Raw genomic sequence first — 115,343 nt, forward strand, 5'->3', positions numbered from 1 at the left:
ATCGTCGGCCCCGTCACCGGCGCGGCGATCGGTGCCAGCTCGGAGGTGATGGCCCTCAGCATCGCCACCGGCCTGGTCAAGGCGATCATCGTGATGGTCGGCACGCCGATGGCGGCGCGCTTCCTGCGCCTCGGCACGCCGCGCTCGGCGATGGTGTTCGGCGGCCTCGCCGGCACCGTCAGCGGCGTCTCGGCCGGCCTGGCTGCCACCGACCGCCGCCTGGTGCCCTACGGCGCCCTGGTCGCGACCTTCCACACCGGCCTCGGTTGCCTGCTCGGACCGTCGCTGCTGTTCTTCGCCACGCGCGCGCTGGTGGCCTGAAGTGAGCACGGCCATGCACCCGCCCTGGCGTCCGCACGACCTGCTGTTCGCCGGCACGCCGGACGGGTTCGTCGCGGCGGGCGCGCGGCCGGACTGGCTGGACGACGGCGCCTGGCTCGCTCGCGCGCCGCTGGTGGTGCGCCGCGATACGCCGGGCACCGGCCTGGTCCCGGTTGGCGCCCGCGGCCCGCTGCGCAAGCAACGCTGCGCCGGTACCCTGGCCGTGGACGCCGTGGTTCGCTGCGTCACCCCGGAACAGCTGGCCGCGGCGGTGATGAAGGGACCGGCGCTCGACCTGCGCGCCGCGGCCGACCGCCTGACCTGCATCGCCGCCCTGCTCGACCTGGCCCCGCAGCTGCATGCGCTGGGCCTGGCATGGGGGCCGGCCGGCGGCGCCGGCTTCTGGCTGGCGAGCGGCCTGCCGGTGCTGCGTCCGGACAGCGACCTCGATCTAGTGGTGCGCGTTCCGCAACCGCCGGCGCCGGCCGTAATCGCGGCCCTGGTAGCGCTGCAGGCGGAGGCCGCCTGCCGCATCGACATCCAGCTCGACACCGGCCACGCCGGCTTCGCCCTCGGCGAATACCTGCGCGGCGGCCGCGTCATGCTGAAGACGGCCGGCGGCCCGCTGCTGGTGGCCGATCCCTGGCATGGGCGGGCGGCGGCATGAGCGTCCTGTTCACCTTTCCCGGCCAGGGCGCCCAGAAGCCAGGCATGCTGCATGCGCTGCCCGCCCATGCGGAGACCGGGCGCACGCTGGAAGAAGCCTCGGCTGCGCTTGGGCGTGACGTCCGCACGCTCGACACCGAATCCGCTCTGCGCTCGACCGTCGCGGTGCAACTCTGCCTGCTGGTCGCGGGCGTCGCCATGGCGCGGGTACTGGCCGCCCACGACGCCCAGCCGCACATGGTGGCCGGCCTCTCGATCGGCGCCTGGCCGGCGGCGGTGACGGCCGGCGTGCTCGATTTCGCGGATGCCGTACGCCTGGTCGAACTGCGCGCGCGCCTGATGGAAGACGCCTACCCGTCCGGCTACGGCATGACGGCCATCGGCGGCCTGACGCGCCAGCAACTCGAACCGCTGGTGATGCAGGTGCACGGCCCTGCGGCGCCGGTCTACCTCGCCAACCTGAACGCCCCGCGCCAGATCGTCATCGCCGGCGCCCACGCCGCCATGGATGCCGTCGCCGCGCTCGCGCTCGCCCACGGCGCCCAGCGCGCCGAACGGCTGGCGGTCGCGGTACCCTCGCACTGTGAGTTGTTCGACGAACAGGCACGCACGCTGGCCTGCGCCATGGACCAGGTGGCCCTCGGCCGCCCGCGCATCGCCTATATCAGCAGCAGCGCCGCGCGCGCCCTGTTCGACGGCCGCCGCATCGGCGCCGACCTGGCGGCCAACATGGCGCATCCGGTCCTGTGGGCGGACACCGTGCGCCACGCCTGGGAACGCGGCGCGCGCCTGGCGCTGGAAATGCCGAGCGGCTCGGTGCTGACGAAGCTGACGGCGCCGGAATTCCCGGACGGGGTCGCGCTCAGTTGCGAAGGGGTACGGCTGGACAGCCTGGTCAGCGCGGTCCGCAACGACTGACGCAGTGACTACCGACCGAGCTGCCCAAGCACATCGTCCACCGCCCGCACCACGGCATCCGGCTTGAAGTCCTGGATCACGTGGCCGGCCCCGGGTACCACGCGCACGCTCGACCGCGTCGAATACGCCGCCAGCTCCTTCTGCATCGCCAGGTGCTCGGCCTCGGTCGCATTGTTCAAGGCGCTCTGCGGCTGGCCCGGCACCGCATAAGGGCTGATGCCGCGCACCAGCAGCACCATCGGCAGGTCGCCATAGCTGCGGCGCGCCGCCTTCAGCTGTTCCGCGCTAGCGTCGACGCCGTCCATCTGAGACACCAGCGCCTGCCAATAGGCGGGCCGAGTCATCGTGGCGAGGCGCGCCGCCGCCAGTTCGCGGCCATACAGCTCGCCGGTGCCACCGGTACAGTTGACGAAGCCCTCGGCGCCAAGCGACCAGCCGCGCTGCCCTGCCTGTGCGCATTGGCGCATGAAGGCGTCCATCGGTGCCATCGCCTTTTTCAGCTTCCCTTGCGAGACCTTGTCGAGGCGGTCGGTCTCGTCGTCGTGCGGTGCGTCCACCAGCACCAGGCCCTTCACCTCGTCCGGATAACGGTAGGCGTACAGCTGGACGTTGTTCGCACCGTAGGAACTACCGACCATGACGTAGGGCGGCGCAATACCGGCCTGTGCCAGCAACGCATGCAGGTCGGCCACCGCATTCGCAGACGTGCCAGGCAGCGGCGACGGGTCGCTGAACCCGAGGCCCGCGCGGTCATACACGCAGGCGCGCGTACGCTTTGCGACCTCGGGCTGCACCGCATGCCAGCTCCAGCCCGCCTCGCTGCTCGGCGCGTCGAATACCACCGTCACCGAACCCGCGCCGCTGCAGTACAGATTCAGGCGGCGCCCGCCGATATCGACCAGCTGCTGGGGATGGGCGAACGCCTGCTGTCGACTGTCGATGGCGGCGCCACTGGCGCCGCTGGCTACGCTGGCTAAGCCAACGAGGATGAGACCGGGGACGAAACGATGCATGGACGCTCCACAAACGGACAATCCGCCATGGTAGCCGCAAACACCGGCATGGAAGCTATCGAAAAATCACATCTGCGGCGCGCGCGCAAGCTCGGCGGCGGCCAGCAGCGCCATCACATCGTTGCCCTGGATCGGCTTTACCACGTGGCGGTCGAAGCCGGCGGCCAGTGCTTTTTCCCTGTCCTGGGCCTGGCCGTAGCCGCTCAGGGCGACCAGCGGCAGCTTGTGAAGGCCCGGCATCGCCCGCAGCCGCGCGGCCAGCTCGTAGCCGTCGAATTCGGGCAGGCCGATGTCGAGCACGCACAGGTCGGGGCGCACATGCTGCACGTAGTCCAGTGCCTCGCTCGGGCGGTGCAGCACGTCGGCGCGGTGGCCGAGCGCTTCGATGAACATGGCCAGGATCTGGGCGGCGTCGACGTTGTCGTCGACAATCAGCACGCGCAGCCCGGCCGCGGCCGGCACCGCTTCCGCTTCGTCGCCGGGCGCCGCCTCGGCGCCATGCTGGCGCAGGCGCGGCAGGGTCACGCTGAAACGGCTGCCCTGGCCCGGGCCGTCGCTGGCGGCACTGATCCGGCCGCCATGCAGCTCGACCAGCCTGCGCGCCAGCGCCAGCCCGATCCCGAGCCCGCCCTGCGAGCGGTCGGCGCTGCGTTCGCCCTGCGAGAACAGCTCGAAGGCACACGCCAGCAGCTGGGGCGACATGCCGATGCCGTCGTCGAGCACCTCGACGTCGACCTCGTCCTCGCGTACGTCGACCCGCACCGCGATATGGCCGCCCTCCGGGGTGTACCTGGCGGCGTTGCCGAGCAGGTTGGCGAACACCTGCACCAGGCGCTTGTGGTCGCCGTGCACCTGCACCTGCATCGTGTCCGGCGCCGGCGCCAGCGTCAGCACATGGCCCTTCGCTTCGACCAGCGGCCGTACCTGTTCCGCCGCTTCGGCGACCAGCGCCCCGATCTCGGCCGGCGCCCGGTTCAGGGTCACCTGGCCGCGCGTCACGCGCGACACGTCGAGCAGGTCGTCGATCAGGCCGGTCATGTGGCCGGCCTGGCGCGCGATCACGGCGGTCACCTCGCGCAGGCGCGCCCGGTCGGGATTGCCGATGGTGAGGAAATCGGCCGCCGCCGCGATCGGCGCCAGCGGGTTGCGCAGCTCGTGCGCCAGCATGGCCAGGAATTCGTCCTTTCGCTGGTCCGCTTCGCGCAGCGCCTCGGCCGCTTCGCGCTGCTCGGTGATGTCGGTGTTGGTGCCGAACCAGCGCTGGATCACGCCGGCCTCGTCGCGCAGCGGCACCGCGCGCGACAGGAACCAGCGGTAGCTGCCGTCGCGGCCGCGCAGCTGGAAGGTGTCTTCCCACACCACGCCGCGGCGGATGTGGTCGATGTACTTGGCCGTCATCGCATCGACGTAGTCCGGGTGATGCACCTTTTTCCAGTCGGCGCCGCAGTCGTCGGCGGGTGTGGTGCCGGTGTATTCGTACCAGCGATTGTTGTGCCAGGAAATGCGGCCGTCGGCCTCGGTCATCCAGGCCAGCTGCGGGATGTTGTCGGCCAGGGTGCGGAACTGCGCCTCGCTGCGCGCCAGCGCCAGCTGGGCGTCGCGGATCGGCGAGATGTCGACCACGTAGGCGATGCCCTCGGCATTGTCGTCCGCCGCGCCGTCGTCGACCATCGTGGCGCCCATCTGCACGCTGACGCGGCTGCCGTCCTTGCGGTAATACTCCTTGATATGGTGGTCCATGCTCCCGGTCTGGCGCAGCCGCGCCATCACGCGCGCGTTCGCCGCCTGCCACTCCGGCGGCGTCAGCGCGCTGGAAGACAGGCGTCCCGCCTCGAGGTCGGCGCGGGTGTAGCCGAGCATGTCGAGGAAATGCTGGTTGGCGTCGATGATGGTGCCGTCCATGTGGTAGCGGACGATGCCGATCACGTTGGCATCCACCAGGCGCCGGAAGCGCGTCTCGCTGGCGCGCAGGGCGTCCTCGACTTCCTGCTGGCGCGTGATGTCGAGCACGATGCCGGGCATCCAGGCGGCCTGGCCGGCCTCGTCGCGGGTCAGCTTGGCGCGCGCCAGCACGTGGCGCCAGCTGCCGTCGGCCGCACGCACGCGGTAGCGCTGCTCGAAAGCCTGGCCGGTGGCGATGGTGGTGTCGATCGCCTTGCGCGTCCGCTCCAGGTCGTCGGGGTGGATCGCTTCCAGGTAGTGGGCCAGCGGGCCGCCGACGGCGACGGCTTCGGTGGCGCCGAAGATCGTGGCCAGGTTGCGGTCGGCATACAGGCGGTCGGCGCGGACGTCGTAGGTCCAGGTGCCGATGTCGGCCGCCACCAGCGCGGCCTCCTCGCGCAGGCGCGCGTCGTGCAAGGCGGCCTGGTTGGCCTTGTGCTCGTGGGTGTCGGTGCAGGTACCGAGCCAGCGCACGATGCGCCCGGCGCCATCGCGCACCGGGAGCGCACGCCCCAGCGTCCAGCGGTAGTCGCCGCTGACGTGGCGCAGGCGGTATTCGATCTCGTAGGGCGCGCCGGTCTCGAGCGAATGGCGCCAGACTTCCCAGGTACGCGCCCGGTCGTCCGAGTGCACGATCGCGCTCCAGCGCTCGTCGTCGGATTCGCCCTCGGCGACGCCGGTGAAGTCGTACCAGCGCTGGCTGAAGTAATCGTGGCGGCCGTCCGGCAGCGTCGACCACACCATCTGCGGGACGGCGTCGGCAATCGCCCGGAATTGCGGATCCTGGCCGTCGACCGCCACGCTGTGCAGCAGCGCGCAGCTGACGCCGCAGGCGCTGCCGTCGAGATCGCGCAGCGGCGCCAGCGCCAGCCGCGCGTCCAGTCCCGGCGGCTCGACCTGCAGGGCGACACCGGCCAGCACCTGGGCCAGCACCGGCTGCAGCGCTGCCGCTACCGCCGGCCAGGCCTGCGCCAGCGGCTGGCCCAGCGCCTGCGGATGGCGCTGCGCCAGCTGCGGCAGGCAGGCGTCGTTGTACAGCAGGCGCGCTTCCGGTCCCCAGACCAGGAAGGCCGGGCTGGCGCTGTCGAGCAGGAAGCGGGCAGCGTAGCGCAGGGCCACCGGCCACGCGTCCATCGGTCCGAGCGCGCCGGCGCCGTCGCGCAGCGCGCGTTCGACGATGCCGTCGGAAGTGGTGATGGGGGGCCGGTCTTGATCTGTCATGGGGTGGGCACTAGGCGCCTGCGAGGGCGAAAGATGATGGACGAATTCTAACGGTTACTACTGAAAATGAGGATCGGCGGCAATGGCGTCAATCTGCCCATCAATTTCGTCAATTATATTACTTATTTCCAATTTGAAACATCATTAGCTGACATTCTTGCTGTAAAAACGACACGGGCCCGGCATGCATCGCATGCCGGGCCCGCTTCAGTGCTACAAGATGATCAGCTGATCGGCAGCATCAGACCGCCACAGGCATCTTCGGCAACAGCTTGTCGAGCGTGACCGGATAGTCGCGCACGCGCACGCCGGTGGCGTTGTAGATCGCATTCGCGACCGCCGCCGCCACGCCGCAGATGCCGAGCTCGCCCACGCCCTTCGCCTTCATCGGCGAGGTGGTCGGGTCGGTCTCGTCCAGGAACACGACTTCCTGGTGCGGGATATCGGCGTGTACCGGCACCTCGTAGCCCGCCAGGTCGTGGTTGACGAAGAAGCCGATGCGCTTGTCGACCACCAGCTCCTCCATCAGCGCCGCGCCGACGCCCATGGTCATGGCGCCGATCACCTGGCTGCGCGCCGCCTTCGGGTTCAGGATGCGGCCGGCCGCGCACATGGCCAGCATGCGGCGCACGCGGATTTCGCCGGTGGCGGCGTCGACGCCGACTTCGACGAAGTGGGCGCCGAAGGTCGATTGCTGCATCTTCTTGTCGAGATCACCGTATTCCATGGTGTCCTCGCCGACGATCTCGCCGGCCGATGCCAGCTCGCGCAGGTCGGTGCCCTTGCCGCCGCCGGAGACCTTGCCGTCACTGAAGTCGGCCTGGGCGGCATCGATGCCGGCCTTCTGGGCAATGGCTTCACGCAGCTTGACGCAGGCCGCGTACACGCCGGCGGTCGAGCTGTTGCCGCCCCACTGGCCGCCCGAGCCGGAGGACACCGGGAAGTTGGAGTCGCCCAGGCGCACGTTGACGCGCGCCAGCGGCACGCCCAGCATCTCGGCCGCGGTCTGGCCGATGATGGTGTAGGTGCCGGTGCCGATGTCGGTCATGTCGGTTTCGACGGTGATCATGCCGTCGCGCTCGAGGCGCACGCGCGCACCCGACTTCATGTTCATGTTGTTGCGGAAGGCCGAGGCCACGCCCATGCCGACCAGCCAGCGGCCGTCGCGCACCTGGCCCGGCTTGGCGTTGCGCTTGTTCCAGCCGAAGCGGTCCGCGCCCATGCGCATGCAGTCGACGAAGCGGCGCTGCGAGAACTTGCGCTTGCGGTCTTCCGGATCGACGGTGGTGTCGTTGATGACGCGGAAGGTGACCGGGTCCATCTTGAGCTTTTCGGCCATCTCGTCGATCGCGATCTCGAGCGCCATCATGCCCGGCGCCTCGCCCGGGGCACGCATCGCGTTGCCTTCCGGGAGATCCAGCGTGGCCAGGCGCATCGTGGTCAGGCGGTCGGCGCCGGCGTACAGCAGGCGCGTCTGGTTGACCGCGGTTTCCGGCTGGCCGTCCGGCAGGTCGCCCGACCAGCTGTCGTGGGCGATCGCCGTGATGCGGCCTTCGCGGGTGGCGCCGATACGGATGCGCTGGATGGTTGCCGGGCGGTGCGTGGTGTTGTTGAACATCAGCGCGCGCTGCAGCTGCACCTTGACCGGACGGCCGGCCGCGCGGGCGCCGAGCGCCGCCATCACCGCTTCCGAACGCAGGAACAGCTTGCCGCCGAAACCGCCGCCGATGTAGGGCGAGACCATGCGCACGTTGTCCTCGGGGATGCCGAGGGTCTTGGCCATGTCCTTCTTGCCCCAGTTGATCATCTGGTTCGACGTGTACAGCGTCAGCTTGTCGCCGTTCCAGACGGCGATCGAGGAATGCGGCTCCATCATCGCGTGCGACTGGTCGGGCGTGGTGTAGGTGGCGTCGAGCTTGACCGGGGACTTCGCGTAGCCGCTTTCGAAGTTGCCGGCGCGGGTGTCCGGCTTGTCCTTTTCCTTCGGCTTCTTGGCGGTTTCCTTGGCCTTTTCCAGGTCGTACTGGCCCTGCTCCTTGGCATAGCTGACGCGCAGCAGGGTCGAGGCGGCGCGGGCCTGCTCGAAGCTGTCGGCGACGATCACTGCCACGGCCTGGTGGTAGTGCTCGACCTTGGGGCCGGCCAGCAGGTGGGCGGTGTTGTAGTCGCCCTTCTGCAGCTTGCCGGCGTTTTCGTAGGTGACAATGGCGATCACGCCCGGTGCGCGCTTGGCGTCCGTGGTGTCGATCGACTTGATGCGGCCCTTGGCGATGCTGGCGCCGACGACATAGCCGTAGGCGGCGTTCGGCGCCACCTTGTGCTGCTCGTAGGCGTAGGGCGCGGTGCCGGTGGTCTTCAGCGGACCGTCGATGCGGTCGGTCGGCTTACCGATGACCTTCAGGCGGTCGATCGGATTGGTGGTGGCGGGTGTCGTGAATTTCATGGTGTCCCTTTCATGCCTTGCGTGCTTCCGCCATCACGGATGCCAGCGTGCGTTGCACCAGTGGTACCTTGAAAGCGTTGTCTTCGGTGGTGCGGGCGCCGGCCAGCAGCTGCGCGGTGACCGCCTGGGCGCCTTGCGCCATCGCCGCGTCGGCGGCCGCCACGCGCCATGGCCGGTGCGCCACGCCGCCCAGCGCGACGCGGCCGCTGCCGTCCGGCTGCACCACTGCCGCCACCGAGATCAGCGCGAACGCATACGACGCGCGGTCGCGCACCTTGTGATAGAAGTGCTTGCCGCCGAGCGGCTTGGGCAAAGTCACCGCGGTGATCAGCTCGCCCGGTGCCAGGTTGTTCTCGATGTGCGGGGTGTTGCCCGGCAGCCGATAAAAGTCGGCGATCGGGATCACGCGCGCGCTGCCGTCGGGACGCACGGTCTCGATGCTCACGTCCAGCAGCTGCATGGCCACCGCCATGTCGCTCGGGTGGGTGGCGATGCAGGCTTCGCTCTGGCCGACGATCGCGTGGCTGCGGGTATAGCCGCCGATGGCCGAACAGCCGCTGCCCGGCACGCGCTTGTTGCACGGCTGGTAAGGATCGTAGAAATAGGCGCAGCGGGTGCGCTGCAGCAGGTTGCCGGCGGTGGTCGCCTTGTTGCGCAGCTGGGCCGAGGCGCCGGCCACCAGCGCGCGCGACAGCACGCCGTAGTCGCGCCGCACGCGCATGTCGGCGGCCAGGTCGGCATTGCGGACCAGGGCGCCCACGCGCAGGCCGCCGTCGCGGGTCGGCTCGATCTTGTCCATGCCGATGCCGTTGACGTCGACCAGGTGGGCCGGCGTCTCGATCTCGAGCTTCATCAGGTCCAGCAGGTTGGTGCCGCCGCCGATGAAGCGCGCACCCGGTACTTTCATGACCGCGGCCGCCGCTTCCGCCGGGCTGGTCGGACGTTGATAGGTGAATGCCTTCATGCCTTGCCTCCCACTTCGGTGATGGCGTCGATGATGTTGGAGTAGGCGCCGCAGCGGCAGATGTTGCCGCTCATGCGTTCGCGCAGCTCGTCGACCGACAGCAGCGGGTGCTGCGTGATGTCGGCCGTGACGTGGCTCGGCTGGCCATTGCTGATCTCGTCCAGCACCGCCACGGCCGAACAGATCTGGCCCGGGGTACAGTAGCCGCACTGGTAGCCGTCGTGCTTGACGAAGGCGGCCTGCATCGGGTGCATCTTGTCGGGCGTGCCCAGGCCTTCGATGGTGGTCACCTCGGCGCCCTCATGCATCACCGCCAGGCTCAGGCAGGAATTCACGCGGCGGCCGTCCAGCATCACCGTGCAGGCGCCGCACTGGCCCTGGTCGCAGCCCTTCTTGGTGCCGGTCAGGTGCAGGTGCTCGCGCAGCAGGTCGAGCAGCGTGGTACGGGTGTCGACATTGGCTTCGACACGCTGGCCGTTCACGCGCAGCGCGACCTTGTGGGTCACGGGCGCCGGCGTCACCGCGGCCGGGGCCGGGGTGATGCCGGGGCCGGCCGTCTGGGCCGCGCCGACGCCGGGCATTGCCGCCGCGGTCACCGACAGCGCGCCGCCGATCATGATGCCGCGCCGGGTCTGGTTGATATCGCTGGGGTCGTCCATGAGTGCTTTCCTTTTTATTGATGGGTAACGTGCCCGATTGTCAATATTGCAGACTTCGTCACATTCATCATATTAATGGCAATTGGGCCGCAGGCTACACACGGTTGCCAAACGACCAACTTACCCGATGGTAGCGTCTGCGGCAGCGCACAAATGGTGTCATATTTGTATAGGGTTATGAATGCCACTCATCAATTGATCAATTTGACGGTGCGTGGTATCGATAGGTGCGACCTTGGGGTGCATGTCTTGCGCCTGCTCAGCGGGAGCTTGCGTGTATATCAACACAGGTACATTATTTCCTTACCTTAATGCGGAGCTGCCATGAAACCTGTCCTGTTCCTGTCCCTGCTGTGCTTCGCCAGCGCAGGCGCCCATGCCGGCGGCAACGGCGACGCCTCCGCGCCATCGCGCCTGTCGACCGACGCTTCGGCCATGGTCATCGGCGGCTCGCTGCTGTCGGTGGCCGTGGCGGGCAGCGTGGTGGTGGTCAGCGTCGCGGCGTCCGCCGAGGGCGTGGTACTGGTGCTGCAGGGCGCCGGCCAGGCCAGCACCGCCACCGTGCGGCTGTCCGGCGAGGCGGCGCGCGGCCTGTCGATCGCCGCCGGCACCGTGCTCGAGGTGGTGGCGACGTCGACCGGCCACGTGCTGGTGCTGTCGGGCAAGGCGCTGGCCTTCGTGCCGAACGAACTGGGCAAGGCGCTGCTGCACCACGAGCGGGCTGGCGCGTGAGCGCGGCGCGCCTCGGCCTGCCCCTGCTGCTGGCCGCCCTCCTCTGCACGGCGCCGGCGTACGCCGGCCAGGCCTGCAGCGAGGCCCCGCTCAGCGCCGTCGAGGTGGTCAAGTCGATGGAACTTGCGAAGCAAACCTACGAGGCGCTGGACGCCAGCGGCGGCGCCGTGGCACTGGTGGCGCGTGCCGGCCAGGACCTGAGCAAATATGGCCAGCACTATTCGCACCTGGGCATCGTGCTGCGCGACCATCCGGCCGGGCGCTGGACCGTCGTGCATGAGCTGAACGCCTGCGGCACCGCCAATTCGGAACTGTACAACGAGGGGATCGGCAACTTCTTCCTGACCGACCTGTACCGCTACGAAGCGCGCATCCTGCTGCCCGGCCCTGCGCTGCAGGCGCGGCTGGCGGGCGTGATGGCGGGCCGGGCGCCGCGCCGAATGCACGAGCCGCGCTACAACATGCTGTCCTACGTGTACTCGACGCGCTACCAGAATTCCAACCAGTGGGTACTGGAACTGCTGGCCTCGGCCGGCGCCGACCCGGGCCAGGTCGAGACCCGCACCGAAGCCCAGGCCTGGCTCAAGGCCCGGCACTACGATCCGTCCACGGTCGAGATCCCGGCCGCGGTGCGCCTGGGCGCGCGCATGTTCCGCGCCAACGTCGCCTTCGACGACCATCCGTTCGACCGCCGCATGGCCGGCCACATCGATACCGTCAACGCCGATGCGCTGCTGCGCTTCGTGCAGGCGCTCGACCCGCAGGCGCGGGTGCTGAGCGTGGCGCAATAGCGTGCGTCTTATTTCTCCAGGCCGGAATCCGGCCTGGCCTCCTTGGCGTGCAGGTCGGCCTTGACCGTGTCCGGCGCCAGGTTGTTGATCACGTTGCCGATGAATTTGCTGCTGGTCATGCCGGCGACGATGCGGTCCTTCCCGGCCTTCATCGCTTCGTAGCCTTCGCTGGCGACCTTGGTCGGTGCCGCCTTTTCGCCCAGGCCCAGCTTGCTGGTATCCATGTGGGCGCGGTGCCAGAACTTGGTGTCGACCTGGCCCGGCATCAGCAGGGTGATGGTGACGCCGCTGTCCTTGATCTCCGACTTCACCGCCTCGGCAAACGAGATCAGGAAGGCCTTGGTGGCGCCGTACACGGTTTCGTAGGGCGTCGGCATGGTGCCCGAAATCGAGGCCGTGAACAGCAGCCTGCCGGCGCCGCGCGCGACCATGTCGGGCAGGATGCGCTTGGTCAGGTGCACCTGGGAGATCGTGTTCAGCTGGATCATGTTCAGTTCCTCGGCCAGGTCGGTGCCGCCGACGAAATAGCCGCCCAGCCCCACGCCCGCATTCAGCGCCGCCGCCTCCAGCGGCCGGCCGGTGTCCTTGATCGCCGCCGCCAGGCTTTCGACGCCCTCGTATTGCGTGAGGTCGGCGGCCACCACGATCGCCTGGGCGCCGGCCGCGGTGACGGCGGCGGCGGTATGGGCCAATCCCTCGACGCTGGTGGCGGTGATGACCAGGTCGTGGCCGTCGGCGGCGAACAGGCGCGCCAGTTCGTAGCCGATGCCGCTGGAGGCGCCGGTGACCAGGGCGAGCGGGCGGGATGCTGGGGTGGACATGGTGGATCCTTTCATCTGGTGACGTTGTTCCCGCCATGTTGACCCGCGACTGGTTGCGCTGACGGTGCGCCCGCCAACGTAGCGCGGCCATCGCCGGCACTACGTATTTATTGCGCACGATTCAAAACGCATGATCAATTTATTAAGCGTACGATGTGTAAGTCAAACAGTCGTTTAACTAATTGATCAACCCATGCATCCCCCATCACCGCCGCCGACGCGCAAGCCGCGTGCCGACGGCATCCAGGCGCGCGAGCGCATCCTGTCCGCCGCGCTCGGCCTGTTCGTCGAACGCGGCTACGCCAGCACGCCGGTGCGCGACATCGCGCAGGCGGCCGGCGTGAACGTGGCCGCCATCGCCTATTATTTCGGCGACAAGGCTGGCCTGTACCGCGCCGCCCTGTTCGAGCCGGTGCACGGTGCCGGCGAAGTACAGCCGCCTTTCGACGCCCCCGGCCTGCCGCTGCGCGCGGCTCTGCACTTGTATATGCGTACCTGCCTGCAGCCGCTGGTGCAGGGCGCCGACACCCTGCTCAGCGTGCGCCTGCGCCTGCGCGAATCCTTCGAGCCGACCGGCATGCTGCAGGAGGAGCAAGGCATCCGCGAACAGGTGCATGCGCGGCTGCTGGCACTGCTGCAGCGCCACCTCGGACTGGCCGCGCCCGACCGCGAACTGCAGGCATTGACCTTCTCGATCTTCGCCCTGATCGCCTATCCCTATCACGGCCGCGACAAGATCCGCGCGGCCGACCCCGGCCTGCTCGACGCGCCGGATGCCGTCGCACACTGGGCCGAGCGCCTGGCCGGCTATGCCGGCGCGATGGTCGACTTCGAAGCCGCCCGCCGCGGCATCGCCCTACCCACTCCCGGAAACGCCCCATGACCGACAATTCATCGATCCAAGAACCCAGGCAGGACACGGCCCGGCCCGACGCCGCGCCGCGCGAAAAGTCCAACGACGAGAAACCGGACGACAAGAAGTCCGAGGACAAGAAGCCCGACGACCAGAAAGACGGCGGCAAGCAGCCGGTTTCGCCCGAAAAGAAGCGCAAGATCCGGATGGTGCTGATCGGCGCCGGCGTGCTGGTGCTGCTGGTCGGCATCGGCTGGTTCGCGTATTACCAGATCGTCGGCAAATACCATGAAGAGACCGACGACGCCTACCTGCAGGCCGACGCCGTGACGATCGCGCCAAAGGTCGGCGGCTACGTCGAGGAGGTGCTGGTCAGGGATAACCAGGACGTCGCCGCCGGCCAGCCGCTGGTGCGCATCGACCCGCGCGACTACCGCGCCCAGACCGAGCAGTTCGAGTCGCAGATCGCCAGCGCCCACGCCAACGCCGACGTCGTGCGGGCCCAGATCGCCGAGCAGGAATCGAGCATCGCCGAAGTGCGCGCCCAGCTGGCGGCGGCCCAGTCCAACGCCGCCTTCGCCGCCAATGAAGTCAAGCGCTATGCGCCGCTGGTCGAGATCGGCGCCGAGAACGCCGAAGCGCTGTCGGCACGCCGCAACCAGGCCGCCCAGGGCGCCCAGCAGGTAGCGGCGCAGCGCGCGGCGCTGGCGAATGCCGAAAAGCGCATCGGCACCCTCCGCGCCCAGGTGCGCCAGGCCGAAGCCCAGACCGGCGGCGCCGAAGCCCAGCTGAAGGCAGCCAGCGTCAACCTGCAATCGACCACGCTCACGGCGAGCATCGCCGGCCGCATCGGCGACCAGACCGTGCGGGTCGGTCAGTTCGTGCAGCCGGGGACGCGCCTGATGACGCTGGTGCCGGTGGGCAGCCTGTACATCACCGCCAACTTCAAGGAAACCCAGATCGGCCGCATGCGCGTCGGCCAACCGGCCCACATCAAGGTCGACGCCTTGCCGGGGGTGGAGCTGAACGGCCGCATCGAGAGCGTGGCACCCGGAACCGGCGCCCAGTTCTCGCTGCTGCCGCCGCAAAACGCGACCGGCAACTTCACCAAGATCGTGCAGCGCATTCCGGTGCGCGTGTCGGTCGAGGCCACGCCGGAGACGCGCCAGCTGCTGGTGCCGGGACTGTCGGTAAAGGTCGAGGTCGAGACCAAGGGCGCCAAGGACGACACCAAGCGGATCAAGAAGCAGGAAGAGAACCACCAGGATGCTGTAAAAGAGCGGGTCGAAGACCAGCAGAAGGCAGCGGGCGAGGCGCGTCGATGAGCGCCGCGCAAGCCGAAGCCGGCGCCGACGCAGGTGCCAAGGGCGCCGAGCCGCGCGCCGATGCCGGTGCCTGGCTGGCGGTCGCCGCCGGCACCCTGGGCGCGCTGATGGCGACGCTCGACATCTCGATCGTGAATTCCTCGCTGCCGACGATCCAGGGCGAGATCGGCGCCAGCGGCACCGAAGGCACCTGGATCGCCACCGGCTACCTGGTCGCCGAAATCGTCATCATCCCGCTGTCCGGCTGGCTCGAGCGCGTGCTCGGCCTGCGCACCTTCCTGCTGGTCGCGGCCGGGCTGTTCACGGCGTTCTCGGTGCTGTGCGGGCTGTCCACCACGCTGGGCATGATGATCGTCGGCCGCGTCGGCCAGGGATTCACCGGCGGCGCCCTGATCCCGACCGCCCAGACCATCATCGCCACGCGGCTGCCGCGCAGCCAGCAGCCAATCGGCACCGCATTGTTCGGCGCCACCGCCATCCTGGGGCCGGTGGTCGGCCCGCTGATCGGCGGCTGGCTGACCGAAAACCTGAGCTGGCACTATGCCTTCTTCCTCAACGTACCGGTGTGCGCCGGCCTGGTGGTGCTGCTGCTGGTCGGCCTGAAGCACGAACCGGCCAAGCTGGGCCTGATCGCGGAAGCCGACTGGCTCGGCATCTTCGGCCTGGCGGCCTTCCTGGGCGGACTGACGGTGGTGCTGGAGGAAGGCGAGCGCGAACAGTGGTTTTCGTCGAGCCTCATCATCTGGCTCAGCCTGCTGTCCTTTGCCGGCTTCCTGCTGCTGATGGCGGGGCAGCTGACCGCGAAACGGCCGGTGATCCGCTTGAGCCTGCTGCTCGACCGCCAGTTCGGCAGCGTGGTCATCATGGGCATCACGATCGGCATGGTCATCTACGGCACCTCGTACGTGATCCCGCAGTTCCTGGCCACCATCTCGAGCTACAACGCGCTGCAGTCCGGGAAGATCGTGGCCCTCGGCGGCCTGCCCAGCCTGATGATGATGCCGCTGGTGCCGCTCATGATCCGCTACGTCGACATCCGGCTCGCGGTCGGCTTCGGCCTGATGGTGCTGGCCACCAGCGCCTATCTCGACACCGCGCTCAGTGCCCAATCGGCGGGCGGTGACTTCGTGATCTCGCAGCTGATCCGCGGCGTCGGCACCATCTTCGCGATGGTGTTCCTGAACCAGGCCGCGATCCAGTCGGTCTCGCGCGAGAACGCCAGCGACGCCGCCGGCCTTTTCAACGCCGCGCGCAACCTGGGCGGCTCGCTGGCGCTGGCCGGCATCGCCGTGGTCCAGGACCAGCGCCTGTGGCTGCATTCGCGCCGCTTGGAAGAGTCCTTGAACGCCAACCGCGGCGGCGTGCAGGACTACCTGGCCGCGCAGGCGCAGGCACTGGGCGGCATGCCGCAGGCGCTGCGCACGCTGGGCGGCACCATCCAGATGCAGGCGCTGACCATGACGTACGTCGATTTGTTCTGGATCCTGTCGGTCGGCATTGGCTGTGTGATCCCGCTGGTGCTGTTCCTGCGTCCGCTGAATACAGGCGCGCCGGTCGCCGGCCATTGATTGAGGAGTGAGGTTTTGATGAAGAAGCAGATGTCCTTCCGTCCCGCCGTGGCCCTGCTGCCGTCCGTGCTCGCCGCTGCGCTGCTGGCCGGCTGCACGACCGCCGGCAAGGATTACGCGGGCCCACCGGCGGCAAGCCAGCCGGCGTCATTCGCGCGTGCAGGCGACTCGGCAGCCGACGGCCAGGTGCTGGCACGCTGGTGGCCGGCACTGAACGACGCCACCCTCGACGGCCTGGTGGACGCCGCCCTGAAGGCCAACCCGAATCTCGGCGTGGCGCGCGCGCGCCTGCGCCAGGCGCGCGCCGCGCTCGGGAGCGAACGCGCCAACGGCCGCCCGAACGGCACGGCGACGGCGATGGCCGCCCACGTGCGCCTGCCGCCGCTCGGCGACGCGCTCGGCGCCGGTGCCGAAAGCGGCGCCGGCGCGGAAGCCGATGGGGGCAGCGGCTTAGCGATCCCGTCCTCGCTCAATCTATATAGTGTCGGTTTCGACGCCACCTGGGAAATCGACCTGTTCGGCGGCCGCCGCCGCGCCGTGGAAGCCGCCGGCGCCGCAGCGGACGCCGCCGAAGCCCAGCTGGCCGACGCCCAGCTGAGCCTCACCGCGGAGGTGGCCTCGGCCTACGTCAACCTGCGCAGCGTGCAGCAGCGCATCGCGCTCAGCGACGCCGCCATCGCGCGCCAGCAGCGCATGCTGGAGCTGACCGCGCGCCGGGTGCAGGCCGGCACGGCGTCGCAGCTCGACCTGACGCGCCTGCAGGGTCAACTCGAATCGACCCGCGCCGACGCCGAGCCGCTGCTGTCGCAGCTGGACGCCTACCGCGACGAACTTGCCACGCTGGTGGGGCTGGCGCCGGGCGCACTCGACGACCAACTGGCGGCGGGCGCGCCGGTCCCGCTGCCGCCCGCCTCCGTCGCCACCGGCGACCCGGCCGCGATGCTGAAGCGCCGTCCCGACATCCGCGCCGCCGAACGCACGCTGGCCGCGCGCAACGCGCAAGTCGGCCAGGCCGACGCCGCCCGCTTCCCGCGCCTGACCCTGCTCGGCCTAATCGGCATCGGCGGTACCCATCCGTCCGACCTGACCCACCTGGACGATTTTTCCGCCATCGCCGCGCCCCAGCTGAGCTGGAATTTCCTCGACTTCGGCCGCAATGCGGCGCGCATCGAGCAGGCCGAAGGTGTGCGCGACGAGGCCGAGGCGCAGTACCGGGTAGCCGTGCTGGGCGCGCTGCGCGATGCCGAGGGGGCGTTATCGCGCTTCAAGCAGCGCCGGGCGACGGTGGCCACGATTGCGCGCGCCAAAGCGGCGGCGGAGCATGCGACCGAGCTGATGGCGGCGCGCCAGAAGGCAGGGACGGCGAGCCTGATCGATTTGCTGGATACCGAGCGGCAGCAGATTGCGGCCGAGCAGAACCTGGCGCAGGCGCAGGCGGCGTTGACTGGGGAGTTCGTGGCCTTGCACAAGGCCTTGGGATTGGGTTGGCAGGCGGAGACCACGCACACGCCGACACCCGCCGGCGCCCCCTGAATCGTCGCTCCTGCGCAGGCAGGGGCCCAAGTTGCACGCGTTTCGACGGCGCGTAAAACTTGGGCCCCCGCCTGCGCGGGGGCGACGTTCATGCGTTGCGTGGCATAATAAACGTACGCCGATGGCTCAGCGTCCTGCCCGCAACCTGGCCCGATCCAGCGGCAAATCCCGCAACCGCAACCCGCAAGCATCCGCAATCGCATTCGCAATCGCCGCCCCGGTCGGCCCCTGCGACGCCTCGCCGGTCCCCAGGAAAGGCTGCCCCGGCCGGTCGATGATCTCCACCTCCAGCCGCTCCGGCACCTGGTTGAAGCGCAGGATCGGATACTGCGCCCAGTCGCGCGTCAGGATCTGGCGTTCGTCGAAGCGTATCCGTTCCAGCAGGGTCCAGCTGGTCGACTGGACGATCCCGCCCTCGATCTGGTTGCGCACGCCGTCCGGGTTCACGACTTCGCCGCAATCGACGGCCGCCACCGCGCGCGTGATGCGCACCATGCCGGTCTCGCGCGCGACTTCGACTTCGAGGGCGATGGCGCAGAAGGCGGCCAGGTTCTTGTAGCGGGCGAAGGCGAAGCCGCGTCCGCGCCGTGGCGTCTTTTTATAGCTGTCCCAGCCGAACTTCCTGGCCGCGGCGCGCACCACGTCGATTGCGCGCGGATCGGCCAGGTTGCGCAGCCGGAACGCCACCGGGTCGACGTTGGCCGCGTGCGCCAGCTCGTCCATGAAGCTCTCGATCGAGAACACGTTGCAGTAGGCGCCGAGCGAGCGCAGGGCCGAGCTGCGCAGCGGGATGGTATCCTGGAACTGGTGCACCACGCGCGCGTTCGGCAGCACGTAATACGGAATCGCGTTGCGGTCGCCGCTGCCTTCCGGCTGCGGGCTGGGCGTCGGCGTGTCCGGCTTGAACGGCTTGTCCAGGTGGGTCGCCGCAAGCAGGTTGCCGGCCTTGCCGGGACGGGTGTTGTGCGGCGGGCTCCAGACGTCGTACTGCCAGTCGACGATCTTCCCACTGCCGTCGAGCGTGGCCCGCGCCGACGTCAGCATCGCCGGACCGAAGGGTTCCCAGCCGTTTTCGTCCTCGCGCATCCATTGCACCCGCACCGGACGGCCGGGGAAGGCGCGTGCCAGCAGGGCGGCATCCGCGGCGACGTCGTCGGCGGCGTTGTGGCCGTAGCAGCCCGAGCCCTCGGTATGGATGCAGCGGATCGTGGCCTTGTACGTGCCGAGCAGTTCGGACAAGGCATCGCGCAGCGGATACACGCCCTGGCTGTGGGTCCAGACCGTGTACTGGCCGTTCACCAGCTCGGCCACCGCGCACGATGGGCCGATCGACGCATGCAGCTGGAAAGGCTTCGAATACATGGCCGCCAGCGTGCGTCCGGCGCTGCCGGGGACGCCGCGCTCGAGGATCGGATATGGCTTGGCGGGCCAGGCGCGCACCATCGGCGCCGGCCTGGTGTCCGCCGGCAGCGTGGCCGGCGTGTCCCAGCGCGCTGCGCGTGCCAGTGCCGCCGCGGCCTTGACGGCGCGGTACTCACCATCGGCGATCACGGCCAGGAAGCGGCCGTCGCGCACCACTTTCAATACGCCCGGCAGGCGCGCGACGGCCGCGGTGTCGACATCGAGCAGGCGCGCACCCGGCGTCGGCGGCCGCACCACGCGCCCGTGCACCATGTTCGGCAGGCGCAGGTCCTGCACGTAGGCCGGCCCGCCCGTTACCTTGGCCGGGATGTCGATGCGCTGCAGCGGCTTGCCGGACACCGTGTGGCCTTCCGGCCCCCGCACCGGAATGGCCGGGTTGCAGCGCAGGTGCAGCTGCTGGCCGGCGAGCAGCTCGCCGTAGCTGGCGCGCCGTCCGTCCGGCGCCTGGAATACCCCGTCGCGCACCGTCACCGCCGGGGCGCCGATACCGAAACGCTTGGCCGCCAGTTCACCCAGTATCTGGCGCACCTGGGCCGCCGCATGGCGCAGCGCGGTGCCGCTGTCCTGCATCGAGTGGCTGCCTGCCGTATAGCCCTCGTTCGGGGTGCGCGCGGTGTCGGCGGTGACCAGCGTGATGCGGCCGGGCGCCACCAACAGCTCTTCGGCCGCCACCTGCAGCAGCGCCGTCTTGATGCCCTGCCCCAGTTCGGCCTTGCCGGTGAAGACCGTGATGCGGTTGTCGGCGTCGATGCGGATCCAGGCGTCCAGCCACGGTTCCTTCTCCAGGCTGCCGGGCAGCTTGCCCTTGTTCATCGGGGTCTCGTCCTGCGCCCAGGCCGGCCCGATCGTGAACACCACCGTCAGCGACCCGGCGGCGGCCAGCAGTTGGCGGCGGCGCGGGCTTTCCAGGCCGGCCGTCATGCCTTGCCTCCCTGCGCCGGCAGCGCATCGGCGGCGCGCCGCACCGCGCGCAGGATGCGCATGTGGGTGCCGCAGCGGCACAGGTTCGGCATCATGTGCTGGCGGATCTGGGCGTCGGTCGGTTTCGGGTTCTTTGCCAGCAGGCTTTCGGCGCGCATCATCATGCCGGCGATGCAGTAGCCGCACTGCGCCGCCTGCTCGGCGATGAAGGCCTGCTGCAGCACGCCGGGCGTCTTGGCCGTTCCCAGGCCTTCGACGGTGCCGACCGCGCGCTTGCCGACCACCGACACCGGCACCAGGCAGGACATCACCGATTCGCCGCCGAGGGTCACGGTGCAGGCGCCGCACTGGCCCAGGCCGCAGCCGAACTTGGCGCCGTTCAGCTGCAGGTCGTTGCGCAGCACATATAATAGCGGCGTGTCCGGATCGGTGTCGACGGCGTGGTCGCGGCCGTTCACGCGCAGGTGGTATGTCGTCATGGCTGCTTCGCTTTCTTGACCTGGTCTTCGATGTGCTCCCACTGCGGCTGGCCGGCGCCGTAGCGGCGCAGGTAGGCCGCCAGCGCGCCGGTTTGCTCGTCGGTGAGGATGGTGGCGAAGCCGGGCATCCAGCGCGCCGGCTCGCCGTCCGGCGGCGCGATGCCCTCAACCACGATGTGGATCAGGCTGCGCGGATCGGGGTCGTACAGCGCCACCGCCTTCTGCAGCTGCAGCGCCGCGCCCGAGGTGGCGTCGCGCCCCACGTCATGGCAGCGCGCGCAGCTATTCGCGTAAACGCTGTAGCCCAGCTGCATACGCTGAAGGTCCGGGTCGTTGGCCGTGGGTGCCGGCAAGCTGCCCGGCATGGCGGCCCGGGTCCGGCGCGGTGGCGCCTTGGCCAGGTAGCTGTGGATGTAGGTGGCGATGGCGTCGATATCCTTCGGGTCGGCCAGGCGCAGGTTCTCGACCGAGGCCTGCATCGGCCCGCCGGCGACCGCGTGGTCGGGCGCGATCCCGGTGCGCAGGTATTCGGCCAGGTGGTCGCGCGTCCAGGGAATCGGCGACGGATTATGTTCGTTCAGCGCCGGCACGTACCAGCCTTCGGCTTCGCCGCCGTCGAGGTGGCGGCTGAAGTCGGTGCCGCCCAGCTTGGTCCGCGGCGTGTGGCAGGCGGTGCAGTGGGCCAGCGCGACGGACAGGTAGGCGCCGCGGTTCCATTCGGCGCTCTGGCCGGCGACCGGCTGCCATGGCTCGCGCTTCAGGTACAGGATGTTCCAGAACGCGACCAGTGGGCGGAAGCCGAACGGGAAGGTCATGGCGTTCTGGTGGGCCGGTGCCTCCAGCGCCGGACGCGTCATGAAGTAGGCGTACATGGCGCGGATGTCGTCCTGGGCCAGCTTCGTGTAGTGGTCGTAGGGGAAGGCCGGATACAGCAGGTGGCCGTCGCGCGATACGCCCTCGCGCAGCGCGCGCGTAAAGGCCGCTTCGCTCCACTGGCCGATGCCGGTACGGGCGTCGGGCGTGATGTTGGTGCTGTGGACGGTGCCGAAAGGCGTGGCCAGCGCGAAGCCGCCGGCATAGGGACGGGAGGGGTCGATCGTGTGGCAGGCGGCGCAGGTGCCGACCATCGCCAGGCGCTGGCCGCGCTCGATGGTGGCCGCGTCGAAGACCGGCGCCGCGGTCTGCGCCTCGATCGCGGGCCGCCACATGATGGCGAAGGCGGCGACCGCGAGCAATACCAGCACGGCCAGCACGATCAGGCGGGTCCGTCGTTTCGGTGTGCGCGGGCGCGGTGCGGGGTCCATGCGTTGTCTCCGATGTAATGCATCCGATTATGAACGCCTTTGACAAAGCGATTCGTACCGCATCCGCTATTGTGCGCGCGTCAATACCATCGGCATGTGGCGAACATTGCTACTAAGACATATACTCGCTTTTTCGCCCGTCTTTCCGCCTTTTCTGCGTCCAAGGAACCCATGATCCGCCGCCCTCTTCCCGTTCTGACCCTGATGCTGTCGCTCGCCTTCGGCGCGCCGTTTGCCGCTGCATCCGCCGCCGATTCCGCAGCCGCAGCCGACCCGGCTCCGGCCCCGCAACGCGACCTGCGCGAGACCTACACCAAGTACGAGTACCGCATCCCGATGCGCGACGGCACCCGCCTGTTCACCGTCGTCTACGTGCCGAAGAACAGCGCCAGGTCCTACCCGTTCCTGATCAACCGCACGCCGTACAGCGTGGGCGTGTTCGCGGACGGCGAGCGCCACTACGGCGTCGACTGGTTCCCGAAGCAGATCGGCCCGTCGAAAGAGTTCGAGGACGCCGGCTACATCTTCGTCAAGCAGGATGTGCGCGGCCGCTACATGTCCGAGGGCAAATGGGTCGAGATGACTCCGCACGGCAAGGACGTCAAGCGCGCCGCCGGCGCGGGCACCGAAAGCCAGGACATGTACGACACCATGGAATGGCTGCTCAAGCACGTCCCCAACAACAACGGCAAGGCCGGCATCTACGGCATCAGCTACCCGGGCTTCTATACTTCAAGCAGCATTATCGATTCGCATCCGGCGATCAAGGCCGCCTCGCCGCAGGCGCCGGTGACCGACCTGTACATGGGCGACGACTCCTACCATGGCGGCGCGTTCATGCTGGCGGCGAACTTCGGTTTCTACGCCTCGTTCACCGAGCAGCAGAACCCGACGCCGCTGCCCAAGACCCGCAGCGCCTTCGACTACGGCACCGCCGACGGCTACGACTTCTTCCTGCAGCACCTGACGATGCAGAACATCCTGGGCACGCTGACCGACAACCAACGCGCCCTGCTGGCGCCGACCATCGACCACGATACCTATGACGACTTCTGGAAGATCCGCTCCATCGCCCCACACCTGAAGAACATCAAGGCGGCGGTGCTGACCGTCGGCGGCTGGTTCGACGCCGAAGACCCGCAAGGGCCGTTCACGACCTACCACGCGATCAAGAAGAACAACCCGGGCATCTTCAACGGCCTGGTGATCGGCCCGTGGGTGCACGGCGGCTGGGCAGGCCTGGATGGCAAGCGCCTGGGCCGGGTCTCGTTCGACCGCAAGACCGGCGAGGACTTCCGCGCCAACATCCAGTTTCCGTTCTTCGAACAGCAGCTGAAGGGCATCAAGCCTGCGCGGCCGATCGCCGAGGTAACGGCTTTCGAGACCGGTTCCAACGTCTGGCGCCAGTACAGCGCCTGGCCGCCCGTGCCGGCCAAGCCGCGCACGCTGTATTTCGGCGCCAACGGCAAGTTGAGCTGGCAGCAGCCGGCCGCCGCGGCATCGGCAAATGCGCCGTACGATGAATACGTGGCCGATCCGAAGAAGCCGGTGCCTTTCGTCGGCTACGCGGTCACCGACGTGCCGCAGGAGTACATGGTGTCCGACCAGCGCTTCGCGTCTTCGCGCTCGGACGTGCTGGTGTACCAGAGCGAGGTGCTGGACCAGGACGTGACGATCGCCGGCCCGGTCACGCCCAAGCTGTTCGTGTCGACCACCGGCACCGACGCCGACTGGGTGGTCAAGCTGATCGACGTCTACCCGTCCGAGTATCCGGGTGGCGAGGCGGCGGAACGCGGCCATGACATCGGCACGCCGTCCTCGCCGATGGCCGGCTACCAGATGCTGGTGCGCGGCAACCCGCTACGCGGCAAGTTCCGCAACAGCTTCGAGAAGCCGGAACCCTTCGTGCCGGGCAAGGTGGAAGCCATCAGCTACCACCTGGGCGACGTCAACCACACCTTCCGCCGCGGCCACCGCATCATGGTGCAGGTGCAGAGTTCGTGGTTCCCGCTGGTCGACCTGAATCCGCAGACTTTCGTCTCCATCCCGAAAGCGAAACCGGAAGACTTCAAGAAGGCGACCCAGCGCGTCTACCATGCGCCGGAGACGCCGTCGGGGCTGCAGGTGCTGGTGATGCCGGCCCCGTGATGGCCATCCTGTAAGCGCCGTGCTACGCTTGCCTCTTACTTCATCGTAGAGAGGCAAGCTTGAACCATCCCGTCGTCGCCCGCCTTGCCGCGGCAGTCTCGCTGTCGCTGCTGTCCCTCGCCGCCCTCGCTCAAACAGCAGCCCCGCTCAAGACCGAAGTCGCCACCCGCGTCAGCGCCATGTACCCGTGGCTGGACGCCACCTACAAGGACCTGCACGCCCATCCGGAAATCGCGTTCCAGGAAACCCGTACCGCGGCCAAGCTGGCCGCCGAGATGCGCAAGCTCGGGTTCACGGTGACCGAACAGGTGGGGCAAACCGGCGTGGTGGCGGTGCTGAAGAACGGCGCCGGCCCGACCGTGCTGGTACGCACGGAACTGGACGGCCTGCCGATGGAAGAAAAGACCGGCCTGCCCTACGCCAGCCGCGCCCGTACGAAGGCAGACGACAATTTTGTCACCCACAGCTGCGGCCACGACGTCCACATGGCGAGCTGGCTCGGCACGGCGCGTACGCTGACGGAGCTGAAACCGCAGTGGCACGGCACCCTGGTCTTCATCGCCCAGCCGGCCGAGGAAGTCGTCCGCGGCGCCAAGGCGATGCTGGCCGACGGCCTGTTCACGCGCTTCCCGAAGCCGGACTACGCCTTCGCCCTGCATTCCTGGCCGCTGGCCTACGGCACGGTCGGCTTCAACAGCGGACCGGTATCGTCGAATTCGGACGCCCTCGAGATCCAGTTCAAGGGCCGCGGCGGCCACGGCTCGGCGCCCGACAAGGCGCTCGATCCGATCGCGATCGCGGCGCGCTTCGTGGTCGACGTCCAGACCGTGGTCAGCCGCGAAAAGGATCCGAAGGAGTTCGGCGTGGTGACCATCGGCGCCATCCAGGGCGGCACGGTCGGCAACATCATTCCGGACAACGTGCAGGTCCGCGGCACGATCCGCTCGTACAGCCCCGAGGTGCGCGCCAAGCTGCTGGACGGCATCCGGCGCGTCGCCAACGCCTCCGCCGCGATGGCCGGCGCACCGGCGCCCGACGTCCAGATCATTCCGGGTGGCGCCGCCATCGTCAACAACGACGAGCTGGTGCGCCGGACCGAAGCCGTGTTCAAGGATGCCTTCGGCGCCGACAAGGCGCAGCGCATGCCGGCCATGACCGCCAGCGAGGACTTTTCGGCCTACGCCGACCAGGGCATTCCGTCGATGTTCTTCTTTACCGGCGTGTACGCGCCGGAAGCGGTGGCGGAAGCGGCGCGCCCCGGCGGCAAGCCGGTCGCGTTCAACCATTCGCCCTTCTATGCGCCGGTGCCGGAGCCGTCGATCAAGACCGCCGCCCAGGCCATGACGCTGGCAGTATTGAACGTGATGGGCAGCGCGGCGCGCTGACCGGTTGGCCGCTCAGCGCGCGGCCCCGTTGGCCCAGCCCGCGTTTTCCAGCGCGGCTGCCGCAGCCTGCTCCGCGGGTAGCGCGGCGTCCCAGCGCGCCGCATTCAGGCGCGCGCCGGTGGTCGCCGCGGACGCGTCCGAGGCCAGCCACAGCAGCGGCTCGACCATTACTTCCGGGCGCAGCAGCTGGCTGCGCACGGCATCGGGTACGCCATCCGGGATCATGCCGGTATCGGTGGCGCCGCCGGGCAGCAGCCCGTTGACGGTGACCCCGGTGCCGGCCAGGTCCTGGGCCCAGATCACGGTCTCGGATTCGAGCGCGGCCTTGGACGGACCGTAGGGCGAAAAGCCGGCACGGCGCATGGTCTCGTGGTTCATGGTGATATTGATGACCCGGCCCCAGCCCTGGCGCAACAGGTGCGGCACCGCCGCCCTGGCCATCAGGAACGGGCCGTTGACGTTGGTGTCGACGATGGTGCGCCAGGTGTCGGCGTCGACTTCCCAGAACCGCGTCGGTTCGGTCAGGAAGGTCGGGCTGACGAATTTCATCCCGCGGCCGGCGTTGTTGACCAGGATGTGCAGGCCGCCGAAGGCGGCAATCGCTTCGTCCACCAGGCGCCGGCAATCGGCTTCCTGGGTCACGTCGGCCTGCAATGCCAGCACGCGGCGCGCGCCCAGCTCGGCGTTGATGGCGTCGGCAACGGCGCGCACCTCGTCGCTCTGGCGCGCGGCCGAGACGACGACGCTGGCGCCGGCGCGGGCCAGGCCCAGGGTCATCGCGTGTCCAAGTCCGCGCCCGCCGCCGGTGACGATGGCGACCTTGCCTTCCAATGTTGCCGTTTTCATGCGTGCTGCCCTCCATGGTGTGTCGCGCCTGGCGAACCGGGGCACCATCATACCTCCATGGGACGTGGCGCGTTGTGCACGGCCGACTTACCCTGGAAGCCGTCGAACCGCACGTTCCTCAACTACTCACATGACGCAACGCCTGCTGAACGAACGGCGCATAAAACGCGATCAGGCGGCGGCTGCGCGGCAGGTGGAACAGCAATTCCATCTCGAGGCAGCGGGCGCCGTCGATGTGGCTGACAAACGACTTGCCGAGCACATTCATGTAGAGGATGTCGGCATCCTTGAGCTTTTTCGTTTGCGTGCGTCTGATCAGGATGAGCTTGGGCGGGTAGCGGTAGGTCGTGCTGCCGTCGGTCTTGTCGATCATCAGCGCCCAGGCCAGCGGCCCGTCGCCTTGCTGGACGAAAACCAGTCGCTTGCCCGTGCTCAGGTGCGCGGCGTAAGGGAAATCCGGGGCCATTGCCGCCATCAGGCGAAGATTTTCGTCGGGCTTGATGAATGCCTTGAACTCGTTGGCATTCCCGGCCACACTCCAGCGTTCCTGGTGCACCGTTCTCCAGTACTGCTTGTCGTCCACGAGCGCCTTGCTCATATCGCGAATCGGCGCGGCAGGTGCCTGGTCCCAACCGATTAATGACGGCGTCAGCACGCCTTGCGCCGATGCCTCCACGTACCAGTCGTTCATCATGGCCTCGAGTTCATACATCCAATGTTTATGTTCCGTCTCGATACGCTGCCTCAACACGGCATTCGCAGTATGGTCGAGCGGATCGGGCGTGAACGCACCGCTGGTGTCGAGTGAGCCGACATGGAGGAAATTGCGGTATTCCTTTAGGGTTTCCGGATGCTCGGACCAGTGCGCGAGTAAGGTGGAACGGTAGTTGGAACCGGTCTGGCCGAAACCGCGCCATGCCATCTGGTCCAGATCACGCCAGATCTCGCAGCGCAGTTGCTCCACGGCGTACAACTTGCCCACCTCGTTGATAAGTGGCGCCGGCAACACCTCTTTGAACAAAATCTCCTTGGCATAGAAGACGCGCCATCCGTCGTCAATTTCGCGTTCCATCAACGCCAACTGGAAATCGAACAACTTGTCGGCGTCGTTCGACAGCACTTCGCGCAGGCTGTGCGCGAACGATTCAGATTTCTCGTTTGCCATGCATCCTTTCTTTTCTGAATACCGCCAGGAACACGGAATACATTAATACAAACTCATCAGACAACCAAACGGAACAGCGACCCGTCGGCTTCCCAGCACTGATGTTCAAAGCGGTGGACTCGAGCTGCAGTCAGCTGCCTGCACACTCCAGTGCTTGCTGGACGAACGGCGCATAAAACGCGATCAGGCTGCGGCTGCGCGGCAGGTGGAACAGCAATTCCGTTTCGATGCAGCGCGCGCCATTGTTGTAACTGACAAACCATTTGCCGACTACACTCATGTAGAGGATGTCGGCATCCTTGAGCTTTTTCGTTTGCGTGCGGCTGATTAATATGAGCTTGGGCGGTCGGCGGTAGGTCGTGCTGCCGTCGGTCTTGTCGATCATCAGCGCCCAGGCCAGCGGCCCGTCACCTTGCTGGACGAAAACCAGTCGCTTGCCCGTACTCAAGTCTGCGGCATAAGGGAAGTCCGGGGCCATTGCCGCCATCAAGCGAACATTTTCGTCCGGCTTGGTGAATGCCTTGAACTCGTTGGCATTCAGGGCCACGCGCCAGCGCCCCTGGTGCACCGCTCTCCAGTATTGCGTGTCGTCCACGAGCGCTATGCTCATATCGCGAAGCGGCGTGGCGGGCTCCAGTTCCCGAACAACCAATGGCGGCGTCAGCACCCCGTGCGCCGCTACCTCCACGTACCAGTCATTCAGTTTGGCCTCAAGTTCATGCATCCAATGTTTATGTTCCGTCTCGATACGCTGTCGCAACACGGCATTGGCGGTATGGTCGAGGGGATCCGGCGTGAACGCGCCGCTGGTGTCGAGTGCGCCGACATGCAGGAAATTGCGGTATTCCTTTAGGATTTCCGGATGCTCGGACCAGTGCGTGAGTAAGGTGGAACGATAGTTGGAACCGATCTGGCCGAAACCGCGCCATGCCATCTGGTCTAGATCACGCCAGATCTCGCAGCGCAGTTGCTCCACGGCGTACAACTTGCCTACCTCGTTGATGAGTGGCGCCGGCAACACCTCTTTGAACAAAATCTCCTTGGCATAGAAGACCCGCCATCCCTCGGCAATTTCGCGTTCCATCAACGCCAACTGGAACTCGAACAACTTGTCGGCGTCATTCGACAGTACTTCGCGCAGGCTGTGCGCGAACGATTTGCAAGTCATATTTACCATAAATCCTTTCACGGTCGATGCGACCATGCACTCGAAACCAGCTGTGGAACCAGTCGGTCAGCACATCCAGCAACGCCTGCTCCTTTTCCTTACCCTTGGTTCCCGCGGCTGTAACCATGCCCATACAGAGCGCGAAAGCGGTGTGCTCGAGATAGACAACCAAACGCATGTTCCTCAACTACCTACCCGACTCAACGCCTGCTGGACGAACGGCGCATAAAACGCGATCAGGCGGCGGCTGCGCGGCAAATGGAACAGCAATTCCGTCTCGAGGCAGCGCGCGCCGTAGCTGTAGCTGACAAACCATTTGCCGATTACATTCATGTAGAGGATGTCGTCATCCTTGAGCTTTTTCGTTTGTTCGCGGCTGATCAGGATGAGCTTGGGCGGGTAGCGGTAGGTCATGCTACCGTCGGTCTTTTCGATCATCAGCGCCCAGGCCAGCAGCCCGTCGCCCTGCTGGACGAAAACCAGCCGCTTGCCTGTGCTCAGGTGCGCGGCGTAAGGGAAGTCCGGGGCCAGTGCCGCCATCAGGCGAAGATTTTCGTCCGGCTCCGTGAATGCCTTGAATTCGTTGGCATTCATGACTACAAGGGAGCGTTCCTGATACACGGCTTTCCAGTACCCTCTGTCGTCCGCGAGCGCCACGGTCATGTCGCGAACCGGCGTATCGAACTCCGGTTCCCATATGAGTAGTGGCGGTGTCAGCGTCGCATGCGCGGACGACGCCAAGTACCAAGCCAGCATATTGACGCGGCTTTCATACCACCAGTGTTTATGGTCCCTCTCGATACGCTGCCGCAACACGTCGTTGGCGGTGCGATCGAGCGGATTCGGCGTTGGCGCCGGGCCCGTATCGAGTTCGCCCACATTGAGGAAATTGCGGGCCCCCGCCAGGGTCTCCGGATGTTCGCGCCATTCTGTAAGCAAGGGGGAATCGTAACTGAAGACCTGTGGGCCCAAATTTTCCCAGATCTCCACTCGCAAGCGCTCTATTGCGTACTGCCTCCCCAATTCATTGATTAGTGGTGGCGGCAATTTCTCCTTGAACAAAATTTCCTGAGTATGAAATGCCCGCCATCCTTCGCCAACCTCAAGCTCCATCAAAGCCAACTGGAAATCGAACAGCTTGCCGGCGTCATGGGATAGCACTTCGCGCAGGATGTGCGCGAACGATTCGAATTTCTTTGTTCTCACAAGCCCTTTCTTGATGCCGCCGTGCGCTCACAACCAGCTCTTGAACCAGTCGATCGCGCCATCCAGCAACCCTGTTCCTTTTCCATACTCTTGCTTTCCGCTACCGCGGCCACGTTCGTCGCGAGCGCAAAGACCACGGCGATGATTGATGTGGGCAACGAAGCCCAAGCCACTGCAAAGCGGTGTGCCCGAGATAGACAACCAGACGCACGTGCCTCAACTACCTACACGACTCAACGCCTGCTGGACGAACGGCGCATAAAACGCGATCAGGCGGCGGCTGCGCGGCAGGTGGAACAGCAATTCCGTTTCGAGGCAGCGCGCGCCGTCGATGTGACTGACAAACGATTTGCCGATCACATTCATGTAGAGGATGTCGTCATCTTTGAGCTTTTTTGTCTGTGCGCGGTTGATCAGGATGAGCTTGGGCGGGTAGCGATAGGTCGTGCTGCCGTCGGTCTTGTCGATCATTAGCGCCCAGGCCAGCGGTCCGTCGCCCTGCTGGACGAAAACCAGCCGCTTGGCCGAGCTCAGGTGCGCGGCGTAAGGAAAGTCTGGGGCCAGTGCCGCCATCAGTCGAAGATTTTCGTCCGGCTTGGTGAACGCCTTGAATTCGTTGGCATTCATGGCTACGCGCCAGCGCTCCTGGTGCACGGCTCTCCAGTACTGCGTGTCGTCCGCGAGCGCCTCGCTCATATCGCGAAGCGGCGTGGCAGGCGCCAGTTCGCGAACGATTAATGGGGGCGTCAGCACGCCTTGCGCCGCCGCCTCCACGTACGAGTCCGTCGCGTTGGCCTCGAGTTCATACAACCAATGTTTATGTTCTGTCTCGATGCGATGCCTCAACACGCTGTTGGCGGTGCGGTCGAGCGGATCCGGCGTTGAAGCCATGCTCGTATCGAGTGCCCCCACGTCGAGAAAATTACGGTATTCCGCCAGGGCCTCCGGCTGCTCGGTCCATTGCGTAAGTAGAACGGAATGGTAGTTGGAATTCGCCTGACCAAATCCGCGCCAGGCGCTCTGGGAGACATCCCGCCAGATCTCGCAACGCAGGTTTTCGACCGCATATTGCCGGCCCAGTTCGTTGATCAGTGGCGCTGGCAACAGGTCCTTGAACAAAATTTCCTGGGAATAAAATGCCCACCATCCCTCGCCAATCTCACGCTGCATCAACGCCAACTGGAAATCGAACAGCTTGCCGGCGTCATGGGATAGCACTTCGCGCAAGATGTGCGCGAACGCTTCAAATTTCTTGGTTGTCATAAGTCCTTTGTTAATGCCGCTGCGCTCTCAGAACCAGCTCTTGAACCAGTCAATCGCGCCACCCAGCAATCCCTGCTCCTTTTCCTTGCCTTTGGTTTCCGCGGCCGCAGCCACGCTCGGACCGAACGCGAAGACGGCGGCGAGCGCCGCCATCAAGCCTATCTCACCCGATACCGCGGCGGTGATCGCGCCGCCGATCGAGGCAATGATCGCGGCGACCGTCGCTGGGAAGATAGCGACAGCGAGGGCCAAGGCGATGGCAATGCCGATCAATACCACCATGCCGATCTCCTGCGCCGTTGACCATCCTTCCTTCTTGCCCTGAACACGCACCGCCTGCATCTGTCTGGCCAGCTCGTCGGCGTCCTTCTTGGACAGTGACGGGGCCGGAACAGTTTGCGGTTCCGGTTTCGTCTCGAGCTTCTTCTTGGTATAAAAAATCAGGCCTGACTTATCCTTCGCATCGGCGACATACTTTACTTCATAAGTGGCGTTGCCCATGAATACTTCATCGGGTTTGAGTCTCTTGCGCAGCGAGCTGCTGGAACCGGCGCTCCAGCATCCGCTCTTGGCCTTACTTATGTATTCGTCAACCTCGTTTAGGCCATCCTCGTATTTTTTTCCTGACTCCCAAGATATGGGCTTCAATTCCCAGAGCGTTCCGGTATAGTTCGCCGCGTTGCTCTTCGGATCGACGTAATAGGCATCGGGGCGCAGGTCTTTCCAGGTACCGCTGCGTCCATCATTGGCCCCCCAGCCCGAACCGAAGAGTCTGACCTGATTCGCGAACTTCGAATGCACGAAAGTACCGAACAGCCAGGGCCGCACGATGTCGCCCCAGCCATCATCCGGCTCCACCTTGAGCCCCAGCGGATCGGTCTTGTTGAGCGGATCGTTGCCGGTATACGCATACATGTTCAGCCCGGCTGCCAGCCCCAGCGGGTCGGCCTGCAGATAGCGCCCCTGCGCCGGATCGTAGTAGCGATGGACGTTGTAGTACAGCCCGGTTTCCTTGTCGGCGTACTGCCCGGCCAGGCGCAGCGGCACGCTGCCCGCGGCGCCCGACTCGGCAAGCAGCACGCCGAACGCATCGAGCTGGCCGCGCCACAGGAGGCGGCCATCGGCATCGGTCACGGTGTCCACCGCGTCGCGCTGGTCGGTGTGCAGGTACTCGATGACCGGCCGAGGCCGCATTCCCGGCAGCCAGCTGCGCGTGCCGCCGTCGTGGCGCAGGCGCGCGACAGGCCGGCGCCCCAGGTACACGTATTCGGCCACGATGCGCCCAGACGCATCCGCTTCCGCAAGCAATTGACCGTCGTCGTACAGGAAATAGCGCGTCTCGCCGCCCGCCTGCTTGGCGATGCGGTGGCCGCCGGCGTCGTAGCGATAGGCCGCGCGCTCGACGCCGCGCTCGTCGGTCACGCGCTGCAATTCACCGGCGGCGTTGTAGGCAAGGCGCAGCTTGCCGGACGCCAGCACGTTGCCGATGCCGTCGACGCGCGCCGCCGACGCGCCGCCACGGTTGCCCAGGCTGTCGTACTCGACGGCGAATGCATCGTGCCCACCGCGCTGCTCGCGCACCAGTCTGCCGTGCGTGTCGTAGGTCACGTTCACCGGCGCGGCAATGGGCGCCGGTAGCGGCGCCGCGGCGTGGGCGGTGCCGATCCAGCCGTCGAATACCGACGCCCAGCCGCCCGCCGCCTGCGGCGTGGCCGCCGACGGCACCGCCACGCGCTGGAAGCGGGTGCCGCGGCCGGCCAGATCATGGTTGGCGCTGATCAGGTCCGTGCCGGTAAGGTGGCTGGCCAGCGTGCCGTTGGCGTTGTAGCGCGTCTCGCTGCGCCGGCCGTTGGCATAGGCGAACGCGGTGGGGCGCAGGCCGCCCAGCGTCATCGTATGGCGGATGTCGCTCAGCAGCGGCTTGCCGTCGAGTTCGATGCTGGTGACCTTGCCGGCGGCATCGTAGTGGTAGGCGAGTTGGGCGCCAGACGGCAGCGTCTTGCGGACGGCCTGGCGTTCGCGGTCGATGTCGCTGGCGGCCGCCAGCGTGGCCGCCGGCTTGCCGTGCGCATCGAAGATGGTGAGCTGCTTGCCGCTGATGCGGCCCCAGGCGTCGCTGCGCCACGCGATGCGGCTGTCGGCGGCGCCGCGCTCGTAGCGGGTCTCTTCGGCCAGGACGATGCCGGCGTAGCGCAACGCCAGGCGCTGCTGCACCTGCCCCGCCGCGTCGAGGTACCGGACTTCCAGCGCCCGGCCCTGCGCGTCGCGCCGCACCGTGGTGGTGGTGCCGGCGCCATCGCGCAGCGCCACCACGTTGCCGGCATTGTCGTAGCGCGCCAGCCGCAAGCCTTGTTCGGGAGAACGGGTGGCGGCGACGCGCCCGAAGTCGTCGAACCAGCGGCGCACCCGGCTGCCGTCCGGCCGCGTGACTTCCTCGACCAGGCCTTCGGCCGCAGTGTCGGTTGCGCCCAGCTGGTGGATTGCCGCCCACGGCTGGCCGGCATCCGGCCAGCGCTCCTCGATACGGCCCGAGCGCCAGTCGAGGGTCGCGCCGGCGCCGCCGTCCGATGCGCCTTTTCCATCGTAGCGCCAGGCGACCCCGCTGCCCGCCGCCGGGCCATGAAGTATCTCGGCCGTCAACCCGCGCTCGCTATCGAAGGTGCGGGTGACGCTGCTGCCGTCCGGCGCGATACGCTGCGCCAGGTTGCCGGCGCCGTCGTAACGGTAGCGCGTGATGCCGCCGCCGGGCGCATGCTCGGTCTGCAACCGTTCCTGCCCGTCATAGCGGTATTCCAGTGCATTCACCTGGCGCGTGCCGGGATCGGCCCGCCCCTTGTCGTCCAGCAGCCATGCGCTTTCGATGCGCTTGAGCACTTGCCCCGACGGCGAGAGGCGTTCTTCGACCGACAGCATGCGCACCCCGTCGGCGCTGACCGTCACCAGCGGCCGCAGCGCCGCGTCGCGTTCGCGCACTTCGGTCACCAGGTTGCCGGGTGCGACGGTCCGGGTCACGTACGAGCCGCCCTGGTCGTACTCGAACCGGGTGATATCGGAATCGGCCGGCGTCGCGGTCTTCCCGTTCGGCAGCGGACCGTCGATTTCGGCCAGCAGGCTGCGTCCCTGGACGACGCGATAGCGGTACAGGGTGGTGCGTTCGATCGCGCCGGGCGCCTCGCCGCCTGCGCCGGGCGACCAACCGCGCTCAGTGACGCTGAGCGGCTGGCCGGCCGCGTTGTAGGTGATCGTGCGCAGCACTTCACGTCCCGCCACGACGCTCGGCCAGGCGATCAGCGTGGGCTGCGTGGTGCGCCGGTCGGCATATTCGTAGCGCGCAACCAGGCGCGGCGCGGGTGCGCTGCCGGCGCCGTAGACCACGCGCGTCACGCGCACCGGGCGGCCGAGGTAGTCGACCTCGGTCTTGACGGTCTGCTGCGGCACGCCCTGCGCATCCAGGCCGGTGGTTTCCACCAGCTGGCCGGCGCGGTTGTAGCCGTAGCGCCGGTCTCCCGGCCCGCACCATGCGCAGCCCGGGCCGCGCACTTCGGCCAGCCGGTAGTCGTCGTCCTGCAACGCATAGCGGTAGCTGGTCGCCTGGCCCAGGCTGTTGGTCACGACCGTCAGGCCGGGCCGCGCGAAATCGAGCGTCACCCTGTCGCTGCCGTTCGCGTGCGTCGACAGCACCCCCTTGCCGGCGGCGTTGTATGCATAGGTGGCGAACCGTTCCGCGCCAACGCTGATGCCGGTCAGGTAAGTCGGGAACCGGGCATCTTCATAATGGTAATCGCGCACTTGGCCGCCGGCCGGGTGGCGTACGCGGACCAGGTTCGCAAGCAGGGCCCGCGCATCGGCGCTGCTTCCCTTCGGCGCACCGCTGCCGTACTCGTAGGCAAAGCGCCCGACCGGACTGTCGATGCCCTGCACGCCGCGGAAGCGGTCGGCGCGCCGCGCCGTTTCCCGATCGAGGTAGGCCAGGCGCAGGCTGCGCCCCTGCGGATCGGTGACCTTGACCAGCAGGCCGCGGGCGTCGTACAACAGGCTCACGACTTCGCCGGTGGCCGCCCGTATCTGGACCAGCTTGCCGCGCTGGTCGAACGTGAGCTCCCGGCCATCCACCCAGCGCCACACGTATTCTTCCCTGCCCCTGCGGCGTTCGACGCGGATCGCGCCGTTCGCGGGGTTGGCGCCGGTCGCCATCGAGGGGCGCAGCACGTCGCGGCTGAAGTTGCTGACGGCGCCGTCGGCCTGCACCACCTGCATGCCGCCGCTGGCGACCAGCAACTGGGTTTCATACGAGAGCTTCCAGCCGCGCCCGACGATGCCCACCGGCGCTTGGACGCCGCTGTGGACACTGTTGTAGTGGCGGACGATCTCCAGACCCAGCACGCCCGGCAGTGCCGGCATGTCTTCTTCGCGCAGGTACTTGTTGCCGCTCATGACATTGATCGGGTTGCCTGCGCCGACGTTGAGGGACCTCGCCGGCGGCAAGCTCGCGGGCTCCTCCGTGCCGATCGAACAGGTACCGCCCCCGGCCGGGCACGCCAGGGTGTTGGCCACGGGAAGGACCCATGCCGCCAGCGCCAGCAGGCTGGCCGTCAGCGCGGCGCGCAGCCGCAGTCTCGATATCGTCTTCATGTCGTCGGATCTCAGGGTGTCTGGCGATGGTACCGGCCGGTCTTTTCTCATCGGATTTCAGGTCTTTGGCTTCAGCTCCACGGTCACGCGGCGGTTCGGCGCGTAGCAGGCCTGCAGGTCGGCCCCGGTCTTGCCGGGACAAGCCTCGGGCGGCACCACGAGGTCGGCGGCGCCGGCGCCCACGATGTCGACGTGGTCCACCTTGAGCCCCTTCGAGATCAGGTAATCCCGCACCGCCTCGGCGCGCCGGCGCGACAGGTCGAGGTTGTAGGCTTCGGTGCCGATCGGGTCGGTATAGCCGGTGACGGTCATCGTGCCGAACGCAGTGCCGTTGGTACTCTGCAGGAGCTGGTCGAGCGCGGCGATGCCATCCGGCGTCAACCTGGCCTGGTCGAAGCCGAACAGCGTGTCGGCGCTCAGGTTGGCCATGATCGGTACCGGACACCAGCCTGGCGTGCCGTCGGACGGCGGTGTGCTGCAACCGCCCAGCATGCAGTCGCCATCCGGCGGCGGATCGGTCGTCACCGGCGGATCGCCGGGATCGCTCGGATTGCCGCCGTTGCCGTTGCCCGGCGAGGACACCGGGTTGTCCGGCTCGATCGCATCGGACTGCATCTGCATCGTCACGTGCGTGACCACCGGGACCAGTCCGTCGGCGATCATCGCGGTGCGCACCGCATCGCCGCCGGTATCCTGCCATTTCAGGTACACCGTGTAGATGCTGGCGACGATCGGCACCGCCGGCTTGACGCCGTAGGTGATGCGCAGCTTGATCAAGTTGGCATCCTGGCGGGTCTGGCCGGAGCTGGGTCCGACCGCATTGCCCTTGAACGCCAGCGAGCGGTTGGCGATCACGCGCTTGCCGCCGGTTTTCAGCGCGGCCTGCAAGGCCGGGTCGTTGAAATCGGCGAACGACTCCTTTGTGGGGTTCAGCATTTCAATGCGATAGCGGTTGGGCACGGCCATCGCCTTCTGCACTTCGCCCAGCGATGCGGCCAGCTTTTCGGACGTATCGCCGCCGCCGAACATCGGTACCAGCCCTTCCTTGAACGCCTGGTCGATGGCTGCCAGCTTCGCGTTGCCGGTGCTGCCCGCGCGCGCCGCCAGGAAGCCGGCATGGTCGAGCGTGTTCTTGGCGAAGAACAGCTGGCTGTACTGGATGGAGCCAAGTCCGAGCAGGGTCAGGATCGGTCCTACCACCGCCAGTTCGACCACGGCCGCGCCGCGCTGGCGCAGCGGCCGCGGGCGCAGCGGGGCGGCGGCCGGGTGCGTTGCCGGGGCGGACTCGAACCATGACGGATGCGCCAGCCGGTCACCGGGCCGCACACCCAAGCGTTCGATGCTGCCCGCGGCCAGCTCCAGCGTATGCGCGGCAAGTACACGGCGCCGGCCATCGGGCGCGCGTCCGGCATTGCTGGCACTCGCGCGCCAGGGCCGCAGGCGCGGCACGCACTTAAGGACCACGCCGTAACGGTCCAGATACAGCACGTCGATCGCGAAGCGCATGAACGCGGTATGCACGCTGGCACACCCGGCCAGCAGCAGGCCGCTGTCGGCAGGCAGGCCCGGGCGCAGCATCAAGCCCCGGAAGCGGCTGAAAAAGCTGGCGGCACGGCGCACCGCCAGCGCGTGGCTACCGCTGGCGGTGAGCAGCGTTGCGGCCGGCGCTGCTTCGGGCGAGACGGAGTCGTGGTTGGTCATAAGGGCTCGCGGTGAGGTTCGTCAGACGCCTGGATGCATGAATTTCATGACGATCGGGAAGAACAGCACGATGAAGGTGCACGGAAAAATGAACGCGATCAGCGGGAACAGCATCTTCACGGGCGCTTCCATGGCCAGCTTCTCGGCCCGCGCGAAACGCTCGGTACGGCGCTGGTCCGCCTGGGCGCGTAGCACCGGCCCCAGATTCATGCCCATCCGTTCGGCCTGGATCACCGCCGTGATGAAGTGCGTGACGTTCGGCTCGTTCAGGCGGTCGGCCATCGCGCGCATTGCGTCGGCACGCGCCTTGCCGGCACGGATATCGCGCAGCACGCGCTGGATTTCCGTGCGCAGAACGCCCCTCGGGCCCTTGGCCACGGCCTGGTTGAGCGCGCCCTGCAGGTTCAGGCCCGCTTCCACGCACAGCGTGATGATGTCCAGGTAGAACGGCAAGGTCTTGAGCAGCTCGCTGCGCCGTGCCTTCATCAGGTCGCGCAGCCAGAACGACGGGTAGAAAAAGCCCAGCAAGGCGCCCAGGCCCATCACCTGCAGGTACAGCGTCGTTGAATACCCGGCTTCGCCGGCGCGCGCGCCGTCGAAGCTGCCCAGGCCCCACCAGCACAGCAGCGCGACCAGGGCGCCGCCCAGGATGCGCGACGCGGCCATCTGCGGGGCGGTGACGGTGTAGTCCAAGCCGGCCTGGCGCAACTGCGCCTGGATCGTGGCCAGCCGCCGGGCCGAGATCAGCGGTTCGATGAAATAGCTGAGCCAGTGGATCGGATACCACACCAGGCGAAAGCCCAGCGGCGGCGCATCCTTGTACGAGCGGTCCTCCGCCGGCACGCTGGCCAGCGCGTCACTGAGCAGCCAGGCCAGCAAGGCCACCGACAGGCCGGCGGCCAGCGCCACCACCACGATCAGCGCGGTTCCATGTTCGAGCAGCATCTCCATATCGTTCTCTCGTCGATTGCTTGTCACACGTCGATGGCGATGATCTTGCGGATCACGTACACGCCCATCGCTTCGAGTACCGCCAGCACCGCCAGAACGGCCCAGCCCACGCGGGTATGCCACAGCATGTCCATCGCGGCCGGTTCCATCTTGCCCAGCACCAGCGCCAGTCCCACGGGCAGCAGGCCGACCACCCATGCCTGCAGCTTGCCCTGCGCCGTCAACGCGCGGATCTTGCCTTCCATTTGCAGGCGGCTGCGGATGGTCCCGGCCGTGCGCTCCAGCGTTTCGGCCAGGCCGCCGCCCGTTTCGGCGGCGATGCGCATGGCCGACACCACCAGGACCGTGGTCTGCGTCGGTATCCGGTGCGCCAGGTTGTTCAGGCTTTGCTCGAGCGTCACGCCGATGCGCTGCTCGCGCAGCATCAGCGAAAATTCCTGGCCCAGCGGCGCCGGGGCTTCCTGCACCAGCTGGGCCAGTGCCGAGCCGAAACCGGCGCCGGCGCGCATGCCGCCGGCCAGCATCATCAAGGCATCGGGCAGCTGCTCCTCGAACTGGCGCAGGCGGCGCGCACGCAATTGCGCGTACAGCACCCGCGGCGAGAACGCCAGCGCGGCGGCCACTGCGCATGCCAGCAAACCGCTGCCGCTCACGAGCCACGTCAGCAGCGCACCCAGCACGATCCCGGCCATGTTCAGCACGAACAGCTGGCGCGGATCGATGAACAGGAAAAACTCGCGCACCTGGAAGCGGGTGCGCTCCGTGAAGCTGGAGCGGTAGCGCTTCATCGAGCCGGTGCCGACGTCGATGGCCAGCCAGGTCAGCATGCCGGCCGCCAGCGCGATAACCACGCTGATGGCGGCGATCATGGTCGTATCGTTCATGACGCGCGGCGCCTGTCGATGCCGCTGCGGGTGCGCCAGTCGCGCCGCTCCACCTGCTCGTGGCCGGGCGGCAGCGTGGGCTTGAAGATGTGCATGTCCAGGTCGCCGCCGACGGCGCGCAGCTCCTCGTAGAAATTCGGCACCATGTCGCACCCCGTGAAATAGCCCTGCACGCGTTTCAGGCCATGCTGGTCCGGATTGCCGTAGCCCTGGCTGACGAAGCGGAACAGTTCCTGCAACTGGACCTTGCCGCTTTCCATGCCGGTCAGTTCGGTAATGCTGGTGACCTTGCGCGAACCGCAGGCGAAGCGTGACTGCTGCACCACGACGTCCACGGCGGAGGCGATCTGTTCGCGGATCGCCGTCAGCGGCAGGTCCATGCCGGCCATCAGCACCATTGTTTCGAGCCGGGCGAGGCCGTCGCGCGGCGTGTTCGCGTGCAGGGTGGTCAGCGACCCTTCATGGCCCGTGTTCATTGCCTGCAGCATGTCCAGGGCCTCGGCGCCGCGGCACTCGCCGACCACGATGCGGTCCGGCCGCATGCGCAGCGTATTCTTGACGAGCTCGCGGATCGGCACGGCGCCCTTGCCTTCGACGTTGGGCGGGCGCGACTCCAGGCTGATCAGGTGTTCGTGGTGCAGTTTCAGTTCCGCCGCGTCCTCCACCGTGATGATGCGTTCGCCCGACGGAATGAAATTCGACAGGATGTTGAGCAGCGTGGTCTTGCCCGATCCGGTGCCGCCGGAGACGATGATGTTCTTGCGCGATTCCACGCAGATCTGCAGGAAAGCGGCCATGTCCGGACTCAGCGCGCCGAACTCGACGAGGTCCTGCGAGGTGAGGCGCCGGGCGGCAAACTTGCGGATCGTCAGCGCCGGCCCCTTCAGTGCCAGCGGCGCGATGATGGCGTTCACCCGCGAGCCATCCTTCAGGCGTGCATCGACCATCGGCGACGACTCGTCGATGCGCCGGCCCAGCGGCGCCACGATGCGTTCGATCACGCCCAGGACGGCACGGTCGCCGGTGAACGTGAGCGGATGGCGCAACAGGCGGCCATTGCGTTCGATATAGATCTCGTCGTAGCGGTTGACCATGATCTCGCTGACCGTATTGTCGGCCAGAAGCTCTTCCAACGGACCCAGTCCAACCGCCTCGTCGAGCACCTGGCGGCTCAGCACGTCGCGGTCGAGTTCGCGCGGCAGGTCCTTGTCGATTTCCCTGAGGATGGCGCGGATGACGGCCGCGCTTTCGGTGCGCAGCTGGTCGTCGCTCATGCTCGACACGTCGTGGCGGCGCAGGTCCATCGTGTCAAGCAGCTTGGCATGGATGCGCTTGCGCCACTCGAATTCCAGTTCCTTGCGGCGCGGGTCGTTGCCGGGCACCAGTGCGTAGCCCGCGGCCGGGGCCTTGTCCGGCGCCGCCCCGGGCGCCTGCTGCGCCTGGGACGACTGCATGGCCTGCACCGCCTCGGCGGCCTGCGCGGCAAGGTGGCGCGAGTGTTCCAGTTCCTCGGTGGCGCGGCGGTTGCGTACCGGCGCCGAACTGGAACGCGACGTGGGCGAAGCGGCCTGCACCTGCGGCGCCTCCGGCATGCTGTTGAGTACGCGCAGCTTGTAGGCACCCACGCTGATCACGTCGCTATCGGCCAATGGCCCGAATTGCGAATCGACGCGCGCGCCGTTGACGGACAAGCCGCTGTACGCGCCCAGGTCCTGCACGATCACGCCGCCCGGCGTGCGGCACAGCCGCGCGTGCTCCTTGCTCAGGCGCCAGCCTTCGAGCCGGATGTCGCTCTCGGCGCCCTTGCCGATGATCGCTTCATCCGGCACTTCCAGGATACGCGGCTCGCCATCGGCGGCAATGATTTCAATGTCCAGCATCGTGCCCCCTATTGCCCTGCGTTGTTGGTGACCGGCGCCGATGACGGCGCGCCTGCCGGCGTGAAGACGTTCCCCGCATCCGCGCCAGGCTGCAGCGGATCCGACAGGAAGGGGGACGGCCCCATCTGATTGCCAAGCTTTTCCTTGGTGCGCTCGACGCGTTCGACCAGGCCCGGTGCGCGGGTATCGACGACGGTCGGCGTGACGAAGACCACCAGCTCGGTCTCGCGGTTCTGGAAACGCTTGGAGCGGAACAACCGGCCGAGCACGGGCAGGTCGCCCAGCACCGGCACCTTGTCGATATCGTTGCTGGTGGTCCGCTGCAGCAGCCCGGACAGCACGATGGTCTCGCCACTGCGCACGTTGAATTCGGTCTTGGTGCGCCGCGACAGCAGCGCCGGCCCACTGGCCGTGCTCACCGACGTGTCGAGGGAACTCACGTCCGAATCGATCTCGGCACGGATCACGCCGTTGCGTCCCACCTTGGGCTCGATATCGAGGCGAATCCCATACGGTTTGAAGAGGATCGTCACGCCGTTGGCATTGGACACCGAATAGGGGAATTCGCCGCCGGCGAGAAAGCTGGATTTACCGCCGCTGCGGGTGGACAGCTGCGGCTCGGCCAGGATCGCCGCCGTGCCGTTCTGCTCGAGCAGGTTCAACTGCGCATTCAGGCCCACGTTGACGGCACTCATCACGGTGAGCGCCGAAGGCAGGACCACACCCTTCGATTGATCGATGTTCGAGATCGGCGGCTGCTGGCCGGCCGGGGCCGTGATGGTGATCTGGCGGCCGCCCACGGCCGCGCCGTTGTCGCCGCGGTTGATCGGCGACCAGATCGCGCCGAGGGCGCCGCCCCCGGTCGGATTCCATTTCAGGCCCAGCTCGCGCAGCTCCGATTTGGGGAACTCCACGACCTTCACGTCCATCAGCACGGTCTGCTCCCAGCCGATCTGGCTGGTGAAATTGACGATCTGCGGATAGCGCTTGGCCAGCTCGGCGACCTTTTCGCGATCGCTGTCGGACAGTTCCTCGCCCTCGACGATCACCTTGTCGCCCACCACCGACGCCGTCGCCTTGGGAATATGGCGCAGGAAGGCCGCCACTTCGCGCGTCACCCGCGCCGTCTCGCCCGGCACGATATTGACCTTGATGCGCTGGTAGCGGCCGTCCTCGTGCCACACGAACAGCGACGACACGCCCACGCCATTGCCGAAGACGATGGTCTCGCGGCCATCCAGCGCACTGGCGCTGAGGATCTGGCCATTGCCGACGGCGATGCGTGCCACCCCCGGCGTGGCGAACACACGCGACTCGCCCACGAACAGTTCGATTTCCGAGACCGGCATGCTCTCGCCGTTGGCGTTGATCGGCGCATACGGCTCGACCGTCTTCGGCGCGGCCCGCCGCACCCTGGCACTGCCCGCCTCGGTGATCGGGTTGCGGCTGGCAAGCGGCGCCGCAGCCGGCGGCGCGGCTGCCGGCTGCTGGCCCGCGCCGCTTGCCGGCGGCGCGGCAACGGCGCGCGTGGCCGGTGCCGCGCTGAGCGGCGCGTTAAACAGCGGCGATGCCGGCTGCGCACGGTTGCCGGCCTGGGTTGTCGGCGCTTGCTGCGGTTCGGCCGGTGCGGCCGCGTGCGAGGGCGCGGTGGCCAGGGCCGCGGCGATCGACAACGAAAGCGACGAGAGCGTCGCCAGCCGGCGTGGAGGAAGGTTCAGCTTGATGATGTTCTGGCTCATGGATCAGGAAAAGTAAAGACTGCATGCCGCGCGCGGCATGGTTCAGCGCATGCCGATGATGGTGCTAACGGTGCCGGGTGCGGGCTGGTCCGCATTGCCCGCATCCTGCTGTGCCGGCACGTTCGCGGGCGACGCGGCGCCAGCGCCGGGATCGACGATGGCGCGCCCGCCGGTGCGACGCAGATACAGTGCCTCGGGGGGCACCTTGGCGTTGCCGTAGATGACCGGCACGCCGCGCCGCGCCTGGCCACCCCCCGCGGCCTTCGGCTTGCCCTGCATGCCCAGCAGCGACGCCAGGTCGTTGACGTCGGCGCCGATCGGCTGGTTGTCGTCCGGATTGCGCAGCAAAGCGGTCAGCTTGCCGATGTCGCGCGCCACGATCAGGTTCTGTGCCTGCGCCGGGGTGGTATCGATGGTGACCGTGGTGTACTGGCGCCTGTCGGCGGCGCTGTCGCCCGCGGTCTCGTCGACCTGGCGCTGGCCCGTGGCCAGCACGCGCACGCGCTGCAGCAACGGGAAGGTGAGCTTCCTGCCGTTCTGGTCGACCGTGGCGATCAGGTCGATCATGTCGCCCGGTTCGAGCAGGCCGGAAATGGAATTGATCTCGTCGACCGGCACGGTCATGGCGCGGCGGCCCGCTTCCACCCGCGCCGAGAAGGTCGGCGCCTTCTGGGGTTCCATCAAGCCCCACAGGATCATCTCGCCGGCCTTGACGGGATAGGCCAGCGGCTGGCCGTCGATGCGGGGAAAATCGTCCGGCGTGACCGCCACGGAGTGCGCATATTCGTTAGGGACATTGCGAATCGCCACATTCGTGTTGTCGAGCTTGACCCCACGCGCGATGTCGACCTTGGCCACCACCACTTGCGTGGTCTTGCCCTTGGTGCGGGCCTCGATCGCTTCCATGCGGTTGTTCAGATAACGCGAAGCGGCAAACGCGGCCAAGCCGCCGATGGCGAGCGCGACACCAAGGATGATCCAGGTTCTGCCGGGCCGGAATTGGCGCAGCCGTTTGAGTCGTTCCAGGTTCATGATCAATTCGGTAAAGAAATGGCGTGACTGATGTCGCGGTAGGCTTGCTTGAAGATATCCAGCACGATTGTGAGTGCGGAGCGCGCGCTGTCCGGGCTGGCTGCATCGCCGCCGATCGGCACGAACAGCGCGAAGGCCAGCGCCGCGCAGACCACGACGTACTCCAGCGAGGTGTGTCCAGATTGGCGGTATTTCATTTAAAAGACTCGATCGAGGTAATGGTGTTGAGAACAATGGCGACCCGGTTGTCCGGCATGCGGCTAATGACGGCGATCGCTTCGCGGCCAACGCCGCGGAAGAACATCGTGCGCCCGCCCGCCGCGCCACGCGGCAGCGCAGCCAGCGCGGTGGCACCGGCGTCGGCGGCGCGCGCTTCGCGTTCGAGCGCATAGCCTTCGCGGCGCAGCAGCTGTTGCACGCGTTCGCGGTTGACATCCTCGCTGTACGTGTTGGCCAATACGACGAAGGTGGCGTTGCGCCCGCCATCGACGGAGGTCATCGCGTTGAGCACCTGGGTGCCGGAAGGCATTCCTGACAACAGTTTTTCGTTGGCGGCGGAGCCCGAGGCACGGCGCTCCAGACTGGCGCGCACGTCGGTCACGGCGACCAGGCCGTTCGTACCACCCTTACGCGGCGACAGCTGCACCGTGATGTAGTACGCCCCGCTCGCACGGCCCAGCACGAGCCTGTCGCCCGCCCGGTTTTCAACCAGCGGGCGTGGCAGGTGATCGCGGAACCATGCCGCCGTCAGCTCCGGCGAACTGGCGGTCGTGAACCCGCGCAGCCGCATCGGCAGGCCGTTGACGTTGAGCTGCTCGCCGATGGCGTAAGGCTCGGCACCGGGTGGCAGCACCGTGTCCGGCCAATCCGGCAGGTTCTTGCCAGGCGTGCCCGTGCCCGCCACACAGACGCCAAGCGCCAGCATGCCCAATGCGACCGCGATACGGTGCCGCCAGCCGTGGCCCGCAACTGCGCGCACGCCGGCCCTCATCGCTTGCGATCCGCCGGCACTTCATCGCGCCAGAAATCCAGCTCGCCGAGCTTGGGCGGATTCGCGTTACCGTCAGGTATCGCGGGTGACTGGACGGCGATGACCGCCGCCTTGACGAGCGGTTTGGCGTTCGCCAGCATCTTGCCCGGAAACAAAACCGTCTTGTCGATGCGTGATTGCACCTGCTCGGGGTCGGCCGCCGTCCATGTGTCGGGCACCACGGCCGTGTGGCGCGAGATCGACAGGTCGATATTCTTGAACGTCTCGTAGGTCGATGCATAGCCCGGTCCGATGTCCTTCAGGTTGGCCAGCTTGACGTGAACGTTGGCCCGGTAGACACCGGTGTGTAATGCCATTTGGTCGGCAACCTTGAGCGGCACCGGCATATTGAACGGCGCGCCGTCGTCCGCGCCGCTGATCGCGTCGGCATGGCTGGTGCCATTGCCGGCCCCGAAACTGACGCTGACATCGGAAAACCGCCGGATCAGCGCCTCGCCCTGCGGGTCGACCCACATCAGGTTCTGGTTGGCCTTGAAGTCGCCCGCTTCATCGTTGGTCTTGATCGGCGCATCGGAATTACTGAAAAAGCGGCGCCGCACTTCCTGCTCCAACTGCGCGCGCGGCTTGTAGGCGCTCATGCCTTCGTTGTTCGCGATCGCTTCGAAGGCCGCGTAGCGGCTTGCCATCTCGGTGGCGTGGCTGATGCTCTGGTACTTGCCGATGAGGGGAATCAGCAGGAACAAGGGAACCAGCGCCAGGGCGATCACGACAAATTCCGTCAATGCCTGGCCGCCGCTATGCGGCCGGCGGATGCGCGCGGGATGGCGCTTCATGGCGTGCCCCGGTCGGCATTGATCGCGAAACCGCCGCGCATGTACGGGACAAACACAGCGCCGCCGACCTCGGTGTCCAGGCGCGCCTCGACCGCCTTCAGCTGGAAGCCTTCCGGCGTGCCGCTTTCGAGCAACAGGCCACCGAAGCCATCCTTGTCGACGGCGCGCAACGGCAGGAAGGATCCGCCGATGGCGTAGCATGACGTCGATGCGGCACCATCGCCGTCGATGCCCTGTGTCCAGCTGTTGCAACGCACGCCGGCAACCGTGCGCTGGGCGCCGCGCACGGGCGCCATCGCGGCGGCCTTGCGCATCTGGGGCATGGCTGCGGCGAAAGCGGGGTTGGCGGCCAGCCGCTTGAGCACGTCGGCCGGCGGCTGCACCGGCGCGGCAGCCGGTGCCGGCGCATCCGCATGGCCGTCGGGCGCGCACTCGCCATCGGCTTTTTTCGCGGCCAGGTCGATCTGGCACACACCCCTGCTCGATACCAGCAAGGCCCTGGCGTAGGGCTTGGCCAGCAGGCTGCAATCGCGCATGTCGACGGCATGCGTGGCGCCGCTGCTGTAGGTGATCTTGCGCGTGGCGGTGGCATACTGCTCTTCGCGCACGAAGGTGACGTGATCGGGCCACGCGTCCGGCGGGTTCAACTTGACGCCGCTGTCGGCAAGCGATTTCATGCAGGCTTGCACGTCCTTCTTGAGTGCGGCCAGCGCCGCGGCGTTGCCTTGCTTGCCCTCGAAATAGCCTTCGAGCCGGGCGCGGTGCACCTTGACCGTGGCCCCGCCGCCGTAGACGACATGTGCCGGGTTTGCCTTGAGGACGCTTGTTTCATATGCCGTGGTCGCATGCGCGGCGACGCCATGCAGCGCCATGCCGGATGCGACGGCCGCCGTCGCGAAGCGAGAAATAGTCATGTGGATCATGGGTTTTGCAGGGCCAGCGCTGCGGCCTTGACCCCGGCTGAATTGCCGATCAAGTGCGCTTGCCAATATGGATTGAAAAGGCTTGCCAGTTCCTTCTTCCCGTCGGCGCGCGCGGCGGGGCGCTCGAAGAAAACTTCCGAACTCGCGACGGCAGCCATCACGTCATTGGCCTCGGCGCCTTGATAGATCGCCATTTGCCCGGTCGGCTTGACGAGCGAGGTGCCGGACGAGGTGCGCAGCGCGGCACTGCCACGCGTCAAGCGGACGGCAAACTGCAGCCGCGGGTTGTCCCGCTTGCTGGCGTCGCTGTTTTCCGGGGTATAGCCAAGCGCGGCGGCGGAAAGATCGTAGAAGCTGGGCACGCCGCTGTAATACCAGTCGCCGCCGCTCTTGCTGGCGGTCTGCCTGCCGTCGCCCAGGTTGTACGCGGTCCGGCTCCGGCACCTGGCCGAAAAAAGCCTGACGACGAAGATCTCGGTGCCTAATCGACCGTCATCCCTGGCGGTCCAGCTATCGAAGCCATTCAGTTTCGTGCTGGCTGTATGGCTGGCATTGCCGCGCAAGGGAAATCCAAGAAAACATGGCCAGGGAGAGCTGTCGCTCCAGCCGCGGCTGGCGACGAATGCATCCGTAAAAGCCGCGCGTTCTTCGACTGCCTTGAAGCGGGTGCGCTCGTTGCCGGCATAGCGCCGGATGAATGGTGCGCCGTCGAAAAGAGAATAATTGTCGAGCAGGGGCACGGCATCGACCTTGACCGGACCGAGATCGGCATAGTTGGCGTCGGCCACTTGCTGCATCAGCGTTTTGCGGGCCGGCAGGAAAGCGGCGAACATGGCCGCCTGCGACGCTTGCAAGGCGGCCTTGGCAGTCTCGGTGGCCGTCATCGTCGCCTGCCCGACCGCATCGAAACCCTGTTTGGCCGGCTGGATCACCGCTTGCGCGTATTGCCACGCCATCAGCGCGCACAAGGGTTCATATTTGACCAGCACGAGGACGATCGGCACCGAATACACATTGGTGCAATTCAATGGCGTGACGCGCTGGTTGTGCTCTTCCGCATATTCCAGCCACGACGACACGCTGACCAGTTGCGCAACCAACACTTCGTTGGCGATCAGCGCGCGGTTGGTGTACGCGTCGAAATTCAGCGCCCGCGCATGCATCACCGCGGCACTGTAGGCCACGGCGTCCGCGGTATTGACCAGCTTGGTCTTTTCCGCTGTGAGCTGGCCGGTATTGAACATGAAAAACACGCCGGTCAGGCCGGCAACCAGCACGAACAGGCCGAAAATCAGTGCCTGGCCCCGTTGCCGGGCGAACCGGGGACGAGGGCGGAGTCGTGTGCGGTGCCGGACCATGAAGAACGGGAACAGCGTTTATTGCTTGCCGGTGGTCGATTGATCGCCGAACGTGGACAGCGTGTTCTTGCTGGTGTCCTTGGCTGCGGTTACCGCCTTGCCTGCTGCCGTGCCGGCCTGGGTGATCGCAGCGCTGCCATCCGTACCAGACACCTCTTTGGAAATACCGGCCATCTGGTTACGGATCGTGGCGCCGAACAACTGGGTCACGGCGATGGCCGCGACAGCGATGAGGGCAACGATGATGATGTACTCGGTCATGCCCTGGCCTTTTTGGCGACGCGACGCGAGTCTTTGTGCAGCGAGTTTGTGCGAAAACATGATTTATCCCAAAGTGTCGAAAAGAGCCTGCACTTTAATCGCACAACCGTCTCCAAAGTCTCTCTAAATGTCACACAAGAAAAAATAATATCGAATAAATTTTTTAAACGATTGAAATAGTTACGAATACCTGATCGAAAATTAAATTTCTTGGAAGCAAATAAAGTACTTATTATTCCCTTTAGAAACAATGCATTATTTAATTTACCGTTTCTCTAGAAAAATATCGGTGGCGGATTTGTACACTTAAAACGCTGCTTCGGTTTGTTAACTAATGTAATGAAGTTATCAATACAAAATATTAACAATTAATATTCTTATGAAATGAATCGGTGAGTGGCTTAATTTCAAGCCTTGATGAGAAACTTGATGAGAGGAACATAAATAGCTTGCAAGCGCTCCTTAAAGGTAGCCTTCGCCCTCCTGGGGATCGCGTCAGTTTTGGGACTGGCATCGATGCTCTTGATTGCCCTGGCCATGGTCCAAAGCGGGCGGGGCATCCAGACCTAACGCAGCGTGTGGCTCGTCGAGGACAGTTAAATCAGCTTTGTCGTATTTATGGGATGTGCGGTAGCTGCGCTCGTTCCAGGCGCAGCGTTCCGGTCCCGACATTATCGGGAAGAGCGCGCCTTCACGAAAATGGTCGAGGATCGAAGAAGGAACCGCTGGTCCAGGCTCCACGACAGCCTGAGATTGGCCGGCAAAACTTGATGGGGCGCCGGCGTGGGCCTGGCGTGGGAAGCGCACAGCCGCACACCGTCGGATGCGGGGATGGTGGTGGCAGCCTTCAGTGTCCCGAACGGCCGCTGCAATGTCGTTCGGCGGGCTCCCGCAGCAGACAGTATGCGCCGGAACAGGATGCCGGGATCGGTGCCCTCGCAGGCTAGCCTGTTGCGAGCGCGATTGTTCGTCGACAGGTATCTGCCATCCCGCCGCACCAAGTGCACGAAGCACGCATCGACCGACAGGTGCGCTACCGCGCTAGCGCTTGAGGCCGGACAGCGACTGCAGCAGGCTGGCGCGCGCGGCCGTCCAGCCGCTGCTTGCGAGCTGCGGCGCGCATTCGGCACAGGGTTCGAAGGGATTGCAGTCGTGCGCCAGCTCGACATACAGCGAGCCGGTCACCAGCTTGGCGGCGTAGGCGTCGACACGGCCGCCGCCCGGCTTGCCGGACCCGCCGGCGGCAGGGGCCTCGCCTTCCTTCGGCATCCACTTGGCGAAGGCGTCGAGCGCAACGCCGTTCGGCGCGTACCAGCGCTTCTTGCCGGGGTTCCAGCGGGCGCCGAGCGCGCGCGCTTCGTCTTTTTCTGCGTAGGGGACGTTCAGGAAGTTCATGCTGTTCGGGTGCGGATGCGTGGGGCGACGATGCTAACGTATCCGGCCCGAACTGGCAAACTGCTGCTTCGCTAACCATTAACGCTGCCGCATTACCTTTGCATCCCCCAACGCCGCACCGTCAGGCGCTCCACCTGCTGGAACACGATATTCTCGAACAGCAGCCCGATCAGGATCACCGCCGCCAGCCCGGCGAACACCTTGTCGGTGGACAGCTCGTTGCGGCTCTGGAAGATGTACCAGCCCAATCCACCCTTGCCCGAGGTGGTGCCGAACACCAGCTCGGCGGCGATCAGGGTGCGCCAGGCGAAGGCCCAGCCGATCTTGAGGCCGGACAGGATCGCCGGCAGCGCCGCCGGCACCAGGATCTGGGTCACCATGCGCACGTTGCCGAGGCCGTAGTTACGGCCGGCCATGCGCAGGGTTTCCGGCACCGAGCGGAAGCCGGCGTAGGTGTTCAGCGCCAGCGGCCACATCACCGAGTGCATCAGCACGAAGATCAGGCTGCCCTTGCCTAGGCCGAACCACAGCAGCGCCACCGGCAGCAGCGCGATCGCCGGCAGCGGGTTGAACATCGCGGTCAGCGTTTCCAGCAAATCACGCCCGACCCGGGTCGAGATCGCCAGCGTCGTCAGCAGGAAGGCGCCCAGGACGCCGGCCAGGTAACCCTGCAGCAGCACGGCCAGCGAGACGCCGATGTAGCCCGGCAGTTCGCCGCTCGCAATCCCTTCGACCAGCGCCTTGGCGGTCTGCAGGAAGCCCGGCAGCAGCAAGTCGTTGTCGGTCCAGCGGGCGACGGCTTCCCACAGCGCGGCGATCAGCCCCAGCAGGATGCCCTTGCGCAGCCAGCCGGCCTGCCTCAGGCGCTGCAGCGGCGAGACCGGCGCCACGATGCTGGCCGCTGGCACGCCCGCGGCATGTGCCGGCGCCAGCGGCACTTCGTATTCCGGCCGTACCGGCGACTCCCATTTCACATTCACGCCTGCAGTCATGATTGCACCGCCCTTCCTGCCGCCGCTTCCTCGACATGCGCACCGCCATCAGCGCCAAACAGCAGCCCATGGATGCGGCTAGCGGTCGCCTGGAATTCGGCGCCGCCGGCACTGTGCAGGCCGAACTGATGGCTGTTGATCTCGGCCCGTACCCGGCCCGGGTGCGGCGACAGCAGCAAGATACGGTTGCCGACCACCAGCGCTTCCTCGATCGAGTGCGTCACGAACAGCATCGTGAACGGGCTTTCTTCCCACAATGCCTGCAACTCTTCCTGCATGCGCCGGCGGGTCAGCGCGTCGAGCGCGGCGAACGGCTCGTCCATCAGCAGGATCTCGGGCTGCATCGCCAACGCACGGGCAATGGCCACGCGCGCCTTCATGCCGCCGGACAGCGTATGCGGATAGGCATCGGCGAACGGCGCCAGGCCGACCTTGGCCAGCCAGTCCATGGCGCGCGCCTCGGCTTCCTTCTTCGGGGTGCCGCCGGCCAGCAGCGGGAACATGACGTTCTGCTTGACGGTCTTCCACGGCGGCAGCTGGTCGAATTCCTGGAACACGACGATGCGGTCCGGACCCGGCTTGAGGATCGGCTTGCCGTCCAGCTGCAGGCTGCCTGCGCGCGGGGCGATGAAGCCGCCGACGGCCTTCAGCAGCGTCGACTTGCCGCAGCCGGATGGGCCCAGCAGCACGAAGCGGTCGCCGCGCCAGACTTCGAAGCTGACGTCGTGGGTGGCGCGCACCACGCCGCGATCGGATGGGTAATCGATGGTAACGCCGCGTGCCTTGAGCAGCGGCTCGTTCTGCACGACCTGGAAAGGCAGCACGTTCATGATGATGTTCCTTATGATGAGGTGCCGTGGAACGGCCCGGAAACCGGACCGGAATGCAGCAATCCTTGATCAGCTACCCTTGGCCAGCGCCGGATGCTCGAAGAAGTAATCGCGCCAGCTGGCCGGCTTGTTCTTGATGGCGCCCGCCTCATGCAGGAAAGTGGCCATGCCCTGCGTGTTCTGCGGCGCGACCTTGAACTGGATCTGCGGGTTCTTGATCACTTTCAGCAGGAAGGCGCGGTCGATCTTGCCCTTGGTGACGCGCAGGTAGGCGTCGGCCGCCAGCTCCGGATTCTTGGCGATCAGCTGCGCCGCCTCGTCCAGCGCCTCGACGAAGGCGCGGTAGGTCTTGGGGTTGTTCTTGACGTATTTTTCGGTGGAGTACAGCACCGTCGACGAGCTCGGGCCGCCCTGCACATCGTAGGAATTCAGGACGATATGGGCCTTCGGATTGCCCGCCAGTTCCTGCTCCTGGTAGGGCGGCGTGGCGAAGTGGCCGTTGATCTCGGTCTGGCCGGCGATGATGGCGGCGGTGGCGTCCGGGTGCGGCACCGATTGCGTCAGGCGGTCGAGGCGCGTGAACTGGCCGGTGCCCCACTGCTTGGCGGCCGCCATCTGCAGGATGCGCGACTGCACCGACACGGTGACGGCCGGCAGCGCGATGCGGTCCTTGTCGCTGAAGTCGGCAATGGTCTTGACGTTCGGGTTGGTCGAGACCAGGTAATACGGGAAGTTGCCGAGCGACGCCACGCCCTTGACGTTCTGGCGCCCCTTGGTACGGTCCCAGATGGTGAGGAGCGGGCCGACGCCGGCGCCGGCCACGTCGATCGAGCCGGACAGCAGCGCATCGTTGACGGCGCTGCCGCCGGACAGCTGGACCCACTCGACCTTGATCGGCACGCCGAGCTGCTGGCCGTGCTTTTCGATCAGTTTCTGGTCTTGCGCCACGTTCAGCAGCAAGTAGACGACGCCGAACTGCTGGGCGACGCGCAGCTGGCCTTCGGCGAATGCGGAGGCGGACGGCAGCGCCACGGCGGCCGACAGCGCCAGGGTGGCGGTGAGTTTGGTCAGGGTAAAACGCATTGGTGATCTTTCGCTGGCAGTGGTCAAAAGGCGGCTCAGAACGGCACGTCGCCTTCGATGGTGGTGCGGTACAGCTTGCGGCGCTGGTCGTCGGGGCAGCCGGCCGCCAGGTGCATCAGCGAGCGGTTGTCCCAGAACACCATGTCGTGCGGCTGCCACTGGTGGCGGTAGATATGTTCCGGACGGGTGCTGTGGTCGAACAGTTCGGCCAGCAGCGCGTGGCTTTCGTCTTCCGGCAGGCCGACGATGCGCGTGGTGAAGTGCTCGCTGACGAACAGTGCCTTGCGGCCGGTTTCAGGATGGGTGCGCACCACCGGGTGCACCACCGGCTTCACTTCGTCGATCTGGGCCTGGGTCAGGTTCGGACGCCACGGGCTTTTCTTCTGCAGATCGGCGTAGCGCGCCAGGTAGCTGTGTTCGGCCTGCGCGCCCTCGACCGCGCGGCGCAGGTGGGCCGGCAGCTGTTCCCAGGCGGTGTGCTGGTTGGCGAACAGGGTGTCGCCGCTGCCGTCCGCCGGCAGTTCCTGGGCGTGCAGCATCGAGCCCAGGCTCGGCGTCTCTTTATAGGAGAGGTCGGAATGCCAGAAGTGGCCGGCGTCGCCGAGGCCGATCGGCTGGCCGTTTTCGCGAATGTTCGAGACGATCAGGACTTCCGGCTGGGTCGGCAGCTGGAACTGGCGCAGCACGTGGATCTGGAGCGGACCGAAGCGGCGGCTGAATTCGACCTGCTGGGCCGGGGTGATGTGCTGGTCGCGGAAGACCAGCACATGGTGCATCAGGTGGGCGCGGTGCAGGCGCGCGAAATCATCGTCGCCCAGCGGAAGCGACAGGTCGAGGCCAAGGACTTCCGCGCCGAGGGCGGCGTCGAAGGGCTTGATGGCAAATTGTTGGCGTGTTTGCAATACGGCGGACATGAAAAGCCTTGCTGAGTCGTGATCCGCAAAGGTTAAGGGCGCGCGTCACGTCCGGCAACGAAGGTTTTCGTGCATCGTCATGCATTTTTCGTACTAGCGGCAGAGCGCCTCCAGCGCCATCACCGGATCCACCGCCGGCAAGCCGTCGAGCTTGACGCCGGCATCCTGCGCACGCCGGTCCATCAGCAGGCCGTCGCCGGCGCGCGGACTCGGCGCGCGGTAGGCCTCGTCGCCCTGCACCGTGTCCAGCGCCACGTAGCGCGCGCCGGCGCGGTCCAGCCTGGCCATCACATCGGGCAGCGTGGCCGCGCTCCAGGCGCCGAGGTGGGTCAGCAGCACTTGCGGGATCATGCGGCCGTACACGCGCTGCGAGACGGCGCGGGTGCGCGCGATGGTCTGGTCGACCCGTTTCAGGTAGTCGGCCTTCATAGCCGCGATCGCGGCCTGGTCGCCCTGCTCTCCCTTGTTGCGGCAGCGCGCGTAGGTGTCGGTGTAGGCCCAGTCATCGAAGCTGATGCTGACGTCTGCGATGCGGTAGCCGCGGCCTTTCAGCCAGGCGGCGGCGCCGTCGTGGCGTGCCGGATCCTTGCCCGCGTCGAGGAACGGGTAGCGCAGCACCTTCCAGTCCTGGCCACGCACGCGCGCCGCGATCGCCGGCTCGCCGGCGGCGACGTCGTCCTGCCAGGCTTGCAGTGACGGGGCCTGGCTCAGCCCCAGGTGGCTGCTGCTGTGGTTGCCGAGCGGGTAGCCGGCCTGGCGCCAGGCGTCGAGCGCGGCTTCGCTGGCAGGCTGCTCGGCGATGCGCCTGGCGTTGACGAAGCCCCAGGCCTCCGGCACGCCATGGTGCTTGAGCGTCCCGATGTAGTCGCGCGCGATGCCCGGCCAGTCCATGCCCTTAGGCAGCGGACCGTGGACCGGCAGGTCATCGACGGTGACGGCGAGGTCGAACCGTTCCACACGATCGGCGGCGGTGGCGGGCACGACGGTGGCGGCCGCGGCCAGGGCCAGCGCGGCGGTGATCAGCTTGGTCTTCAAATGATGTCTCCGGATAAGATGCGCGGTTGACTTTTTATAATCCTGCGCATTACGATGGGTCTGAGTTGAAATCGATTTCAATGGTAGCGCATACGGCCCTGCCGTGCGCGCCAATATATATAACAGACAAGAACCAGGAGACAAGATGACCCGAGCCGCTGCCGTCCGCCGGCCCACCCTTCACGCCCTTGCCGCCGCCGTCCTGCTGCTGGGCAGCAGCGCCGGCGCCGGCGCCGCAAGCACCCCTGCCATCAAGATCAACCAACTGGGCTTCCTGCCGGCCTCGCAGAAGCTGGCCGTGGTGCCGGCCGGCAGCGCCGCCCGCTTCGCCGTGCTCGACGCCGGCGGCAATAAGGTGTTCGAAGGGGACCTCGGCGCGCCCGCAACCTGGGACGCCTCCGGCGAAAACGTGCGCCTGGCCGATTTTTCGGCCTTGCGTACGCCCGGCACCTACCGCCTGCAGGTCGCCGGCCTGCCGGAGTCGGCACCCTTCCCGGTCGGCGCCGACGCCTACCGCGAGCTCGACGCCGGCGCGATCCGCGCCTACACGCTGAACCGCGCCGGCATCGCGCTCACCCCCGCCGTCGCCGGCGCCTATGCGCGCGCGGCCGGGCATCCGGACACGCGGGTCGAGATCCATCCGTCGGCGGCGTCGAGCAAGCGCCCGGCCGGCACCATCATCTCCAGTCCCAAGGGCTGGTACGACGCCGGCGACTACAACAAGTACATCGTCAATTCTGGCATCAGTACCTACACGCTGCTGGCGGCCTACGAGCACTTCCCGGGCTGGTTCGACAAGCTGGCCGTGCGCCTGCCGGAATCGGGCAACGGGCTGCCCGACCTGCTCAACGAAGCGCTGTGGAACCTGGAGTGGATGGCGACCATGCAGGACCCGGAGGACGGCGGCGTGTACCACAAGCTGACCAACAAGGCCTTCGACGGCATGGTGATGCCGGACCAGGCCACCGAGCCGCGCTACGTGGTGCAGAAGAATACCGCGGCGACGCTCGACTTCGCGGCGACCATGGCGGCCGCCAGCCGCGTGCTGGCGCCGTTCGACAGCCAGCAGCCGGGCCGCTCGGCACGCTACCTGGCTGCCGCCGAAGCCGCCTGGGCCTGGGCCAAGGCGCATCCGGCGCTGCTGTACAAGCAGCCGGCCGACGTGTCGACCGGCGACTACGGCGACAAGAGCGTCGACGACGAATTCGCCTGGGCCGCGGCCGAACTGCTGGCAACCACCGGCAAGGATGTCTACCGCGCGCAGGCGCTGGCCGGCGGCGGCAACGCCGCTCAGACGGAACCCGGCTGGGCCGACGTGCGCATGCTTGGCTGGGTGACGCTGGCGCGCCCGCATGCGCGGGTGACGGCGTCCGACGCCGCCGCGGTGCGCCAGCCGCTGCTCGCCAACGCCGACAAGCTGGTCGCGCGCTGGCAGGCCTCGCCCTACCGCGTCAGCATGGTGCGCAAGGATTTCGTCTGGGGCAGCAATGCCGTGGTCCTGAACCAGGCGATGATGCTGGTCGCCGCCTACCGCGCCGAGCCGCGCCCGGCCTACCTGCAGGCGGCGCAGTCCGCACTCGACTACGTACTGGGACGTAACGGCCCGGGCATCTCCTTCGTGACCGGCTTCGGCACCACCTCGACCATGCACCCGCACCACCGCCCGTCGGTCGCCGACGGCATTGCGGCGCCGGTACCGGGCTGGCTGGCGGGCGGCCCGAATCCGGGCCAGCAGGACAAGCAGGGATGCCAGGCGCCTTATCCGTCGTCGCTGCCGGCGCTGTCCTACCTGGATGACGCCTGCAGTTATGCCAGCAACGAGGTGGCGATCAACTGGAATGCGCCGCTGGTGTATGTGGCGGCAGCGCTGCAGTCGCTGGTGAAGTGACGATGGTATCCTGATGTCCGGACAAGCCTGTCGCCCGACCCCGGGCGCAGGCGCCGGAAAGCGCCTCAGCGCGCAGTGGCCATCATGTCGGCCACCGCGGCCACCAGCGCCGCGCCTTCGATCGGCTTCGACAGCACGCGCAAGCCGCGCCCGAGTTCCTGGATTTCCATCGGATAGCCCGATACCACGGCGATCGGCAGCTCGGGGTACAGCGGCCGCACGTGGCGGATGAGTTCACTGCCGTTCATGCGCGGCATCCGGACGTCGGTCACCATCGCATCGAAGGACTGCTGGTCGAACAGCGCCAGCGCCTCGACGCCGTCCTGTGCGGTCGAGACCCGGTAACCGGCGGCTTCGAGATAGCGCCGGAAGATATAAGTGATGGCTTCTTCGTCGTCCACCACGAGTACGTGCTTCATTCTTCCCTCTCGTCATGGCACCCTGTCCCTATGCGGGCGGGGCGCGAGCGTAAACGCCACAGGCGAATCGATCGATTATAGACAAATCGATATTCGGGTTGCGCACAATTCGTTCCAGCCGGCACATTACCGGAACGCGACATGCAATGTTGGGCGCAAACATTTTTGTTGCCGACCATGGATCGGCTGCTCTACACTGGCGTGTAAAGACGGGCGCAAGGACGCCCGCGTCAACGCATGCACCACATGCATCTGCAGCTGGAGACAACATGGAAGACAACACGATCCGCCGGATCGTCATCGTGGGCGGCGGCACCGCCGGCTGGATGGCGGCGGCGCCCCTCGCCCAGCGCCTCGGCGGCAACGCCAGCGTGACCCTGGTCGAGTCGCCCGACATCGGCACCATCGGCGTCGGCGAAGCCACCCTGCCGACGATCCGTTTCTACAATGCGCTGCTCGGCATCGACCAGGCCGACTTCATCGCCCGCACCCGCGCGACCTTCAAGCTCGGCATCGAGTTCTGCGACTGGGGCCACCTCGGCAACCGCTTCTTCCACGGTTTCGGCGACTTCGGTCCGCCGCTCGCCGGCCGCACCGCGCACACGCACTGGCTGCGGCTGGCGCGCGCCTTCGAGCGCATGCCGCCGCTGGAGGACTGGTCGATGCCGGCGGTGATGGCGCGCGAACTGAAATTCGTCCTGCCCAACAAGAGCCAGCCGGGCGTCACCGACAGCTTTTCCTATGGCTTCCATTTCGACGCCGGCCTGTACGCCAACTACCTGCGCGACTATGCCGTGGCACGCGGTGCCCGGCGCGTCGAAGGCATGATCACGGCGGTCGAGCAGCATCCCGAGACCGGCTTCATCACCGCACTGAGCCTGCGCGACGGCCGCCGCATCGAGGGCGACCTGTTCATCGACTGCTCCGGCTTCCGCGGCCTGCTGATCGAGGATACGCTGCATGCCGGCTACGACGACTGGAGCGCCCAGCTGCCCTGCAACAGCGCCCTCGCCGTGCCGTGCGCGTCGGCGCCGCGGCTGACGCCCTACACCCGCTCGACGGCAAAGGAGGCGGGCTGGCTGTGGCGCATCCCGCTGCAGCACCGCACCGGCAACGGCCACGTCTACAGCAACGCCTTCACCAGCGACGAACGCGCGCGCGATACCCTGCTGCAGGGGCTGGACGGCGCCGCGCTCGATGAGCCGCGCCAGCTGCGCTTCGTCACCGGACGGCGGCGCAAGTCCTGGATCAAGAACTGCGTGGCGATCGGGCTGTCCGCCGGCTTCGTCGAGCCGCTCGAATCGACCAGCATCAACCTGATCGAAACCGCGGTCGGCAAGCTGGTCGAACTGTTCCCGGACCGCGATTTCCGCCCCGAGCTGGCCGACGAATTCAACCGCGTGATGGGCGTGCGCTACGAATCGGTGCGCGACTTCATCATGCTGCACTACAAGCTGACCGCGCGCGACGATTCCGAATTCTGGCGCTACTGCGCCGCCATGCCGATCCCGGATTCGCTGCGCCACCAGATCGAACTGTTCCGCGAGACCGGACGCGTCACCATCCTCGACCGCGACGGTTTCGCCGAGCCCTCGTTCGTGGCCATGATGACGGGACTGGGCGTGGTGCCGAAGCGCTACGATCCGCTGGCCGACGGCGACGACCTGCGCCAGGTGCACGGCCATTTTGCCGGCCTGCGCGACATGATCACGGCGGCAGTGGCAAAAATGCCCGACCACGATACCTTCGTGCGCACGCAGGCCGTGAGCGCGAAGGCGGCCTAGCCGCCGGCGCCCGGCTCGCAAGCCATGGCGGCCGCCAGCGGCACCAGCCAGCGCTCGGCAAACCGCTCCGGCGCCTCCGGCCGCCCGAAGTAATAGCCCTGGGCTTCGCCGCAGCCGAGCGCGCGCAGCGCCTGTGCCTGCGGCTGGGTCTCGACCCCTTCGGCGATCACTTCCAGGCCCAGGTTGCGCGCCATGCCGATGATGGTGGTGACGATGGTGTGGTCGTGGCGGTCGGTCAGCATGTCGCACACGAAGCTGCGGTCGATCTTCAGCTTGTCGGCCGGCAGCTGCTTGAGGTAGGCCAGCGACGAATAGCCGGTGCCGAAGTCGTCGACCGCGATCGAGAAGCCGTCCGCCTTGAGGGTGGCCATGATCTCGATCGCGCCCTCGACGTTTGACATCAGCGCGCTCTCGGTCAGTTCCAGCGCCAGCTGGCGAGCGTCGACGCCGGCCGCGCTCGCGATGCCGCGGATGCTGGCGACGATGTCCGGTTCTTCCAGCTGGCGTGCCGACAGGTTGATCGCCAGCCGGCCCGGGAATGCCAGGCCGGCATCGCGCCAGGCGGCCAGCTGGCGGCAGGCCTCGCCCAGCACCCACTTGCCGAGCGCATGGATCATGCCGCGTGCCTCGGCGATCGGGATGAAGGTGGCCGGGCTGACCCAGCCGCGCTGCGGATCGTGCCAGCGCAGCAGCGCTTCGGCGCCGATCGCCGCGCCGTCGTCCAGGCTGACCTGCGGCTGGTAATGCAGCTGCAGCGTGCCGGCGGCCAGCGCCTGCCCCAGGTCGCCCGCCAGCTCGATCCGCTCGCGCAGCCCGACGCTCATCTCCGGCTGGTAGAACACGTGGCCGCCGAGCGCCTTGGCCCGGTACATGGCAATGTCGGCGCGCTTGAGCAGGTCGTCGATCTCGCTGCCGTCGCGCGGGAACACGGCGATGCCGATCGCCAGCCCGACCGGGAAGCTGTGGCCGCCGAGCGTCACCGGGTCGGCCATCGCCTCGTGCAGGCGCTCGGCAATGCGGGCGGCGGTGGCGGGGTCGGCGCGCTCGGCCACCACCACGAACTCGTCGCCGGCCAGGCGCGCCAGGATCTCGTCCGCACGCAGCGCCGCCTGGAAGCGGCGCGCCACCTTGACCAGCACCTGGTCGCCGGCGCCGTGGCCGTGGGTGTCGTTGATTTCCTTGAAGCGGTTCAGGTCCATGTACAGGATCGCCAGCGGATATTCCTCGCGCCGGGCCTGCGCCAGCGCCACCGCCAGGCGTTCGCCGAACAGGCTGCGGTTGGCCAGCCCGGTGAGCGAATCGTAGAGCGCCAGGTTGCGGATCTTTTCGTCGGTGGCCTTGCGCTGGGTGACGTCGGTATTGATGACCAGGATCGCCTTCGGCTGGTTGTCGTCGTCGCGCACCAGGGTCCAGTGGCCCTCCACCGTCAGGCGCACGCCGTCCTTGCGGCGCTGGCCGGCCTCGCCGCGCCACTCGCCGGTCTGCAGCGTGGCGTGCACGGCAGCGTACAGGGCGCCGGGGCCGTCGCGCACCATGCGCTCGTCGATGCACTGGCCGAGCACTTCCTCGCTGGTCCAGCCGTACAGGCGCTCGGCTCCCTTGTTCCAGAACTGGATGCGGCCGTCGATGCCGCGCACGATGATGGCGTCGCGCGCCTTGTCCAGCAGCGAGGCCTGGTCGCGGTGGCGCGCGGCGTGCAGGCGCGCTTCGTCGCGCAGGCGCTGCTCCTCGGTCACGTCTTCGGCCATCAGCAGCAGCCGGCGCTCGCCCTCGGCCAGCTGGATGCCGGCCATCGCCAGCCGCAGGCGCTTGTCCCCGCGGGTGATGCCGATGCCGTGGCGGCTGCCGCTGCAAGCCAGCAGCGTCAGCGCCTGCGCCCGCAGGCCCGGCTGCGGCAGCAGCTTGCCGATATCGAGCCCCGCGCGTTCCATGCGGCGGCAGGGGCCGGGATCGAGGCCGAGGATCGCGCAGAAGGCCGGGTTCACGCTCAGCACCACCAGCCGCTCGTCGAGCACCATCAGCCCGGTCGGCAGGCTGGCGATGATGCTTTCGGCATAGCGCTTCAGGCCGAGGATGGCGCGCCGGTCGGTGAGGTCGGTGAGCGCCCCGGCCACCCGGATCGCGCGCCCGCCGGCATCGCGCTGGGCATGGCTGAGCGCGCGGAACCAGCGGTACTCGCCGCCGGCGCAGCGCAGCCGGTAGCTGATGTCGTAGGGCGTGGCGCCGCTGCGGTCGAGGATGTGGGCGGTGAAGGCCAGCTTGGTCGGCTCCAGGTCTTCCGGGTGCAGCAGCGCCAGGAAGCCGGCGAAGTCGTCCGGCAGGTCGCGCGTGTCGCGGTAGCCGAGCAGGCGCCCGATCTGCTCGGACCAGACGAAGCGGTTGGCCGGATCCGTCAGCTTGCGCTGGCCGAGTTCGAGGTCCCACAGGCCGTCGCTGGTGGCGTCGCGCAGCAGCTCGAGGCGGGCGCGCAGGCGTGCGTTCTCTTCCTGCAGCGCCTGCACTTCATCGCAGACTTCCCGGACTACATCGCGCAGCGCCGCCTGGCGCGCCGCCAGCGGGGTTGCCTTCCGGTCGCGCCGTCCCCGGCGCTGGCATGGCATGGATCGCATCGTTGGTCCTCCCGGCAAAGCTCATCGAAGACGCGCATTCGCCAGTATGGACCCGCTCCCCGGCCGGTGTCAGCGTGCCGGCGAGCAAACTCCACCGGAACTGATGGAGATCAAGTGTTTGATAGCATTTTTACCAAGCCATCTTGTTGCGGATAAAAGCCGTCAGGCGCGCCGCATTCGCCTGGTGCTGCTTCACGCGCGGATGCTGGCCGTAGCCGGTGAACGGGAAGAACACGGTATCGATGCGGGCGTCGCCGCCCTTGCGCAGGCGCTCGACCGCCGCCGTCACGTAGCCGGGCCAGGCCGAGCCGGCGCGGGTGGCTTCCATGCTGCCCAGCGCACACACGATGTAGGCCTTTGGATACAGCTGGCGCACGCGCGCGACAAACTTCTGGTAGGCGGCGATGCGCCCCTCGTCGTCCGGCTCGGGCTGCAGGCGGTGGTCGCGGCCGATCAGCCAGCTGTCGTTCTGGAGCAGGTTGATCACGACGACGTCCGGCGTCCAGGCCGCGAAATCCCAGCGCGTGTCGTTGTCGCCGACCGCGCTCAGCTGGTCGTAGAAATCGGGCATGGTGAACGGGAACCAGCTGATCATCACGCCGATGCCGCTCTGCGAGGTCATGTGCAGCTCGGCGTCCAGCGCGCGCGCCGTGATCGCGGCATACGACATGAAGCTGTTCTTGTCCTTGCTGGCGTCGTCGCGGCCGTTGTCGGCGCCTTCGTTGCCCATGCCGCTGGTGATCGAATCGCCGAAGAACTCGATGCGGCGTGCCGGCCGCGGCGGCGGCGTCAGCAGCTCGCCGCCGTCGGCCAGTTCCAGGCCGCGGAAGGTGGTGGCGCCCTCCTCGCCTTCGGTGCGCTTGGTGATCAGGAAGCTGTGGCGGCCCGGCGCCAGGCCCTGGGCCACCAGGTAGGTCTTGTCGCCCTGGGCCGCTTCCAGCACGTAGGGATAGGTCAGGTCGCCGTCCAGGAACACGTTGAAGTAATTCTTGCCGCGCTGGTCGTCAAGGCGGACCGACAGGCTGGTGCCGGTGAAGTTGCCGGCGATCGCGGTGGAAGGCCAGGAGATCACCGGCGCCGCCGGCTTCGAGAAATCGATGCGGCCGGTGTATTGCAGGTTGCGGTTGTCCGGCGCGACCACGTTGGCCGCGCCGGCGACGCCGGCATGCGCGAGCGCCGCCAACAGCAGCGCGAGAGACAGGGTTTTCATTGAGGGGCTTTCAAAAATGCCGGCAACTCGTCCAGCGTGATCACATTCGGATGGTGGTAGACTTTGTTCTTGTGCTGCGCCGTGTTGTAGTAGTCGCCGCTCCAGAAATTGTCCTTGGCGGCGACGCCGGCGCCGGCGCGGGCGTCGTTCCAGACCGTGAACCAGAGCCAGGGCGCGCCGTCCCTGCGCATGTTGTCGGGGTCGGGGATGTAGCTGGTTTCGGACAGCGCCACCGGCTTCGGCCGGGCCGGAATCGCCTGCGCCTTGCGGTAGACCTCCGCCTGCGACTTGTAGGCCTTGGCGTCGCTGTCGTCGTAGATGTCCCAGCCGACGATGTCGACCACGTCGTCGCCGGGATACCAGGCCGCATCCTGGCCGTTCCAGACCCAGATCAGGTTGTGCAAGCCGTGCACTTTCACCAGGCGCTCGCGCATGTGGCGCCACAACAGGATGTAGGCTTGCGATTGCGCCACGCCGTCGGTGCGGGTACGGCCCCACCAGAACCAGCCGTCGCCCTTGTTGCCGGAGGCCTCGTGCAGCGGGCGCCATAGCACGCTCACGCCGGCATCTTGCAGGCGTTTCAGTTCGCCGGCGACCAGGTCGATGCCGGCGTCGAGCTGGCGGTAGGCGGCGCTGGCCGTGTCCAGGCGGCCGCCGGCGACCGGGATCGTGAAGCCGGTGTTCTTGCCCGCGTCGGGTTCGCGCACGTAGAAGTTGGCCCGGTTGGCGTCGGGCGTGCCCAGCAGCGCCGGATCGCGCCAGTGCCAGCAGAAGGTGACCAGGCCACCGCGGCGGGCAAAAGCGATCGCCTCGTCGACCTGGTGCAGGCCCTGGGCCGGTTTGCCCGGTGTGCCGGTCTGGCCGGTGTTCATGAAATCGTAGCCCATCAGGGCGGGATACTTGCCGGTGTCGGCGAACACGCGGCCGGCCATGTCGACGCTGTCGTCCCAGGTGAGGTCCTGCTGGCCGGCGAGGGTCTGCTTGCCTTGGATCGACAGGAGCCAGGTGTACAGGGCGCGGGTGCGTCCATTCGCGTCGGGATCGGACAGGGATGGCGCGGCGCTGGCGGCACCGGCCGTCATGGCTGCAGCCACCAGCAGGGTTGTAATGAGTCGGCGTGTTGGCATCGTTTGCTCGAATGGTGATCCGTAAAACCGTCGCCCCTGCGCAGGTAGGGGCCCAGGTTGGTAGCGGATCGCCGGACCTGGGTTCCCGCCTGCGCGGGAACGACGTTGATTTTTGGCGGGGTATCGCAAGCGACGCGGCTTCTACGGCGTGTACGTCCCCATCTTCACCTTCAGCAAGGTCGGCATGGCCGGCAGGTTCAAGCCGTAATCGGTCTGGTCGCCGTTCCAGTTGCGCTCCATGATCCACTTGCCGTCGCCGTCGAATCGGCCCTCTTCCACCCGCACGAACATCGACGGCTTGGCGCCGTTGGCGCCGCTGCCGGAAAACTTGACGCGCGCCTGCTGCCCGACCAGCACGAATTCGTCCGGCCCTAGCTGGGCAAAGGCGACGCCGCCGTTCGGGGTCTCGGTGCCGGCCGCGTACTCGTTCTTGTCCTTCAGGTACTCGCGCTCGCCGAACTGGAATTCGCGGAACGAGACGGTGGCGTTCCAGCCGTCCAGCGCCACGGTCTGCGGCTTGCGGTCGTCGCCCTCGGCCACGCCGCGGGTGCGGCCCTCGAAAGCCCAGCGGGCCCAGGCGCGCTCCATCGGCGCGAACACGCCGTAGACGGTGGCGAAGGGTTCGACCATGCGGCGGTCGGTGAATTTCGAGCCGAGTGGGTAATTGCTGTAGCTGGCATAGTCGATGCCGAAGGGCGCCACCCCGAGCGCCCCGCGCCCCAGGATCTGGTAGAGGTAGCGCGCGTAGCCGGCGGCGTTGCCCATCTCCGGCACCAGCAGCGGGTTGTCGGCGCGCTGGAAGCTCTCGAGGGTGGAAGCGACCTTGCGCGATTCCGGCAGGTAGATGTCCGGCGCCGCGAAGTCGATGTGCGGGGCGGCCGCCTTGTAGATGTCGATCACGTCGTAGGTCGGGCCGCCGCTGGCGAAATCCGACTTCCATGGCGGCGCAGGCAGCGGGCCGGGCTCGCGCAGCGAGTTGTTGACGAACATCGGCAGGTCGTAGACGGCGCGGCCGGCCTTGGCGATCTCCTCGATGTAGCGTGCGATGGCCCAGGTGTGGAAGTACTGCTCGGCGTAATCGCCGTAAACCTCGGCCCAGCTGCCGGCGGCCTTGCCGGACTGCGGCTTCTGGCGCGCCAGCACCTCGGCAGGCACCGGCTGGGCAAACGCCGCCTGCGCGCGCGGCGCGTAGTCGCGCGCCACGCCGTAGGTGCCGACCTCGTTCTCGACCTGGACCATGATCACCGTGCGCTGGTCGCCGTCGATCTTTTTCAGGTGGGTCATCAGCGCCACGAAGGCCTTGCGATCCGCTGCCAGCGTGGCTTCGCCGAACGGCGACAGGCAGTAGCTGGTCTTGCCATCCTTGTCGAGCATGCGCGGAAAGCGCCGGTTGTCGAGCTTGACCCAGGCCGGCGTGTAGGCCGGGCCGGTGTTCTTCCAGGTGCCGAACCACAGCAGCACCAGGCGCACCTTGTTCTGGCGCGCCTGCGCGACCAGGGTGTCGACCCACGAAAAATCGAACTGCCCTTCCTTCGGCTCGATCTGTTCCCAGGCCACCGGGATCTCGAGCGTATTCGCGTGCGCATCCTTGATGGCGGCCCAGACCTTGGGCAGCGCCGCCGGGTAGTTGCTGGAGTTGTGGGCCTGGCCGCCCAGCACCAGGAAGGGCGCGCCGTCGACCATCAGGGCATGGCGCCCGTCCTGGGTGACGATGCGCGGCAGGCCGGCGGACGGTGCCGCCTGGCCGGCGGTGGCGGCCAGCGCCAGGCACAGGCCGAGCAGGCGGGAAATACGGGAATACGCGCGGCGGCTGCGGCGGATCGGAATGCGCATGGGTCTCCTGGCTGTTGTTATCGTTATTGGCAATGTTGGAGAGGCATGCTAAGCGATCACGGACGCAATCGGCAAGCACAACATGTTCACGCTAACATATGTTGCGTTATCGGCGCTAAACACGGGAATTTCCACTTATTCCAACGTATCGGCCGCGTAAACGTAAGGACAAACGTGTATGCGAGCCCCAGCAGAACTAGACGCCACCGACCTGACGCTTGTCTATGAAGCACGGGCGTGACGGCGCCTTCTTTCCTTGCCGCGCAGGAGAAAATGCATCTGCACACAGGCCAAGTGGCAAAAAACCGAAGTGTTGTTATTTTACAAAAGCGCGCACCATGTGACACCATAAATTCCCGCTTTTAACCACAAATTTGTTAATTCCATGTTGCGGGACCACAAATCTTACGTGCTTGTAATGTCTGTCTGAAAATTTTATGGTAGCGTACAACAACCAGTGTTAATCAAACGTTCAGATGTGCTGGCTGTTACAGACTGTTAGATAAAAACATACCTCATCGGGGGAGACAAAGTGACGAAGTTCCAGAAAACTGCGATCGCCGCGGCGGTTGCGCAGGTTACCTTCCTGTACGCCCAAGCGGCATGGGCCCAGACCACCACCACCGCTCCGGCGGCAACCCCGACCACTGGCAACGTGGTGGTGGTCAGCGGCCAACGCGCCGCACTGCAATCGGCCCAGAAACTCAAACAGGACGCCGACGAAGTCGTCGACTCGATCGTCGCCGAAGACATCGGCAAGCTGCCGGACCGTTCGGTCACCGAGGTGCTGCAACGCATCGCGGGTGTCACCATCGACCGTAACATGGCGGGCGACCCCAACCGCCAGTCGGTCGAAGGTTCGGGCGTGTCGGTGCGCGGCCTGACCTACGTGCGTTCGGAAATCAACGGCCGCGACGCGTTCTCGGCCGGCGGCGGCCGCTCGCTCGGCTTCGCCGACGTGGCACCGGAGCTGATGGCCGGCGTCGACGTCTACAAGAACCCGTCCGCGGAACAGGTGGAAGGCGCCATTGCCGGCCTGGTCAACCTGCGCACGGCCATGCCGTTCGACTACAAAGGCTTCAAGGGCACGCTCGGCGCGTCCGAAAGCTACTCCACGCTGCGCAAGGGCGCACCATCCCCGACCGGCACCCTGCTGCTGTCGAACCGCTGGAACACGGCGTTCGGCGAATTCGGCGCCTTGCTCGACCTGGCCCATGCCAAGAGCCCGAGCCGTTCCGACGGCGTGGGCGTGGACCCGTACTTCCCGCACGTGAACTCGCAGGATCCGGCGCTGTACGACCGCTCCAAGACCCAGTGGATTCCGCTCGGCGTCGGCTACCGCTCGCAGGACTTCGACCGCGTCCGCCGCGGCGACTACGCGGCCTTCCAGTGGCGTCCGAACCGTGACATCACGGCCGGACTGACCTACTTCAAGACCCGCTACAAGGAAGACCTCGACGAGCACGTCGTGACCTCGGCCGAGGACAAGTGGTACCAGCAGGTGGCCAGCTCGGATTCGGTCTTCGACAGCAATGGCGCCTTCCAGAGCGGCACGATCTCGAACCCGACCTATAAAGGTTCGCCTTTCAACAGCTCGCAGCGGATCAACTCGCGCGAGTCGAGCACCCGCGACCTTGCGCTGAACGTGCAATGGCGCGTGTCGCCGTCGCTGACCTGGACCAACGACTTCCAGCACGTGCGTTCGACCACCGAAGGCTTCGACGCCGACGTGTCGACCGGCTTCATCCTGCCGAACCAGACCATGGACATGCGCGGCAAGGTGCCGCAGATCGGTCTCGGCTCGGCCGCCTACATGGCCGACCCGAACAACTACTACTGGGCTTACACCCAGGAAGCGCTGGACCGCGCCAAGGCGACCCAGAAGGCGTGGAAGTCGGACTTCAAGTTCTCCTTCGACGATCCGGTCCTGCGTGACGTCCGCTTCGGCGTGCGCATGGCCGACCGCGAAGGCGTGAACAACCGAGCCCAGAAGTTCTACAACTGGCAAGCGATCACCTTCCCGTGGATGGAAGGCTGGCAGATTCCGCACGTGGCGCGCCTGGGCGACCCGCGCTTCGCCGGCGGCGCCTCGCTGCAAACCATCGACAACTTCTTCGACGGCAAGTACAACCTGCCGGCGATGCTGTTCCCGACCGAGGAGACGGTGCGCGGCTTCCCGCAGGAGTGGGCCAAGCTGCACGCCTACCACGACGTGCTGTGCAAGGAACAGGGCTCGACCTGCGACACCTGGAAACCGGCCAGCTACGCCGACCCGGCCGCGACCAACACGCAGACCGAGAAGACCCGCGCCGCCTACGCACAGCTGCGCTTCGGCTGGGACGACCTGAAGTACCCGATCGACGGCAATATCGGCTTGCGCTACGTGAAGACCAAGAGCAACGGTAGCGGCTTTGTCTCGTTCACGCCGCCGGCGGCCACGTCGGTGCCGACCAACGTGCCGGTCACCGGCCAGGAAAAGCTGATCAACATCGCGGCGTTCGCGCAAGCCCAGTCGGCCCAGAACTCCTACGACAACTGGCTGCCGAGCCTGAACCTGCGCATGAAGTACAGCGACAAGCTGCAGTTCCGCTTCGCCGTGGCCAAGTCGCTGTCGCGTCCGGACTTCAACCAGCTGCAGGTGCAGACCACGCTGAACGCGTCGAACCAGCAGACGACCTTCAAGGACGCTGCCGGCAACACGACCGCGGTGCGTTTCGACGGTACCAACCTGAGCGGCACCAGCGACGGCAACCCGCAGCTGAAGCCGACCACCGCGACCAACGTCGACCTGACCGCGGAATGGTACTTCGCCAAGGCCGGTTCGCTGACCTTCTCGGCCTTCAACAAGGACCTGAAGGACATCATCACCACCCAGCAGTACGCGTACACGGCGAACGACGTCAACGGCAAGCCGCAGAACTTCCTGGTCACCGGTCCGGTCAACGGCGCCAAGGGCTACGCCCGCGGTTTCGAGATCGCCCACCAGCAGTACTACGACTTCGTGCCCGACTGGCTGCGCGGCATCGGTACCCAGGCAAGCTGGACCTATGTGTCGAGCGAGCGCAAGCTGAACAACCCGGTCTTCAACGCCTGGTGCTCGGGTAACGACGCGAGTTCCAACTACAACCTGTTCATCAACGGCTGCGATACCGATGGACGTGCGTTCGGCAAGACTCCGCTGCAGGGCCTGTCGCGCCACACCGTCAACCTGGCGGTGATGTACGAACAGCACGGCCTGTCGATGCGCCTGGCCTACAACTGGCGCTCGCGCTACCTGCTGGGCGTGACCCAGTGGGGCAGCCGCGGCACCAACGGCCTGAACACCAACCCGGACGCGGATCCGACCAAGTTCCTGATCCCGACCACGACCAACGACCAGGCCTACGGCCTGCCGCTGTACCAGGCGCCTTACGGCCAGGTGGACGGCTCGATCTTCTACGACTTCACGGACAAGTTCCGTGTCGGCCTGGAAGCCACCAACCTGACCAACTCGTACACGCGCCAGATCATGGAGCAGCACGCGGGCAACTTCACCCGCCAGGTCTTCATGAGCGGTCCGCGCTACACGCTGCTGGCACAGTACTCGTTCTGACCGCATGATCCGCAACGATCGTTAGTCGATCCATCCTCTTCGCCGCCGCGACCTTTACGGGTCGCGGCGGCGATTTTTTATCCAGCAAGGAGACTTCATGAACATCCAAGGCGAAATGATCATCGGCAGGCAGGCCGTGCGTGGCAGCGCCGGCACGCTGCGCGCCCACAACCCGGCCACGCGCGCCGACATCGAACCCGGCTTCGGCACCGCGAGCGCCGACGACCTGGCCGCCGCCTGCCAGCTGGCCGAGCAGGCCTTCGACGCCTACCGCGCCGTGCCGCTCGAGGAGCGCGCCCGCTTCCTGGAGACCATCGCCGACCGCATCGTCGACATCGGCGGATTGCTGATCGAACGCGCTGCCCAGGAATCCGGCCTGCCGGTCGCGCGCCTCGAAGGCGAGCGCGGACGCACCGTCAACCAGCTGCGCCTGTTCGCCAAGGTGGTCCGCGACGGCCACTTCCTGGAAGCGACGCTCGACTCCGCCCTGCCCCAGCGCACGCCGCCGCGCCCGGACCTGCGCATGCGCAAGATCCCGCTCGGCCCGGTGGCCGTGTTCGGCGCCTCCAACTTCCCGCTCGCCTTTTCCGTCGCCGGTGGCGACACCGCCTCCGCGCTGGCGGCCGGCTGCCCGGTCGTGGTCAAGGCCCACAACGCCCACCTCGGCACCTCGGAACTGGTGGCCAAGGCGGTGCGCCAGGCGGCCGAGGACTGCGGCATGCCGGAAGGCGTGTTCTCGATGGTGATCGGCGAAGGCAATCAGATCGGCGCCGACCTGGTCGGCCACCCGGCCATCAAGGCGGTCGGCTTCACCGGCTCGCGCGGCGGCGGCCTGGCACTGGTGCGCATCGCCGCGGCCCGCAAGGAACCGATTCCGGTCTACGCCGAGATGAGCAGCATCAATCCGCTGTTCCTGCTGCCGGGCGCGCTGGAAGAGAAAGGCGCCGCGCTGGCCCCGGCCTTCGTCGACTCGCTGGTGCTGGGCGTCGGCCAGTTCTGCACCAACCCGGGCCTGGTGATCGGCCTGGCCGGCCCGCAGCTGGAAGCCTTTACGGCAGCAGCAGCCCAGGCGCTGCAGGCCAAGGGCGCCGGCACCATGCTGACCGCCGGCATCCATAAGGCATACACCGACGCCATCGAGAAGCGCGGCGGCGTCTCCGGCTTGACGCTGGTCGCGCGCGGCAGTGCCGAGGGCCAGGGCTGCGCCGCCCAGGCCGCGCTCTACCTGTGCGACGCCGCCACCTTCCTCGCCAACCCGGCGCTGGAAGAAGAGATCTTCGGGCCGGCCTCGGTAATGATCGCCTGCCGCGACGAAGCCGAGATCCTGGCCGTCGCCAGCCACCTCGAAGGCCAGCTGACCGCCACCGTCCACGCCACCCGCGCCGACCTGGGCATCGCCGGCAGCCTGCTGCCGATCCTGGAACGCAAGGCCGGCCGCATCCTGTTCAACGGCTTCCCGACCGGCGTCGAGGTGTCGCACGCGATGGTCCACGGCGGCCCGTTCCCAGCCACCTCGGACAGTCGCAGCACCTCGGTCGGCGCCACCGCCATCGAGCGCTTCCTGCGTCCGGTGTGCTACCAGGACGTCCCAAGCGAACTGCTGCCGGAAGCGCTGCGCGACGACAATCCGCTCGACCTGGCGCGCATGGTCGACGGCGTGCTGCGTCCGGCCGCGTAAGCGAGTCCGTCAGGTAGTTCTGCCGTAAAAATGTCAGGCCGCTGAGCGCATCGGCGGCCTGACATCTGCGACAATCGCGCATCATCCGCATTCTCCCCCCATCATGACCAAACCATTCCGACGCATCCTGTTCACCGGCGCCGCCGGCAACCTGGGCCGCCGCCTGCGCCCGCACCTGCAACAGTTCGCCGACGTCGTGCGCCTGGCCGACCTGGCGCCGATCGGCGACGCCCAGCCGCACGAGGAAATCGTCCGCTGCGACCTGGCCGACCGCGACCAGGTGATGGCAATGTGCGAAGGCGTCGAGGCGATCCTGCATTTCGGCGGCGTCTCGACCGAGGAAGCGTTCGAGCCGATCATGCAGGCCAACATCCTGGGCATGGCCAACCTGTACGAAGCGGTGCACAAGCTCGGTATCCGGCGCGTGGTGTTCGCCAGCACCAACCACACGATGGGCATGTACAAGACCACCGACCAGGTCGACGCCGGCATGCCGACGCGGCCGGACGGCTACTACGGCGTCTCCAAGGTGTTCGGCGAATCGCTGTCGCGCTATTACTGGGACCGCTTCGGCATCGAGACCGTCTGCATCCGCATCGGCTACTGCTGGGAAGAAGCGACCAACTACCGCCAGATGGTGACCTGGCTGGGCCTGGACGACCTGGTCCAGCTGCTGTGGCGCGCCTTGCTCACGCCGCGCGTGGGCCACACGATCACCTTCGGCATCTCGGACAACGACGGCCGCTGGTGGGACGACCGCCACGCCAGGCACCTGGCCTACAAGCCGGTGCAGAGCTCTCGCCAGTTCGCGCACAAGATTGCGCAGGCCGTGAATTGGAAGGACATGCAGGACATCACCCTGACTTTCCAGGGTGGGGTGTTCCTGCATAATGGGCCGAAGTACAAGGATTGAATCCTGTGCAAGAAATGAAAAAAGAGATAAAAAAGGCGGCCGGTCGGCTGCCTTTTTTATTCGTGCTGCGCCAAAACGTCGTCCCCGCGAAGGCGGGGACGACGTTGTTTTTGTGCGCCTATATATGAGTAGCGCGGTTTCGAGGAGCCGCGCACCGCATCGAATCAGCGATCAACGGCGCCCGCTACGGGTCGCCACGTCCAGCCACACCGCGAGCGTCAGGATCGCACCCTTCACGATCATCTGCCAGTAGGTATCGACGTCCAGCATCGACATGCCGTTGTCCAGGCTTGCCATCACCAGCGCGCCGACCAGCGCGCCGTGCACGGTGCCGGCGCCGCCGCGCATCGAGGTGCCGCCGATGAAGCAGGCGGCGATCACGTCCAGCTCACCCGAGGTGCCCGCCGACGGCGAACCGGCGGCCAGGCGGGCGGTGTTGATCAGGCCCGCCAGCGCGCACATCAGGCCCATCAGGCCGAAGATCCACAGCTTCACGGCGCGCACGTTGATGCCTGAGAGGCGGGTCGCTTCCATGTTGCTGCCGACCGCATAGATGCGGCGGCCGAACACGGTCTGCTTGGCGATGTAGCTGAACACGCCCAGCAGCACCAGCAGGATCAGCACCGGCAGCGGAATGCCTTCGTAGCTGTTGAAGGTGGCGATGAAGCCGGCCAGCACGATGCCGGTCAGGGCGACGCGGAACAGCGAGCGCCACAGGGCGATCACCGGCAGCTTGTGGCGAACCTGGTTGGCGCGCTGGCGCACGGCCAGCACCGCGGCCAGGGCGAACAGCACGACGCCAAGGACGATGCCGAAGGTCGGCGGCAGGTAGGCCTGGCCGAGCTGCTCGAACTCCGGCGAGATCGGTGCGATGGTCGCCCCGCCGGTGATCCCGAGCACGATGCCGCGGTAGGCCAGCATCCCCCCGAGGCCGACGATGAACGAGGGTATCCCCGCATACGCCGTCAGGTAGCCGTTGACGAAGCCGAGCAGCAGGCCGCTGGCCAGCACGATCGCCATCGACAACGGCAGCGGCAGGTGGTGCGTCACGTCGAGCACCGCCGCCGCCCCGCCCAGCAGGCCGAGGAGCGAGCCGACCGACAGGTCGATTTCGCCGGCGATGATGACGAACACCATGCCGCAGGCCAGGATGCCGGTCACCGACATCTGACGCATCAGGTTCGACAGGTTGCGCGCCGAGGTGAAGCCGCCGTCGGTCTTCCAGCTAAAGAACGCCCAGATGACGGCGATCGCCACCAGCAGCGCCAGGATTTTATATTGCGTGAAGATCTGCTTGAAGTTGAGCGTGCTGCCCGAACCCGATGCCGGCGCGCGCCTTGCCGCGGCCTGGAGCGGTGCCTGTGCCTTATCCATGATGGTGTCCCTGTCCTTGTCCCTGCAATTGTTCTTGTCCCTGCCCGATGGCGGCGGCCAGCACCATTTCCTGGGTCAGTTCCTTGTTGTCGAAATTGCCGCGCAATTTGCCTTCGCCCATCACCAGCACGCGGTCGGACACGCCCAGCACTTCGGCCAGTTCCGACGACACCATGATGATGGCGATGCCTTGCGCCGCCAGTTCGAGCATCAGCTTGTAGATCTCGAATTTGGCGCCGACGTCGACGCCGCGGGTCGGCTCGTCCAGGATCAGCACCCTGGGGCCGGTCAGCAGCATCTTGGCCAGCACCGCCTTCTGCTGGTTGCCGCCCGAGAGCGCCGTGATCGGCAGCGCCGGGCTGGCGGTCTTCAGCGCCAGGCGGCGGATCTGCTCGGCCACCTCCCGCGATTCCAGCCCGTCGTCGATACGCGACATCCGGGAGTAGCGCGACAACACTGACAGCGTGATGTTCTCGCCCACCGACAGGTCGCGCACGATGCCGTGGTGCTTGCGATCTTCCGGCACCAGCGCGAAGCCGGCGTCGATCGCCTTGAGCGGGTTCGACGTGTTCACGCGCTGGCCGTCGAGCCAGACCTCGCCCTCGTAGGCGCCCTCGTAGGAGCCGTAGATGGCGGTGACCAGTTCGGTGCGGCCGGCGCCGACCAGGCCGGCGATGCCGAGGATCTCGCCGCGGCGCAGCTGGAACGACACGTCGTCGACCTTCTTGCGCTGCGGCTGGTCCGGGTCCCAGCAGGTGATGTGGCGCGCTTCCATCACGACCTCGCCCACCGGGTGCGGCAACGACGGATACAGCTGGTTCATCTCGCGGCCGCACATCTGGGCGATGATGCGGTCGACGTTCATCTGCCCCATCGGCGTGGTGGCGATGTGCTTGCCGTCGCGGATGACCACGATGGTGTCGCAGATCGCCGCCACCTCTTCCAGCTTGTGCGAGATGTAGACGCAGGCCACGCCCTTGGCCTTGAGGTCGCGGATGATCTCGAGCAGCACCTCGATCTCGGCGGCGGTCAGCGAGGCCGACGGCTCGTCGAGGATCAGCAGGCGCGCCTTCTTGTTCAGCGCCTTGCCGATCTCGATCAGCTGCTGGTGGCCGCCGCCGTAGTTCTTCACGGGCAGCACGACGTTCACGTCGGGCAGCTTGAGTTCGTGCAGGATTTCCTCGGCACGGCGGTTCATCGCATGGTAGTCCACGCGGCCGCCCGGCAGCGTCAGTTCGTTGCCGAGGAAGATATTCTCGGCCACCGACAGTTCGGGCACCAGCATCAGTTCCTGGTGGATGATGATGATGCCGGCGGCTTCGGTCTCGCGGATCGATTGGGCACGCAGCGGCGCGCCTTCGAGCAGGATTTCGCCGTCCCAGGTGCCGTGCGGGTAGACCGCGGACAGCACCTTCATCAGGGTCGACTTGCCGGCGCCGTTTTCGCCGCACAGGCCGATGCATTCGCCGGGACGGATGGCCAGGTCGATGCCGTCGAGGGCGGGGACGCCGTCGAAGCGCTTGGCGATGGCCTTCATTTGTAACAGGTAGTCGGACATTGCGGGCTCAGTGATACGTGTATTGGAGATTGCGTACGTATGAACGTCGCCCCTGCGAAGGCAGGGGCCCAAGTTGGAAGCGCTGTGGCGACGCGTGGAAATTGGGCCCCTGCCTGCGCAGGGGCGACGCCGGTCACGTTATCGACTACTTTCCTGCCAACTGCGCCTGGGTATAGAACCCATCCTTCACTAGCATGTCCACGTTCTGCTTGTTCAGCATCACCGGCTTGAGCAGCACCGTGTCCACGTTCTTGAACCCGTTGTTCATCTGCGCATTGAACGCCGGCTTCTGCCCGCGCACCAGCTGCACCGCCAGGTTGGCGGCATTGGTGGCGATCTCGCGCAGCGGCTTGTAGACGGTCATGGCCTGGGTGCCGGCCACCACGCGGCGCACGGCCGCAAGGTCGGCGTCCTGGCCCGAGACCACGGTCTTGCCGGCCAACTTCTGGGCGGCCAGCGCCTGGATCGCGCCGCCGGCGGTACCGTCGTTGGAAGCGACCACGGCGTCGATCTTGTTGCCGTTGGCGGTCAGCGCATTCTCGACGATAGCCATCGCCTCCGACGCGCTCCAGTCCTTGACCCACTGCTTGCCGACGATCTTGATGTCGCCCTTGTCGACCAGCGGCTGCAGCACCTTCAGCTGGCCTTCGCGCAGGATCTTCGCGTTGTTGTCGGTCGGGGCGCCGCCCAGCAGGTAATAATTGCCCTTCGGTTTGAGCGCCACCAGCGACTGCGCCTGCAGCTCGCCGACCGCGCGGTTGTCGAAGGAAATGTAGGCGTCGATGTCGGCGTTCAGCATCAGGCGGTCGTAGGACACGACCTTGATCTTGGCCTTCTTGGCTTCGCGGACGGCGTTGTTCAGCACCGTCGCGTTGTAGGGCACGATCACCAGCACGTCGACGCCGCGCGAGATCAGGTTCTCGATCTGGGCGATCTGGCGCTGCTCGCTGGCGTCGGCCGATTGCACGAACACCTTGGCGCCCAGCTTCTCGGCGGCGGCGTTGAAGTAGTCGCGGTCGCGCGCCCAGCGCTCGAGGCGCAGGTCGTCGATCGAGAAGCCGATCTTCGGATGCGCCGCGTCGGCGTGCGCCATGCCGGCTGCGCCGAGCATGGCGCACGCGAAGGTCACTGCCTGGATGATTTTTTTCATGTCCTGTCTCCTGTTACTTATATATGAGTGCTTAGTGGTTGTGACGCGGCATGTCGTCACGTACACCGCGGTATGCCAGCGCCAGCTCCATGCAGGCGCCGGTGTGCAGCTGGCCGACGGTCGCACGGTAGATCTGCTGCCACGGCGTCTGGTTCGGCGGGATCGCCGGCGGCGCGTCCTGGCGCCGTTGCTCCAGCTCTTCATCCGAGACCAGCACGTCGCAGCGGCCGGTATTCAGGTCGACCCGTACCACGTCGCCGGTGCGCAGCAGCGCCAGGTTGCCGCCGGCCGCGCTTTCCGGCGAGGCGTTCAGGATCGACGGGCTGGCCGAGGTGCCGGACTGGCGGCCGTCGCCCAGCGTCGGCAGCGCCGTGATGCCCTGCTTGATCAGCGCATCGGGCGGTTGCATGTTGACCACCTCGGCCGATCCCGGCCAGCCCACCGGGCCGGCGCCACGGATCACCAGCATGGTGTGGGCGTCGATACCCAGCGACGGGTCGTTGATGCGGTGGTGGTAATCGTCGGAACCGTCGAACACCACGACCTTGCATTCGAAGCGGTTCTCCTTGCCGGGTTCCGACAGATAGCGCTCGCGGAAGGCATCCGAGATCACGCTGGTCTTCATGATGGCGAAGTCGAACAGGTTGCCCTTCAGGACCATGAAACCGGCGTGCTGCTTGAGCGGCTGGTCGAACGGCCAGATCATCTCGCGGTCGCGGGTTTCGCGGCCGACCAGGTTCTCGGCCATGGTGCTGCCGGTGACGGTCGGGCGTTTTGAGCGCAGCAGGCCCTTCTGCTCGAGTTCCCACATGATGGCCGGCGTGCCGCCGGCGCGGTGGAAGCGCTCGCCCAGGTATTTGCCGGCCGGCTGCATGTTGAGCAGCAGCGGCACGTCGTAGCCGTAGTCCATCCAGTCCGATTCCAGGATCTCGACGCCGGCGTGGCGCGCCATCGCCACGATGTGCGGCTGGGCGTTGCTGGAACCGCCGATGGCGGCGTTGACCACGATGGCGTCGAGGAAGGCGTCGCGCGTCAGGATGGTCGACGGACGCAGGTCCTCGTGCGCCATGGCGACGATGCGGCGGCCGGTGTCGTAGGCCATCTGGCCGCGCTCGCGGTAAGGCGCCGGAATCGCCGAGCAGCCGGTGAGCGACATGCCGAGCGCTTCGGCGACCGCGTTCATGGTCGAAGCGGTGCCCATGGTGTTGCAGTGGCCGGCCGAGGGTGCCGACGCGGTGGCGATGTCGATGAATTTCTTGTCGTCGATCTCGCCCGCGGCGAGGCGCTGGCGGCCCTTCCAGATGGCGGTGCCGGAGCCCACCAGTTCGCCCTCGAACCAGCCGTCCAGCATCGGCCCGCCGGACAGCACGATGGCCGGGATGTCGACCGTCGCCGCCGCCATCAGCTGGGCCGGGGTGGTCTTGTCGCAGCCGGTGGTCAGCACCACGGCGTCGATCGGATAGCCGTGCAGGATCTCGACCAGGCCGAGATAGGCCAGGTTGCGGTCCAGCGCCGCGGTCGGGCGGCGGCAGTTCTCGAAGATCGGGTGCAGCGGGAATTCCATCGGGATGCCGCCGGCGTCGCGAATGCCGTCGCGCACGCGCTTGGCCAGGTCCAGGTGGATCCGGTTGCAGGGCGCGATGTCGCTGCCGCTCTGGGCGATGCCGATGATCGGCTTGCCCGAGCGCAGTTCGTCGGGGGTGATCCCGTAGTTCATGAAGCGCTCCAGGTAGAGCGCGGTCATGTCGATGCGTTCGGGATTGTCGAACCAGTCCTGGGAACGGAACCGGCGCGGGGTATTCTTTTCTTGACTCATGCTTTCATTCCTCGTTGCGCAACTGCAGTTTCAACGCATGCTGCGGCAGTCCCGGCGTCTCCGCACGGAACGTGAACAGGCCGCCGGCCTGCGGTTGCTCGGCCAGCTCCTGGTCGGAGAGGCCCTTGCGCGCCGTGGTGGCGTACACGGTGCGCAGGTCGTCGCCGCCGAAGGCGAGCTTGGTGACGTTGGCGCACGGGAAGCGGACTTCGCCGAGCTTGGCGCCGGCGGCGTCGAAACGGTCGATGCGCCAGCCGCCGAAGGTCGCGACCCACAGGTGGCCGGCGGCGTCGACCGCCATCCCGTCCGGATAGCCGCCATCTAGAATCTCGACGAACACGCGCTTGTTGGCCAGGCTGCCGTCCTGGGCGCGGTCGAAGGCGTACACGCGCTTCTGTAGCGTGTCGGTGTGGTACAGCGTGGCGCCGTCCGGGCTGAGCGCGGGACCGTTGGTGATCACGTAGCCGTCGTCCATGCGCGCGATGTGCTTGCCGTCGAAGCGGTACAGCGCGCCGGTCGGTTCCTCCTCGCCGTCGTGCATCGAGCCGAACCAGAGCGCGCCGGCGGCGTCGACATGGCCGTCGTTGAAGCGGTTGCCGGTCTCGTCGGCTTCCACCTTCGCCAGCGGGATGAAGTCGCCGGTGCTGTCGTCGAAGCGGTACAAACCATCCTCGAGCGAGCACACCATGCTGCCGTCGGCGGCCGGCACGATGAAGCTGACCTGGCCCGGAGCGTCCCAGCTGCGCCGGCCGGTGCCGTCATGCTCGCAGCGGTGGATGCGGCGGCCCTTGATGTCGACGAACCAGACGCGCTTGGCGGCGGCATCCCACAGGACGCCCTCGCCGAGCGTGGCGCCCACGTCCCACAGGCAGGAGAGTAAGTTGCCGTTCATGCGCCGTAGAATCCCGCGTCGACGAAGTATTCGCGTCCGCTGCAATGGCGCGCATTGTCCGAGGCCAGGAACAGGGCCAGCGCGGCCACGTCCTGCATCTCGACGCGTTCGGGCAGGCACTGGCCGGCCAAAATGCGCGCTTCTTCTTCCGGGTTGTGCCACAGCGCCTGCTGGCGCGGCGTGCGCACCGCGCCCGGGATGATGGTGTTGGCGCGGATGCCGTAGTGGCCGGCGTCGCGCGCCAGCGCCCGCGTCATGCCCTCGATGCCGGCCTTGGCCGTCATGTACAGGTGCAGGTGGGTGTGCGGCAGGTGCCACGAGATCGAACCGAAGTTCAGGATCGCGCCCCGGCCCCGCTCCTTCATCCCGGCCAGCACGGCCTGGGTGCAGAAGAACATGTGGCGCAGGTTGACGTTCATGCGGCTGTCCCAGTACGCCGGCGTCACGTCCTCGATGTCGTGGCGGTCGTCGTTGGCGGCGTTGTTGAGCAGGATGTCGACGCCGCCGAGTTCCTCATGGATGCGTGCGAACACGCTCTGCAGCTCGTCGATGTTGGTCAGGTCGCACTTGATGAAGGTCGGCGCGGCCGCGGCGCCACTGAGGGCGCTTTCCAGTGCGCGCGAGGCTTCCTCGGCGATGTCGAGGAATACCACGCGGGCGCCCTGCCCGGCGAACGCCGTGGTCAGTTCGGCGCCGATGCCGCTGCCGCCGCCGGTGATGACCACGCGCTTGCCCTTCAGGTCCGGGAAGGTGGCGTAGACGAAATCTTGTTGGGTAAGGTCAGACATTCAATTCTCTTGATGGATGCCGCGCTGCGCGAGGCTCTTGTACAGGGCGCGCACGCCGAAAGTCCAGGGCTCGATCTCGTCGCTGCGCTGAACGGTATTGACCAGGGTGCCGAGCGTCGGCGTCGAGATGCTGACGCGGTCGCCGGCGTGGTGGGTGAAGCCGCCGCCCGCCGCATGGCGGTCCTTGATGGGCGAGAACATCGTCCCCAGGAACAGCATGAAGCCGTCCGGATACTGGTGATGGGCGCCGCAGGTCTGGGCCACCAGGTCGAGCGGGTCGCGGCTGATCTCGCGCATCTGGCTGGTGCCTTCGAGCGTGAAGCCGTCATCGACGCCTTCGATCAGCATGCGCACTTCCGCCTGGCGCAGCGTGTCCATGGTAAAGCCGTTGTCGAACAGGCGGATGAAGGGGCCGATCGCGCACGAGCCGTTGTTGTCCTTGGCCTTGCCCAGCAGGAGCGCGCTGCGGCCTTCGATGTCGCGCAGGTTGACGTCGTTGCCGAGGGTGGCGCCGAGCACGGTGCCGCGGCTGTTCACCGCCAGCACGATCTCCGGCTCCGGGTTGTTCCAGTTCGAGACCGGGTGCAGGCCGACGTCGAAGCCATGGCCGACCGCCGACATCGGCTGCGACTTGGTGAAGACTTCGGCGTAGGGGCCGATGCCGACTTCCATGTACTGCGACCACAGGCCGCGCTCGATCAGTTCGTCCTTCAGGCGCAGCGCCTCGTCCGAGCCCGGCTTCATGTCGCGCAGGTTGGTGCCGATCGACGCCTGCAGGGTCTGGCGCAGCTCGTCGGCGCGCGCCGGATCGCCCTTGGCCTGCTCTTCGATCACGCGTTCCAGCAGGCTGACCGCGAAGGTCACGCCAGCGGCCTTGATCGATTGCAGGTCGCACGGCGCCAGCAGGCGCAGCGCGCCCGGGCCCGGATTCTTTTCGGAAGCGGCCACCAGCTCGGCGACGTCGCCGAGGTCGTCGCCTTGGGCAGTGCGGGCGATCGCGACGGCATCGTCGCGCTCGAACAGGTCGGATACGGTCGGCGCGTGGCGCGTGATGTCGATCACGCGGCCGCCGCGCACCGCCACCACGGCCGGGCCATTGACTGGGGCTGGGCGCCAGACGCGGCCGACCAGCAGCGCGTTGGCGACGTCCTCGGGTAATGCTTTGGTCTGCTGTACTGTCATGTTGTCCTCGCTTGCAGGATCACGCCACGGTCAGGGTCGTCTTTTTCAGGTCGACGCTGTTCGGTCCGGCGAAAATGGTGAAGGTGCCCGGCTCCACGACGCGCTTCATGTCGGCGTTGTAGAACCACAGGTCGGTCGGTTTGATGTCGAAGGTCACGGTGCGGGTCTCGCCCGGCTCCAGCGTCACGCGCTGGAAGCCTTTCAGTTCCAGCAGCGGGCGTGTGACGGAGCTGACGTCGTCGCGGATGTACAGCTGCACGACTTCGTCGCCGCGGCGGTTGCCGACGTTGCGCACCTGGACCGAGGCCCGGGTGCTGCCGCCCGTGCCGATGCGCGCCGACTGCAGGACCGGCGCCGAGATCTCGAAACGGGTGTACGACAGGCCGAAACCGAACGGGAACAGCGGCGTGGTCGTGTTGTCGATGTAGCCACGGCGGCTGCTCGGCTTGCGGTTGTAGTACATCGGCAGCTGGCCCACGTCGCGTGCGATCGTCACCGGCAGCTTGCCGCCCGGGTTGGCGCGGCCGAACAGCAGGTCGGCCACCGCGTGACCGGTCTCCTGGCCCAGGTACCAGCATTCGAGCAGCGCATCGGCGCGTTCGGCCAGCAGGGTGGCCGACAGCGGACGGCCGTTCAGCAGCAGCACCACGGTCGGCTTGTTCAGCGCGAAGATGGCGCGCGCCAGGTCGTTCTGCTGGCCCATCAAGTCGAGGCCGGTGCGGTCGCCCAGGTGGTTGTCGGCCCAGGCTTCGCGTGCGGTCTGCTCGTTGTCGCCCAGGACCATGACGATGGTGTCAGCCGACTTGGCGGCTTCGACCGCCTCCGCGATCAGGCGCGCATTGACTTCCGGCTTGGTGAAGACGATCTCGTCCTTGCCCCAGACGTGGCCTTCAGTCAGGCGCACGCCTTCCGAGTAGGCCAGGCTGAAGCCCTGGGCCTGCGCTTCCTTCTGTAGGCCTTCGTAAACCGAGACCACGTGGCGCGGCACGTCGGAGTAACCGCCGATCGGCGTGTCCTTGGCGTGGGTGCCGAGCAGCAGCATCTTGCCGACCTTGCCCGCCTGCAGCGGCAGCAGGTTCTTGTCGTTCTTCAGCAGCACGGCGCTGCGGCGCGCCGCTTCCAGCGCCAGCGCGATCGCGTCCGGCGCCGCGGTGCGGGCGTCGGCCTGGGCCACGTCGGCGTACGGGTTCTCGAACAGGCCGGCTTGGAATTTCAGCTTCAGGATGCGCCGCACTGCGGCGTCGATCTCGGCGGTCGAGAGCTTGCCCTCGCGGACCAGTTCGGCCAGCTTGACGTAGCCGAGCGGATCCGGCGTCTCGATGTCGACGCCGGCCTTGACCGCGCGCAGCGCCGCTTCCTTCGGGTTGGCGGCCAGGCTGTGGCGCGTCACCAGCTCGTTGACCGCCATGTAGTCGGACACGGTCACGCCCTTGAATCCCCACTCCTTGCGCAGGACGTCGGTCAGCAGCCAGCGGTTGGCGTGCGAGGGGATGCCGTCGATCTCGTTATACGAGGGCATGACGGCGGCGATCTTGGTTTCGCGGATCAGCTTTTCGAAGGGCGGGAAGAAATCCTCGCGCAGGGTGCGCTCGCCGACGTTGGCCGGGCCGATATTGGTGCCGCTTTCCGGCTGGCCGTGGCCGGTCATGTGCTTCAGGGTGGCGTAGACCTTGTCCTGCGCCAGCGGCAGCGTGTTGCCGGAAAAGCCGAGCACCGCCGCCTTGCCCATCGCGCCGCACAGGTGCGGGTCTTCGCCATAGGTCTCCTCGATGCGGCCCCAGCGCGGCTCGCGCGCCACGTCGACCACCGGCGCTAGCGCCAGGTTGGCACCGCGGGCACGCATCTCGCGCGCCGCCATGCTGAAGATCTTTTCGACCATCGCCGGGTCGAAGCTCGAGGCCAGGCCGATCGCCTGCGGGAAGCTGGTCGCCTCGCGCGCCACGTAGCCGTGCAGCGCTTCCTCGTGCATCAGCACCGGGATGCCGAGGCGGGTGCCTTCCACCGCCCACTTCTGGACGGCGTTGACGTATTCGGCGGTTTCGCGCGGACCGCGGTGGGCGGTCTCGCCGGCGTCGCCGGCCACGCTGGCGGCAGCGCCCAGCTGGCGGTCGGAGGGACGCGCGAACATGCCCATGCCATGCGGGTGGGCGGAACGTGCCTTGTCGGGGTTGAAGCTGGTGTCAGCGTTTTGCAGCGCGGCCTTCTGCTGCCAGATGCACTGCATTTGCGCGATCTTTTCTTCGATCGTCATGCGCTTGAGCAGGTCTTCGACCCGCGCATCGACCGGTGCGCCGGCCTGCTTGTACAGCATTGCGCCGTTCTTGGCAGCTGCACCCTGCGCCATTACGGCGCCGGGCAGTACGGCCAGACCGGCCACGCCACCTACCGACGCCAGGAATTCCCTGCGTTTGATACCCATCGATCTCGTCTCCACTGCTTATCGTTATGGTCCGTCCGGCGTGCGCCGGCGGTGTCTCCAACTGCCTGTTTCGTGTGACTCTGGGAGCGGTAGAACATTCTTGTAACAGTGATGTTACCGCAATCATTCCAGTCTAAACGGCAAAATCGATCCATGTCAATGAATTATTGGCGCAAATGGCAGCGTTGGACAGGCGATGCCATAGGCGTGGCGCAGCACGGCACGGCGCGATGACAGGGAGGGATGCGGATGGGGTGAAAAGGGGATGTTAGCGCGACCAGCGAGTGGGGCCGCGCGGCTTGAAACAGCAGGGAAAGCACGGCGGTGCGCTTTCCGGTCCATGGCCTCGTTTAGTTGGCGGCGTGGACTTGCTTGGCAGGGGTCGGCTTGGCCGCCTTGACAACCGGCTTGACCGACGGCAGGCGCGCCGGCGGGCGGATGCGCGGCGCGGCGTCGGACTGGCGCCGTACCAGTTCGAAGTCCATGCGCACGCGCTCCGGTTCGACCGTCTCGCCTTCGCGCAGCGCCCGCACCTGGCGCACCAGCGCCTGCACGGCCTCGCGCGCCATCTCGGCGATCGGCTGGCGTACGGTGGTCAGTTCCGGCCAGATGGTGGTGGCCAGCGCGGTATCGTCGAAGCCGGTAACGGTGAGGTCGCCCGGCACGTCGAGGCCGAGGCGGTGCGCAACCGCGACCGCGGCGGCGGCCATGTCGTCGTTGCTGGCGAAGATCGCGGTCGGACGCTCGTCCAGTGCCAGCAGGTGCTCGGCCGCGTCCAGGCCGGAGCGGTAGGTGAACATGCCCTGCACTACCAGCTCCTCCGATTTGTCGGCGCCCTTCTCTTCGATGGCGGCGCGGTAGCCGGCAAGGCGGCGCGCGCTGGCGGTCTGGTTGGGGTGGCCGACCACGAAGCCGATGCGCTGGTGGCCGAGTGCCATCAGGTGGCGCGTCATGTGGTAGGCGGCGTCGTAGTCGTCCACGCTGACCGCGCCGACGCGTTCGTCCGGCAGGCCGCAGGCTACCGCCACGGCGGGAATGCCGGCCGCCGCCACGCCGGCGATGATGGCTTCGCTGTCGCCGAGCGGCGGCGGCAGGATGATGCCGTCGAGGCCGTTTTCGATCAGGTGGCGCGTCTGCGCTTCCTCGTGCTGGCCGGCCTCGCATTTTTCGACGAACAGCTGGACGTTGTTCAGGCCCGACTGGCTGAGCAGGCCGACCAGGAATTCGCTGAGGTAGCCGGCACTCGGATTGCTGTACAAGAAGCCGACGCGGATCGGCTTGGAGCCGGCCAGGTTGCGTGCTTCCTGGTTAGGGGTGTAGTTCAGGGCGGCGACGGCCTCCGCGACCTTGCGCCGCGTACTCTCGCGCACCAGGCCCTTGCCGTTCATGACGCGCGACACCGTCATGGCCGAGACGCCGGCCAGCTTGGCGACGTCGGCCATGGTGGGCTGGCCGCGGCGCTCGACGTCCTGTTCGACCTGTTCGTGGATCGCCCTGGCACCGTTGCCGGCAGCCGGCCTGGCCTCGATTTTGACTTTAGTCATGTCTGGCACACCCCTGTCACATCCTGTTGTTTGCGCTATCTTAGCACAGTAACATCCGCCTACGCGATAGGCTCCGAGGAGGACAAAACGCCCGAAAAGCCTGCGAAATCGATTTCAAAGCCATAAAGTTTGCGCTAACATCCAAGAGTCGGCTAAGCTTCAGGCAAACAATCGCTTTTCAAAACAATAAACGGAGACACATAGTGCAGCGCTTTGTCATGCGGCGTGCCGCCGCCCTTTCGTCCAGCCTCTACAGGCTGCTGCTGGCCTGCCTTTGCCTGAGCCTCTGCCTTGACGCGGCCGCCGCCCGGCCGGCCGACGAAGACGGCTACCGCCTGTGGCTGCGCTATGCCACCCTGCCCGCTGCCCAACGCGCGCAGGTGCCGGCCGGCCGCACCGCCAGCCTGGCACCCGACAGCCCGACCGTGTGTGCGGCCCGCGCCGAACTCCAGCGCGGGCTGGACGGCCTGCTCGGTCGCCCGTCCGGCCCGGCCGACGATAATACCGTCACCGACGGCGGCATCGTGCTGGCGCGCGCCGCCGACCTGCCGGCCGACGCCGCCGTCCAGCCGCGCCTGCGCGTGCTGGGCAGCGAGGGTTACCTGGTCGAGCGTACCCGCCTGCGCGGCCAGGAGGTCACCCTGGTCGCGGCCAACACCGACGTCGGCCTCCTGTACGGCAGCTTCGCCTGGCTGCGCGCACTGCAGACCGGCACGGCGCTGCCGCAGGCCTCGAGCCCGGCGCTGGCGCGGCGCCTGCTCGACCATTGGGATAACCTCGACCGCACCGTGGAGCGCGGCTACGCCGGCGAATCGATCTGGAACTGGTGGGAACTGCCGGGCATCGTCGACCCGCGCTACACCGACTACGCGCGCGCCAACGCCTCGCTCGGCATCAACGGCGCGGTATTGAACAACGTGAACGCCAAGGCCGAGGTGCTGGGCGCACCCTTCATCGCCAAGGCCGCCGCCGTGGCCGCCGTGCTGCGTCCCTACGGCATCCGGGTCTACCTGTCGGTGCGCTGGTCGACGCCGCTGGAACTGAAGCAGACCCGCAGCGCCGATCCGCTCGATCCCGAAGTCGCCGCCTGGTGGCGCAGCAAGGCGGACGAGATCTACCGCACGATTCCGGATTTCGGCGGCTTCCTGGTCAAGGCCAACTCCGAAGGCCAACCGGGTCCGCAGGATTACGGCCGCAACCACGCCGATGGCGCCAACATGCTGGCGCGCGCGCTGGCGCCGCACGGCGGCGTCGTGATGTGGCGTGCCTTCGTGTACAACCCGGCTTCGCATCCTATTAAGGCCGTCGACAAGAACAGCGACCGCGCCGCCCAGGCTTACGACCAGTTCAAGCCGCTCGACGGCAAGTTCGACGCCAACGTCATCGTGCAGGTGAAGAACGGCCCGATCGACTTCCAGCCGCGCGAACCGGTGCATCCGCTGTTCGGCGCCATGCCGGCGACGCCGCTGATGATGGAATTCCAGATCACCAAGGAGTACCTCGGCTTCGCCACCCACCTGGCGTACCTCGGTCCGCTGTTCCAGGAAGCGCTGCGCTTCGATACGCGCGCCGGCGGACACGCGGTGACGGTGGCGCAGGCGCTGGAAGGCAAGCAGGCCGGCAAGGTCGGCGGTATCGCCGGCGTTGCCAACATCGGCAGCAGCCGCACCTGGTCCGGTTCCGACTTCGACCAGGCCAACTGGTACGCCTTCGGCCGCATGGCCTGGGACCCGACGCTGGACGCCGGCGCCGTCGCACGCGAATGGGCGCAGCAGACCTGGTCGCAGGACGTGCGCGTGACCGCACCGGTGGTGGACCTGATGATGCGCTCGCGCGAAGCCGTGGTCGACTACATGACGCCGCTCGGCCTGCACCACATGATGGGCACCGGCCACCACCACGGTCCGGCGCCCTGGGTCGACAACCTCGAACGCCCGGACTGGAATCCGGTCTACTACCACCGCGCCGCGCGCGACGGCATCGGCTTCGCACGCGGCGCCGTCGGCAGCAATGCCCTGGCCCAGTATGCACCCGAAGTGGCGCGCCGCTTTGCCGATCCGGCCACCACGCCGCCCGCATTCCTGCTGTGGTTCCACCACCTGCCTTGGACCTACAGGATGCCTTCCGGACGCAGCCTGTGGGACGAACTGGTCGCGCACTACGACCGCGGCGTCGCCGAGGCGGCGGCGATGCAGGCCGAATGGGAGCGCGTGCGGCCACTGGTCGACGCGCGCCGCGGCGCCGACGTCGCCCAGCGCCTGGCGCGCCAGCGTGAGGAAGCGCAATGGTGGCGTGACGCCTGCCTGGCTTATTTCCAGCAGGTGAACGGCCTGCCGCTGCCGCCGGGGTCGCGCCCGCCGGCACATCCGCTCGAGGACTACCGTGCGCTGGCGTTCCCGTATGCGCCCGGCCACGGCTGACGATTTTTTTCACCACAACCACAACCACAACCACACTATATAGAGAGACAAGCACGATGACGACCCGACGCACTATGCTCGGCGCCCTGGCCGGCGCCACCCTGCTTCCCGCCGCCGCCTTTGCCCAGACGCCCACATCCGCAAGCGCCGGCGGCGGCGAAGCCCTGAAGGACATCGCGAAAGCCAAAGGCCTGCGCTTCGGCACCGCCATCAGCGCCGGCCACAACCAGTTCGGCAATGCCGCCTACCGCGCGCTGGTCGAACGCGAATGCGGCATCATCGTGGCCGAGAACGAAATGAAATGGCAGGCGCTGGAACCGCGCCGCGACGTCAACAACTTCGGCCCGGCCGACGCGCTGCTGGGCTGGGCGCGCGACAAGGGCATGGAGATGCGCGGCCACAACCTGTTCTGGCAAGCCGAGAAATGGCTACCGGCCTGGGTCGCGAAAGAGGACTTCGGCAGCCAGCCGAAAGGAGGCGCCGAGCGCCTGATGCGCAAGCACGTCCAGACCGTGTGCCAGCACTTCGGTGGCGCGATCAAGAGCTGGGACGTGGTCAACGAAGCGATCGATCCGGCCGACGGCAAGCAGCGCCAGAACGCGCTGACCCGCGCCTTCGGCGGCGCCAACAGCGGCCCCCTCGACCAGATCGACCTGGCGTTCCGCCTCGCCCACGAATACGCGCCGCATGCGCAGCTGGTCTACAACGACTACATGCGCGGCGATACCGGCAGCGCGAAGCACCGCGCCGGCGTGCTCGCCATGCTGGCCGAGCTGAAGAAGCGCGGCACGCCGATCCACGCGCTCGGCCTGCAGAGCCACATCGGCTCCTGGGACGAAAGCGCCGACCGCGGCAAGGCCGACCTGCTCGAATGGCGCCGTTTCCTCGACCAGGTAACGGGCATGGGCTACGATCTCCTGATCACGGAGTTCGACGTCAACGACCGCCGCCTGCCGGCCGACATCGCCAAGCGCGACGCCGGCGTGGCCGCCGCCGCCCGCGACTACCTCGACCTGACCCTGTCCTATCCGGGCCTGCGCGACTTCCTGTTGTGGGGCATGGCCGACAATATCAGCTGGCTGCAGACCTGGGACGAAGCGCCGCGCACGGACAAGCTGCCGATGCGCCCGCTGCCCTACGATGGCGAGCTGCGTGCCAAGCCGCTGCGCGCGGCGATCGCGGATGCGATGCGGGCGATGCCGGCGCGCAGCGGCGCCCGCGCCTGACCCTGGCAGGCAGGCCGCAGTCTCGGCAGCCTGCCTGATCCCTTCTGGCTGCCGTCCTCACGGGCGGCGCAGGCTCTCCGGCGGTCCCAGGTAACTCGGCTGCAGGCCTCCCGCATCGATCACCAGCCGCTGCAGCACCAGGCCCGAGTCCAGCGCCCAGAACTTCAGCGTGTGCCGCCCCGGCCGCGCGATCTCGTGCTCGGACAGCAGGCGCGCCGCGCCGTCCGAGACGATCTTTTCCCAGTACCGTTCCGACGCATCCGCATGCACATTCACGATGCGTGGCGGCTCGTCGTCGAACGACACCGCATAACGGAAGCCCTCACCCGGACGGAACTTCAGCGTCGGCGCCAGCGTCGCCTGCACCTTGACCTTGCCCGGTTCGAACAGCGTGACGTCGTACTCGAGGCGCATGCCGTCCTGCAGCGTGGCCGCGGGGGCCTCGGCCGGCAGCGTCGTCATGCCGGACAGCGTGAGGCCGTGCCCCGGCACGCGCAGCCATTCGCGCCCGGCCGGCGCCACGGCGCGCGCATGGTGCTCGGCCTCGATCGCGACCACGCCGCCGCTCTCGACAAAGCCGGTGGCGTCGCCTGCCGCTGCGCGCGCATCGGCATGGCGCAGCGGCAGGATGACGGTCGCCGACTGGCCATCGGCGGCGGCCACCGTCACCAGCGCCTGCGTGGTTCCAGCCGGCACCCGCATCCAGTCGACGCCGACTTCAACGCGCGCGGACTGCTCGACGGTGCCGCCGGCCTGGCTCAGCTTCACCCAGGGCTGGTCGGCACTGACCGTAAAGCGCAACGGCGCGCTGCCCCGATTGAACAGTTCTAGATAGGGTAACGTCTGCGCGAACGGATCCAGCGCCGGCAGACGCAGCGCACTGGCCGCCGGCCACGCCGCCGCGCTGCCCTCGACCGCCACGCCCAGCGCCGGCTGTGCCGCCGACGCCGGCACACTCTCGCGCACCGCCGGCATGATGTTGGTCGCAGGGTCCTTCCAGCTGGTATAGCCGATGTGGGTCTGCGACATCATGTGGTTCCACTTGCCGCCCGCGACGTCCTGCTGGTACCGGCGCGCCAGCTCGGCGTCGCGCGCGAACAGGTCGCGGGCGCGCGCCGCCAATGCATTGGTGTCCGCGCGGCCCTGGTCGGCGTGCAGTCGGTTCAGCTGCACCGTCGCATACAGTTCGTTCAGGTTGGCCGAGGCTTCCACCGGGTACTGCACAAGCTGGTAGAAGGCGTCGCGCTTCTCGGCCGGCAGTGCGGCTGCCAGCTTGCGCGCGCGCCCGGCCAGCGCGTTCCAGTCGGCCACCACGCGCTCGGATTCCCGATAGTGCAGCGCGCTGAAGGTCTCCGGCGCCAGCTGCTCGGGCCTGCGGCGGCCGTTGAAGCGGGCGTAGTCCTCGACCAGCGCGGCGATCTCGCCGGCGTGCTCGGCGCCGAACTCGCGCGTGGCCCAGAGCGTCAGGTAGTCGGGCAGGCGCGCGGCCGGCCAGGCGGCTGGGTTCCAGGCGTAGTTCAGGAAGAATTCGGTCGGCACTTCCATCGGCTTCAGGTCGCCGACGTTGACGATCCACAGGCGGTCGGCGCCGTAGCGCCAGGCCTGGTGCATCTGCTCCCACACCTTCGGCAGCGGCGTTACGTTGATCCATTTATACGAGCGCGGACCGCCGACGTAGTCGAAGTGGTAGTAGATGCCGGCGCCGCCGGTGCGTTTGCGCTCCTCCGGGGTCGGCAGGCGCCGGATATTGCCCCAGTTGTCGTCGCACCAGAGCAGGGTCACGTCGTCTGGCACGCGCATGCCTTTTTCGTAGTAATCCTGGACTTCCTTGTACAGGGCCCACAGCTGCGGCGTTTCCGCCAGCGGCTTCCCGGTCTGCTGCCGGATCAGCGCGCGCTGGTCGCCGACGATCTTCTGCAGCAGTGCCACGTTGGATTCCTCGGACATCGGCTCGTCGCCGTCGCCGCGCATGCCGAGCGTGATCACCTTGTCGAAGCCGGCGCTGCGCTCCAGCCCTTTCTGCCAGAAGTCGCGCAGCACGCTCTCGTTGCGCTTGTAGTCCCACGGCCCCTTGCCGTATTTCGCCCATTCGGCGTGGGCACGCATCATCGGTTCGTGGTGCGAGGTGCCGATCACGATGCCCATGTCGTCGGCCAGGCGGCCGTTGTCCGCGTCGTCGTCGTAGAAAGCGTTGCCCCACATCGCCGGCCAGATGTAGTTGGCGCGCATGCGCAGCAGCAGTTCGAAGACTTTTTCGTAGAAGCGGTGGTTGAAGCCGCCGAACTTTTCCTTGGCCCAGCCGGACAGCGCCGGCGCCTCGTCGTTCAGGAAGATGCCGCGGTAGCGCACCACCGGCGCATCCTGGACCCGGGTGCCGTCCGGGATCACGAGCGTGGGGTGGCGCTGCACCGGCACGTCGGCCCACCAGTGCCAGGGCGAGACCCCGATCTGTTCGGACACCGTGTACAGGCCAAAGATGGTGCCGCGCTTGTCGCTGCCGGCGATCACCAGTGCCCGCGCCACGCCCGGCATCGGGTTGCGCACGGTCTGGATCAGGTAGCCTTCCCATTTGCCGCGCAGCGTCCTGGTGTCGAGGCGGCCTTCGCGCGCGAGGCGGTCGACCAGGGTGCTCTTGCCGAGCGTGCCGACGATCACCAGGTCACCGGCATCCTTGCGCGCCGAAGCCGCCTGCAGCAATGCCGGCCGCGTGCCGCCGACCCGGGCGATATCGGCCTGCAGGTCGGCCGCGGCGCGGCGCACGCCCGGGAACTCGTCCGGGTCCAGCAGCAGGCGCGCCGGCGCGCGGCCGCCCGCCAGCGCCACGCCGGCCTGGCCGCTGTCGAAGCGCACGAACTGGCGCTCGCCCAGCGCCCACGCCGGCTGCATGACGCCGAGGCTGCCGGCAGCGAATACGGCCAGGGTGGCCGCCAGCGAGGCGCGCTTGCGCAGGCCTGCGATCCATGGTTGTCTCATCTCGTCTCCGTGCCCTCTGCGGGGCATCGAGGGGCTGACAAAGCCTTCATGGCTGCGTTGCATCGTCTCGCCGTACTAGCGTACCGTCTTCGACGATGCTCCTTGCCCTGAAGGCTTTCTCAGCCCCCCGTGTTTATATCAGTAGCGGGCGTAACGGCAGGACTGCAGCTGGGCCAGCGGCACCGCGTCCGCCATCGCCTTGTAGCCGGCCATGTTCGGATGCAGTCCATCGTTGTCGTAGGTTTTCAGCAGCGCGTCCGGGCGTGCCGGGTCGCGCAGCGCGGCGTCGAAATCGACCACGCCGTCGAACACGCCGTCGAACACGCCGGACTCGCGGATCCAGCGGTTGTAGGCCAGCCGGTCCCCCTCGTTGTCCGGTCCCGGCTTGTAATAGCCGCTGGCGCCGTAGGGCGAGATGGTCGCCCCGATCACGCACACGCCGGCAAGATGGGCGCGTGCCACCAGCTGGCGGTGGGCCTGCATCATGTCGTCGAGCAGGCGTGCGCGCGCCGCCGCGCTGTCCTCGTTGTTGCGGTGCTGGGTGCCGAAGTCGTTCACCCCGATCATCACGATCGCATGGCTGACGCCGGGCCGGGCCAGCACGTCGCGTTCGAAGCGCGCCACCAGGTTGGGTCCGAGACCGTCGCGCAGCAGGCGGCCGCCGCCGATGCCGGCATTGATCACGCCCAGGTCGGTGACGCCGGCCGCGCGCAGGCGCGTGGCGAGATGGTCGGTCCAGCGGCCGTAGGTATCCGGCTCGACGCCGTAGCCGTCGGTGATCGAGTCGCCGATCGCCACCACCGCGTGCGTGGGCGCCGCCGCCAGCACCTCGACACCGCTCAACTGGTACCAGCGCGTGACCTTGGTGGGATCGATGTCGGCACCGCTCCAGGCGGCGTCCAGCACGCGGTTGCCGCGCGCGAGGTAGCTGGTGGCGCGCGCCCCCGGATGGCCGGTCTGGCGCGCCGGCGCCGCGGCGAAATGCAGCGACACCGCCAGGTCGGCGCCGGCCGTGTGCACCAGCTCGACCGGATCGCTCAGGTAATCGGCGCCGGCCGGGATCGTGACCGCGGTGCTGCCGCCGAAGCGCAGCGGCTGCAGGGCGCTGGCCCCGGCCTGGCCCGGCCCCGTGGACAGGCCGATGCTGGCCGCGTCGATCGCCAGCGCGTCGGTACCGAAGGCATTGCTCAGGCGAACCCGCAACTGGCGCCCCTTGATCGACACCCGTACCACCTGGCGCAGCGTGGCGTCGCGCAGCTGCTCGGGCGCCAGGGCATTCTGGCCTTCGGGGACCATCTGGGCGGTGCCCCAGGCCGCGACCCAGTGCTCGCCGCGCGCGGCGCCGTCAAGGTGAGAGGCGCCGGGCACAGTACAGCCGGCAAGCAGCGCCGCCAGAACAGCGGCGGCCAGGCAAGATTGACGCGACATCGGATTTCCTTCACACTGGAATTAATGTTTGCGCAATCATTGTAGATGAGATAACAGTCATGGGCAACGTAAAACAATGTCCGGACAATAAGGAGACGCCATGACCCCGATCCAGCGCGCTACGACGCCGGTCGTCACCGCCATGCAGGTGATCCCGGTGGCCGGCCACGACAGCATGCTGCTCAACCTGTGCGGCGCGCATGCGCCCTGGTTCACCCGTATCCTGGTGCTGCTGAAGGACAGCGACGGCCGCACCGGCATCGGCGAAGTGCCGGGGTCGAACGGTATCCTGCAGGCGCTGCAACGGCTGCAGCCGCTGGTGATCGGGACCGAGATCGCGCGCCACAATCGCACGCTCGGCGCACTGCGCGCCGCCATCGCCGGCAGCAGCCACCAGGTGACGTCGAGCGCCGAAGCGGCGGTGATGCTGCAGCCGCACGAGATCAACCTGCGCCTGGAAAACGTAATCACCGCGGTCGAAGCGGCACTGCTCGACCTGTTCGGCCAGTTCCTCGGCGTGCCGGTGTGCGAGCTACTCGGCGCCGGCCGCCAGCGCGATGCCGTGCCGATGCTCGCCTACCTGTTCTACATCGGCGACCGTAGGCGCACCGACCTGCCCTACCTGGGCGGCGGCGACGCCCACGACTGGTACCGCCTGCGCGCCGAGGAAGCCCTGACGCCGGAGGCGATCGCCGACCTGGCCGCGGCCAGCGTCGACAAATACGGCTTTAGGGACTTCAAGCTGAAAGGTGGCGTGATGCGCCCCGAAGACGAGATCGCAGCCGTGACGGCCATCAAGCGCCGCTTTCCGGACGCGCGCGCCACGCTCGACCCGAACGGCGCCTGGTCGCTCGACGAGGCGATCCGCGCCTGCCGCGGCCAGGGCCACATCCTGGCGTATGCCGAAGATCCCTGCGGTCCGGAGGGCGGCTATTCGGGCCGCGAGATCATGGCCGAGTTCAAGCGCGCCACCGGCATCCCGACCGCCACCAACATGGTCGCCACCGACTGGCGCCAGATGGCCCATTCGCACCTGCTGGGCGCGGTCGACATCCCGCTGGCCGACCCGCATTTCTGGACCATGCAGGGGTCGGTGCGCCTGGCGCAGCTGTGCCACGACTGGGGATTGACCTGGGGTTCGCACTCGAACAACCACTTCGACGTGTCGCTGGCGATGTTCACCCACGTCGCCGCGGCGGCACCGGGCACCATCACCGCGATCGACACCCACTGGATCTGGCAGGAAGGCCAGGAACGCCTGACCAAGGAACCGCTGCAGATCGCCGGTGGACAGGTCAAGGTGCCGGATGCGCCGGGGCTGGGCATCGAACCGGACATGGAGCGCATCCTGCAGGCGCACGAGCTGTATAAACGGGTGGCCGGCGGCGCCCGTGACGATGCGCTGGCGATGCGCTACCTGGTGCCCGGGTGGCGCTACGATCCGAAGCGGCCGAGTTACGCGCGTTAACTGCTGAAAATGCACGTCGCCCCTGCGAAAGCAGGGGCGACGTTTACTAGGCTCGGGCCAGAATTAAAGGACGATCTCTTACTGCTTGAGAATGGTCCGCAGCGTCCGCGACAAATCCTCCGCCGAGAACTTGGCCACATACGCATCCGCCCGCACCTTGCGCACGTGCTCTTCGTTCGTGTTCCCCGACAGCGACGAGTGGATCACCACCGGCAGGTTGCCGAAGCGCGAGCTCGACTTGATGTTGCGGGTCAGCGTGAAGCCGTCCATTTCCGGCATCTCGAGGTCGGTCAGCACCAGCGCCACCTTGTCGTAGACGCTCTTGCCTTCGGCTTCGGCGCTGCCGGCGATGGTGTTAAGCTGGTCCCAGGCTTCCTTGCCGCTCTTGGCCATGAAGAACGGCAGGCCCATCGCGTCCAGGCCCTGTTCGATCAGGGCGCGCGCGACCACCGAGTCGTCGGCGGCCAGAATGATGGTGCCCGGCTTGAGCTGCATCTTGGCGCCCACCGCATGTTCCATGTTTTCCGGGGCGTCGTCCGGGTTCATGTTGCGCAGGATGGTCTCGACGTCCAGCACCTGGGCCAGACGCGGCGGATGGCCGTCCTGGGCTTCGAGGCGCGCGATGCTGGTCACCATGCCGCTGGCCGCGCTGCGCTCGGCCGACATCACCTGGCTCCAGTCCAGGCGCACGATCTCTTCCACGCTCTCGACCGCGAAGGCCTGGGTGGTGCGCGCGAATTCGGTCACGAGCATGATGTTCAGGCCCGTCACCGGCTTGACGCCGGCGATCGACGGCAGGTCCAGCACCTGGATGATCTGGCCGCGCAGGTTGACCACGCCCAGGACGTGCTCGGGCGCGCCCGCCACCTTGGTGATCGACGGCATCGCCACGATCTCGCGGATCTTGAATACGTTAATGCCGAACAGCTCGCTGTGCTCGCCCTGGTCGTCGCCGCCGAGGCGGAACAGCAGCAGCTCGAATTTGTTGGTGCCGGTAAGATTACTGCGCTCGTCGACTTCTTGCTGAACCGATTTCATGTCTCATCCCAAATGAATAATTCCTATTGGAAATCATTTTAGACAGAATTTGATGCATTCGGTAAATATAAAACTAAATTCAGCAAATTCCGACACGCCGCGTTGCAAAATAGCAGCGTAGGCCGGAACGCCACGGAAAATCAGCCCCCGATGGACAGGGCAAGCGTCTCCTTCACCTCCTCCATCACCACATAGCTCTTCGACTGGCCGGCGTCGGCCACGTGCAGGATCTGGCCAAGCAGCCGCCGGTATTCGGACATTTCCGCTATCCTGGCCTTGATCAGGTAATCGAAATCGCCCGACACCAGGTGGCATTCCATGACCTCGGGAATGGCCAGGATCGCGCGCCGGAAGCGCTCGAAGGCCTTTTCGGATTTCTGGTGCAGCGTGATCTCGACGAACACCAGCACCTGCATGCCCAGCGCCTGCGGATTCACGCGCGCGTGGTAGCCGGCGATCACGCCGTCGCGTTCCATGCGCTTGACCCGTTCGATGCACGGCGTCAGCGACAGCCCGACCCGCTCGGCCAGGTCCTTCATGACGATCCGCGCATCATCCTGCAGGATGGACAGGATGTGCAGGTCGATACGGTCCAGCACCCGGGTCGATTCTTTTTGTACGCGCATAAGGTTCAGATTAGAAACGATCACTAAATAATCATCGAAGAACGGAAACAAATCTTGCTCCCATCCAGCTAGGATAGCAATATTTCCCATTCTTGCACCATAAACAGAGAAAACTATGCGAGTAATCGTGCTTGGCAGCGGCGTGGTCGGCGTATCGACCGCCTATTACCTGGCGAAGGCCGGCCATGAAGTCACCGTGGTCGACCGCCAACCGGGTCCCGCCCTCGAGACCAGCTTTGCCAACGCCGGCCAGATTTCGCCCGGCTACGCATCGCCCTGGGCGGCCCCCGGCGTCCCGCTGAAAGCCTTCAAATGGCTGTTCCAGCGCCACGCCCCGCTGGCGATCCGCCCGGACGGCACCCTGTTCCAGCTCGAATGGATGTGGGAGATGTACCGCAATTGTTCGGCCGAGCGCTACGCCGTCAACAAGGAACGCATGGTGCGCCTCGCCGAATACAGCCGCGATTGCATGCGCGCGCTGCGCCAGGAAACCGGTATCCAATACGAAGGCCGCCAGCAAGGCACCCTGCAGCTGTTCCGCACCCAGGCCCAGTTCGACGGCGCCGCCAAGGACACCGAGGTGCTGCAGCAGGCCGGGGTGCCGTATGAAGTCCTGACCAGCGGCGAACTGGCCAGGGCCGAGCCGGCGCTGGCCGACGTGCGCGACAAGCTGGTCGGCGGCCTGCGCCTGCCCAACGACGAAACCGGCGACTGCCAGCTGTTCACCAGCCGCCTGGCCGTGATGGCCAAGGCGCTCGGCGTGCGCTTCGAATTCGATACCTCGATCGACGCCCTGGACATCGCCGGCGACCAGATCACCGGCGTGCGCACCTCCAAAGCTGGCGTCAAGCGCACCTTGAGCGCCGACCGCTACGTGCTGGCGCTGGGCAGCTACTCTCGCTTCCTGCTGGGCGACCAGTTCAAGGTGCCGGTGTACCCGCTGAAGGGCTATTCGCTGACGGTGCCGATCACCGACGGCAGCAAGGCACCCGTCTCGACCATCCTCGACGAAACCTACAAGATCGCGATCACCCGCTTCGACGACCGCATCCGCGTCGGCGGCATGGCGGAAATCGCCGGCTACAGCCAGGCGCTCAACCCGGCCCGCCGCGAGACCCTGGAACTGGTCGTGCGCGACTTGTTCCCGCAGGGCGGCGACATCGCCAAGGCCAGCTTCTGGACCGGCCTGCGCCCGATGACCCCGGACTCGACCCCGATCGTCGGCGCTACCCCGCTGCGCAACCTGTTCCTGAACACCGGCCACGGCACCCTCGGCTGGACCATGGCCTGCGGCTCGGCCAGCGTGATCGCCGACCTGGTATCGGGCCGCGCACCAGCCATCGATGCCGACGACCTGGCCGTGTTCCGCTACGCCGGCACCCGCGCCGCCCAGGAACGGTCGCAATTCGCCAAGGCGTGAGCATGGGGACCATGGACCCTCACCTGTCGCCGCCTGCAGCGCCGACCGTGCCGATCGAACGCGCCGGCGCCCGCCTGACGGTCGACCTCGACGCCATTCGCGCCAACTACCGCCTGCTGCGCGAGCGGGCCGGCCCCGCCGCCTGCGCCGGCGTGATGAAGGCCGACGCCTATGGCCTCGGCATGGCCATGGTGGCGCCGGCGCTGGTGCGCGAAGGCTGCCGCGTGTTCTTCACCGCCCACGTCGACGAAGGCATGCGCCTGCGCGCGCTGGTGCCGCCGGACGCCACGATCTACGTGCTGCACGGCCCGCCGCCAGGCGCCGCCCGCGCCTTCCTCGAGCACGACCTGGTGCCGGTGCTGAACGATCCGGCCCAGGTGGCAGACTGGCGTGCGGCTGCGCGCACGCTCGGGCGCGTGCTGCCGGCCGCGATCCAGTTCGACACCGGCATGTCGCGCATGGGCCTGGCGCCCGCCGACCTGCAGGCCCTGCTCGACGACCCGGGCCTACTGGACGGCATCCGCCTGGTGCTGGCGATGAGCCACCTGGCCTGCGCCGACGAAGCGGCGCACCCGCTGAACGCGCTGCAGTGCGAGCACTTCCGCGCCGGACTGGAAAGGCTGCGCGCCCGCTTCCCCGGCCTGCCCGGCAGCCTGGCCAATTCGTCCGGTATCTTTTTGGGCGGCGCTTTCCACCACCAGCTGGCCAGGCCGGGTGCGGCGCTGTACGGCATCAACCCGCAGCCTCGCGCCGCCAATCCGCTGCGCCAGCCGGTGGCGCTGGCGGCCAGCATCGTGCAGACGCGCACCGTGCAGGCCGGGGATATCGTCGGCTACGGCGCAAACTTCACGGCGTCCGGCCCGACCCGCATCGCCACCATCTCGATCGGCTATGCGGACGGCTGGCTGCGTTCGCTGTCAGGGCGCGGCCATGTGTTCATCGACGGCGCCCGCGTGCCGGTGGTTGGCAACGTGTCGATGGACAGCATCACGCTCGACGTCAGCGGCTTCCCGGAAGCGCGCGTCGCGCCGGGCCAGCTGGTAGAGCTGCTCGGCGCGCACCAGACCGTTGACGACGTGGCCCAGGAAGCCGGCACCATCGGCTACGAGGTGCTGACGCGGCTCGGCAGCCGCTTCCACCGCAGCTACCTCGGTTTGGCCTGACGCACATCCGGTACCGGCGGCAGCTCCGCGCCGGGCAATACGCGGCGCGGGCGCGAGGGCACGGTTTCGGCGGCGCTGCCGATGCCCGCCTGCACCGTCACCGGCATGCGCTGCACCCCATTGATGCCATTGCCCTGGATATTGAACTCGGCGCCGGGATCGAGCGGCTGCTGGTGCCCGGCCGTGTCGGTGGCGCGGCACACCAGCACATGGTCGCCAGGCGCTGCATTCCAGCCGAAGCGCCAGTGGACCCAGGCCCAGGGGTCGGGCGCCACCTGCGACAAGCTGGCGTCGGCCCAGCTGGAGCTGCCGTCGGTGCTGACCTGCACGCGCGCGATGCCGCCCGCTCCCGACCACGCCTTCCCTTCCAAAACCTGCGGGCCGGGCGCCAGGAACCGGTGGCGGCTCAGCATGTCCGGCAGCCCGGGCGGCGCGATCAGCGCATTGACCCGCTTGGCCCGGACCGGCGTGCCGGGGTCGTCGGGACTCTGGCGGTACATATAGACTTCGTGCTGCTGCATCCCCGCGAACGGCTCGCTCAGCACCGTGATCGCGCGGAGCCACTTGCCGCTGGCCATCCCGTACCACGACGGCACCACCAGCCGCAGCGGGAAGCCGTGTTCCGGCAGCAGCGGGCGCCCGTTCGCGGCCCAGGCCAGCATCACCTCGTCGCGCAGCGCCTCGGCCAGCGGCAGGCTGCGCTCGAACGCATGTTCGACGCCGAGGTCGACGCCGCTGTCCCAGCCGGTGAACAGCACTTCCACCGCATCGTCCGGCAAGCCGGCGCGCTCCAGCAGGGGCCGCAGCCGGGGGCCGGTCCATTGGTAGGTGCCCATGCATTCGTGGAACCAGGGAACGTAGACCGGGCGTGGCGCCAGCGTCGAGCGGCCGCTGCCTGCGCACTCCATCGTCACGGTTTGGGTCAGGACCGGCTGCTCCTGCAATTCGCGCAGGACGATCCGGAACGGCTGGCTGACGCGCCCGCCGACTGCCAGGCTGTAGCCCTCGGCCTGCAGCGCCGGGATATCGAAATGCACCAGTAAATAGTGGGAGCCGAGCGGCGTGAGGGCCTGGTGCAGGAATTCGGCGTGCATGCCGTGGTTGCGGAAAGCCAGTTCGGTTTCCGGGGTACTGAACACGTCGGCCACCGCTTGCGGTGACGGGCGCTCGACGGTCGGTCCCTCGGGGACGGTGGTGCAGCCGGATGTACCGGCATGGTCGGCCGGATCGCCCTCGGGACCCGCCCTGGCGCGCGCGGCCAGGCAGGCGGCAATGGCGGCGCCGCTGCGGACAAACCAGCGGCGTCTCGCATGGGACAGGGTGCGGCCGGGCGCGTTGCCCGGTCGGAAACTGACAAGGCAGGCATGATCTCCTCGCTACATGGTGCGCTGCCGGTTTGACCGTGCGATCTCGCGGAAAATTCATCGGCCCAGTCGCGCATCGGCGTGCGGGCGTGGCGGTTACAATGCCGGTTTGATCACTGAAGGACCAACGATGAAACGAACCGACCTGGCAAAACGCGATGCCGAACGACTCAAGAACGAGATGACTGCAAAGAATGCGGCCTTCGGCGCCAGCGGCGCCGCGCCCGACCGCCGCGAACAGCGCGAGCGCGACCGCGCCGCCGGCCTGGTGCCGTTTGCAGTGAAGCTGAACGGGGAACTGGTGAAGCAGCTGCAGGCGACTGCCAAGGAGCGCGGGGTGGAGTTGAATCAGCTGGTGGCTGAGTTGCTGCAGAAGGGGTTGGCAGCGTAAGCGTCGTTCCCGGCACTGCCGGAAACGACTCCGCGCGGAGGCGGGGACGACGATGGGTTAGCCTCAGGACTTCGCCTTCACCGGCGCAGCCTGCGCAATCCGCACGGTATCCCCTTCCGCCAAGCCATCCGGCGGGCTGTCGATGATCCGGTCCGAGCGCTGGACGCCGCCGGCCAGCTGCACCACGGTCCCCATGTCGCGGCCGATGGTGACCTTCTTGATGCGTACCTTGTTGGCGCCGTCCAGCGTCGCCACGCGCACACCGTCCTTGCCCAGCATCAGCGCGCCCGGCGGCACGCTGACCGTGCTGGCATCCAGCGGCAAGTCGAAGCGCACGTTGGCGTAGGCGCCCGGCAGCAGTTCGCCGTTCTTGTTGTCGACCGCCAGCTGGACCAGCATGGTGCCGGAACCGGCGGCGATCGCTTGCGCGGTCGACTGCACGGTGGCGGTGTAGCTGGCGTCCGGGCGCTCGGGCACGCTCAGGGTGGCCTTGCTGCCCGGCTTGATCAGCGCCACCTGGCGCTGCGGCACGTTCACGTACACGCGCAGCTTGCGGATGTCGGATACCACGAACAGTTCGCTGCCGCTGGCGCCGCCCACATTGACCAGCGCGCCAACATCGGTGTTGCGCGCCGTGACCACGCCGTCGAAAGGCGCGACCAGCGTCGTGTAGGTTTTCAGCGCCTGCTGGCGCGAGACGCTGGCCTGCAGCGCCTGCACGGTCGATTGGCGCGACATGAAGTCGTTCTGCTTTTCGTCGGCTTCCTGCTTCGACACCGCGTTCTGGCCCACCAGCGCCTGCCAGCGCTTGGCGGTGCTGTCGGCCAGCGTCAGGCCGGTGCGGGCGACCGCCAGCTGGGCCTGGGCCTGGCGCAGGTCCTGGTCGAGGTCCGGGGTGTCGATCTGGGCCAGCACCTGGCCGGCCTTCACGGGCGTGCCGATGTCGACGTTCCAGCGCGCCAGGTAGCCGCTGACGCGCGCATAGATCGGCGCGCGCGCCCAGGCTTCGATGCGGGCCGGCAGTTCAAGGTCCGAGGCCGGGATGTCCTTCAGCGACACCAGGCTCACGGTCGGCACCGAGCGCTCGGCCGCGCCGGCCTGGAGCTGCTCGCCCTGGTTGTGGCGGGTGACGAGGCCGCCGGCGACCACGCCGCCTGCGACCAGGATGGCGATGGCGGCGAACAGCGCCGGACGGGCGCGCGAGGGTTTAGTTGACATGAGCTGTGACTCCGGAAGGTAATGCGCCAGAAGGTAATGCGCCAGATGGGGTGGATACGCCGGCTTGCGGCGGCAGACCTGCGTCGGCGGCGCGACGCTGCCGGCCGTGCACGAGGCTGAAGACGACGGGGACGAACACCAGCGTCGCGAAAGTCGAGAACACCAGGCCGCCGATCACGGCGCGGCCCAGCGGGGCGTTCTGCTCGCCGCCCTCGCCCAGGCCGAGCGCCATCGGCAGCATGCCGATGATCATGGCCAGCGCGGTCATCAGGACCGGGCGGAAGCGCACGAAGCCGGCTTCCAGCGCGGCCGCGGCGGCGTCGCCGAGTTCCAGCAGGCGCTCGCGGGCGAAGCTGATGACGAGGACACTGTTGGCGGTCGCCACGCCCATGCACATGATGGCGCCGGTCAGCGCCGGCACCGACAAGGTGGTGTGGGTGGCGAACAGCATCCAGACGATGCCGGCCAGCGCGGCCGGCAGCGCGGCGACGATCACCGCCGGGTCGGTCCAGGACTGGAAATTCACCACGATCAAGAGGTAGATCAGGCCGATCGCGCCCAGCAGGCCGAACAGCAGGCCCGAGAAGGCGCGTTCCATGGTGCGCACTTGGCCCAGCATCTCGACCGTGGCGCCCTTGGGCAGGTCGGCCTGGGTATCGGCCAGCACCTTGCGGATGTCGGCGGCGACGCCGCCGAGGTCGCGGTCCTGGGTGGTGGCGTGGATCTGCACCATCGGCGCCACGTTGTACTGGCTGACCAGCGCGCTGCCGCTCGAGCGGGTAAAGCGGGCGATGCCGCCCAGCGTGGCCCCGCCCGCCGAGCTGCCGTTACCGACCGGCAGGGCCGACAGCGCCGACAGCGAGTCGATGTCGCTCTGCGGGGTCTGCATCACGATCGGATAGGTCACGCCGGTGGCCGGGTTCAGCCAGTAGGTCGGGGCGACCTGGCTGGAACCGGCCAGGTTGACCACCATGCTGTTGGTGACGTCGCGCGTGGTCAGGCCGAGCAGCTGCGACTGGGTACGGTCGATGTCGACATTGAAGGTCGGCGCCCGGTTCGACTGCTGGATGCGGGCATCGGCCACGCCCGGGATCGCGCGGATGCGCTTCAGCAGCTGCTGGGCGTAGCGGTAGTCGCCGTCGAGGTCGCGTCCGCGCACCTGCACGTCGATCGGCGCCGGCGAACCGAAGTTCAGGATCTGGCTGACGATGTCGGCCGGCGGGAACGAGAAGGTCGTGTCCGGGAATTCGCGCGGCAGCACCTCGCGCAGCTTGCGCACGTATTCCGCGGTCGGCGCATGCTCTTCGCCGAGGGCGATCTGGAAGTCGCCGTCCTGGGTACCCATCACGCCGGTATTGTTGTAGGTGACGTTGATCGACGAAGCGGGCATGCCGATGTTGTCGACCATGGTCGCGATCTCGTGGCTCGGGATCACGCGCCGGATCGCCGCTTCGATCCTGGCGAAACGCGCCGCGGTTTCCTCGATGCGGGTACCGACCGGCACGCGCGCGTGGATCAGCACCTGGCCGGAATCGACCGACGGGAAGAAGTTACTGCCCAGGAAAGGCACCAGCGCAAACGATGCCAGCACCACCGCGAAGAAACCGATCAGGAAGGCCTTGCGGCGCTTGATCGCCCCATCCAGCATGCCGTGGTAGCGCCCGCGGATGCCTTCGAAGCGCGCCTCGAAGCCGCGCTGGAAACGGGCCAGCGGGTTGGTCGGGGCATGGTGGTGCTCCTCGCTCGGGTTGTGGGCGCGCAGCAGCCAGTTGGCCATGGTCGGGACCAGGGTACGCGACAGGATGAACGAGCAGACCAGCGCGAACACCACCGCCTTGGCCATCGGCACGAACAGGAAGCCGGCCACGCCTTCGAGGAAGAACATCGGAATGAACACGATGCAGATGCACAGCAGCGAAACCAGCGCCGGCGCCACGATCTGCTGGGCGCCGTCGAGGATGGCCGGCTCCACCGCCTTGCCCTGCTCCAGGTGCCAGTTGATGTTTTCGATGGTGACGGTGGCGTCGTCGACCAGGATGCCGACCGCCAGCGCCAGGCCGCCGAGCGTCATCAGGTTCAGGGTTTCGCCGGTCGCGGCCAGGGCGATGATGGAACCCAGGATCGACAGCGGAATCGACACCGCGATGATCACGGTGGAGCGCCAGCTGCCGAGGAACAGCAGGATCATGATACTGGTCAGCAGCGCGGCGATCGCGCCTTCGGTCGCCACGCCCTTGACGGCGGCGCGCACGAATACCGACTGGTCGTTGATGGCCACCACCTTCAGGGCGTCCGGCAGGCCGGCCTTCATCTCGGCCAGCTTGGCGCGCACGCCGTCGACGATGGCCAGGGTCGAGGCCGAGCCGTTCTTCAGCACCGACATCAGCACCGAGCGGCCGCCGTCGACGTGGACGACGTTGGTCTGCGGCGCATTGCCGTCGTGGACGTTGGCGACGTCCTGCATCAGGATCGTGGTGCCGTTCACGACCTTGATCGGCAGCCGGTTCAGGTCCTCGATAGCGGACGGCGCGCTGTTCAGCTGGATCGTGTATTCGAGTTCGCCGATCTTCTGGGTGCCGACCGGGGTCAGGATGTTCTGGCTTGCCAGCGCATTCGCGATGTCCTGGGCCGACAGGCCGCGCGCCTGCAGCGCGTCCGGCTTGACGTCGATCTGCACCTGGCGCTGCTTGCCGCCGTACGGCAGCGGGATCGCGGCGCCCGGCACCGTCACCAGCGGCGTGCGCACGGTGTTCAAGCCGAGGTCGAACAGCTGCTGTTCGGACAGGCCCTTGCCGGACAGCGCCACCTGCAGGATCGGCACCGTGGCCGCGTTGTAGTTGATGACCAGCGGCGGCGTGACGCCGGCCGGCATCTGCTTGACCACCGCCTGCGCGATCGCGGTCACCTGGGCGTTGGCCACGGCGATGTCGACGCCCGGCTGGAAGAAGATCTTCACCACGCTGACGCCGGGATAGGTGTTGGCCTCGATGTGCTCGATGTCGTTGACGGTGGTCGTCAGGCTGCGTTGGAACAGCGTCGAGATGCGGCCGGCCATCTGGTCGGGCGGCAGGCCGGTGTATTGCCAGGCCACCGCGATCACCGGCATTTTGATTTCTGGGAAGATGTCGGTCGGTGTGCGCATGGCGGCGAGCGGCCCGAGGATGAGCAGCACCAGCGCCAGCACGACGAAGGTATACGGTCGCCGCAAGGCGATGCGAACCAGGTTAAGCAGCATGTATTGACTCCATTGAAGCGCGCGGCAACGCGTCGTGCAATGTCCCGTAAGTACCGAACACTCAGCCGATCGTCGCTGCGCCAACCCGTTAATATGGGCCAAAAATGCTTCGCTGCCTAGATCATTAGCCGGCTAACGACTGTCTGATTTGTATAGGAATGTATATAGGCGGCATTTTTCGCACCAGCATGGTGCAATGCAACATTCGAGTCAAAACAAGGCGCCCTGCGGGCTGGTCAGGCGCGTAAAGCTGTCGCCGATGAAGGGCAGGATGCCGTCGGCCACCGGTTCCAGCTGCTTGCTCAGGTAATGCTCGTAGTCGATCGGCGCCGCCTTGCCCGCTTCGACGCTCTCCATCGGCTCCGGTCCCGCGGTCGTCATCAGGTAGCGGATCCAGCCGCCGTTGCGGTATTGCGGGCCGCGTCCCTGGGCGGTGTGGAAGTCGTCGGCGAGGCGCGCCGCGCGCACGTGCGGCGGCACGTTGCGCTCGTACTCGTGCAGCGGACGGCGCAGGCGCTTGCGATAGACCAGCAGGTCGTCGAACTCGCCGGCCAGCGTGCGCGCCACGTAGTCGCGGACATAATCTTCGTAGGGCTGGCGCCGGAACACGCGCTCGTACAAGCCCTGCTGGAACTGCTGGGCCAGCGGCGTCCAGTCGGTACGTACGCTTTCCAGGCCCTTGTAGACCACTTCTTCCCCGCCGTCCGCCGTGCCGGCCAGGCCGGCATAGCGCTTCTTGCTGCCCTCGTCGGAGCCGCGCACGGTCGGCATCAGGAAGCGCCGGAAGTGGGTGTCGTATTCGAGTTCGAGCGCGCTCTCCAGGCCCAGCGTCTGCTGCAGGTGCGCCTTCCACCAGCCGTTCACGTGCTCGACCAGTTCGCGTCCGATGCGCAGCGCATCCGCATCGGGCCAGGCGCCGCCGAGCCAGACGAAGGTCGAGTCGGTGTCGCCGTAGATCACCTGGTAGCCGCGTTCCTCGATCAGCTCGCGGGTGCGGTGCATGATCTCGTGGCCGCGCATCGTGATCGACGAGGCCAGGCGGTCGTCGAAGAAGCGGCAGGCCGGCGTGCCGAGCACGCCGTACATGGCGTTCATGATGATCTTCAAAGCCTGCGACAGCGGCTGGTTGCCGGCGCGCTTGGCCGCTTCCCGGCCCTCCCACACGCGGGTGACGATCCCAGGCAGGCAGTGCCTGGTGCGCGAGAAACGCGCGCCGCGGAAGCCCGGCACCGTCTCCTCCTCCGGCGCTGCCAGTCCGGCCACCAGTCCGACCGGGTCGATCAGGAAGGTGCGGATGATCGACGGGTACAGGCTTTTATAGTCCAATACCAGCACCGAATCGTACAGGCCCGAGCGCGAATCCATCACGAAGCCGCCCGGGCTGTCGGCCGCCGGCACGTCGCCGATGTTGGGCGCGACCCGGCCCTGGCGGTGCATCAGCGGGATGTAGGAATGCTCGAAAGCCGCCACCGAGCCGCCGCTGCGGTCGGCCGCCAGCCCGGTCACGCTGGCGCGCTCCAGCAAAAAGGCCATCAGGCCGGTCTTGTCGAAGATGCGGGTGACCAGTTCGCAGTCCTTCAGGTTGTAGCGCGCCAGCGCCGGCTTGTCGTGGGCGAACATGCGGTCGATCGAGGCCATGCGGTCGTAGGGGTTGTCGATCGATTTCCCCTCGCCGAGCAGGCTTTGCGCCACGTGCTCCAGGCTGAACGAGGGAAAACTCCAGGTGGCGGAACGCAGCGCCTCGATGCCGTCGATGACCAGGCGGCCCGGCAAGCCCCAGAAATAACGCGCCTCGCGCTCGCCGCTGGCGTTGGGATTGGTGCGCCACTCCATCGCGGCGCCGCCGCGGCCGATGCGCAGCGGATGATTCAGGCGCAGCGCATGCTCGTGCAGCACGCGCAGGTCGAAGTTGATCACGCTCCAGCCGATGATGGCGTCCGGGTCGTGGCGCGTCATCCATGCTTCCAGCCTGGCCAGCAGCTCCAGGCGCGACTCGCAGTACTCGAGGTCGAAGTCGAGTCCCGACGGATCGCCGTTCGGCGGCCCGAGCATGTACACGACGCGCTGGCCGCAGCCTTCCAGGCCGATCGAGCGCAACTCGCCCTGCATGGTGGTCTCGATGTCGAGCGAGACGGTGCGGATGCTGGGGCGGTAGTCCGGCGCCGGTTTCAGTTGGGCGCCTTCGAGCAGGCGCGGATTGCCGGGCGCCGGCGTGCCGGCAAAGGCGACCGGGGCGCTGATGAAACGCTCCATCAGGAAGCGGTCGGTCGGGCGGATGTCGGCTTCGTAGACGTCGATGCCGTGCTCGCGCAGGCGCTTCTCGAGGCGCATCAGGTGGCGGTAATGGCGGCAGTACAGGCCCAGCACGGGACGGTCGCGGAAGTCGCACAGCGCCAGCGGCCGCAGCTCGACGCCGCGCTCGCGCTGCAGCAGGCTCCGCAGCAGCGCCTCCTGCTCGGCCGGGACGAAGGCCACGGCTTCGGCCGGCTGCAGGCGCAGGCAGTAAGGACCGTCGTCGGTGGCGAGCCACAGCTCAACCTCGACGCCGTCATCCACGTCGCGCCAGTGGCGGGTGAGCAGGAAGCCCTGCTGCGGGGTGTCGCTCATATGATCAAGACGTTCAGACCGCCGCCGGCAAGGCATCGAGCGCATAGCGTGCCAGCTCGGCCTCGGTGAAGCCGGCCGCGCGTCGCCCCTCGACATTGAACGGGCCTTTCAGCACCGGCGCCTTGTACTGCACGGTGAGATCGTCGTAGGTCGCCACCGGTTCCAGCCCGCGCTGGTCGCACAGGTAGAAGTACCAGCGGTTGCCGATCTCGACGTGGCCGACTTCGTCGCGCAGCAGCACGTCGAGGATGCGGGTCGCCGCCGGGTCACCGGCCTGGGCCAGCTTGGCGCGCAGCGGCGGAATGGCGTCGAGGCCGCGCGCTTCCATCGTGCGCGGCACCAGCGCCATGCGCGCCAGCACGTCGCCGCTCGTCTTGGCGACCATCTCCCACAGGCTGTCGTGGCCGGGAAAATCGCCGTAGGCATAGCCGAGCGTCTCCAGGTGCCCAGCCAGCAGCCCGAAATGCAGGGCTTCCTCGCCGGCCACGCGCAGCCAGTCGCGGTAATACCCGACGGGCATATCCGGGAAGCGCCAGACCGCGTCCAGCGCCAGGTTCACCGCATTGAATTCGATATGGGCCAGCGCATGGACCAGCATGGCGCGCCCGTCCACCGTCGCCATCGAACGGCGGCCGACCAGGCGCGGCGGCACCAGTTCCGGGCGCGCCGGACGGCCCGGAATCGCCGCCGGCTCCTCGAACACGGCGGCAGGGTCGGCCATGATCGTGCCGGCACGGACAGCCTCGACCAGCGCCGCCACGCCGCCGGTCTTGGCGGCGGGGTCCGGCTCGACCAGGCATTGCAGGGCGGATGCGCGGAGCTCGGGTGCGGTGTCATGCGGGCGCGCCATGTCGGGAAAATCCTTGGAAACAAAACGTCGAGTTTACCAAATCCGGCACCCCACCGTGCCAAAGCAGCCGCATGGACGAGTCAAATTGTTACAACTTCGCGCTTGAAGCCGTCCGGTTCGGGGTCATCCCTGTTACAGGAGGGACATATTATGAAAAGTGCACTATTACTGGAATATGACGAAGCCGCCCATGGGCAGACCGAAACCATGCTCAAGTCGATGGGCTATCTGGTTGCGTCCGCCGCGACGCCGCAGTCCGCATTGCAGACCCTGCGGGCCGTGCGCTTCGATACCGTGCTGACCTGCACCGACTTCAACGCCGACGACCGCCGCTCGTTTACCGGCGAAGTGGCACGGCTGGCGCCGGGCGCGGCCATCGTGCTGATGCTCGACAGCGACGCCAGCGGCGCCGGCCACCACCATCGGGCGGGCGCACTGCTGTTCAAGCCGGTCACGCTGAAGGGGCTGCGGCGGGTGCTCGATTTTGGCGTGGACGGGCTGGGCCAGCACCCGGTGTGGATGGCGCCGGACCAGGAACGGCGCGGTCCGCCGCAGCGGCGGGTGCGCCCGCGCCAGGCCGCCTGATACCGCCCATGCGCCGTGCTAGCATGCGCGCATGGATTCTCCCCGCACTCCCATCGATAGCGCCTTCGACGCGATCGTCGTCGGCACCGGCCCCGGCGGCGCCAGCACTGGCCGCGAACTGGCACGCAGCGGCGCCCGCGTACTGTTCCTCGAACAGGGCGATGCTGCGCCGATCGCCGGTACCCTCACCCAGATGGCGGCACGCGCCGCGGTCCCCGGCAAGGGTGCCTTTGTCCACCGCGACCTCTCGCTGCTGGTGCGCGCACTGACCACCGGCGGCACGTCCACCATCAACTTCGCCACCGCCGCGCCGCCGCCGGCCGCCCTGTTCGAGGCGCACGGCATCGACCTGGCACCCGCCCTGCATGCCTGGCGCGCCGAACTGCCGCTCGGACCACTGCCCGATACGCTGGTCGGCCCGATGGCAAGGCGCATCATGGATGCCGCGCGCAGCCTGGGCCATGACTGGTACAAGCTCGACAAGATGATCCGTCCCGCCTCCTGCCGCAGCGGCTGCTGGCGCTGCGTCTACGGCTGCCCGTTCGGCGCCAAGTGGAGCGCGCGCGAACTGGTCGACGACGCCGTCGAGGCCGGCGCCGTGCTGCAGGCCCGCGCGCGCGTCACGCGCCTGCTGGTGCGTGAGGGCCGCACCGCCGGCGTCGACGCCCTCGTCGACGGTGTATCTAGCAGCTTTCGGGCGCCGCTGGTGGTGCTGGCCGCCGGCGGCATCGGCAGCCCGCGCCTGCTCGCCGCCTCCGGCCTGATGGACGGGCCGGCGGCCTTCTTCAGCGACCCGGTGGTGGCGGTGATGGGCAGCGTCGACGGCATCGAGGGCGGCGGCAAGGAAGTGCCGATGGCGGCCGGCATGCACCACCATGCGGACGGCATCGCCTACGCCGACCTGACCTTGCCGGGTCCGATGTACCAGGCCTTCGCGGCGCAAGCCGGCCGCTTCGGCCGCCTGTTCGCGCATGCGCATACGCTCAGCATCATGGTCAAGATCCGCGATGAAGTCGGCGGGCGCATCGGGCCGCGCTGGGTCGACAAGACGCTGCAAACCGCCGACCGCTGCAAGTTCGACCGTGGAATCGCCCTGGCACGGGCCGTGCTGGAGCGCGCCGGCGCGCGCCACATCTTCGCCAGCCACCATTTTGCCGCGCACCCGGGCGGCAGCGTGGCGATCGGCGAACGGGTCGGCAGCGACCTGCAGACGGCGGTGCCCGGACTGTATGTCTGCGACGCCTCGGTAATTCCCGGGCCCTGGGGGCTGCCGCCGACACTGACCCTGCTGTGCCTCGGGCGCCGCCTGGGCTGGCAGCTGGCAGGTGTTAAAAATATGCAACTCTGATTTCCACGGTTACGCTTTGGAACAATCTCCAATCGTGCGCGGGTCAAGACGTTGGTAATATTGCTTCACCAGCTTGATCTTTTGACAAAAGCGGAAAAATCAAAAAGCGACATTTGACAAGGAGCGCAACATGAAACAGACCACCCTGCTGAACAAAACCACCCTGTCGGGCCTGATGCTGGCCGTTGCCGTACTGGCCACCGGCTGCCACAAGGCTGACAACACCAACACCGGCATGGGCCCTGCCCAGTCCGCCGGCAAGGCCGTCGACGACTCGGCCGCCAACGCTGCCGCCAACGCACGTGAAGCCGGCGCCGACGCCAAGGCCGCTGCCCACGAAGCCGCCGCCAACACCGCCGCTGCGGCCGACCGCGCAGGCGACAAGGCTGCCGCCGCCGCCGACCGCGCTGGCGACAGCATGCGGGAAGCCGGCGCCGAAATGAAGCAGGAATCCAAGGAAGCCGCCGCCAACGTGAAAGAAGGCGCAAGCAAGGCAACCGCCGCGACCGGCCGTGCCGTGGAGCGTGCCGGCGAGAAGATGCAGGACGCCGCCAAGTAATATAGCTGTATAGCTGCGCAGCGCCGCTCCCGCTCCCGCGGGGGCGGCGTTGTCGTTTCAGCGCCCGGCGGCGCGCAGCAGATGCTGGGCCAGCAGGTTCGCATGGGCGGTCAGCGCCGAGAAGTCCCTCGCGCACAGGTACAGCCGGCGCGCGCCCCAGGCTTCCGCCAGCGGCAGGATCACCACTGCGCGCTGCAGCGTCTTCGCCACCACGTCGGACAGGATCGAAATCCCGATCCCGGCTTCCACATACATCGCCACGTTCTCCACGCTGCGCAGGCGGATCCGGTAATCCAGCTGCCGGCCGAGGCGCGACGCCCGCTCCCCCAGGTACGATTCCAGCGCGGTATCCGCCATCCCCACGATGGGTTCCCCGAGCACGTCGGCAAAAGCGACGTCCGCCTGCCGCGCCAGGCGGTGCGCCGCGCCGACCACCACCACCAGCTGGTCGCTGGCGATCAGGTGCATTTGCAAGGTGCCGAGGTCGGCGCTGTCCGCCACGACGCCGAGGTCGGCGCGGCGGTCGAGCAGGGACTGCACGATGTCCACGCTGCGCCGTTCTTCGAGGTCGATCGACAGATCGGGATGCGCCGCCAGGGAGGCGCACAGCTGTGGCGGCAGGAAGATCGCGTTGGCGGAGGTGTTCGACAGCAGCCGGACCCGCCCTTTCAAGCCGGTCGCATAAGTCCGCAAATCGCCGCGCATCTGTTCGACCTGGCCGAGGATCGATCGCGCATGCCGCACCAGTGCATCGCCGGCCGCGGTCGTACGCACGCCGCGCCGGTTGCGCTCCAGCAGGGGCGCACCGAGCACGTCTTCCATGCCGGCGATGCGCTCGCTGGCCGAGGCCAGCGCCAGGTGCATCGCGCGCGCACCCTGGGTCAGGCTGCCGCTTTCCACCACGCTCAGGAACAGGCGCATATCGGTCAGGTCAAAACGCATCGTCGCACTCCAGCATTCGGAAACGCCGAAGTCTAGCACCGGAATTGCCAGATTGCGAAGACTTTTGCTTGCGCCTACGATTACAGCATGGATGCATTCGGTACGGGGCGCAGCGCTGGCGAAGGACGCCGCGGCGGGCCGCACCCGCCAAGCTTCCTGCCAGAGTGCCTCCGGCCCTGGCGAATACTACAAGTGAGGACATCATGCTGCACGCCCTGAGCGCAACAATCGGAACGCTGGCCATCATCGTCAGCATCAAAGCCAAGCTGGACTATGCGAGACAGATGCGCAGCCGCGCCACCACTGCCGCGCAGCCACCCGGCCATCCATCGAGCCAGGGCGTGCGCTGAATGCACGGCGGGTGGCGGTGAAACGCTTCCGTTTCCGCGCCGTTATTTTTGCGGCAGGCGTACGATAACGCTTCCTTGACAAACCGAAGCGATCGCCGCGCTGGAGTGAACAATGAGACATGGCAAACGACGCGCCCCCGCCTATCGTGTATATGTCCGCACACTCGACGGCGGGCCTGACGAAGGCATCCTGCGCTGGACCGATACCCGCACCCAGGACCCGAAGGTCGCCGACGATGCGATCCAGGACCTGCTCACCACCGATTTTTTCGAGGACAACCCCCTCGTCCTGGTCGCGCTCTACCGTGGCAGCGTCTATTTCACCCACGAATTCGGTCCCTTCGAAGACAGCAACCAGGCCGTGCCGACCTTGCTGGCGCGCCTGGGACGCGTCGACTGGCTGCGCTACCCGTCAATACATTAAGCGCATGACAGTCGCGCCATCGCTCAAGATGGTGATTATCTGGCCATGCGCCGGCGCAGGAGATTGACTGGCCGAAAGGTGGCACCGATACTCGAATGGCAATCCTGCACCATTCGGTATCGTCATTCATGGCTGTTCATACCAAGATCGCAATCCTGCTGTCGACCGGCATAGTGGCCTGCTGCGCCGGCGCCGTCGCCGCACCGGGCAAGCAAGTCGAGCGGCTCGACCGCGGCGTGGTCGCGATCCACACCGGTGCCGGCAACTTCATCGGCTGGCGAGCGCTCGGCACCGACGCGCCGGGCGCCACCTTCGACGTCTACCGCGATGGCCGCAAGCTCAATGCCCAGCCGCTGAGGGTCACCAATTTCATGGACGGCGGCGCCGCGGCCACGGCCCGCTACACGGTGCGCACGGCCGGCGCGCCGGAGGGCGCCGCCGGCGCCACCTGGGAACAGCCCTACAAGACCATCCCGCTGCAAAAACCGCCAGGCGGCACCACGCCCGACGGCAAGGGCTATAGCTACAACGTCAACGACGGCTCGGTGGCCGACCTCGACGGCGACGGCAGCTACGAGCTGCTGGTCAAGTGGCAGCCGACCAACGCCCACGACAACTCGCACCCGGGCTACACCGGCAACACCTACATCGACGCGTACAAGCTCGACGGCACCCGCCTGTGGCGCATCGACCTGGGCCGCAACATCCGCGCCGGCGCCCACTACACCACCTACCTGGCCTATGACTTCGATGGCGACGGCCGGGCCGAGGTGATGATGAAGACGGCCGACGGCAGCGTCGACGGCCAGGGTAAAGCCATCGGCAATGCACAGGCCGACTACCGCAACCCGAACGGCTATGTGCTGGACGGCCCCGAATTCCTCACCGTGTTCGACGGCCGCAGCGGGGCCGCCCTCGCCTCCACGAACTACCTGCCGGCGCGCGGCGACGTCAAGGCCTGGGGCGACGCCTACGGCAACCGGGTCGACCGCTTCCTCGGCACCGTCGCCTACCTCGACGGCGCGCGTCCGAGCGCCGTGTTCTCGCGCGGCTACTATACGCGCGCCGTGCTGGCGGCCTGGGACTGGCGCGACGGCAAGCTGAGCAGCCGCTGGGTATTCGACAGCGATGCCGGCGCCAGCGACGGCAAACCCGGGCCGGGCGCGGCCGCCAACCACCAGGGCGCGCACTGGATGTCGGTGGCCGACGTCGACGGCGACGGCAAGGACGACCTGGTCTACGGCGCCGCCACCATCCGCAGCGACGGCACCCTCCTCTACAGCACCGGCCTGTGCCACGGCGACACCCTCCACGTCGGCAAGCTCGATCCGACCCGCGCCGGCCTGCAGGTCTTCATGGTCCACGAGACGCCGTCCTGCTACCAGGGCCGCGGCGTCGAGATGCACGATGCCGCCACCGGCAAGATCCTGTGGAGCCTGAGCGGCGACGGGCACGACGTCGGCCGCGGCACCTGCATGGACATCGACCCGGCCTATCCCGGCGAGGAATGCTGGGCCAGCGTCGGCGGCCTGATGAACGCGTCGGGCAAGCAGATCGCGGACACGCACCCGCGCAGCATCAACTTCGGCCTGTGGTGGGACGGCGACCTGCTGCGCGAGCCGCTCGACGGCGTCCACATCGACAAGTGGAATCCCGCCGCCGGGCGGCTCGAGCGCCTGGTCGACGGCGCCGAGGTCGGCGCGGCGTCCACCAACGGCACCAAGTCGACGCCGGTGCTGTCGGCCGACCTGTTCGGCGACTGGCGCGAAGAAATCGTCTGGCGCAGCCGCGACGACGATGCGCTGCTGGTGTTCAGCACCACCGTGCCGACCCCGTACCGCCTCGTCACGCTGATGCACGACCCGCAGTACCGGGCCCAGGTTGCGGGCCAGAACGCGGGCTATAATCAGCCGCCGCATCCGAGCTTCTACCTGGGGGACGGCATGCAGCCGCCCGTACCGCAAGCGATTTACGTACCTTGACCTTACCTATGACTCTTCGCATGAACGTTCGTACCACCGCTGCCTTCGCCCTGTTCGCCGTCACCGCCTTGCCGGCCTGCCTGGCCGGCGCCGCCGAGCGCCTGACCGTGACGGTCACCCACAGCCTCGACATCGCCCGTCCGTCGGAAACCATCGTCATCCCCTGGACCCAGGTCAACGCCGCGCTGCCGCATGCCCTGGTCCAGAAGCTGGTGATCAAGGATGCGGGCGGCCAGGTGCTGCCCTACCAGGTGACCAACGTCGCACCGCAGGCCAAGGACCCGAAGAACGTCGGCGCCGCCTACGGCGAACTACTGTTCCAGCACGACTTCAAGGCCGGCGAGAAGTCCGCGACCTTCACCGTCGAAAAGAGCGAGACCCTGACCGTACCTTTCGCGCCCAAGGCCTTCGCCCGCTACGTGCCGGAACGCCTCGACGACTTCGCCTGGGAGAACGACAAGCTGGCGCACCGCACCTACGGCCCGGCCCTGCAGGCGCCGGACACCGGCAACACCGGCAAGGAAGTGCTGAAGACCAGCGGCCTGGATATCTGGTTCAAGCGCGTGTCCTACCCGATCGTCGACCGCTGGTACAACAAGGGCCACGACCACTACCACCACGACGAAGGCGAAGGCATCGACATGTACAACGTCGGCGCCTCGCGCGGCGCCGGCGGCACCGGCATCTGGGACGGCAAGACCCTCTACACCAGCGGCAACTACGCATCGTGGAAGGTGATCGCCAACGGCCCGGTGCGCACCGTGTTCGAACTGAGCTACGACGTCTGGGACGCGAACGGCACCAAGGTCACCGAAGTCAAGCGCTTCACCACCGACGCCGGCCGCTATTTCGACCGCATGGACAGCACCTTCACCTTCAGCGGCCCGCAGCAGCTGACGGTCGGCATCGGCCTGAACAAGACCCCGAGCGACAAGGGCGAGGAAGCCAGGATCGCCTATGCGGAAAACCCGGCCGACAAGTCGCTGGTGCAGTGGGTGGCGCAGAAATCCAAGGGCAACTTCGGCGTGGCGCTGATCGTCCCGAGCGCCGGCGCCCAGCCTTTTACCACCGACGCCCGCAACGCGCTGGTACTGGCGCCGGCCACCTCGGGCCAGCCGCTGACCTACTACATCGGCGCCGCCTGGGACCGCGCCGGCGAAATCAAGGACCAGCAACAGTTCCAGCGCCTGGTCGCCGACGAAGCGGCCCGGGTACGGGCGCCGGTGCAGGTCAAGCTGTCGTCGGGCGGCTGATCGCCGGCGCCTGACAAAAGCCTGCGGCTTTCGAACGTCGCCCCCGCGAAGGCGGGGGCCCAAGTTCGTTGCACGCCATCAGCATCTGCCGGTGGCCCGCGACGACCCCCACCAGGAACGATCGTGCATACTCTATCGAAGCGCACCGCAGTGTTCGCGCTCCTCCCCCTCACGGCCATTGCCACCA

General features: G+C 67.3%; 87 protein-coding genes (2 of these 87 running past the window's edge). 30 read left to right on the forward strand and 57 right to left on the reverse strand.

Features of this window, described 5'->3' with window-relative positions; all coding sequences use genetic code 11:
• The 3 genes in view from madM to mdcH are tightly spaced (at most 13 nt apart) and all read left to right on the forward strand, a layout consistent with a single transcriptional unit that may run on beyond the window.
• Positions 1 to 321, forward strand: the final stretch of a protein-coding gene (madM, locus tag U1H99_RS11810) for a malonate transporter subunit MadM (protein WP_323141923.1). It extends 444 nt beyond the left edge of the window; the window shows 321 of its 765 coding nt (coding positions 445-765); its start codon lies beyond the left edge, outside the window; its stop codon occupies positions 319 to 321.
• Positions 322 to 334: 13 nt separating this feature from the next.
• On the forward strand, positions 335 to 988 hold the full coding sequence (locus U1H99_RS11815) for a malonate decarboxylase holo-ACP synthase (protein WP_323141924.1): 654 nt from the start codon (positions 335 to 337) through the stop codon (positions 986 to 988).
• Complete coding sequence (gene mdcH, locus U1H99_RS11820; protein ID WP_323141925.1) at positions 985 to 1,905, forward strand: malonate decarboxylase subunit epsilon; 921 nt, start codon at positions 985 to 987, stop codon at positions 1,903 to 1,905. Before U1H99_RS11815 ends, mdcH begins: the two co-directional genes overlap by 4 nt.
• Positions 1,906 to 1,913: 8 nt before the next feature.
• Here the strand turns inward: mdcH and U1H99_RS11825 are convergent, their stop codons facing one another.
• The 5 genes from U1H99_RS11825 to paoA all read right to left on the reverse strand — a co-directional run bounded on the left by U1H99_RS11825 (position 1,914) and on the right by paoA (position 10,146).
• The gene (locus U1H99_RS11825) at positions 1,914 to 2,918 is read right to left on the reverse strand and encodes an alpha/beta fold hydrolase (RefSeq protein ID WP_323141926.1); all 1,005 of its coding nucleotides are present in this window, start codon (positions 2,916 to 2,918) and stop codon (positions 1,914 to 1,916) included.
• 66 nt (positions 2,919 to 2,984) lie between these two features.
• Positions 2,985 to 6,080: a PAS domain-containing hybrid sensor histidine kinase/response regulator gene (locus tag U1H99_RS11830; protein ID WP_323141927.1), complete on the reverse strand. Its 3,096-nt coding sequence runs from the start codon at positions 6,078 to 6,080 to the stop codon at positions 2,985 to 2,987.
• Positions 6,081 to 6,321: 241 nt separating this feature from the next.
• Positions 6,322 to 8,523: an aldehyde oxidoreductase molybdenum-binding subunit PaoC gene (paoC, locus tag U1H99_RS11835; RefSeq protein WP_323141928.1), complete on the reverse strand. Its 2,202-nt coding sequence runs from the start codon at positions 8,521 to 8,523 to the stop codon at positions 6,322 to 6,324.
• Between the two features lie 10 nt (positions 8,524 to 8,533).
• Positions 8,534 to 9,487, reverse strand: coding sequence for an FAD binding domain-containing protein (locus U1H99_RS11840; protein WP_323141929.1), 954 nt, complete (start codon positions 9,485 to 9,487; stop codon positions 8,534 to 8,536).
• A complete protein-coding gene (paoA, locus tag U1H99_RS11845) occupies positions 9,484 to 10,146 on the reverse strand; it encodes an aldehyde dehydrogenase iron-sulfur subunit PaoA (RefSeq protein WP_323141930.1) in 663 nt (220 codons plus the stop codon). The genes U1H99_RS11840 and paoA overlap by 4 nt, the downstream gene beginning before the upstream one ends.
• A 324-nt stretch (positions 10,147 to 10,470) precedes the next feature.
• Between paoA and U1H99_RS11850 the strand changes: the two genes are divergently transcribed.
• Together U1H99_RS11850 and U1H99_RS11855 are read left to right on the forward strand one after the other, a co-directional pair.
• The gene (locus U1H99_RS11850; RefSeq protein ID WP_323141931.1) at positions 10,471 to 10,878 is read left to right on the forward strand and encodes a hypothetical protein; all 408 of its coding nucleotides are present in this window, start codon (positions 10,471 to 10,473) and stop codon (positions 10,876 to 10,878) included.
• A complete protein-coding gene (locus U1H99_RS11855; RefSeq protein WP_323141932.1) occupies positions 10,875 to 11,669 on the forward strand; it encodes a DUF2145 domain-containing protein in 795 nt (264 codons plus the stop codon). The genes U1H99_RS11850 and U1H99_RS11855 overlap by 4 nt, the downstream gene beginning before the upstream one ends.
• 8 nt (positions 11,670 to 11,677) lie before the next feature.
• Here U1H99_RS11855 and U1H99_RS11860 read toward each other — a convergent pair whose 3' ends face one another.
• Positions 11,678 to 12,490: an SDR family NAD(P)-dependent oxidoreductase gene (locus U1H99_RS11860; RefSeq protein ID WP_323141933.1), complete on the reverse strand. Its 813-nt coding sequence runs from the start codon at positions 12,488 to 12,490 to the stop codon at positions 11,678 to 11,680.
• A gap of 193 nt (positions 12,491 to 12,683) precedes the next feature.
• Between U1H99_RS11860 and U1H99_RS11865 the strand changes: the two genes are divergently transcribed.
• Genes U1H99_RS11865 through U1H99_RS11880 form a run of 4 tightly spaced genes read left to right on the forward strand, consistent with a single transcriptional unit; the run spans position 12,684 to position 17,769 of the window.
• Positions 12,684 to 13,373 carry a CerR family C-terminal domain-containing protein gene (locus U1H99_RS11865; RefSeq protein ID WP_323141934.1) on the forward strand — a complete coding sequence of 230 codons (690 nt, stop codon included), beginning with the start codon at positions 12,684 to 12,686 and terminating at the stop codon, positions 13,371 to 13,373.
• Entirely contained in the window at positions 13,370 to 14,668 is a 1,299-nt protein-coding gene (locus U1H99_RS11870; protein ID WP_323141935.1) for an HlyD family secretion protein, read from the forward strand. The genes U1H99_RS11865 and U1H99_RS11870 overlap by 4 nt, the downstream gene beginning before the upstream one ends.
• Positions 14,665 to 16,236 (forward strand): MDR family MFS transporter, encoded by a 1,572-nt coding sequence (locus tag U1H99_RS11875; RefSeq protein WP_323141936.1) that lies wholly within the window; start codon positions 14,665 to 14,667, stop codon positions 16,234 to 16,236. The genes U1H99_RS11870 and U1H99_RS11875 overlap by 4 nt, the downstream gene beginning before the upstream one ends.
• An 18-nt stretch (positions 16,237 to 16,254) precedes the next feature.
• Positions 16,255 to 17,769, forward strand: coding sequence for an efflux transporter outer membrane subunit (locus U1H99_RS11880; RefSeq protein ID WP_323141937.1), 1,515 nt, complete (start codon positions 16,255 to 16,257; stop codon positions 17,767 to 17,769).
• A gap of 126 nt (positions 17,770 to 17,895) precedes the next feature.
• Here U1H99_RS11880 and U1H99_RS11885 read toward each other — a convergent pair whose 3' ends face one another.
• Genes U1H99_RS11885 through U1H99_RS11895 form a run of 3 tightly spaced genes read right to left on the reverse strand, consistent with a single transcriptional unit; the run spans position 17,896 to position 21,895 of the window.
• Entirely contained in the window at positions 17,896 to 20,112 is a 2,217-nt protein-coding gene (locus U1H99_RS11885) for a xanthine dehydrogenase family protein molybdopterin-binding subunit (RefSeq protein WP_323141938.1), read from the reverse strand.
• Positions 20,109 to 20,591 (reverse strand): (2Fe-2S)-binding protein, encoded by a 483-nt coding sequence (locus U1H99_RS11890; protein ID WP_323141939.1) that lies wholly within the window; start codon positions 20,589 to 20,591, stop codon positions 20,109 to 20,111. The genes U1H99_RS11885 and U1H99_RS11890 overlap by 4 nt, the downstream gene beginning before the upstream one ends.
• Positions 20,588 to 21,895 carry a c-type cytochrome gene (locus U1H99_RS11895; protein WP_323141940.1) on the reverse strand — a complete coding sequence of 436 codons (1,308 nt, stop codon included), beginning with the start codon at positions 21,893 to 21,895 and terminating at the stop codon, positions 20,588 to 20,590. Before U1H99_RS11895 ends, U1H99_RS11890 begins: the two co-directional genes overlap by 4 nt.
• 171 nt (positions 21,896 to 22,066) lie before the next feature.
• Here U1H99_RS11895 and U1H99_RS11900 point away from each other — a divergent pair, with 171 nt between their 5' ends.
• Together U1H99_RS11900 and U1H99_RS11905 are read left to right on the forward strand one after the other, a co-directional pair.
• A complete protein-coding gene (locus tag U1H99_RS11900) occupies positions 22,067 to 24,043 on the forward strand; it encodes a CocE/NonD family hydrolase (RefSeq protein ID WP_323141941.1) in 1,977 nt (658 codons plus the stop codon).
• Positions 24,044 to 24,102: 59 nt separating this feature from the next.
• On the forward strand, positions 24,103 to 25,428 hold the full coding sequence (locus tag U1H99_RS11905) for an amidohydrolase (protein ID WP_323141942.1): 1,326 nt from the start codon (positions 24,103 to 24,105) through the stop codon (positions 25,426 to 25,428).
• A gap of 12 nt (positions 25,429 to 25,440) precedes the next feature.
• Here U1H99_RS11905 and U1H99_RS11910 read toward each other — a convergent pair whose 3' ends face one another.
• The 24 genes from U1H99_RS11910 to U1H99_RS12025 form a co-directional block, all read right to left on the reverse strand.
• A complete protein-coding gene (locus U1H99_RS11910; RefSeq protein WP_323141943.1) occupies positions 25,441 to 26,274 on the reverse strand; it encodes an SDR family NAD(P)-dependent oxidoreductase in 834 nt (277 codons plus the stop codon).
• 118 nt (positions 26,275 to 26,392) lie between these two features.
• A complete protein-coding gene (locus tag U1H99_RS11915; RefSeq protein WP_323141944.1) occupies positions 26,393 to 27,439 on the reverse strand; it encodes a hypothetical protein in 1,047 nt (348 codons plus the stop codon).
• Positions 27,440 to 27,569: 130 nt separating this feature from the next.
• Entirely contained in the window at positions 27,570 to 28,643 is a 1,074-nt protein-coding gene (locus U1H99_RS11920) for a hypothetical protein (protein WP_323141945.1), read from the reverse strand.
• Positions 28,644 to 28,790: 147 nt separating this feature from the next.
• A complete protein-coding gene (locus U1H99_RS11925) occupies positions 28,791 to 29,813 on the reverse strand; it encodes a hypothetical protein (protein ID WP_323141946.1) in 1,023 nt (340 codons plus the stop codon).
• A 216-nt stretch (positions 29,814 to 30,029) separates the two neighbouring features.
• Positions 30,030 to 31,076 (reverse strand): hypothetical protein, encoded by a 1,047-nt coding sequence (locus U1H99_RS11930; protein ID WP_323141947.1) that lies wholly within the window; start codon positions 31,074 to 31,076, stop codon positions 30,030 to 30,032.
• 27 nt (positions 31,077 to 31,103) lie between these two features.
• Entirely contained in the window at positions 31,104 to 35,708 is a 4,605-nt protein-coding gene (locus U1H99_RS11935) for an RHS repeat-associated core domain-containing protein (RefSeq protein ID WP_323141948.1), read from the reverse strand.
• Positions 35,709 to 35,765: 57 nt separating this feature from the next.
• Positions 35,766 to 37,409, reverse strand: a complete 1,644-nt coding sequence (locus U1H99_RS11940) for a DUF192 domain-containing protein (protein WP_323141949.1) — start codon at positions 37,407 to 37,409, stop codon at positions 35,766 to 35,768.
• Positions 37,410 to 37,430: 21 nt separating this feature from the next.
• The gene (locus U1H99_RS11945) at positions 37,431 to 38,354 is read right to left on the reverse strand and encodes a type II secretion system F family protein (protein ID WP_323141950.1); all 924 of its coding nucleotides are present in this window, start codon (positions 38,352 to 38,354) and stop codon (positions 37,431 to 37,433) included.
• A gap of 29 nt (positions 38,355 to 38,383) precedes the next feature.
• On the reverse strand, positions 38,384 to 39,244 hold the full coding sequence (locus U1H99_RS11950) for a type II secretion system F family protein (RefSeq protein WP_323141951.1): 861 nt from the start codon (positions 39,242 to 39,244) through the stop codon (positions 38,384 to 38,386).
• On the reverse strand, positions 39,241 to 41,124 hold the full coding sequence (locus tag U1H99_RS11955) for a TadA family conjugal transfer-associated ATPase (RefSeq protein ID WP_323141952.1): 1,884 nt from the start codon (positions 41,122 to 41,124) through the stop codon (positions 39,241 to 39,243). The genes U1H99_RS11950 and U1H99_RS11955 overlap by 4 nt, the downstream gene beginning before the upstream one ends.
• 8 nt (positions 41,125 to 41,132) lie before the next feature.
• Positions 41,133 to 42,863: a type II and III secretion system protein family protein gene (locus tag U1H99_RS11960; protein WP_323141953.1), complete on the reverse strand. Its 1,731-nt coding sequence runs from the start codon at positions 42,861 to 42,863 to the stop codon at positions 41,133 to 41,135.
• Between the two features lie 42 nt (positions 42,864 to 42,905).
• Positions 42,906 to 43,895, reverse strand: coding sequence for a Flp pilus assembly protein CpaB (gene cpaB / locus U1H99_RS11965; protein ID WP_323141954.1), 990 nt, complete (start codon positions 43,893 to 43,895; stop codon positions 42,906 to 42,908).
• 2 nt (positions 43,896 to 43,897) lie between these two features.
• Entirely contained in the window at positions 43,898 to 44,092 is a 195-nt protein-coding gene (locus U1H99_RS11970; RefSeq protein WP_323141955.1) for a hypothetical protein, read from the reverse strand.
• Positions 44,089 to 44,886: a hypothetical protein gene (locus tag U1H99_RS11975; protein ID WP_323141956.1), complete on the reverse strand. Its 798-nt coding sequence runs from the start codon at positions 44,884 to 44,886 to the stop codon at positions 44,089 to 44,091. Before U1H99_RS11975 ends, U1H99_RS11970 begins: the two co-directional genes overlap by 4 nt.
• A complete protein-coding gene (locus tag U1H99_RS11980) occupies positions 44,883 to 45,653 on the reverse strand; it encodes a hypothetical protein (protein WP_323141957.1) in 771 nt (256 codons plus the stop codon). The genes U1H99_RS11975 and U1H99_RS11980 overlap by 4 nt, the downstream gene beginning before the upstream one ends.
• Before the next feature lie 62 nt (positions 45,654 to 45,715).
• Positions 45,716 to 46,633 (reverse strand): hypothetical protein, encoded by a 918-nt coding sequence (locus tag U1H99_RS11985; protein WP_323141958.1) that lies wholly within the window; start codon positions 46,631 to 46,633, stop codon positions 45,716 to 45,718.
• A gap of 5 nt (positions 46,634 to 46,638) precedes the next feature.
• The gene (locus U1H99_RS11990) at positions 46,639 to 48,000 is read right to left on the reverse strand and encodes a TadE/TadG family type IV pilus assembly protein (protein WP_323141959.1); all 1,362 of its coding nucleotides are present in this window, start codon (positions 47,998 to 48,000) and stop codon (positions 46,639 to 46,641) included.
• 18 nt (positions 48,001 to 48,018) lie between these two features.
• Positions 48,019 to 48,321 (reverse strand): hypothetical protein, encoded by a 303-nt coding sequence (locus tag U1H99_RS11995; protein WP_323141960.1) that lies wholly within the window; start codon positions 48,319 to 48,321, stop codon positions 48,019 to 48,021.
• 981 nt (positions 48,322 to 49,302) lie between these two features.
• Positions 49,303 to 49,656, reverse strand: coding sequence for a DUF5710 domain-containing protein (locus U1H99_RS12000; protein WP_323141961.1), 354 nt, complete (start codon positions 49,654 to 49,656; stop codon positions 49,303 to 49,305).
• 92 nt (positions 49,657 to 49,748) lie between these two features.
• Positions 49,749 to 50,648, reverse strand: a complete 900-nt coding sequence (locus U1H99_RS12005; RefSeq protein WP_323141962.1) for an ABC transporter permease — start codon at positions 50,646 to 50,648, stop codon at positions 49,749 to 49,751.
• Complete coding sequence (locus U1H99_RS12010) at positions 50,645 to 51,478, reverse strand: ABC transporter ATP-binding protein (protein WP_323141963.1); 834 nt, start codon at positions 51,476 to 51,478, stop codon at positions 50,645 to 50,647. The genes U1H99_RS12005 and U1H99_RS12010 overlap by 4 nt, the downstream gene beginning before the upstream one ends.
• 69 nt (positions 51,479 to 51,547) lie before the next feature.
• Positions 51,548 to 52,561, reverse strand: coding sequence for an ABC transporter substrate-binding protein (locus tag U1H99_RS12015; RefSeq protein WP_323141964.1), 1,014 nt, complete (start codon positions 52,559 to 52,561; stop codon positions 51,548 to 51,550).
• Between the two features lie 35 nt (positions 52,562 to 52,596).
• Positions 52,597 to 53,475 (reverse strand): TauD/TfdA dioxygenase family protein, encoded by an 879-nt coding sequence (locus U1H99_RS12020; protein ID WP_323141965.1) that lies wholly within the window; start codon positions 53,473 to 53,475, stop codon positions 52,597 to 52,599.
• Positions 53,476 to 53,568: 93 nt separating this feature from the next.
• On the reverse strand, positions 53,569 to 54,510 hold the full coding sequence (locus U1H99_RS12025) for a polysaccharide deacetylase family protein (protein WP_323141966.1): 942 nt from the start codon (positions 54,508 to 54,510) through the stop codon (positions 53,569 to 53,571).
• A gap of 145 nt (positions 54,511 to 54,655) precedes the next feature.
• Between U1H99_RS12025 and U1H99_RS12030 the strand changes: the two genes are divergently transcribed.
• Complete coding sequence (locus U1H99_RS12030) at positions 54,656 to 56,398, forward strand: glycoside hydrolase family 9 protein (protein ID WP_323141967.1); 1,743 nt, start codon at positions 54,656 to 54,658, stop codon at positions 56,396 to 56,398.
• Between the two features lie 65 nt (positions 56,399 to 56,463).
• Here the strand turns inward: U1H99_RS12030 and U1H99_RS12035 are convergent, their stop codons facing one another.
• Positions 56,464 to 56,817 (reverse strand): response regulator, encoded by a 354-nt coding sequence (locus U1H99_RS12035; protein ID WP_323141968.1) that lies wholly within the window; start codon positions 56,815 to 56,817, stop codon positions 56,464 to 56,466.
• A 269-nt stretch (positions 56,818 to 57,086) separates the two neighbouring features.
• Between U1H99_RS12035 and U1H99_RS12040 the strand changes: the two genes are divergently transcribed.
• Positions 57,087 to 58,601 (forward strand): tryptophan halogenase family protein, encoded by a 1,515-nt coding sequence (locus U1H99_RS12040; RefSeq protein WP_323141969.1) that lies wholly within the window; start codon positions 57,087 to 57,089, stop codon positions 58,599 to 58,601.
• Here U1H99_RS12040 and U1H99_RS12045 read toward each other — a convergent pair.
• The 4 genes from U1H99_RS12045 to U1H99_RS12060 all read right to left on the reverse strand — a co-directional run bounded on the left by U1H99_RS12045 (position 58,598) and on the right by U1H99_RS12060 (position 65,380).
• On the reverse strand, positions 58,598 to 61,210 hold the full coding sequence (locus U1H99_RS12045) for a bifunctional diguanylate cyclase/phosphodiesterase (protein WP_323141970.1): 2,613 nt from the start codon (positions 61,208 to 61,210) through the stop codon (positions 58,598 to 58,600). The two genes, U1H99_RS12040 and U1H99_RS12045, sit on opposite strands and share 4 nt — an antisense overlap.
• Positions 61,211 to 61,340: 130 nt before the next feature.
• Complete coding sequence (locus tag U1H99_RS12050) at positions 61,341 to 62,420, reverse strand: SGNH/GDSL hydrolase family protein (RefSeq protein WP_323141971.1); 1,080 nt, start codon at positions 62,418 to 62,420, stop codon at positions 61,341 to 61,343.
• Positions 62,417 to 63,547, reverse strand: a complete 1,131-nt coding sequence (locus U1H99_RS12055) for a glycosyl hydrolase (RefSeq protein ID WP_323141972.1) — start codon at positions 63,545 to 63,547, stop codon at positions 62,417 to 62,419. Before U1H99_RS12055 ends, U1H99_RS12050 begins: the two co-directional genes overlap by 4 nt.
• A gap of 141 nt (positions 63,548 to 63,688) precedes the next feature.
• Positions 63,689 to 65,380, reverse strand: a complete 1,692-nt coding sequence (locus tag U1H99_RS12060) for a GH35 family beta-galactosidase (protein WP_323141973.1) — start codon at positions 65,378 to 65,380, stop codon at positions 63,689 to 63,691.
• Between the two features lie 532 nt (positions 65,381 to 65,912).
• Between U1H99_RS12060 and U1H99_RS12065 the strand changes: the two genes are divergently transcribed.
• The 3 genes from U1H99_RS12065 to U1H99_RS12075 all read left to right on the forward strand — a co-directional run bounded on the left by U1H99_RS12065 (position 65,913) and on the right by U1H99_RS12075 (position 71,563).
• Positions 65,913 to 68,972, forward strand: a complete 3,060-nt coding sequence (locus U1H99_RS12065) for a TonB-dependent receptor (RefSeq protein ID WP_323141974.1) — start codon at positions 65,913 to 65,915, stop codon at positions 68,970 to 68,972.
• Positions 68,973 to 69,069: 97 nt separating this feature from the next.
• Entirely contained in the window at positions 69,070 to 70,650 is a 1,581-nt protein-coding gene (locus U1H99_RS12070) for an aldehyde dehydrogenase (NADP(+)) (RefSeq protein WP_323141975.1), read from the forward strand.
• 103 nt (positions 70,651 to 70,753) lie between these two features.
• Entirely contained in the window at positions 70,754 to 71,563 is an 810-nt protein-coding gene (locus U1H99_RS12075; protein ID WP_323141976.1) for an NAD-dependent epimerase/dehydratase family protein, read from the forward strand.
• Between the two features lie 171 nt (positions 71,564 to 71,734).
• Here U1H99_RS12075 and U1H99_RS12080 read toward each other — a convergent pair whose 3' ends face one another.
• From U1H99_RS12080 to U1H99_RS12120, 9 genes are all read right to left on the reverse strand, one after another.
• Positions 71,735 to 72,937 (reverse strand): sugar ABC transporter permease, encoded by a 1,203-nt coding sequence (locus U1H99_RS12080; protein WP_323141977.1) that lies wholly within the window; start codon positions 72,935 to 72,937, stop codon positions 71,735 to 71,737.
• Entirely contained in the window at positions 72,930 to 74,495 is a 1,566-nt protein-coding gene (gene xylG, locus U1H99_RS12085) for a D-xylose ABC transporter ATP-binding protein (protein WP_323141978.1), read from the reverse strand. Before xylG ends, U1H99_RS12080 begins: the two co-directional genes overlap by 8 nt.
• A 145-nt stretch (positions 74,496 to 74,640) precedes the next feature.
• Positions 74,641 to 75,645, reverse strand: a complete 1,005-nt coding sequence (gene xylF, locus U1H99_RS12090) for a D-xylose ABC transporter substrate-binding protein (protein WP_323141979.1) — start codon at positions 75,643 to 75,645, stop codon at positions 74,641 to 74,643.
• Between the two features lie 31 nt (positions 75,646 to 75,676).
• Complete coding sequence (locus tag U1H99_RS12095; RefSeq protein ID WP_323141980.1) at positions 75,677 to 77,461, reverse strand: IlvD/Edd family dehydratase; 1,785 nt, start codon at positions 77,459 to 77,461, stop codon at positions 75,677 to 75,679.
• Positions 77,462 to 77,465: 4 nt separating this feature from the next.
• Positions 77,466 to 78,353: an SMP-30/gluconolactonase/LRE family protein gene (locus U1H99_RS12100; RefSeq protein WP_323141981.1), complete on the reverse strand. Its 888-nt coding sequence runs from the start codon at positions 78,351 to 78,353 to the stop codon at positions 77,466 to 77,468.
• Complete coding sequence (gene xylB / locus U1H99_RS12105; RefSeq protein WP_323141982.1) at positions 78,350 to 79,141, reverse strand: D-xylose 1-dehydrogenase; 792 nt, start codon at positions 79,139 to 79,141, stop codon at positions 78,350 to 78,352. Before xylB ends, U1H99_RS12100 begins: the two co-directional genes overlap by 4 nt.
• Positions 79,142 to 80,323 (reverse strand): fumarylacetoacetate hydrolase family protein, encoded by a 1,182-nt coding sequence (locus tag U1H99_RS12110; protein ID WP_323141983.1) that lies wholly within the window; start codon positions 80,321 to 80,323, stop codon positions 79,142 to 79,144.
• A gap of 19 nt (positions 80,324 to 80,342) precedes the next feature.
• Positions 80,343 to 82,742, reverse strand: a complete 2,400-nt coding sequence (locus tag U1H99_RS12115) for a glycoside hydrolase family 3 N-terminal domain-containing protein (RefSeq protein ID WP_323141984.1) — start codon at positions 82,740 to 82,742, stop codon at positions 80,343 to 80,345.
• Between the two features lie 350 nt (positions 82,743 to 83,092).
• Positions 83,093 to 84,286, reverse strand: coding sequence for a LacI family DNA-binding transcriptional regulator (locus U1H99_RS12120; RefSeq protein ID WP_323141985.1), 1,194 nt, complete (start codon positions 84,284 to 84,286; stop codon positions 83,093 to 83,095).
• Between the two features lie 203 nt (positions 84,287 to 84,489).
• Here U1H99_RS12120 and U1H99_RS12125 point away from each other — a divergent pair, with 203 nt between their 5' ends.
• Both U1H99_RS12125 and U1H99_RS12130 read left to right on the forward strand, forming a co-directional pair.
• Entirely contained in the window at positions 84,490 to 86,706 is a 2,217-nt protein-coding gene (locus U1H99_RS12125) for an alpha-glucuronidase family glycosyl hydrolase (RefSeq protein ID WP_323141986.1), read from the forward strand.
• A gap of 56 nt (positions 86,707 to 86,762) precedes the next feature.
• Entirely contained in the window at positions 86,763 to 87,932 is a 1,170-nt protein-coding gene (locus tag U1H99_RS12130) for an endo-1,4-beta-xylanase (protein ID WP_323141987.1), read from the forward strand.
• 57 nt (positions 87,933 to 87,989) lie between these two features.
• Here U1H99_RS12130 and U1H99_RS12135 read toward each other — a convergent pair whose 3' ends face one another.
• Positions 87,990 to 90,905 (reverse strand): glycosyl hydrolase 115 family protein, encoded by a 2,916-nt coding sequence (locus U1H99_RS12135; RefSeq protein WP_323141988.1) that lies wholly within the window; start codon positions 90,903 to 90,905, stop codon positions 87,990 to 87,992.
• Between the two features lie 138 nt (positions 90,906 to 91,043).
• Positions 91,044 to 92,333 carry an SGNH/GDSL hydrolase family protein gene (locus U1H99_RS12140; RefSeq protein WP_323141989.1) on the reverse strand — a complete coding sequence of 430 codons (1,290 nt, stop codon included), beginning with the start codon at positions 92,331 to 92,333 and terminating at the stop codon, positions 91,044 to 91,046.
• A 100-nt stretch (positions 92,334 to 92,433) separates the two neighbouring features.
• Here U1H99_RS12140 and U1H99_RS12145 point away from each other — a divergent pair, with 100 nt between their 5' ends.
• A complete protein-coding gene (locus tag U1H99_RS12145) occupies positions 92,434 to 93,801 on the forward strand; it encodes an enolase C-terminal domain-like protein (protein ID WP_323141990.1) in 1,368 nt (455 codons plus the stop codon).
• A gap of 78 nt (positions 93,802 to 93,879) precedes the next feature.
• Here U1H99_RS12145 and U1H99_RS12150 read toward each other — a convergent pair whose 3' ends face one another.
• Positions 93,880 to 94,839: a chemotaxis protein gene (locus U1H99_RS12150; protein WP_323141991.1), complete on the reverse strand. Its 960-nt coding sequence runs from the start codon at positions 94,837 to 94,839 to the stop codon at positions 93,880 to 93,882.
• A 140-nt stretch (positions 94,840 to 94,979) separates the two neighbouring features.
• Positions 94,980 to 95,465 carry an Lrp/AsnC ligand binding domain-containing protein gene (locus tag U1H99_RS12155; protein WP_323141992.1) on the reverse strand — a complete coding sequence of 162 codons (486 nt, stop codon included), beginning with the start codon at positions 95,463 to 95,465 and terminating at the stop codon, positions 94,980 to 94,982.
• A gap of 115 nt (positions 95,466 to 95,580) precedes the next feature.
• Here U1H99_RS12155 and U1H99_RS12160 point away from each other — a divergent pair, with 115 nt between their 5' ends.
• Positions 95,581 to 96,885 carry a D-amino acid dehydrogenase gene (locus U1H99_RS12160; protein ID WP_323141993.1) on the forward strand — a complete coding sequence of 435 codons (1,305 nt, stop codon included), beginning with the start codon at positions 95,581 to 95,583 and terminating at the stop codon, positions 96,883 to 96,885.
• Positions 96,886 to 96,896: 11 nt separating this feature from the next.
• Positions 96,897 to 98,048, forward strand: coding sequence for an alanine racemase (gene alr, locus U1H99_RS12165; RefSeq protein ID WP_323141994.1), 1,152 nt, complete (start codon positions 96,897 to 96,899; stop codon positions 98,046 to 98,048).
• On the opposite strand, the gene U1H99_RS12170 is transcribed toward alr, so the two are convergent.
• Positions 98,030 to 99,187, reverse strand: a complete 1,158-nt coding sequence (locus tag U1H99_RS12170) for a molybdopterin-dependent oxidoreductase (RefSeq protein ID WP_323141995.1) — start codon at positions 99,185 to 99,187, stop codon at positions 98,030 to 98,032. The two genes, alr and U1H99_RS12170, sit on opposite strands and share 19 nt — an antisense overlap.
• Before the next feature lie 355 nt (positions 99,188 to 99,542).
• Here U1H99_RS12170 and U1H99_RS12175 point away from each other — a divergent pair, with 355 nt between their 5' ends.
• Positions 99,543 to 99,803, forward strand: a complete 261-nt coding sequence (locus U1H99_RS12175) for a hypothetical protein (RefSeq protein WP_323141996.1) — start codon at positions 99,543 to 99,545, stop codon at positions 99,801 to 99,803.
• 63 nt (positions 99,804 to 99,866) lie between these two features.
• Here U1H99_RS12175 and U1H99_RS12180 read toward each other — a convergent pair whose 3' ends face one another.
• The 4 genes from U1H99_RS12180 to U1H99_RS12195 all read right to left on the reverse strand — a co-directional run bounded on the left by U1H99_RS12180 (position 99,867) and on the right by U1H99_RS12195 (position 107,713).
• Complete coding sequence (locus tag U1H99_RS12180) at positions 99,867 to 101,021, reverse strand: efflux RND transporter periplasmic adaptor subunit (RefSeq protein ID WP_323141997.1); 1,155 nt, start codon at positions 101,019 to 101,021, stop codon at positions 99,867 to 99,869.
• Positions 101,011 to 104,253 (reverse strand): efflux RND transporter permease subunit, encoded by a 3,243-nt coding sequence (locus tag U1H99_RS12185; protein WP_323142109.1) that lies wholly within the window; start codon positions 104,251 to 104,253, stop codon positions 101,011 to 101,013. The genes U1H99_RS12180 and U1H99_RS12185 overlap by 11 nt, the downstream gene beginning before the upstream one ends.
• A gap of 213 nt (positions 104,254 to 104,466) precedes the next feature.
• The gene (locus U1H99_RS12190) at positions 104,467 to 106,863 is read right to left on the reverse strand and encodes a DNA polymerase II (RefSeq protein WP_323141998.1); all 2,397 of its coding nucleotides are present in this window, start codon (positions 106,861 to 106,863) and stop codon (positions 104,467 to 104,469) included.
• A gap of 13 nt (positions 106,864 to 106,876) precedes the next feature.
• Positions 106,877 to 107,713 (reverse strand): ferritin-like domain-containing protein, encoded by an 837-nt coding sequence (locus U1H99_RS12195; RefSeq protein WP_323141999.1) that lies wholly within the window; start codon positions 107,711 to 107,713, stop codon positions 106,877 to 106,879.
• A gap of 150 nt (positions 107,714 to 107,863) precedes the next feature.
• On the opposite strand from U1H99_RS12195, the gene U1H99_RS12200 reads away from it, so the two are divergent.
• The 3 genes from U1H99_RS12200 to U1H99_RS12210 all read left to right on the forward strand — a co-directional run bounded on the left by U1H99_RS12200 (position 107,864) and on the right by U1H99_RS12210 (position 110,205).
• Positions 107,864 to 108,298, forward strand: a complete 435-nt coding sequence (locus U1H99_RS12200; RefSeq protein WP_323142000.1) for a DNA-binding transcriptional response regulator — start codon at positions 107,864 to 107,866, stop codon at positions 108,296 to 108,298.
• Between the two features lie 31 nt (positions 108,299 to 108,329).
• Entirely contained in the window at positions 108,330 to 109,646 is a 1,317-nt protein-coding gene (locus U1H99_RS12205) for a GMC family oxidoreductase N-terminal domain-containing protein (protein WP_323142001.1), read from the forward strand.
• A 130-nt stretch (positions 109,647 to 109,776) separates the two neighbouring features.
• Entirely contained in the window at positions 109,777 to 110,205 is a 429-nt protein-coding gene (locus tag U1H99_RS12210; protein ID WP_323142002.1) for a hypothetical protein, read from the forward strand.
• Between the two features lie 57 nt (positions 110,206 to 110,262).
• On the opposite strand, the gene U1H99_RS12215 is transcribed toward U1H99_RS12210, so the two are convergent.
• Positions 110,263 to 111,147, reverse strand: coding sequence for a LysR family transcriptional regulator (locus U1H99_RS12215; RefSeq protein ID WP_323142003.1), 885 nt, complete (start codon positions 111,145 to 111,147; stop codon positions 110,263 to 110,265).
• Between the two features lie 203 nt (positions 111,148 to 111,350).
• On the opposite strand from U1H99_RS12215, the gene U1H99_RS12220 reads away from it, so the two are divergent.
• From U1H99_RS12220 to U1H99_RS12240, 5 genes are all read left to right on the forward strand, one after another.
• Positions 111,351 to 111,497, forward strand: coding sequence for a hypothetical protein (locus U1H99_RS12220; protein ID WP_323142004.1), 147 nt, complete (start codon positions 111,351 to 111,353; stop codon positions 111,495 to 111,497).
• 112 nt (positions 111,498 to 111,609) lie between these two features.
• Positions 111,610 to 111,921: a hypothetical protein gene (locus tag U1H99_RS12225; protein ID WP_323142005.1), complete on the forward strand. Its 312-nt coding sequence runs from the start codon at positions 111,610 to 111,612 to the stop codon at positions 111,919 to 111,921.
• A gap of 128 nt (positions 111,922 to 112,049) precedes the next feature.
• Positions 112,050 to 113,903, forward strand: coding sequence for a rhamnogalacturonan lyase (locus U1H99_RS12230; RefSeq protein WP_323142006.1), 1,854 nt, complete (start codon positions 112,050 to 112,052; stop codon positions 113,901 to 113,903).
• 20 nt (positions 113,904 to 113,923) lie between these two features.
• Positions 113,924 to 115,156, forward strand: a complete 1,233-nt coding sequence (locus U1H99_RS12235; protein ID WP_323142007.1) for a BT3233 family polysaccharide utilization protein — start codon at positions 113,924 to 113,926, stop codon at positions 115,154 to 115,156.
• Positions 115,157 to 115,279: 123 nt separating this feature from the next.
• On the forward strand, positions 115,280 to 115,343 hold the 5' portion of the coding sequence (locus tag U1H99_RS12240; RefSeq protein ID WP_323142008.1) for a right-handed parallel beta-helix repeat-containing protein. 1,250 nt of this gene lie beyond the right edge of the window; the window shows 64 of its 1,314 coding nt (coding positions 1-64); it begins with the start codon at positions 115,280 to 115,282; the stop codon falls past the right edge of the window.

The sequence above is a fragment of the Massilia phyllosphaerae genome (assembly GCF_034659755.1).
Lineage (GTDB): Bacteria > Pseudomonadota > Gammaproteobacteria > Burkholderiales > Burkholderiaceae_D > Telluria > Telluria phyllosphaerae.

What these genes read in the sequence shown, in the direction of transcription:
- U1H99_RS11815 (WP_323141924.1), top strand. Translation starts at nt 335, where the DNA reads ATGCACCCGCCCTGGCGTCCGCACGACCTGCTGTTCGCCGGCACGCCG.
- mdcH (WP_323141925.1), top strand. Translation starts at nt 985, where the DNA reads ATGAGCGTCCTGTTCACCTTTCCCGGCCAGGGCGCCCAGAAGCCAGGC.
- U1H99_RS11825 (WP_323141926.1), bottom strand. Translation starts at nt 2,918, where the DNA reads ATGCATCGTTTCGTCCCCGGTCTCATCCTCGTTGGCTTAGCCAGCGTA.
- U1H99_RS11830 (WP_323141927.1), bottom strand. Translation starts at nt 6,080, where the DNA reads ATGACAGATCAAGACCGGCCCCCCATCACCACTTCCGACGGCATCGTC.
- paoC (WP_323141928.1), bottom strand. Translation starts at nt 8,523, where the DNA reads ATGAAATTCACGACACCCGCCACCACCAATCCGATCGACCGCCTGAAG.
- U1H99_RS11840 (WP_323141929.1), bottom strand. Translation starts at nt 9,487, where the DNA reads ATGAAGGCATTCACCTATCAACGTCCGACCAGCCCGGCGGAAGCGGCG.
- paoA (WP_323141930.1), bottom strand. Translation starts at nt 10,146, where the DNA reads ATGGACGACCCCAGCGATATCAACCAGACCCGGCGCGGCATCATGATC.
- U1H99_RS11850 (WP_323141931.1), top strand. Translation starts at nt 10,471, where the DNA reads ATGAAACCTGTCCTGTTCCTGTCCCTGCTGTGCTTCGCCAGCGCAGGC.
- U1H99_RS11860 (WP_323141933.1), bottom strand. Translation starts at nt 12,490, where the DNA reads ATGTCCACCCCAGCATCCCGCCCGCTCGCCCTGGTCACCGGCGCCTCC.
- U1H99_RS11865 (WP_323141934.1), top strand. Translation starts at nt 12,684, where the DNA reads ATGCATCCCCCATCACCGCCGCCGACGCGCAAGCCGCGTGCCGACGGC.
- U1H99_RS11870 (WP_323141935.1), top strand. Translation starts at nt 13,370, where the DNA reads ATGACCGACAATTCATCGATCCAAGAACCCAGGCAGGACACGGCCCGG.
- U1H99_RS11875 (WP_323141936.1), top strand. Translation starts at nt 14,665, where the DNA reads ATGAGCGCCGCGCAAGCCGAAGCCGGCGCCGACGCAGGTGCCAAGGGC.
- U1H99_RS11880 (WP_323141937.1), top strand. Translation starts at nt 16,255, where the DNA reads ATGAAGAAGCAGATGTCCTTCCGTCCCGCCGTGGCCCTGCTGCCGTCC.
- U1H99_RS11885 (WP_323141938.1), bottom strand. Translation starts at nt 20,112, where the DNA reads ATGACGGCCGGCCTGGAAAGCCCGCGCCGCCGCCAACTGCTGGCCGCC.
- U1H99_RS11890 (WP_323141939.1), bottom strand. Translation starts at nt 20,591, where the DNA reads ATGACGACATACCACCTGCGCGTGAACGGCCGCGACCACGCCGTCGAC.
- U1H99_RS11895 (WP_323141940.1), bottom strand. Translation starts at nt 21,895, where the DNA reads ATGGACCCCGCACCGCGCCCGCGCACACCGAAACGACGGACCCGCCTG.
- U1H99_RS11900 (WP_323141941.1), top strand. Translation starts at nt 22,067, where the DNA reads ATGATCCGCCGCCCTCTTCCCGTTCTGACCCTGATGCTGTCGCTCGCC.
- U1H99_RS11910 (WP_323141943.1), bottom strand. Translation starts at nt 26,274, where the DNA reads ATGAAAACGGCAACATTGGAAGGCAAGGTCGCCATCGTCACCGGCGGC.
- U1H99_RS11915 (WP_323141944.1), bottom strand. Translation starts at nt 27,439, where the DNA reads ATGGCAAACGAGAAATCTGAATCGTTCGCGCACAGCCTGCGCGAAGTG.
- U1H99_RS11920 (WP_323141945.1), bottom strand. Translation starts at nt 28,643, where the DNA reads ATGGTCGCATCGACCGTGAAAGGATTTATGGTAAATATGACTTGCAAA.
- U1H99_RS11930 (WP_323141947.1), bottom strand. Translation starts at nt 31,076, where the DNA reads ATGACAACCAAGAAATTTGAAGCGTTCGCGCACATCTTGCGCGAAGTG.
- U1H99_RS11935 (WP_323141948.1), bottom strand. Translation starts at nt 35,708, where the DNA reads ATGAAGACGATATCGAGACTGCGGCTGCGCGCCGCGCTGACGGCCAGC.
- U1H99_RS11940 (WP_323141949.1), bottom strand. Translation starts at nt 37,409, where the DNA reads ATGACCAACCACGACTCCGTCTCGCCCGAAGCAGCGCCGGCCGCAACG.
- U1H99_RS11945 (WP_323141950.1), bottom strand. Translation starts at nt 38,354, where the DNA reads ATGCTGCTCGAACATGGAACCGCGCTGATCGTGGTGGTGGCGCTGGCC.
- U1H99_RS11950 (WP_323141951.1), bottom strand. Translation starts at nt 39,244, where the DNA reads ATGAACGATACGACCATGATCGCCGCCATCAGCGTGGTTATCGCGCTG.
- U1H99_RS11955 (WP_323141952.1), bottom strand. Translation starts at nt 41,124, where the DNA reads ATGCTGGACATTGAAATCATTGCCGCCGATGGCGAGCCGCGTATCCTG.
- U1H99_RS11960 (WP_323141953.1), bottom strand. Translation starts at nt 42,863, where the DNA reads ATGAGCCAGAACATCATCAAGCTGAACCTTCCTCCACGCCGGCTGGCG.
- cpaB (WP_323141954.1), bottom strand. Translation starts at nt 43,895, where the DNA reads ATGAACCTGGAACGACTCAAACGGCTGCGCCAATTCCGGCCCGGCAGA.
- U1H99_RS11970 (WP_323141955.1), bottom strand. Translation starts at nt 44,092, where the DNA reads ATGAAATACCGCCAATCTGGACACACCTCGCTGGAGTACGTCGTGGTC.
- U1H99_RS11975 (WP_323141956.1), bottom strand. Translation starts at nt 44,886, where the DNA reads ATGAGGGCCGGCGTGCGCGCAGTTGCGGGCCACGGCTGGCGGCACCGT.
- U1H99_RS11985 (WP_323141958.1), bottom strand. Translation starts at nt 46,633, where the DNA reads ATGACTATTTCTCGCTTCGCGACGGCGGCCGTCGCATCCGGCATGGCG.
- U1H99_RS11990 (WP_323141959.1), bottom strand. Translation starts at nt 48,000, where the DNA reads ATGGTCCGGCACCGCACACGACTCCGCCCTCGTCCCCGGTTCGCCCGG.
- U1H99_RS11995 (WP_323141960.1), bottom strand. Translation starts at nt 48,321, where the DNA reads ATGTTTTCGCACAAACTCGCTGCACAAAGACTCGCGTCGCGTCGCCAA.
- U1H99_RS12000 (WP_323141961.1), bottom strand. Translation starts at nt 49,656, where the DNA reads ATGAACTTCCTGAACGTCCCCTACGCAGAAAAAGACGAAGCGCGCGCG.
- U1H99_RS12005 (WP_323141962.1), bottom strand. Translation starts at nt 50,648, where the DNA reads ATGACTGCAGGCGTGAATGTGAAATGGGAGTCGCCGGTACGGCCGGAA.
- U1H99_RS12010 (WP_323141963.1), bottom strand. Translation starts at nt 51,478, where the DNA reads ATGAACGTGCTGCCTTTCCAGGTCGTGCAGAACGAGCCGCTGCTCAAG.
- U1H99_RS12015 (WP_323141964.1), bottom strand. Translation starts at nt 52,561, where the DNA reads ATGCGTTTTACCCTGACCAAACTCACCGCCACCCTGGCGCTGTCGGCC.
- U1H99_RS12020 (WP_323141965.1), bottom strand. Translation starts at nt 53,475, where the DNA reads ATGTCCGCCGTATTGCAAACACGCCAACAATTTGCCATCAAGCCCTTC.
- U1H99_RS12030 (WP_323141967.1), top strand. Translation starts at nt 54,656, where the DNA reads ATGACCCGAGCCGCTGCCGTCCGCCGGCCCACCCTTCACGCCCTTGCC.
- U1H99_RS12035 (WP_323141968.1), bottom strand. Translation starts at nt 56,817, where the DNA reads ATGAAGCACGTACTCGTGGTGGACGACGAAGAAGCCATCACTTATATC.
- U1H99_RS12040 (WP_323141969.1), top strand. Translation starts at nt 57,087, where the DNA reads ATGGAAGACAACACGATCCGCCGGATCGTCATCGTGGGCGGCGGCACC.
- U1H99_RS12045 (WP_323141970.1), bottom strand. Translation starts at nt 61,210, where the DNA reads ATGCGATCCATGCCATGCCAGCGCCGGGGACGGCGCGACCGGAAGGCA.
- U1H99_RS12050 (WP_323141971.1), bottom strand. Translation starts at nt 62,420, where the DNA reads ATGAAAACCCTGTCTCTCGCGCTGCTGTTGGCGGCGCTCGCGCATGCC.
- U1H99_RS12055 (WP_323141972.1), bottom strand. Translation starts at nt 63,547, where the DNA reads ATGCCAACACGCCGACTCATTACAACCCTGCTGGTGGCTGCAGCCATG.
- U1H99_RS12060 (WP_323141973.1), bottom strand. Translation starts at nt 65,380, where the DNA reads ATGCGCATTCCGATCCGCCGCAGCCGCCGCGCGTATTCCCGTATTTCC.
- U1H99_RS12070 (WP_323141975.1), top strand. Translation starts at nt 69,070, where the DNA reads ATGAACATCCAAGGCGAAATGATCATCGGCAGGCAGGCCGTGCGTGGC.
- U1H99_RS12075 (WP_323141976.1), top strand. Translation starts at nt 70,754, where the DNA reads ATGACCAAACCATTCCGACGCATCCTGTTCACCGGCGCCGCCGGCAAC.
- U1H99_RS12080 (WP_323141977.1), bottom strand. Translation starts at nt 72,937, where the DNA reads ATGGATAAGGCACAGGCACCGCTCCAGGCCGCGGCAAGGCGCGCGCCG.
- xylG (WP_323141978.1), bottom strand. Translation starts at nt 74,495, where the DNA reads ATGTCCGACTACCTGTTACAAATGAAGGCCATCGCCAAGCGCTTCGAC.
- xylF (WP_323141979.1), bottom strand. Translation starts at nt 75,645, where the DNA reads ATGAAAAAAATCATCCAGGCAGTGACCTTCGCGTGCGCCATGCTCGGC.
- U1H99_RS12095 (WP_323141980.1), bottom strand. Translation starts at nt 77,461, where the DNA reads ATGAGTCAAGAAAAGAATACCCCGCGCCGGTTCCGTTCCCAGGACTGG.
- U1H99_RS12100 (WP_323141981.1), bottom strand. Translation starts at nt 78,353, where the DNA reads ATGAACGGCAACTTACTCTCCTGCCTGTGGGACGTGGGCGCCACGCTC.
- xylB (WP_323141982.1), bottom strand. Translation starts at nt 79,141, where the DNA reads ATGTCTGACCTTACCCAACAAGATTTCGTCTACGCCACCTTCCCGGAC.
- U1H99_RS12110 (WP_323141983.1), bottom strand. Translation starts at nt 80,323, where the DNA reads ATGACAGTACAGCAGACCAAAGCATTACCCGAGGACGTCGCCAACGCG.
- U1H99_RS12115 (WP_323141984.1), bottom strand. Translation starts at nt 82,742, where the DNA reads ATGGGTATCAAACGCAGGGAATTCCTGGCGTCGGTAGGTGGCGTGGCC.
- U1H99_RS12120 (WP_323141985.1), bottom strand. Translation starts at nt 84,286, where the DNA reads ATGACTAAAGTCAAAATCGAGGCCAGGCCGGCTGCCGGCAACGGTGCC.
- U1H99_RS12130 (WP_323141987.1), top strand. Translation starts at nt 86,763, where the DNA reads ATGACGACCCGACGCACTATGCTCGGCGCCCTGGCCGGCGCCACCCTG.
- U1H99_RS12135 (WP_323141988.1), bottom strand. Translation starts at nt 90,905, where the DNA reads ATGAGACAACCATGGATCGCAGGCCTGCGCAAGCGCGCCTCGCTGGCG.
- U1H99_RS12140 (WP_323141989.1), bottom strand. Translation starts at nt 92,333, where the DNA reads ATGTCGCGTCAATCTTGCCTGGCCGCCGCTGTTCTGGCGGCGCTGCTT.
- U1H99_RS12145 (WP_323141990.1), top strand. Translation starts at nt 92,434, where the DNA reads ATGACCCCGATCCAGCGCGCTACGACGCCGGTCGTCACCGCCATGCAG.
- U1H99_RS12150 (WP_323141991.1), bottom strand. Translation starts at nt 94,839, where the DNA reads ATGAAATCGGTTCAGCAAGAAGTCGACGAGCGCAGTAATCTTACCGGC.
- U1H99_RS12155 (WP_323141992.1), bottom strand. Translation starts at nt 95,465, where the DNA reads ATGCGCGTACAAAAAGAATCGACCCGGGTGCTGGACCGTATCGACCTG.
- U1H99_RS12160 (WP_323141993.1), top strand. Translation starts at nt 95,581, where the DNA reads ATGCGAGTAATCGTGCTTGGCAGCGGCGTGGTCGGCGTATCGACCGCC.
- alr (WP_323141994.1), top strand. Translation starts at nt 96,897, where the DNA reads ATGGACCCTCACCTGTCGCCGCCTGCAGCGCCGACCGTGCCGATCGAA.
- U1H99_RS12175 (WP_323141996.1), top strand. Translation starts at nt 99,543, where the DNA reads ATGAAACGAACCGACCTGGCAAAACGCGATGCCGAACGACTCAAGAAC.
- U1H99_RS12180 (WP_323141997.1), bottom strand. Translation starts at nt 101,021, where the DNA reads ATGTCAACTAAACCCTCGCGCGCCCGTCCGGCGCTGTTCGCCGCCATC.
- U1H99_RS12190 (WP_323141998.1), bottom strand. Translation starts at nt 106,863, where the DNA reads ATGAGCGACACCCCGCAGCAGGGCTTCCTGCTCACCCGCCACTGGCGC.
- U1H99_RS12195 (WP_323141999.1), bottom strand. Translation starts at nt 107,713, where the DNA reads ATGGCGCGCCCGCATGACACCGCACCCGAGCTCCGCGCATCCGCCCTG.
- U1H99_RS12200 (WP_323142000.1), top strand. Translation starts at nt 107,864, where the DNA reads ATGAAAAGTGCACTATTACTGGAATATGACGAAGCCGCCCATGGGCAG.
- U1H99_RS12205 (WP_323142001.1), top strand. Translation starts at nt 108,330, where the DNA reads ATGGATTCTCCCCGCACTCCCATCGATAGCGCCTTCGACGCGATCGTC.
- U1H99_RS12210 (WP_323142002.1), top strand. Translation starts at nt 109,777, where the DNA reads ATGAAACAGACCACCCTGCTGAACAAAACCACCCTGTCGGGCCTGATG.
- U1H99_RS12215 (WP_323142003.1), bottom strand. Translation starts at nt 111,147, where the DNA reads ATGCGTTTTGACCTGACCGATATGCGCCTGTTCCTGAGCGTGGTGGAA.
- U1H99_RS12220 (WP_323142004.1), top strand. Translation starts at nt 111,351, where the DNA reads ATGCTGCACGCCCTGAGCGCAACAATCGGAACGCTGGCCATCATCGTC.
- U1H99_RS12225 (WP_323142005.1), top strand. Translation starts at nt 111,610, where the DNA reads ATGAGACATGGCAAACGACGCGCCCCCGCCTATCGTGTATATGTCCGC.
- U1H99_RS12230 (WP_323142006.1), top strand. Translation starts at nt 112,050, where the DNA reads ATGGCTGTTCATACCAAGATCGCAATCCTGCTGTCGACCGGCATAGTG.
- U1H99_RS12235 (WP_323142007.1), top strand. Translation starts at nt 113,924, where the DNA reads ATGAACGTTCGTACCACCGCTGCCTTCGCCCTGTTCGCCGTCACCGCC.